The sequence below is a fragment of the Streptomyces sp. NPDC034037 genome (assembly GCF_055575715.1).
Genome location: NZ_JBVISC010000004.1, coordinates 55867 through 164533 on the forward strand (window position 1 = coordinate 55867; position 108667 = coordinate 164533).

At 71.7% G+C, this 108667-nt stretch carries 115 protein-coding genes, 1 tRNA gene, 1 pseudogene and 1 riboswitch (1 of these 118 cut by a window edge); of the genes and pseudogenes, 49 read left to right on the top strand and 68 right to left on the bottom strand.

Annotated elements, in window-relative coordinates; genetic code table 11:
• The 4 genes from ACZ516_RS15425 to ACZ516_RS15440 form a co-directional block, all read left to right on the top strand.
• Positions 1-333, top strand: the 3' end of a protein-coding gene (locus ACZ516_RS15425; protein WP_469010536.1) for a winged helix-turn-helix domain-containing protein. Its footprint begins 573 nt before the window's first position; only the last 333 of its 906 coding nucleotides appear in the window; its start codon lies off the left edge, out of view; its stop codon occupies positions 331-333.
• 97 nt (positions 334-430) lie between these two features.
• Positions 431-1312 carry a winged helix-turn-helix domain-containing protein gene (locus ACZ516_RS15430; protein ID WP_469010537.1) on the top strand — a complete coding sequence of 294 codons (882 nt, stop codon included), beginning with the start codon at positions 431-433 and terminating at the stop codon, positions 1310-1312.
• A 42-nt stretch (positions 1313-1354) separates the two neighbouring features.
• Positions 1355-2068 carry an HAD family hydrolase gene (locus ACZ516_RS15435; RefSeq protein ID WP_361083790.1) on the top strand — a complete coding sequence of 238 codons (714 nt, stop codon included), beginning with the start codon at positions 1355-1357 and terminating at the stop codon, positions 2066-2068.
• Positions 2069-2166: 98 nt separating this feature from the next.
• Positions 2167-3393 (top strand): phosphotransferase, encoded by a 1227-nt coding sequence (locus tag ACZ516_RS15440; protein WP_469010539.1) that lies wholly within the window; start codon positions 2167-2169, stop codon positions 3391-3393.
• Here the strand turns inward: ACZ516_RS15440 and ACZ516_RS15445 are convergent.
• Complete coding sequence (locus tag ACZ516_RS15445) at positions 3356-4009, bottom strand: TetR/AcrR family transcriptional regulator (RefSeq protein WP_469010540.1); 654 nt, start codon at positions 4007-4009, stop codon at positions 3356-3358. The two genes, ACZ516_RS15440 and ACZ516_RS15445, sit on opposite strands and share 38 nt — an antisense overlap.
• 82 nt (positions 4010-4091) lie before the next feature.
• Here ACZ516_RS15445 and ACZ516_RS15450 point away from each other — a divergent pair, with 82 nt between their 5' ends.
• Positions 4092-6140 (top strand): HelD family protein, encoded by a 2049-nt coding sequence (locus tag ACZ516_RS15450; RefSeq protein WP_469010542.1) that lies wholly within the window; start codon positions 4092-4094, stop codon positions 6138-6140.
• Between the two features lie 23 nt (positions 6141-6163).
• Here the strand turns inward: ACZ516_RS15450 and ACZ516_RS15455 are convergent, their stop codons facing one another.
• Both ACZ516_RS15455 and ACZ516_RS15460 read right to left on the bottom strand, forming a co-directional pair.
• On the bottom strand, positions 6164-7648 hold the full coding sequence (locus ACZ516_RS15455; protein ID WP_469010544.1) for a peptidoglycan D,D-transpeptidase FtsI family protein: 1485 nt from the start codon (positions 7646-7648) through the stop codon (positions 6164-6166).
• Between the two features lie 89 nt (positions 7649-7737).
• A complete protein-coding gene (locus ACZ516_RS15460) occupies positions 7738-8649 on the bottom strand; it encodes an NAD(P)-dependent oxidoreductase (protein ID WP_469010546.1) in 912 nt (303 codons plus the stop codon).
• A gap of 132 nt (positions 8650-8781) precedes the next feature.
• Here ACZ516_RS15460 and ACZ516_RS15465 point away from each other — a divergent pair, with 132 nt between their 5' ends.
• Complete coding sequence (locus ACZ516_RS15465) at positions 8782-9756, top strand: GlxA family transcriptional regulator (protein WP_469011017.1); 975 nt, start codon at positions 8782-8784, stop codon at positions 9754-9756.
• Here the strand turns inward: ACZ516_RS15465 and ACZ516_RS15470 are convergent.
• Complete coding sequence (locus tag ACZ516_RS15470; RefSeq protein ID WP_469010547.1) at positions 9717-10418, bottom strand: peroxiredoxin-like family protein; 702 nt, start codon at positions 10416-10418, stop codon at positions 9717-9719. The genes ACZ516_RS15465 and ACZ516_RS15470 overlap by 40 nt on opposite strands.
• Positions 10419-10643: 225 nt before the next feature.
• Here ACZ516_RS15470 and ACZ516_RS15475 point away from each other — a divergent pair, with 225 nt between their 5' ends.
• Complete coding sequence (locus ACZ516_RS15475) at positions 10644-11228, top strand: TetR/AcrR family transcriptional regulator (protein ID WP_469010548.1); 585 nt, start codon at positions 10644-10646, stop codon at positions 11226-11228.
• A 450-nt stretch (positions 11229-11678) separates the two neighbouring features.
• Here ACZ516_RS15475 and ACZ516_RS15480 read toward each other — a convergent pair whose 3' ends face one another.
• Both ACZ516_RS15480 and ACZ516_RS15485 read right to left on the bottom strand, forming a co-directional pair.
• On the bottom strand, positions 11679-12629 hold the full coding sequence (locus ACZ516_RS15480; RefSeq protein WP_469010550.1) for a GlxA family transcriptional regulator: 951 nt from the start codon (positions 12627-12629) through the stop codon (positions 11679-11681).
• A gap of 49 nt (positions 12630-12678) precedes the next feature.
• The gene (locus ACZ516_RS15485) at positions 12679-13530 is read right to left on the bottom strand and encodes a S1 family peptidase (RefSeq protein WP_469010551.1); all 852 of its coding nucleotides are present in this window, start codon (positions 13528-13530) and stop codon (positions 12679-12681) included.
• A gap of 153 nt (positions 13531-13683) precedes the next feature.
• On the opposite strand from ACZ516_RS15485, the gene ACZ516_RS15490 reads away from it, so the two are divergent.
• Positions 13684-14718: a GlxA family transcriptional regulator gene (locus ACZ516_RS15490; RefSeq protein ID WP_469010553.1), complete on the top strand. Its 1035-nt coding sequence runs from the start codon at positions 13684-13686 to the stop codon at positions 14716-14718.
• Positions 14719-14801: 83 nt separating this feature from the next.
• Here the strand turns inward: ACZ516_RS15490 and ACZ516_RS15495 are convergent, their stop codons facing one another.
• The 4 genes from ACZ516_RS15495 to ACZ516_RS15510 all read right to left on the bottom strand — a co-directional run bounded on the left by ACZ516_RS15495 (position 14802) and on the right by ACZ516_RS15510 (position 17171).
• A complete protein-coding gene (locus ACZ516_RS15495) occupies positions 14802-15218 on the bottom strand; it encodes a VOC family protein (protein WP_358586164.1) in 417 nt (138 codons plus the stop codon).
• A 10-nt stretch (positions 15219-15228) separates the two neighbouring features.
• Positions 15229-15651: a helix-turn-helix transcriptional regulator gene (locus ACZ516_RS15500; RefSeq protein ID WP_358586166.1), complete on the bottom strand. Its 423-nt coding sequence runs from the start codon at positions 15649-15651 to the stop codon at positions 15229-15231.
• A 24-nt stretch (positions 15652-15675) separates the two neighbouring features.
• On the bottom strand, positions 15676-15924 hold the full coding sequence (locus ACZ516_RS15505; protein ID WP_469010555.1) for an SCO4226 family nickel-binding protein: 249 nt from the start codon (positions 15922-15924) through the stop codon (positions 15676-15678).
• Between the two features lie 128 nt (positions 15925-16052).
• Positions 16053-17171, bottom strand: coding sequence for a MerR family transcriptional regulator (locus ACZ516_RS15510; protein WP_469010557.1), 1119 nt, complete (start codon positions 17169-17171; stop codon positions 16053-16055).
• A gap of 399 nt (positions 17172-17570) precedes the next feature.
• On the opposite strand from ACZ516_RS15510, the gene ACZ516_RS15515 reads away from it, so the two are divergent.
• The 5 genes from ACZ516_RS15515 (at position 17571) to ACZ516_RS15535 (ending at position 20516) form a co-directional block, all read left to right on the top strand.
• Complete coding sequence (locus ACZ516_RS15515) at positions 17571-17942, top strand: VOC family protein (RefSeq protein WP_469010559.1); 372 nt, start codon at positions 17571-17573, stop codon at positions 17940-17942.
• 14 nt (positions 17943-17956) lie between these two features.
• Positions 17957-18682: a class I SAM-dependent methyltransferase gene (locus ACZ516_RS15520; RefSeq protein ID WP_469010560.1), complete on the top strand. Its 726-nt coding sequence runs from the start codon at positions 17957-17959 to the stop codon at positions 18680-18682.
• A 200-nt stretch (positions 18683-18882) separates the two neighbouring features.
• Positions 18883-19320, top strand: a complete 438-nt coding sequence (locus ACZ516_RS15525; protein WP_469010561.1) for a helix-turn-helix domain-containing protein — start codon at positions 18883-18885, stop codon at positions 19318-19320.
• Positions 19321-19353: 33 nt separating this feature from the next.
• On the top strand, positions 19354-19998 hold the full coding sequence (locus tag ACZ516_RS15530) for a hypothetical protein (protein WP_361083575.1): 645 nt from the start codon (positions 19354-19356) through the stop codon (positions 19996-19998).
• Between the two features lie 188 nt (positions 19999-20186).
• Positions 20187-20516, top strand: coding sequence for a DUF2516 family protein (locus ACZ516_RS15535; protein WP_361083578.1), 330 nt, complete (start codon positions 20187-20189; stop codon positions 20514-20516).
• Positions 20517-20537: 21 nt separating this feature from the next.
• On the opposite strand, the gene ACZ516_RS15540 is transcribed toward ACZ516_RS15535, so the two are convergent.
• The 3 genes from ACZ516_RS15540 to ACZ516_RS15550 form a co-directional block, all read right to left on the bottom strand.
• Positions 20538-21995, bottom strand: coding sequence for a PP2C family protein-serine/threonine phosphatase (locus tag ACZ516_RS15540; protein WP_469010563.1), 1458 nt, complete (start codon positions 21993-21995; stop codon positions 20538-20540).
• A gap of 228 nt (positions 21996-22223) precedes the next feature.
• Positions 22224-23249 (bottom strand): C40 family peptidase, encoded by a 1026-nt coding sequence (locus ACZ516_RS15545; protein ID WP_469011018.1) that lies wholly within the window; start codon positions 23247-23249, stop codon positions 22224-22226.
• Between the two features lie 383 nt (positions 23250-23632).
• Positions 23633-24442 carry a class I SAM-dependent methyltransferase gene (locus ACZ516_RS15550; RefSeq protein WP_469010564.1) on the bottom strand — a complete coding sequence of 270 codons (810 nt, stop codon included), beginning with the start codon at positions 24440-24442 and terminating at the stop codon, positions 23633-23635.
• Positions 24443-24978: 536 nt separating this feature from the next.
• Between ACZ516_RS15550 and mshA the strand changes: the two genes are divergently transcribed.
• Both mshA and ACZ516_RS15560 read left to right on the top strand, forming a co-directional pair.
• Entirely contained in the window at positions 24979-26325 is a 1347-nt protein-coding gene (mshA, locus tag ACZ516_RS15555; RefSeq protein ID WP_358586185.1) for a D-inositol-3-phosphate glycosyltransferase, read from the top strand.
• A complete protein-coding gene (locus ACZ516_RS15560) occupies positions 26318-26875 on the top strand; it encodes a type III secretion system chaperone family protein (protein ID WP_469010566.1) in 558 nt (185 codons plus the stop codon). Before mshA ends, ACZ516_RS15560 begins: the two co-directional genes overlap by 8 nt.
• On the opposite strand, the gene ACZ516_RS15565 is transcribed toward ACZ516_RS15560, so the two are convergent.
• A complete protein-coding gene (locus ACZ516_RS15565) occupies positions 26847-28202 on the bottom strand; it encodes an MDR family MFS transporter (RefSeq protein WP_469010567.1) in 1356 nt (451 codons plus the stop codon). The two genes, ACZ516_RS15560 and ACZ516_RS15565, sit on opposite strands and share 29 nt — an antisense overlap.
• 210 nt (positions 28203-28412) lie before the next feature.
• On the opposite strand from ACZ516_RS15565, the gene ACZ516_RS15570 reads away from it, so the two are divergent.
• On the top strand, positions 28413-29174 hold the full coding sequence (locus ACZ516_RS15570; protein ID WP_358586191.1) for a phosphoglyceromutase: 762 nt from the start codon (positions 28413-28415) through the stop codon (positions 29172-29174).
• Between the two features lie 125 nt (positions 29175-29299).
• On the top strand, positions 29300-29674 hold the full coding sequence (locus ACZ516_RS15575; protein WP_468751356.1) for a VOC family protein: 375 nt from the start codon (positions 29300-29302) through the stop codon (positions 29672-29674).
• Between the two features lie 71 nt (positions 29675-29745).
• On the opposite strand, the gene ACZ516_RS15580 is transcribed toward ACZ516_RS15575, so the two are convergent.
• Together ACZ516_RS15580 and phoU are read right to left on the bottom strand one after the other, a co-directional pair.
• A complete protein-coding gene (locus ACZ516_RS15580) occupies positions 29746-31731 on the bottom strand; it encodes an Ig-like domain repeat protein (RefSeq protein ID WP_469010570.1) in 1986 nt (661 codons plus the stop codon).
• A gap of 461 nt (positions 31732-32192) precedes the next feature.
• On the bottom strand, positions 32193-32876 hold the full coding sequence (gene phoU, locus ACZ516_RS15585; RefSeq protein WP_358586195.1) for a phosphate signaling complex protein PhoU: 684 nt from the start codon (positions 32874-32876) through the stop codon (positions 32193-32195).
• 273 nt (positions 32877-33149) lie between these two features.
• Here phoU and phoR point away from each other — a divergent pair, with 273 nt between their 5' ends.
• Together phoR and phoP are read left to right on the top strand one after the other, a co-directional pair.
• Positions 33150-34415: a two-component system sensor histidine kinase PhoR gene (gene phoR / locus ACZ516_RS15590; RefSeq protein WP_361083599.1), complete on the top strand. Its 1266-nt coding sequence runs from the start codon at positions 33150-33152 to the stop codon at positions 34413-34415.
• Complete coding sequence (gene phoP, locus ACZ516_RS15595; RefSeq protein WP_127911779.1) at positions 34412-35092, top strand: two-component system response regulator PhoP; 681 nt, start codon at positions 34412-34414, stop codon at positions 35090-35092. Before phoR ends, phoP begins: the two co-directional genes overlap by 4 nt.
• A 97-nt stretch (positions 35093-35189) precedes the next feature.
• Here the strand turns inward: phoP and ACZ516_RS15600 are convergent, their stop codons facing one another.
• A complete protein-coding gene (locus tag ACZ516_RS15600; RefSeq protein WP_358913171.1) occupies positions 35190-35927 on the bottom strand; it encodes a copper chaperone PCu(A)C domain-containing protein in 738 nt (245 codons plus the stop codon).
• Positions 35928-36552: 625 nt separating this feature from the next.
• Here ACZ516_RS15600 and ACZ516_RS15605 point away from each other — a divergent pair.
• From ACZ516_RS15605 to ACZ516_RS15635, 7 genes are all read left to right on the top strand, one after another.
• A complete protein-coding gene (locus ACZ516_RS15605; protein WP_003953493.1) occupies positions 36553-37035 on the top strand; it encodes a CarD family transcriptional regulator in 483 nt (160 codons plus the stop codon).
• A gap of 262 nt (positions 37036-37297) precedes the next feature.
• Complete coding sequence (ispD, locus tag ACZ516_RS15610; RefSeq protein WP_361083603.1) at positions 37298-38029, top strand: 2-C-methyl-D-erythritol 4-phosphate cytidylyltransferase; 732 nt, start codon at positions 37298-37300, stop codon at positions 38027-38029.
• Positions 38019-38528, top strand: a complete 510-nt coding sequence (gene ispF / locus ACZ516_RS15615; RefSeq protein ID WP_358582744.1) for a 2-C-methyl-D-erythritol 2,4-cyclodiphosphate synthase — start codon at positions 38019-38021, stop codon at positions 38526-38528. The genes ispD and ispF overlap by 11 nt, the downstream gene beginning before the upstream one ends.
• A 74-nt stretch (positions 38529-38602) precedes the next feature.
• Positions 38603-39007, top strand: coding sequence for a PPOX class F420-dependent oxidoreductase (locus tag ACZ516_RS15620; protein ID WP_358582741.1), 405 nt, complete (start codon positions 38603-38605; stop codon positions 39005-39007).
• An 80-nt stretch (positions 39008-39087) separates the two neighbouring features.
• Positions 39088-40491, top strand: coding sequence for a cysteine--tRNA ligase (gene cysS, locus ACZ516_RS15625; RefSeq protein ID WP_358582738.1), 1404 nt, complete (start codon positions 39088-39090; stop codon positions 40489-40491).
• 108 nt (positions 40492-40599) lie between these two features.
• Positions 40600-41544 carry a 23S rRNA (guanosine(2251)-2'-O)-methyltransferase RlmB gene (gene rlmB, locus ACZ516_RS15630; RefSeq protein WP_358582735.1) on the top strand — a complete coding sequence of 315 codons (945 nt, stop codon included), beginning with the start codon at positions 40600-40602 and terminating at the stop codon, positions 41542-41544.
• Positions 41545-41661: 117 nt separating this feature from the next.
• Complete coding sequence (locus ACZ516_RS15635; protein ID WP_361083609.1) at positions 41662-43326, top strand: DoxX family protein; 1665 nt, start codon at positions 41662-41664, stop codon at positions 43324-43326.
• A gap of 96 nt (positions 43327-43422) precedes the next feature.
• Here ACZ516_RS15635 and ACZ516_RS15640 read toward each other — a convergent pair whose 3' ends face one another.
• The 3 genes from ACZ516_RS15640 to ACZ516_RS15650 all read right to left on the bottom strand — a co-directional run bounded on the left by ACZ516_RS15640 (position 43423) and on the right by ACZ516_RS15650 (position 46074).
• Positions 43423-44142, bottom strand: coding sequence for a nucleotidyltransferase family protein (locus ACZ516_RS15640; RefSeq protein WP_358582729.1), 720 nt, complete (start codon positions 44140-44142; stop codon positions 43423-43425).
• A gap of 61 nt (positions 44143-44203) precedes the next feature.
• Positions 44204-44662 carry a hypothetical protein gene (locus ACZ516_RS15645; protein WP_358582726.1) on the bottom strand — a complete coding sequence of 153 codons (459 nt, stop codon included), beginning with the start codon at positions 44660-44662 and terminating at the stop codon, positions 44204-44206.
• 275 nt (positions 44663-44937) lie between these two features.
• Positions 44938-46074 carry an ABC transporter ATP-binding protein gene (locus tag ACZ516_RS15650; protein WP_358582723.1) on the bottom strand — a complete coding sequence of 379 codons (1137 nt, stop codon included), beginning with the start codon at positions 46072-46074 and terminating at the stop codon, positions 44938-44940.
• Between the two features lie 210 nt (positions 46075-46284).
• On the opposite strand from ACZ516_RS15650, the gene ACZ516_RS15655 reads away from it, so the two are divergent.
• Positions 46285-46358 (top strand) — tRNA-Thr (locus ACZ516_RS15655).
• Between the two features lie 46 nt (positions 46359-46404).
• Here ACZ516_RS15655 and ACZ516_RS15660 read toward each other — a convergent pair.
• The 4 genes from ACZ516_RS15660 to ACZ516_RS15675 form a co-directional block, all read right to left on the bottom strand.
• A complete protein-coding gene (locus ACZ516_RS15660) occupies positions 46405-47829 on the bottom strand; it encodes a tyrosine-type recombinase/integrase (protein ID WP_469010572.1) in 1425 nt (474 codons plus the stop codon).
• A 63-nt stretch (positions 47830-47892) separates the two neighbouring features.
• Positions 47893-48096, bottom strand: a complete 204-nt coding sequence (locus ACZ516_RS15665; RefSeq protein ID WP_469010573.1) for a helix-turn-helix domain-containing protein — start codon at positions 48094-48096, stop codon at positions 47893-47895.
• Positions 48097-48274: 178 nt separating this feature from the next.
• Positions 48275-49420, bottom strand: coding sequence for a DUF3631 domain-containing protein (locus ACZ516_RS15670; RefSeq protein ID WP_469010574.1), 1146 nt, complete (start codon positions 49418-49420; stop codon positions 48275-48277).
• A 361-nt stretch (positions 49421-49781) separates the two neighbouring features.
• Positions 49782-50678, bottom strand: coding sequence for a bifunctional DNA primase/polymerase (locus ACZ516_RS15675; protein ID WP_469010576.1), 897 nt, complete (start codon positions 50676-50678; stop codon positions 49782-49784).
• A gap of 121 nt (positions 50679-50799) precedes the next feature.
• On the opposite strand from ACZ516_RS15675, the gene ACZ516_RS15680 reads away from it, so the two are divergent.
• Entirely contained in the window at positions 50800-51807 is a 1008-nt protein-coding gene (locus ACZ516_RS15680; protein ID WP_469010577.1) for an SRA domain-containing endonuclease, read from the top strand.
• Between the two features lie 149 nt (positions 51808-51956).
• Here ACZ516_RS15680 and ACZ516_RS15685 read toward each other — a convergent pair whose 3' ends face one another.
• The 16 genes from ACZ516_RS15685 to ACZ516_RS15760 all read right to left on the bottom strand — a co-directional run bounded on the left by ACZ516_RS15685 (position 51957) and on the right by ACZ516_RS15760 (position 59869).
• On the bottom strand, positions 51957-52145 hold the full coding sequence (locus ACZ516_RS15685; protein ID WP_469010578.1) for a hypothetical protein: 189 nt from the start codon (positions 52143-52145) through the stop codon (positions 51957-51959).
• Positions 52146-52178: 33 nt separating this feature from the next.
• The gene (locus tag ACZ516_RS15690) at positions 52179-52427 is read right to left on the bottom strand and encodes a hypothetical protein (protein ID WP_469010579.1); all 249 of its coding nucleotides are present in this window, start codon (positions 52425-52427) and stop codon (positions 52179-52181) included.
• A gap of 147 nt (positions 52428-52574) precedes the next feature.
• Positions 52575-54689 (bottom strand): cell division protein FtsK, encoded by a 2115-nt coding sequence (locus ACZ516_RS15695; protein WP_469010581.1) that lies wholly within the window; start codon positions 54687-54689, stop codon positions 52575-52577.
• 91 nt (positions 54690-54780) lie between these two features.
• Positions 54781-54939 (bottom strand): hypothetical protein, encoded by a 159-nt coding sequence (locus ACZ516_RS15700; RefSeq protein WP_469010582.1) that lies wholly within the window; start codon positions 54937-54939, stop codon positions 54781-54783.
• An 85-nt stretch (positions 54940-55024) separates the two neighbouring features.
• On the bottom strand, positions 55025-55402 hold the full coding sequence (locus ACZ516_RS15705; protein ID WP_469010583.1) for a DUF6251 family protein: 378 nt from the start codon (positions 55400-55402) through the stop codon (positions 55025-55027).
• A 58-nt stretch (positions 55403-55460) separates the two neighbouring features.
• Positions 55461-55643 (bottom strand): pRL2-8, encoded by a 183-nt coding sequence (locus tag ACZ516_RS15710; RefSeq protein ID WP_469010585.1) that lies wholly within the window; start codon positions 55641-55643, stop codon positions 55461-55463.
• Positions 55644-55645: 2 nt separating this feature from the next.
• Positions 55646-55888: a hypothetical protein gene (locus ACZ516_RS15715; RefSeq protein ID WP_469010586.1), complete on the bottom strand. Its 243-nt coding sequence runs from the start codon at positions 55886-55888 to the stop codon at positions 55646-55648.
• Positions 55889-55903: 15 nt separating this feature from the next.
• Positions 55904-56227, bottom strand: a complete 324-nt coding sequence (locus tag ACZ516_RS15720) for an RRQRL motif-containing zinc-binding protein (protein WP_469010588.1) — start codon at positions 56225-56227, stop codon at positions 55904-55906.
• On the bottom strand, positions 56227-57237 hold the full coding sequence (locus tag ACZ516_RS15725) for a DUF2637 domain-containing protein (RefSeq protein WP_469010589.1): 1011 nt from the start codon (positions 57235-57237) through the stop codon (positions 56227-56229). Before ACZ516_RS15725 ends, ACZ516_RS15720 begins: the two co-directional genes overlap by 1 nt.
• The gene (locus ACZ516_RS15730) at positions 57234-57767 is read right to left on the bottom strand and encodes a hypothetical protein (protein WP_469010590.1); all 534 of its coding nucleotides are present in this window, start codon (positions 57765-57767) and stop codon (positions 57234-57236) included. The genes ACZ516_RS15725 and ACZ516_RS15730 overlap by 4 nt, the downstream gene beginning before the upstream one ends.
• Positions 57764-57952 carry a hypothetical protein gene (locus ACZ516_RS15735; RefSeq protein ID WP_469010592.1) on the bottom strand — a complete coding sequence of 63 codons (189 nt, stop codon included), beginning with the start codon at positions 57950-57952 and terminating at the stop codon, positions 57764-57766. The genes ACZ516_RS15730 and ACZ516_RS15735 overlap by 4 nt, the downstream gene beginning before the upstream one ends.
• Positions 57949-58407 (bottom strand): Pycsar system effector family protein, encoded by a 459-nt coding sequence (locus ACZ516_RS15740; RefSeq protein ID WP_469010593.1) that lies wholly within the window; start codon positions 58405-58407, stop codon positions 57949-57951. The genes ACZ516_RS15735 and ACZ516_RS15740 overlap by 4 nt, the downstream gene beginning before the upstream one ends.
• Complete coding sequence (locus ACZ516_RS15745; RefSeq protein WP_469010595.1) at positions 58404-58670, bottom strand: DUF6284 family protein; 267 nt, start codon at positions 58668-58670, stop codon at positions 58404-58406. Before ACZ516_RS15745 ends, ACZ516_RS15740 begins: the two co-directional genes overlap by 4 nt.
• Before the next feature lie 159 nt (positions 58671-58829).
• Positions 58830-59039 (bottom strand): hypothetical protein, encoded by a 210-nt coding sequence (locus ACZ516_RS15750; RefSeq protein WP_469010596.1) that lies wholly within the window; start codon positions 59037-59039, stop codon positions 58830-58832.
• Between the two features lie 123 nt (positions 59040-59162).
• Positions 59163-59348, bottom strand: coding sequence for a hypothetical protein (locus tag ACZ516_RS15755; RefSeq protein ID WP_469010597.1), 186 nt, complete (start codon positions 59346-59348; stop codon positions 59163-59165).
• A 95-nt stretch (positions 59349-59443) separates the two neighbouring features.
• A complete protein-coding gene (locus tag ACZ516_RS15760; RefSeq protein ID WP_469010599.1) occupies positions 59444-59869 on the bottom strand; it encodes an NUDIX domain-containing protein in 426 nt (141 codons plus the stop codon).
• Positions 59870-60575: 706 nt separating this feature from the next.
• On the opposite strand from ACZ516_RS15760, the gene ACZ516_RS15765 reads away from it, so the two are divergent.
• The 3 genes from ACZ516_RS15765 to ACZ516_RS15775 all read left to right on the top strand — a co-directional run bounded on the left by ACZ516_RS15765 (position 60576) and on the right by ACZ516_RS15775 (position 63334).
• Positions 60576-61370, top strand: coding sequence for a GntR family transcriptional regulator (locus ACZ516_RS15765; protein ID WP_469010601.1), 795 nt, complete (start codon positions 60576-60578; stop codon positions 61368-61370).
• On the top strand, positions 61367-62053 hold the full coding sequence (locus ACZ516_RS15770; RefSeq protein ID WP_469010602.1) for a YdcF family protein: 687 nt from the start codon (positions 61367-61369) through the stop codon (positions 62051-62053). Before ACZ516_RS15765 ends, ACZ516_RS15770 begins: the two co-directional genes overlap by 4 nt.
• 822 nt (positions 62054-62875) lie before the next feature.
• Complete coding sequence (locus ACZ516_RS15775; RefSeq protein ID WP_469010604.1) at positions 62876-63334, top strand: hypothetical protein; 459 nt, start codon at positions 62876-62878, stop codon at positions 63332-63334.
• 87 nt (positions 63335-63421) lie between these two features.
• Here the strand turns inward: ACZ516_RS15775 and ACZ516_RS15780 are convergent, their stop codons facing one another.
• The gene (locus ACZ516_RS15780) at positions 63422-63769 is read right to left on the bottom strand and encodes a hypothetical protein (RefSeq protein ID WP_469010605.1); all 348 of its coding nucleotides are present in this window, start codon (positions 63767-63769) and stop codon (positions 63422-63424) included.
• Between the two features lie 296 nt (positions 63770-64065).
• Positions 64066-65487, bottom strand: a complete 1422-nt coding sequence (locus ACZ516_RS15785; protein ID WP_469010607.1) for an NAD(P)/FAD-dependent oxidoreductase — start codon at positions 65485-65487, stop codon at positions 64066-64068.
• Between the two features lie 165 nt (positions 65488-65652).
• Here ACZ516_RS15785 and ACZ516_RS15790 point away from each other — a divergent pair, with 165 nt between their 5' ends.
• The gene (locus ACZ516_RS15790) at positions 65653-66486 is read left to right on the top strand and encodes a DsbA family protein (protein WP_469010609.1); all 834 of its coding nucleotides are present in this window, start codon (positions 65653-65655) and stop codon (positions 66484-66486) included.
• 68 nt (positions 66487-66554) lie between these two features.
• Complete coding sequence (locus ACZ516_RS15795; protein ID WP_358700166.1) at positions 66555-67031, top strand: GNAT family N-acetyltransferase; 477 nt, start codon at positions 66555-66557, stop codon at positions 67029-67031.
• 68 nt (positions 67032-67099) lie between these two features.
• Here ACZ516_RS15795 and ACZ516_RS15800 read toward each other — a convergent pair whose 3' ends face one another.
• Together ACZ516_RS15800 and ACZ516_RS15805 are read right to left on the bottom strand one after the other, a co-directional pair.
• Positions 67100-68350, bottom strand: coding sequence for a GNAT family N-acetyltransferase (locus ACZ516_RS15800; RefSeq protein ID WP_469011020.1), 1251 nt, complete (start codon positions 68348-68350; stop codon positions 67100-67102).
• A 159-nt stretch (positions 68351-68509) separates the two neighbouring features.
• Positions 68510-69568: a zinc-binding dehydrogenase gene (locus ACZ516_RS15805; RefSeq protein ID WP_469010611.1), complete on the bottom strand. Its 1059-nt coding sequence runs from the start codon at positions 69566-69568 to the stop codon at positions 68510-68512.
• Positions 69569-69719: 151 nt separating this feature from the next.
• On the opposite strand from ACZ516_RS15805, the gene ACZ516_RS15810 reads away from it, so the two are divergent.
• The gene (locus ACZ516_RS15810; RefSeq protein WP_469010612.1) at positions 69720-70403 is read left to right on the top strand and encodes a pentapeptide repeat-containing protein; all 684 of its coding nucleotides are present in this window, start codon (positions 69720-69722) and stop codon (positions 70401-70403) included.
• Between the two features lie 589 nt (positions 70404-70992).
• Here the strand turns inward: ACZ516_RS15810 and ACZ516_RS15815 are convergent.
• Genes ACZ516_RS15815 through ACZ516_RS15825 form a run of 3 tightly spaced genes read right to left on the bottom strand, consistent with a single transcriptional unit; the run spans position 70993 to position 73426 of the window.
• Complete coding sequence (locus ACZ516_RS15815; protein WP_361083692.1) at positions 70993-71496, bottom strand: hypothetical protein; 504 nt, start codon at positions 71494-71496, stop codon at positions 70993-70995.
• Positions 71497-71525: 29 nt separating this feature from the next.
• On the bottom strand, positions 71526-72179 hold the full coding sequence (locus ACZ516_RS15820; RefSeq protein WP_469010614.1) for a response regulator: 654 nt from the start codon (positions 72177-72179) through the stop codon (positions 71526-71528).
• A complete protein-coding gene (locus ACZ516_RS15825; RefSeq protein ID WP_469010615.1) occupies positions 72176-73426 on the bottom strand; it encodes a sensor histidine kinase in 1251 nt (416 codons plus the stop codon). The genes ACZ516_RS15820 and ACZ516_RS15825 overlap by 4 nt, the downstream gene beginning before the upstream one ends.
• Before the next feature lie 222 nt (positions 73427-73648).
• On the opposite strand from ACZ516_RS15825, the gene ACZ516_RS15830 reads away from it, so the two are divergent.
• Together ACZ516_RS15830 and ACZ516_RS15835 are read left to right on the top strand one after the other, a co-directional pair.
• Positions 73649-74218: a GlcG/HbpS family heme-binding protein gene (locus ACZ516_RS15830; protein WP_469010616.1), complete on the top strand. Its 570-nt coding sequence runs from the start codon at positions 73649-73651 to the stop codon at positions 74216-74218.
• Positions 74219-74320: 102 nt separating this feature from the next.
• Entirely contained in the window at positions 74321-75760 is a 1440-nt protein-coding gene (locus ACZ516_RS15835) for a M1 family metallopeptidase (protein ID WP_469011021.1), read from the top strand.
• A gap of 10 nt (positions 75761-75770) precedes the next feature.
• Here the strand turns inward: ACZ516_RS15835 and ACZ516_RS15840 are convergent, their stop codons facing one another.
• From ACZ516_RS15840 to ACZ516_RS15855, 4 genes are all read right to left on the bottom strand, one after another.
• On the bottom strand, positions 75771-76280 hold the full coding sequence (locus ACZ516_RS15840; protein ID WP_358582655.1) for a GNAT family N-acetyltransferase: 510 nt from the start codon (positions 76278-76280) through the stop codon (positions 75771-75773).
• A 10-nt stretch (positions 76281-76290) separates the two neighbouring features.
• A complete protein-coding gene (locus ACZ516_RS15845; protein ID WP_469010618.1) occupies positions 76291-77403 on the bottom strand; it encodes a hypothetical protein in 1113 nt (370 codons plus the stop codon).
• A 2-nt stretch (positions 77404-77405) separates the two neighbouring features.
• Positions 77406-77759, bottom strand: coding sequence for a PadR family transcriptional regulator (locus ACZ516_RS15850; RefSeq protein ID WP_358582650.1), 354 nt, complete (start codon positions 77757-77759; stop codon positions 77406-77408).
• 143 nt (positions 77760-77902) lie between these two features.
• Positions 77903-78478, bottom strand: coding sequence for a TerD family protein (locus ACZ516_RS15855; protein WP_358582640.1), 576 nt, complete (start codon positions 78476-78478; stop codon positions 77903-77905).
• A 221-nt stretch (positions 78479-78699) separates the two neighbouring features.
• Between ACZ516_RS15855 and arfB the strand changes: the two genes are divergently transcribed.
• Positions 78700-79137 (top strand): alternative ribosome rescue aminoacyl-tRNA hydrolase ArfB, encoded by a 438-nt coding sequence (arfB, locus tag ACZ516_RS15860; RefSeq protein WP_358582638.1) that lies wholly within the window; start codon positions 78700-78702, stop codon positions 79135-79137.
• Positions 79138-79187: 50 nt separating this feature from the next.
• Here arfB and ACZ516_RS15865 read toward each other — a convergent pair whose 3' ends face one another.
• Positions 79188-79706, bottom strand: coding sequence for a flavin reductase family protein (locus tag ACZ516_RS15865; protein ID WP_467465302.1), 519 nt, complete (start codon positions 79704-79706; stop codon positions 79188-79190).
• 381 nt (positions 79707-80087) lie between these two features.
• On the opposite strand from ACZ516_RS15865, the gene cdgB reads away from it, so the two are divergent.
• Both cdgB and ACZ516_RS15875 read left to right on the top strand, forming a co-directional pair.
• Entirely contained in the window at positions 80088-81725 is a 1638-nt protein-coding gene (gene cdgB / locus ACZ516_RS15870) for a diguanylate cyclase CdgB (protein WP_358582636.1), read from the top strand.
• 87 nt (positions 81726-81812) lie between these two features.
• The gene (locus ACZ516_RS15875) at positions 81813-82805 is read left to right on the top strand and encodes a carbohydrate-binding protein (protein WP_469010621.1); all 993 of its coding nucleotides are present in this window, start codon (positions 81813-81815) and stop codon (positions 82803-82805) included.
• A 14-nt stretch (positions 82806-82819) separates the two neighbouring features.
• Here the strand turns inward: ACZ516_RS15875 and ACZ516_RS15880 are convergent, their stop codons facing one another.
• From ACZ516_RS15880 to ACZ516_RS15900, 5 genes are all read right to left on the bottom strand, one after another.
• Positions 82820-83668: a class II fructose-bisphosphate aldolase gene (locus ACZ516_RS15880; RefSeq protein WP_469010623.1), complete on the bottom strand. Its 849-nt coding sequence runs from the start codon at positions 83666-83668 to the stop codon at positions 82820-82822.
• A 99-nt stretch (positions 83669-83767) separates the two neighbouring features.
• Entirely contained in the window at positions 83768-84703 is a 936-nt protein-coding gene (locus tag ACZ516_RS15885) for a 1-phosphofructokinase family hexose kinase (RefSeq protein ID WP_469010624.1), read from the bottom strand.
• Between the two features lie 104 nt (positions 84704-84807).
• Complete coding sequence (gene nagA / locus ACZ516_RS15890; protein WP_361083715.1) at positions 84808-85947, bottom strand: N-acetylglucosamine-6-phosphate deacetylase; 1140 nt, start codon at positions 85945-85947, stop codon at positions 84808-84810.
• Positions 85947-86975 carry an ROK family protein gene (locus ACZ516_RS15895; RefSeq protein ID WP_469010626.1) on the bottom strand — a complete coding sequence of 343 codons (1029 nt, stop codon included), beginning with the start codon at positions 86973-86975 and terminating at the stop codon, positions 85947-85949. Before ACZ516_RS15895 ends, nagA begins: the two co-directional genes overlap by 1 nt.
• Before the next feature lie 1147 nt (positions 86976-88122).
• A complete protein-coding gene (locus ACZ516_RS15900) occupies positions 88123-89016 on the bottom strand; it encodes an SIS domain-containing protein (protein WP_361083721.1) in 894 nt (297 codons plus the stop codon).
• A 245-nt stretch (positions 89017-89261) separates the two neighbouring features.
• Between ACZ516_RS15900 and ACZ516_RS15905 the strand changes: the two genes are divergently transcribed.
• From ACZ516_RS15905 to otsB, 3 genes are read left to right on the top strand one after another with little or no spacing between them, the layout of a single operon-like run.
• Positions 89262-90527, top strand: a complete 1266-nt coding sequence (locus ACZ516_RS15905; protein ID WP_469010627.1) for an ABC transporter substrate-binding protein — start codon at positions 89262-89264, stop codon at positions 90525-90527.
• A gap of 9 nt (positions 90528-90536) precedes the next feature.
• Positions 90537-90800, top strand: coding sequence for a DUF3263 domain-containing protein (locus ACZ516_RS15910; RefSeq protein ID WP_358588364.1), 264 nt, complete (start codon positions 90537-90539; stop codon positions 90798-90800).
• A 19-nt stretch (positions 90801-90819) separates the two neighbouring features.
• Positions 90820-91692, top strand: a complete 873-nt coding sequence (gene otsB / locus ACZ516_RS15915; protein ID WP_469010629.1) for a trehalose-phosphatase — start codon at positions 90820-90822, stop codon at positions 91690-91692.
• Positions 91693-92118: 426 nt separating this feature from the next.
• On the opposite strand, the gene ACZ516_RS15920 is transcribed toward otsB, so the two are convergent.
• Together ACZ516_RS15920 and ACZ516_RS15925 are read right to left on the bottom strand one after the other, a co-directional pair.
• Complete coding sequence (locus tag ACZ516_RS15920) at positions 92119-93543, bottom strand: alpha,alpha-trehalose-phosphate synthase (UDP-forming) (RefSeq protein WP_469010630.1); 1425 nt, start codon at positions 93541-93543, stop codon at positions 92119-92121.
• A 53-nt stretch (positions 93544-93596) separates the two neighbouring features.
• The gene (locus tag ACZ516_RS15925) at positions 93597-94541 is read right to left on the bottom strand and encodes a glucosyl-3-phosphoglycerate synthase (protein WP_469010632.1); all 945 of its coding nucleotides are present in this window, start codon (positions 94539-94541) and stop codon (positions 93597-93599) included.
• Positions 94542-94771: 230 nt separating this feature from the next.
• A riboswitch (SAM riboswitch) is annotated at positions 94772-94900 on the top strand.
• On the opposite strand from ACZ516_RS15925, the gene thrC reads away from it, so the two are divergent.
• From thrC to groL, 4 genes are all read left to right on the top strand, one after another.
• Positions 94894-96246, top strand: a complete 1353-nt coding sequence (thrC, locus tag ACZ516_RS15930; RefSeq protein WP_361083734.1) for a threonine synthase — start codon at positions 94894-94896, stop codon at positions 96244-96246. It overlaps the preceding riboswitch by 7 nt.
• Before the next feature lie 71 nt (positions 96247-96317).
• A complete protein-coding gene (locus ACZ516_RS15935; RefSeq protein WP_150169311.1) occupies positions 96318-96593 on the top strand; it encodes a ubiquitin-like small modifier protein 1 in 276 nt (91 codons plus the stop codon).
• A 421-nt stretch (positions 96594-97014) separates the two neighbouring features.
• Positions 97015-97218 (top strand): cold-shock protein, encoded by a 204-nt coding sequence (locus tag ACZ516_RS15940; RefSeq protein WP_005315736.1) that lies wholly within the window; start codon positions 97015-97017, stop codon positions 97216-97218.
• A 400-nt stretch (positions 97219-97618) separates the two neighbouring features.
• Positions 97619-99244: a chaperonin GroEL gene (gene groL, locus ACZ516_RS15945; protein ID WP_358588374.1), complete on the top strand. Its 1626-nt coding sequence runs from the start codon at positions 97619-97621 to the stop codon at positions 99242-99244.
• Positions 99245-99337: 93 nt separating this feature from the next.
• On the opposite strand, the pseudogene ACZ516_RS15950 reads toward groL, so the two are convergent.
• From ACZ516_RS15950 to ACZ516_RS15970, 5 genes and pseudogenes are all read right to left on the bottom strand, one after another.
• Positions 99338-99601, bottom strand: a pseudogene (locus ACZ516_RS15950) (Txe/YoeB family addiction module toxin).
• The gene (locus ACZ516_RS15955) at positions 99598-99849 is read right to left on the bottom strand and encodes a type II toxin-antitoxin system Phd/YefM family antitoxin (protein ID WP_468751396.1); all 252 of its coding nucleotides are present in this window, start codon (positions 99847-99849) and stop codon (positions 99598-99600) included. Before ACZ516_RS15955 ends, ACZ516_RS15950 begins: the two are co-directional and overlap by 4 nt.
• 115 nt (positions 99850-99964) lie before the next feature.
• Entirely contained in the window at positions 99965-100942 is a 978-nt protein-coding gene (locus ACZ516_RS15960) for a hypothetical protein (RefSeq protein ID WP_469011022.1), read from the bottom strand.
• Positions 100943-101245: 303 nt separating this feature from the next.
• Positions 101246-102418, bottom strand: coding sequence for a serine hydrolase domain-containing protein (locus ACZ516_RS15965; protein ID WP_361083742.1), 1173 nt, complete (start codon positions 102416-102418; stop codon positions 101246-101248).
• A 72-nt stretch (positions 102419-102490) separates the two neighbouring features.
• Positions 102491-103834, bottom strand: a complete 1344-nt coding sequence (locus ACZ516_RS15970) for a transcriptional regulator (protein WP_469010634.1) — start codon at positions 103832-103834, stop codon at positions 102491-102493.
• Between the two features lie 155 nt (positions 103835-103989).
• Here ACZ516_RS15970 and ACZ516_RS15975 point away from each other — a divergent pair, with 155 nt between their 5' ends.
• The 3 genes from ACZ516_RS15975 (at position 103990) to ACZ516_RS15985 (ending at position 106229) form a co-directional block, all read left to right on the top strand.
• A complete protein-coding gene (locus ACZ516_RS15975) occupies positions 103990-104157 on the top strand; it encodes a hypothetical protein (protein ID WP_361083748.1) in 168 nt (55 codons plus the stop codon).
• 84 nt (positions 104158-104241) lie between these two features.
• Positions 104242-105435 carry a JmjC domain-containing protein gene (locus ACZ516_RS15980; protein WP_469010636.1) on the top strand — a complete coding sequence of 398 codons (1194 nt, stop codon included), beginning with the start codon at positions 104242-104244 and terminating at the stop codon, positions 105433-105435.
• Positions 105369-106229, top strand: coding sequence for an aldo/keto reductase (locus tag ACZ516_RS15985; protein WP_361083754.1), 861 nt, complete (start codon positions 105369-105371; stop codon positions 106227-106229). Before ACZ516_RS15980 ends, ACZ516_RS15985 begins: the two co-directional genes overlap by 67 nt.
• On the opposite strand, the gene ACZ516_RS15990 is transcribed toward ACZ516_RS15985, so the two are convergent.
• The 4 genes from ACZ516_RS15990 to ACZ516_RS16005 form a co-directional block, all read right to left on the bottom strand.
• Positions 106217-107080 (bottom strand): hypothetical protein, encoded by an 864-nt coding sequence (locus ACZ516_RS15990; protein WP_469010638.1) that lies wholly within the window; start codon positions 107078-107080, stop codon positions 106217-106219. The two genes, ACZ516_RS15985 and ACZ516_RS15990, sit on opposite strands and share 13 nt — an antisense overlap.
• 89 nt (positions 107081-107169) lie before the next feature.
• Entirely contained in the window at positions 107170-107433 is a 264-nt protein-coding gene (locus ACZ516_RS15995) for a DUF397 domain-containing protein (protein ID WP_469011024.1), read from the bottom strand.
• 41 nt (positions 107434-107474) lie between these two features.
• A complete protein-coding gene (locus tag ACZ516_RS16000) occupies positions 107475-107741 on the bottom strand; it encodes a DUF397 domain-containing protein (RefSeq protein ID WP_469010640.1) in 267 nt (88 codons plus the stop codon).
• On the bottom strand, positions 107722-108564 hold the full coding sequence (locus ACZ516_RS16005) for a helix-turn-helix domain-containing protein (protein WP_469010642.1): 843 nt from the start codon (positions 108562-108564) through the stop codon (positions 107722-107724). The genes ACZ516_RS16000 and ACZ516_RS16005 overlap by 20 nt, the downstream gene beginning before the upstream one ends.
• Positions 108565-108667: the final 103 nt, after the last annotated feature.

Here is a 108667-nt window from a genome sequence, read left to right on the forward strand (position 1 = left end):
CAGGTGCTGCGCCACAACCTCCTGGCGCTGCGCGCCTCGCACGGTCTCGACGTGTCGGTGCGCTTTCGCGCGCTGCCGTTCACGCCGCCCGTGAAGCTGTATCTGATCAACGGCGCGGAGGCGCTCTTCGCGTACTACACGCTCAGCAGGCGGGACGAGGAGATCGGCCAGGAGTCCCTGGAGCTGTACGACGCGCAGGGCGCGCAGTCGATGCTCTTCCCGTTCCGGCGGGGCGACGGGCTGCGGGACACCACGTTCGTGGACCAGGCCCAGCTGTGGTTCGACGCCCTGTGGGACACGATCAGCCGGGACCTGGAGCTGGCGGCGTGTTGAGGCGCGGCCATCTTGCGCGGTTGGCAACCAACTCCGCCAAGATGGCGCGCAGTTGTATCGTCCGTGACGTCCGGTCGTGACTCAGGAGAATGTCGCAGTGAACGGCAACAGAAAGCTCTCGTCCCAGGACATCGCCGACACCCTGCGCGAGCGCATCCGGACGGGCACGCTCAAGGCGGGTGAGAGGCTGCCGACGCAGGCCGAGCTGGCGGGCGAGTTCGGTGTGGAGCGCGGAGCCGTGCGGCAGGCGATGAAGAAGCTCCAGAGCGAAGGCCTCCTGTCCCACGTCAGCAAGGGCAGCCCGCCCCGGGTCGCCGACGCGGGCCCGGCCCTCGGGCCCCAGGGCCCCCAGCCCTCCATGGTCGCGCTCGCCCCGCGCCTCGCGGCGGCCTTCGCGGAGCCGGACGTACGCGTCGACGTGGTGTCCTACACCGCCGAGACGCTGATGGTCGCCCTCGGGGAGCCGGTGCGTCTGATCCACGAGGGGCGCATCGCGCCGAAGTCCGTCACGGTGCGCATCCTGCTGCCGAGCAGCGACATCCAGCTGGCCTTCCCGGTGCCGATCGACCGGGACGCCGAGAACCGCGAGCGGCTCCACCGGCGCTGGCTGACCCAGCGCAACGCGCAGGGGCAGGTGCTGCGGCACAACCTGCGGGCGCTGCGGGCCTCGCACGGCATCGACGTGTCGGTGCAGTTCCGCGCGCTGCCGTTCACCACGCCGGTCAAGCTGTACCTGCTCAACGGGCGCGAGGCGCTGCTCGCGTACTACACCCTGGGCCCCCAGCAGCTGGAGCTGGGCGACAGCGACAGCGACGGCGGTGAGAACGTCGACCTCTACGACGTGCTGGGCATCAAGGCGCCCCTCTTCTCCTTCGGCAAGGACCCCGTGGCCGCGCGCGACTCCCTGTTCGTGGAGGAGTCGCAGAGGTGGTTCGACGCACTCTGGGCAACCATCACCACGGACCTGACACTCTCTTAGGTGACCTCTGACTCGACGCGATCCGACGCGATATGGCCCGAGATGCTCGACGAGGAGACCGAAAGGCTCCACGAACTGATCGGTCCTGTTCGATTCGTTCTCTTCGACTTCGACGGGCCCATCTGCCGCCTCTTCGCCGGGCACTCCGCCGAGGACGTGGCGAAGGACCTGGTCCGGCGCCTCGCGGGCCTCGGCCTGCACGGCCTGCTCACCGACGACGAGCGGCGCCAGCCCGACCCGTACGTGGTGCTGCGCGCCGTCGACCGCCGCCGGCCCCGCAGCGACCTGGTCGAGGAGCTGGAGGAGCTGCTCACCCAGCAGGAGCTGAAAGCCGTGGCCTCCGCCTGGCCCACCCCGCACGTCGACCCGCTGATCCGCACCTGGACGGCGCTCGGCGCCCGGCTCGCCGTGACGACCAACAACTCCCCGCGCGCCGTGCACACCTACCTCACCTCCCGCGGCCTCCTGGAGTGCTTCGCCCCGCACATCCACGGCCGCACCCAGGACCTGCGGCTGCTCAAGCCCGACCCGCACTGCCTGCGGCGCGCCCTGAGCGCGCTGGGCGCCGACCCGAAGGCCGCCCTGATGATCGGCGACGCGCCCACCGACCTCGCGGCGGCCCGGCGGGCCGGCGTCGGATTCCTCGGCTACGCGCGCAACCCGCGCAAGGCCCGGCTGCTGCGCGACGCGGGCGGCACCGCCCTGGTGTCCTCCCTGGAACCGGTCCTGCGCTGTCTGCGGGGCGGGCGACGGTAGGCGCGGGCGGCGGGCGGAGTGTGACAATCGGTGCGCCGGTGTCCACATCGTGGCAAGTCGCGGGGAACGGTTCCGGTCTGCGGATACTCTCTGCGCTCATGCCGTCACCTCCGCCTCGCTCCCCCCACGAGGCGCCGAAACGCGGGCGCCGCGAGACGTGGATCCGACGTCTCGCCGACGCGCACAGGGACCACCCGGACCGCGAGGTCGTGGCCGGTCACCACAACGTCAACCACGTGGTGCCGCTGGGCTGGTCCCTCGCCCTGCTGCTGCGCACCATGCCCTTCCGGGCCCGGGTCAAGTGCCGGATGCCGCGCGAGACCGTCGAGGTGGTGCCCCGCATCTGGCCCAGCGAGGCGGAGCTGCTCACGGTGGTGAGCCGGCACCTGAGGGAAGTCCCGCGCTGCCTGCGCGACTTCGGGGACTGGTCGCTGCACTCCTACCGGGCCGGGCGCGCCCTGTCCGACATCCAGCCCGAGGGGCCCGTCGGGGAGGCGATGATGCGGTCCTTCGCCCAGTTCTTCGCCAGGGCCGCGGCCGTGCCCGAACGGGAGCTGCCGCCCCGGCCGGCCGGCTGGCCCGCCCCGGGGCGGAGCCAGGACTTCCTCGACTGGCTGATCGCCTTCACCGAGGAGCGCGTCCACCGCCCCCACCGCCCGCGCTTCGAGCAGCTGTTCACCGCCGTGGGGCTGCGCCCGGACGTCCTGGGCGCCTTCCGCGACGACCCGCGCCGCCCGCCCCTGACCCCGCGCCCCTTCTGCCTGCTCCACACCGACGTGCACCGCGCCAACGTGGTGGTCGGCCGCCGTCGGATGGCGGTCATCGACTGGGAGCTCGCGATGTACGGCGACCCGCTGCACGACCTCGCCACCCATCTCGTACGCATGGAGTACGAGAAGGACGAGCAGACCCGGATGACGGAGCTGTGGGCCGAGGAGATGGAGCGCGCGGGGCACCGGGGCATGACCGCGGGCCTGCACGCCGACCTGCCCGTCTACCTGGACTTCGAGTACGCCCAGTCCGTCTTCCCGGACATCATGCGCGCCGCGCTCGGCCTGACCGCCCTGCCCAACGGGCCGGACGGCACGGACCACGCCCGCGCCGCCGCGCAGATCTGCCGCGCACTGCGACGTGCCGCCGAACCCCTGCGCCTGGCCGAGGTACCGGACGAGCGACGGGTGGAACGGGCCCTGCGGGAGTGGTACGAGGGTCCGCACGGCCGGGTCGTCGCCGAAGGGGAGCGGGGCGCCGGGGAAGGCGTCTGTACGGGGCCTCGCAGGGCGGCGGTCAGGCGTACCGGGGCAGGCCCGCCCGCAGGTGGGTGAACGCCTCGTCGGCCGCGGTCAGCGCGTCCGGCCGGACGGCGTCCGCCGTCTCGCCCTCGGTGATCCGGCGCCAGTTCTCCTCCGCCAGGACGCGCTGCACGGCCACGGTCTGCGCCGCGGCCAGGCGGGACTCCAGCGGGGTGCCGCCGTGCGCGGTGGCCAGCGCCCCGGCGAGCGCCGCCTCGGAGCGGGCCTGGTAGCCGTAGAGGCGGGCCACCAGGGACGGCGTCGAGTAGAGGAGCCGGTGGAAGGCGAGGACCGCGGGGACGTCGCAGAGGCCGGTGACGGGGTCGCGGCGGTCCAGGCCGGCGCGGAAGTTCCGGTGCAGCGCTTCCAGCGCGGCCCGCCCGGCCGGACGGGCGGCGACCACGCGGGCCGCCTCGTCTTCGTGGTCGGCGAAGCGGTGCAGGACCAGGTCCTCCTTGGACGCGAAGTACCGGAAGAGGGTCGGCTTGGAGACCTCCGCGGCCGCCGCCACCTCCGCGACCGACACCTTCTCGAAGCCCTTCTCCAGGAAGAGCGCGATCGCCGTGTCGGAGATGGTCCGGTGGCGCTGCCGCTTCTTGCGGGTGCGCAGGCCGTCGCCCGGTTCGGGGGCCGTCTCGTCTTCGCTCATGGGGCGAGTGTAGGGGGCTGCGTTACCTGGTTAAGAACGTTACTTGGTATCGAATTTAACTCGGTTACATTATCGTGGGCGCATGGATACGGCAGAACCCCTCGCCCTCGAACGCCGCTACCACGACGCCTGCCGCGCCGCCCTGACCGGCATGGTCGAAGGCGCCGAGGACCACGTGGTCACCGGCGTCGACGTGTCCGCGTCCGGCGCCGACGCCGAAGTCCTCGGCTACCGGTTCCGCAGCCGCGCCAAAGCCCTGCGCGAGCTGCCCGAGGCACCCCTCTTCTTCGGCCGCCTCGACTTCGCCGCCACCGGCCCCCACGCCGAGGCGGCCGGCGACCACCGCGGCCAGCGCTACTACATCGGGCGGCTGCGCGTCACCGAGCACCCCAGCGCGCCGCCCCTCGTCGTGGACTGGCGCGCGCCCGTCTCCCGCGCCTTCTACCAGGCCGGCGCCCGCGACCCGCGGGGCGTCGCCGTCCGCCGCCGGTTCGGCTGGGCCCCCGGCAGCAAGGGCGACTCCGCCGACCTGACCGGCATGGAGGACGAGCACCTGACGGCGGCCGAGGCCCCGCAGGGCGGCAGCCGCATCGTCGCCGGGGAGATCGAGCGGCCCCGCGTCGGCCCCATGCGGGACATCGCCGCCACCATCCAGCCCGAGCAGGACGACCTCGTACGCGGCGACCTGGCCGCCTCCCTGTGCGTGCAGGGCGCGCCCGGCACCGGCAAGACCGCCGTCGGCCTGCACCGCGCCGCCTACCTCCTCTACACCCACCCCGAGCGGCTGCGGCGCGCCGGGCTGCTCATCCTCGGCCCCAACCGGACCTTCCTGCGGTACATCGCCGAGGTGCTGCCCTCCCTCGGTGAGACGGGCGTACGCCAGTCCACCGTCCTGGACGAGATCGGGCGGCACCCGGTGCGCGCCCGGGACGACGAGGCCGCCGCCGTCGTCAAGCACGACGCCCGCATGGCCGAGGTGCTGCGCCGCGCGCTGTACGCGCGGGTCCGGGCGCCCGCCGAGTCCCTCGCGGTGGCGGACGGGTCCTACCGCTGGCGGGTGCCGCTGGACGAGCTGGAGCACATCGTGGCGGGGGTGCGCGCCGAGGAGTCGTCGTACGCGGTGGGGCGGGAGCGGGTGCGCGAGCGGGCCGTGCGGGCCGTCCAGGAGCGGGCCGAGCGGCGGGCCGGGCCGCGCCAGGCCGCGTGGGTGCGCAAGATCGGCCGGTCGTCGGCGCTGAGCGCCTTCGTGGACCAGGTGTGGCCGAAGGCCGGGGCCGACGAGGTGCTCGCGGGGCTCCTGGGCGACCCGGACGCGCTCGCCGCCGCGTCGGACGGCGTCCTTGGGGACGAGGAGCGGCGCGCGATCCGGTGGGCCCGGCCCCCGCGCTCGTACAGGTCCGCGCGGTGGAGCGCCGCCGATCTGGTGCTGATGGACGAGATCCAGGGGCTCCTGGAGCGGCCCGAGGGGTACGGGCACATCGTCGTGGACGAGGCGCAGGACCTGTCGCCCATGGAGTGCCGGGCCATCGCGCGTCGCGCGGACTTCGGCTCGCTGACCGTCCTCGGCGATCTCGCCCAGGCCACCACGCCCTGGGCGGCCCGCGACTGGGCCGAACTCCTCGGGCACCTCGGCAGGCCGGACGCCGCCGTGACGCGGCTGACCACCGGGTTCCGCGTGCCCCGGGAGATCATCGGGCTCGCCAACCGGCTCCTGGCCCGCCTCGACGTGGACGTGCCGCCCGCCCGGTCGATGCGGGCCGACGGCGAACTGCGGATCCGCGCGGCGCACGACGTGCGGGCCGCCGCGGTGCGGGCCGTGCGCGACGCGCTCGGGCGGGAGGGCTCGGTCGGCGTCATCGCCGCCGACGCGGACACCGAGGCGCTGCGCGCCGCCCTGGAGGGCGCCGGCATCGGCACGGCGGACGCGGACGAGCCGGGGGCGCGCGTCACCGTACTGCCCGCCTCGCTCGCCAAGGGCCTGGAGTACGACCATGTCGTCGCCGTCGAACCGGCCGCCATCGCCGAGGCCGAGCGGCGGGGCGCGCACCGGCTGTACGTCGTGCTGACCCGGGCCGTGTCACGGCTGGACGTCGTGCACAGCCGGCCGCTGCCGTGGGACGTGCCGGCGTAGCGGGCGAGCCGGGGCCCGGGGGATCAGCGTTCCAGGACCGCCTCCATGACCGCCTTCGCGATCGGCGCGCCCAGCTTGCCGCCCGCGATCTCCGAGCGGGGGATGTTCATGTGGGAGGGGTCGACGAAGACCGCGACGGCGACCGGTGACTCGCCGTCGTCGTCCCCGGGCGTCTTCGCGTAGGAGACGAACCAGGCGTAGGGCCGCTCGTCGTTGACGTCCGCGCCGTGCTGGGCCGTGCCGGTCTTGCCGCCGACCGTGACGCCGTCGATCCGCGCCTTGTTCGCCGTGCCGTTCTCGACGGTGTTCTCCATCATCTCCTGGACCTTCTTCGCGGTGTCCTCGGAGACGGCCTGGTCCAGTTCATGCGGCTCGGCCTTCTCGACCGTCGTCAGGTCGGGGCCGCGCAACTCCTCGACCAGGTAGGGCTCCATGACCTTGCCGTCGTTGGCGAGGCCCGCCGTGACCATCGCCATCTGGAGCGGGGTGCTGGTCAGGCTGCCCTGCCCCATGCCGGTCAGCGCGGTCTGCGGCTTGTCGAGCCGCTCCGGGTAGCCGCTGGCGACCGCGCGCACGGGGATGAACTGCTCCTCGTTGAAGCCGAACCGCTCGGCGGTCTCCCGCATCCTGTCCTTGCCGACCTTCAGCGCGACGTCGAGGAAGACGTTGTTGCAGGACCACTGCATGCCCGTCTTCAACGACACCTTGTCGCAATGGGAGTCGGGCACGTCGTTGCCGATACGGGTGGAGCTGAGGGGCAGCTTGTACGGGGTTCTGGCGCCGGTCGGCTTGTCGATGTCCCTCACCACGCCGTGCTCCAGGGCGGCGGCCGCCGTGAGGATCTTGAAGGTGGAGCCCGGAGGGAAGGTCTCGCGCAGCGCGCGGTTGCTCAGCGGCTTGTCCGCGCGCCGCGCGAGCCGCGTGAAGGCGCGGCCCTCCTCCCGCGAGATGCCGGCGAACACCGACGGGTCGTACGAGGGGGTGCTGGCCAGGGCGAGCACCTTGCCGGTGCGCGGGTCGAGCGCGACGACGGCGCCCTTGGCGTCCAGCGCCACCAGGCCTTCGTAGGCGGCCTTCTGCGCCTTGGGGTCGATGGTCGTGACGACGTCGCCGCCCTGCTGCTTCTTGCCGGTCAGCATGTCCAGGGTGCGCTTGATGAAGAGTCGGTCGTCGTCGCCGCTGAGGATGCCGTTGTGGACGCCCTCCAGGAAGGTGCCGCCCTGGGCCTGCGAGAAGTAGCCGGTCACCGGCGCGTACATCGGGCCCTGCTTGAAGGTCCGCTTGTACGCGAAGTCGGTGCCGGACGTCTTCTTCGAGCCGGTGATGGACTTCCCGCCGACGATGATGTCGCCGCGGGGGTGCGAGAACGCCTCGATCTGCACGCGGCGGTTCTTCGCGTGGTGGGACAGCTCGTCGTTGCGCGCGTACTGCACCCAGGTGGCGCGCAGCAGCAGGGCGAGCGTGAGGATCCCGCAGAAGACGGCTATGTGCCGCAGCGGACGGTTCATGGTGGTGGCTCCCCCCGGTGCCTACGGATGAACGTTTCCGTGTCCATCCTGTCCGCTTCCGCCCGGGCGTGGGAGGTGAACCGCCGTATCTACCGGTGTGCGGCGCCGCGCAGCACCTCGATGACGCTCGCGTAGCTGTCGGAGCCGTGACCCCGGGCGGAGGCGCGCTCCATGGTCGCCTTGAGCAGTTCGGGCAGGGCGACGTCGAGGCCGCGCGCGTGGGCGGCGTGCACGAGGTGGCCGATGGCGGCGATCTGGACGTCGACCGTGGCGTCGTCCCCCGGGTAGCGGCCGGCGTCCACCTGGGGCGCGTACGTGGTGACGAAACCGGAGACGGCGCCGGTCAGCCAGCGCAGCGCGACCCGGGTGAAGTCCGTGGCCGTCGTGCCCTCCGAGGTGACCAGGGCGGTGCCGTGCAGCCAGCCGGTGAACGTCGCCCACATCAGGCCGAGCAGCGCCGCGTCGTACAGCGAGGCGAGGCCGGGCTCCGTGCCGAGGTGGAGGGGGTCACCGAGGGCGGCCAGAGTGGGCCGGTGGGTCGCGAAGACCTCCGCGTCGCCGCTGTAGAGGAACATCATCTCGGGGTTCCCGACGCCGGGCGGGGTCGTCATGATGCCGCCGTCGAGGTAGCCCGCGCCGTGCGAAGCGGCCCACGCCGCCATCTCCACGGCCTGCTCCGGCGCCCCCGAGGTGAGGTTGACCAGGGCCTTTCCGGCGAGCCCGCCCGCCGCGGCGACCGGGTCGAGGACGGTGCGCAGCGCCTCGTAGTCGAGTACGCAGGCCAGGACGAGGCCGCTCGCGGCGACGGCGTCCCCGGGGGTCGCCGCCGGGTGCGCGCCGCGGTCGGCCAGCGGCTTCGCCTTGGGCGGGGTGCGGTTCCAGACGGTGGTGGGGTGGCCCTGGTCCAGGAGGGCGCCGGCGAGGGCGGAGCCCATCAGGCCGAGGCCGAGGACGGTGACGGGGGTTTCGGCGGGCGCTGCCGCGGTGTGCTGTGCGTTCATGGGGGTCACGCTCGCAGGGGCGGCGGGCGCGGGACAGTGACAGCGGTGACGGTGATCACCAAATTCCTGCCGGTGGTCCGGGGGGTGCCCGTGGCCTCGTACGCTCGCGGCATGAGCGCTGGTTCCGTCGCGGTGGTCGTGGCCGAGGAGATCGGGGTCCCGTCCTGGGACCTGTACGAACTGAGCATCCCCTGCACGGTGTTCGGCAAGCCGCAGCCCGATCTGTCCGACCACTGGTACGACCTGCGGCTGTGCGCCACGGGCGAGCGGGAGGAGGCGGGGGGCGCGTTCGGCGTCGCGCTGCGCACCCCCTACGGCCTGGAGGGCCTGGCCGGGGCGGACACCGTCGTCGTCACCTCCGTGCCGGACGCGTGCCTGGAGGAGGGCAGGCCGCTCGCACCGGGCCTGACCGAGGCCCTGCGCGCGGCGTACCGGGCGGGCGCCCGCATGGTGTCCCTGTGCACCGGCGCCTTCGCGCTCGCCGAGGCCGGCCTCCTGGACGGGCGCAGGGCCACCGCGCACTGGATGCACACCGCCCAACTGGCCGCCCGCTACCCGAAGGTGACGGTCGACGAATCCGTCCTCTACGTCGACGACGGCGACGTCCTGACCAGCGCGGGCCTGACCGCGGGCCTCGACCTGTGCCTGCACCTGGTGCGCCGTGATCTCGGCGCGCACATCGCCAACCAGCTGGCGCGGCGCATGGTGGTGCCCGCCCACCGGCCGGGCGGCCAGGCGCAGTTCATCGACCTGTCCGTGCCCGAGACGGACGGCGCGGGCCTCGGACCCGTGCTGGAGTGGGCCCGCGCCCGCCTGGACCGGCCGCTGACCGTGGACGACCTGGCGCGCCGGGCGGCGATGAGCCCGCGCACCTTCTACCGCCGCCTCCAGGCCGCCACCGGCACGACCCCGCTCCAGTGGCTGCTCGGCCAGCGCCTCGCGCGGGCCCAGGAACTCCTGGAGACGACGGACCTGCCGGTGGAGAAGGTCGGCGAACTGAGCGGCCTCGGCACGGCGAACAACCTCCGGCACCACTTCCTCAAGCAGGTCGGGGTCTCGCCCGGGGACTACCGCCGCTCGTTCTTCAGCCGCCGCCCCGCGGCCTGACCGGAGTCGCCCGGCGCGGTGATCGCCGCCAGGGCCGCCACGACGTCGGAGGGCTCGGCCCGCACGGTGTAGTCGGTGTCGACGAACGCCCAGCGGATGACTCCGGCGCGGTCGATGACGTAGGTGGCGGGCAGGGGGAGCGTGCGGTGGTGGCCCGCGTTCACGCGGTGCAGTTCGAAGCCCAGCCGGTCGTAGAGCGCGCCCAGTTCGTCGGAGAGGTCGAAGGCGATCCCGAACTCCTTCGCGACGCGGGAGCCGATGTCGGACAGGACGGGGAAGCCGAGCTGCTCCTTCTCGGTCAGGGTGAGGCTCTCGTCCGGGATCTGCGGGGAGACGGCCACGAGGTGGGCGCCGCGGGCGGCGAAGTCGTCCCGGTGCCGCTGGAGGGCGCGCAGGGCGAGATTGCAGTAGGGGCACCAGGCGCCGCGGTAGAAGGTCAGGACGACGGGACCCTCGGCGAGGAGTGCGTCCAGGGAGACCTTGTCGCCGGTGGCGGAGTCGAGGGTGAAGCGGGGGGCGTGCTCGCCCGCGCCGAGGGCCTTCTCGGCGAGGCGGGTGGCGAGGAGCTGGGCCGCGCCGCGGTCCATGACCTCCAGGACGTCCTGGGGCAGTCTGCGGTGGCCGTTCACGTACAGGTCGCGGAGGTCGTCCTTGAGGCTCATGTGGGGCCTTTCGTAGGCGGGTTCCGCGTTCCGGCCGGCGTCGGACGCGGGGAACTTGGAACGGTCGTTTCAGGATGCTGAGAGGGTGGGGTTGGCGTCAAGGGGTATCTTGGAATTGCCGTTCCAAGAATGGGTGGGACGGTGTTCGCGGTACGGCGGGACAGCGGTACGGCGGGACGTCGGTACGGCGTGATGGCAGTACGGCAGCGCGGGGAGCCCCAACTCATGGCTGACATCAAGCACTTCGACCCGGACGAGGCGCTCGACCGCGTCGTCCGGCTCTTCTGGCAGCACGGCGCCGCCACGACCTCCATCCAGGCCGTGGCGAGCGCGACGGGCCTCAACCGCTCCAGCCTGTACGCCACGTTCGGCGGCAAGCGCGAGCTGTATCTGGCCGCCCTGCGCCGCTATGTGCGGGACCACTCCCGGCGCGGGTTCCGGTCCGTCGCCGAGGACGGCCGGGGGCTGCCCGCCGTGCGCGCGTTCTTCGACGCGCTGATCGAGCTGCGCTGCTCGGGCCCCTACGCGGGGTGGGGCTGCATGGTCGTCAACGCCCACGTGGGCGCGGAGCGCGCCGACCCCGAGGTGCGGGCCCTCCTGGAGGAGCACCACGAGCAGCTGCGGGACGCGTTGCGGGGCGCGCTGGAAGCGGCGCGCGCGGAGGGCGAGTTGGCGCCCGCAGCCGATGTACCGGCGGCCGCCGAGCTCCTGGCGCTGCTCGCGTACGGCGTGAACCTGCGCTCCCGGGCGGGCGCGGAAGCGGCGGAACTGCGGGGGACGGTGGATACGGCGCTCGCGTCACTGGGGTGACGTGGGGCGAGGGCCCGATCTGCTGAGGGGGCGGTGCGAGGGCCTGGCGTACGGGGGCGGTGCGAGGGGTCGGCGTACGGGGGCGGGATCACGGCCTGGGGCGTGGGCGCGGGGCGGTCGGGTGTTCCGGCCGCCCCGCTGTCCTGGACGGGGTCTCGCCCGCGGGCCGGCCCGGTTCAGCGGCGCCCGCGTGGCGCGCCGGCCCCGACGTTCCAGCCCGAGTCCCGGACGGGACCTCCCGTGAAGCCCTGTCTCTCCCAAGCACCCTGACGCTCTGTCACCGAACCTCCTTGCCGTGCGTCGCGGAGTGGTCACCAGATTGGCCCCAGACGCGCTCTTCGCCAAGTACCCAAAAGGACGTGGTCATGCGCCGGGTCCGCGTACGGGCGCCGGAGGTGCCGCCGGGGTCGGGCGGGGGCGGACACCCGCGGACCCTGCCCGGGTCCGCGCTCACGGGGTATGGGCGCGGCGGTAGTCGCGGGGCGTGGTGCCGGTGAGCGCGCGGAAGTGGTGGCGCAGGGCGGCGGGCGAGGTGAACCCGGTCGCGGCGGCGACACCCTCGACGGGCGTGTCCGTCTCCCGCAGCAGCCGCATCGCCTCGTGCAGCCGCGCACGCAGGACGTATTGGAGCGGGCTGAGCCCGGTGTGGGCGCGGAAACGGCGCGTCACGCTGGAGACGCTCGTCCCGGCGTGGGCGGCGATCTCGGGGAGCGTGAGCGGGAGGTGGAGGTGCGCCCCGATCCAGCGCAGGGTGGGGTCGAGTCCCGCACTCTCGGCGACCTCCCGGTCGATGGCCTCCTGGACGCTGTCCGCGTCCCCGTGCAGCGGCGTGATCAGCTCCCGCGACGTCTGCCCGGCGATGTGGCGGCCGTGGTCGTGGGCCAGCAGGCGCAGACAGACGTCCAGGCCCCCGAAGACCCCGGCCGCCGTGCAGAACGGCCCGTCCTCGACGGCCGTGCCGGCGGGGTCGACGTCGATACGGGGATACCGGGCGGCCAGCTCCTCCACGTGCCGCCAGCCGGTCGTGGCGCGCCGCCCGTCGAGCAGCCCGGTCGCGGCGAGCGTGAACGTGCCGGTGCCGACGGCGGCGAGGCGGCCGCCCCGCCCCGCCGCCGCACGCAGCGCGGCGACGACGTCCTCTGGAGGCCGCCCGGCCTGGCGGCCGCCCGGCCCCGGGACCAGGACGACGTCCGCGTCCGCCAACCCTTCGAGGCCGTGCGGGGGCCGGACGGGGAGCGCTGGTCCCGGGCCGCCCGCCGCCCGGAACCCGGGGGCGGCGCAGAGCCGGACCTCGTAGGACAGGCCGGGGTGTTCGCGGCAGGCGGTGCCGAAGACCAGGCCTGGCGTGGTGAGGTGCTGCCCCGGGGCCCCGTCGAGGGCGAGGACGGCGATCACTGACATGTCCGGCATCCAACCACTCGCGCGGCCCGCAGGCCGGTCACCTCGGGGGTCAGTGGCCCTGGCGGATCGTCTGCTCGATCCAGCTCTTGAAGGCGGGCACGTTCGAGTAGAGGCCCGGTCCGGTCCCGCAGCCCTCGCGGACGCTGCCCGGCCCGGATGTGGCGCCGATCAGCTCCCAGCGGCCGCTCCTCGCACGCTGGAGCTGCGGGCCACCGGAGTCGCCGTTGCACGCCATGGCCTTCGGCTTCGGGCTGACGGTGCACAGCCGCGTCCGGCCCGCCCAGCCCGGGTCGCAGTCGCCGGGCGCGCCCCTGCGCGTGTCCAGCTGCTGGAGCCGGTCGGGGAACCTCGCGTCCTCCAGCGTCGGTGCCTCGACGACCGTGCCGAAGCCGAGGATGCGGGTGGGCGTACCGACCGGCCCCGTCTTGTCGGCGATACGGACGGGCTTCTGGGTGACGGGGCGGTCCAGGCGTATCAGCGCGAGGTCGTTCTTGTTGTACGTCGTTCCGGTCATGTCCTGCACATAGCCGGGCGCGGTGACGATCTTGTCGATGTTCCGGACGGAGCCCCCGGTCGTGCGGTGGCCGCTGCCGACCCGGACCTTGCCGGTCAGGGTGGCCAGCTCCGGATTGACGCAGTGCGCGGCCGTGAGGACCCAGCGGGCGTCGACCAGCGTCGCCCCGCACTGGGCGCCGTACTCCTCGACCGGCACGGTCGCCATGTAGGAGTAGTGCTGGGTGGCGTCTTCGCCGTTGACGATGGCGCTCGCGCTGCCGGTCATCGCCGTGGCGCCGAGGACCGCGGCCGCGCCGAGCGTCGCGGCGCCCCGGGCGAGCAGGCGGCGCGGCCCCCGCCGCGAGCGGGTTCCGGGGCCGGCGGGGGACAGGTCCGTACGGTGCATGAGCAGGCCTTTCGCGGAAGCAGAAGCAGAAGGGGAGGGAGCGGTGCGCGGACGGGGCGGCCGTCCGCCCGCGTCCCACCGCCCTGCGATCATCCGTCGCGGGTGGCGCACGCCAACAGCGGCCGCGATGTCACCCTCGGCTAAATTCCGGACATGTCACTGATCGCCGTCCTCGCCCTCGACGGGGTCCCGGGCCACCAGCTCACCGCCCCCGGGACGGCCTTCGCGACGGCGGCCAGGCACCACCACCCGGTCGCGTACGAGGTGCGGATCTGCGCGGCGCCGGGGTTTCGGGGCACGGGTGGCCCCGCGCCCTTCGGCCTCGACACGCCCTGGGGCACGGAGGGACTCGAGGACGCCGACACGGTGGTGCTGCCGGGTCACGAGGACTTCCGTGCCGCGCCGCCGCCCGGGGTCGTGGACGCGCTGCGGGCCGCGGCGGCGCGCGGGGCCCGCGTCTGCGCCGTCGGCACCGGCACGTTCACGCTCGCGGCCACCGGTCTCCTGGACGGCCGCCGGGCGGCCACCAGCCGGCGGCACACGCGGGAGCTGGCCCGGCTGTACCCCCGGGTCCACGTGGACCCGGAGGGATCGGCCGTGGCGGACGGCCCCTTCCACAGCGCGGCCGGGGTCCTCGGAGGCGTCGACCTCTGTCTGCACCTGATCACCCTGGACCACGGGCAGGCCGTGGCCATCGAGACGGAACGGCAACTGTTCCTGCATCTGCACGCGGAACCGGAGGGCGCCGAGGGGGCCGCCGGCGGGGGCGGTCCGGACGCGGGCCCCGGCGCCGCCGAGGCCGCGTACAACGCCGTCACCCCGCCGGGCAGCAGTCTCGAACCGGTCACGCGGTGGATGGAGGCCAACCTCCACCACCCGCTGACCCTCGACGTGATCGCGGAACGCGCGGGGCTCGGCGTGCGCAGCCTGACGCGCCGCTTCCGCGCCGATACGGGGCTCACTCCGCTCCAGTACCTGCTCCGTACGCGCATCCAGCGCGCCCAGCGGCTCCTGGAACGCACCGACGACCCGGTGGAACGCATCGCGGCCCGCACCGGCCTCGGCACCCCCGCCAACCTGCGCCACCACTTCCAGCGCTCCACCGGCACGAGCCCCACCACCTACCGCGCGGCGTTCCGCGCAGTGGTGTCCGGCATCACCTGGCCGGAACGGCCCCCGCGGCCGTGATGACGCCGGCGACGACGCGGCTCATGCGGTCCGAGGTGCCGGCTCCTCGGGCTCGCGCGGGGCGGTTCCGGTGCGCTGCCGTGTCATCCGCCCTTCGGCTGGTTGAAGCGGATCATGTTGCCGGCCGGGTCGCGGAAGGCGCAGTCGCGCACGCCGTACGGCTGGTCCATCGGCTCCTGGAGGACGTCGCCGCCCGCCGCGCGGACGCGTTCGAAGGTGGCGTCGACGTCGTCGGTGCGGAAGATGACGCCGCGCAGATGGCCCTTCGCCATCAGCTCGGCCATGGCCTGCCGGTCGGCCGCGGTGGCGTTCGGGTCGGCGAGCGGCGGTTCGAGGACGATCTCGACGCCGGGCTGCGTGGGCGAGCCGACGGTCACCCAGCGCATGCCCTCGAACCCGACGTCGTTGCGCACCTCCAGGCCGAGTACGTCGCGGTAGAAGGCGAGCGCCTTGTCGTGGTCGTCGACGGCGATGAAGCACTGTGCGAGGTTGATTTCCATGCCCCTCACGCTAGGGAGCGGCGGGAGTTTTCGCTTCTCCGTTCCTGACCGGTCGGGTGTAGATCTTGGCGAGGCAGGCGGGCACGGCGGCGCCCGTCCCGTGGTCGCGGGCGCGGTAGGCGCTCGGGCTCTCCCCGACGATCTCCGTGAACCGCGAGCTGAACGACCCGAGCGACGTACAGCCGACGGCCATGCAGACCTCCGTCACCGACAGGTCCCCGCGCCGCAGCAGCGCCTTGGCGCGCTCGATCCGGCGGGTCATGAGATAGCTGTACGGCGTCTCGCCGTAGGCGGCCCGGAAGCTGCGCGAGAAGTGCCCCGCGGACATGAGGGCCTGCGCCGCGAGTGCCGGCACGTCGAGGGGCTGCGCGTAGTCACGGTCCATGCGGTCCCGCGCCTGCCGCAGCCGCACCAGATCGGGGAGGGAGGTCACGGGGGGCACGTTACCGGGGTCCGCTCAGACCGTGAGCGGGACGGCGTGGACCTCGTCGGCCTTGTGGCCCGCCCGTTCGTGGACGCGTTGGACCGCTTCGGCAGAGGGGGCGTCGGAGAGGCAGTAGACCGTGCCGGTCTCCGGATCCGCCCAGGCCCTCTGGAAGTGGACGCCTTCTTCCTTCTCGATGGCGAGGTCGGCCTGGTGCGCCTGCTTCAGCTGGTCGGCCGTGATGCCCTTCATCCCGTGGTGGACGTCCATGAACTGCGACATGGCGTCGCACCTCCTTCCGGCGTACGCGCGTCACGTACGAACTCGGGCGTTCGGAACTGCTCCGCTTACTCCATCGTCCGCCTGCCGAGCTGTCCTGTCCCATCGGACATGGGACGAGGCGGGGCCGCTCACCGTCCACTGCCACTCGAAGTGTGTGCCGCGCACTCCTCTCGCTGTAGTGCCACGACATCGGCGACCACGCAACTGACGTTGTCGGGGCCCCCGGAGCCGTTGGCGAGGGCGATGAGTTCGCGGACCGCCTGCTCGGGCTCGCTGATCCCGCACAGCACTCGGCGGATCTCCTCGATCGGCGCGACGGTGGAGAGGCCGTCGGAACAGAGCAGGTAGCGGTCGTCCTGCCGGGCGTCGTGCAGGCGCATGTCAGGGGTGCCATCGGCTCCGTGACCCAACGCGCGTATCAGCAGGGACCGCTCGGGGTGGGAGGCGGCTTCCTCCCGGCTGAGGCGTCCTTCATCGACCATCGACTGGACCATGGTGTGGTCGTGTGTGATCTGGAACAGCTCTCCGTCGCGCAGGAGGTAGACGCGGGAGTCGCCGATGTGGACGAGGGCCAACTGCGAGCCGGTCCAGAGCATCGCGGTGAGTGTGGTGCCGGCGTCCTCGGACGGCGAGGTGTGTCCGGCGACGCCGTTGACGGCCTGCTTGGCCTGTTCGACGGCGTCTTCCAGGCGGTTGAGCAGATCGCCTGCTGGAATGCCGTCGGCTTCGAGGCGCTTGAGCGTGTCGACGGCCGCGGCGCTCGCAGGCGCTCCACCGCTGCCGAAGCCGTCGGCGACGGCGAGCAGGCGGGATCCCGCGTAGGCGGTGTCCTGGTTGTTCTCGCGGACCAGGCCCGGGTCGGAGAGAGCGGCGTAGCGGAGTCCAAGGGGCTCGGTGGTCGGAGTCATGGCGGGGTCCTTCCGGGACAGATGGTCGATGAGGAAGGAAGCGAGGTCTCGCCGGGCGGCGGTGTCGGCCTCGACCTGGACCCAGAACGCGCGGACCTCCCGGGCTGCCGGGCCTGCCTCCAGCGTGCAGACGTGCTGGATGCGGGCCAGGGGCATGCCCAGGCGCCGGAGCCAGGCGACAAGCCGGGCCTGGTTCAGTTGTTCCGGGGCGTAGAGGCGGTAGCCGGTCACCGGGTCGACGCGAGCGGGGACCAGCAGACCGAGTTCGTCGTAGAGACGCAGCGCCTTCGGTGACAGGCGGGACGCCTTCGCGAACGCCCCGATGGTCAGCAGCCCCATGCCCGCTCTCCTCCTCATGCCGAGCACGTCGCCCGGCCCCACCGATGTTGTGGCCTCCCCCAAGGTGAAGGTCAACCAGTGTCCTGCCCGACCGGTGGCTGCCGACCGTGGGGCCGTCGGCGGTGGATCGAGAAGACCCTCAGTCAGGCCGAACCGGCGGCTCCGAGGGGCAGAAACCTCGGAGAGGTGCGCGCTCAGGGGTGAGAGAGGCCGGGGCGACCCCGACCCCGGCGGAACGCGCCTGGACGGCGCAGGCACAGGACCGCCGCGAGTGTCCTGTCCCAGATAACTGTTGGCATGGTGCGGTCCTGACCTGCTGTGCTGACGGCTGAACGGCTCACCCGTCGGCGGCCGCCGCCATGGCATGCACGGAAGTCCACTGATCGACTCGGAGGCCTCATGAACCCACAGATGGAACTGGTCGCGATAACGCTGGATTGCCCTGACCCGCTGGCTCTGGCGGCGTTCTACCAGCAGGCCACCGGCTGGGAGCCGCACCCGAAGTCGGACGCCGGGTTCGCCGGTCTCAACCGTGAGGACGGACTCTTCATCGGCTTCCAGCGGGTCGAGGACTACCGGGCTCCGAGTTGGCCCGACCAGATCGTCCCGCAGCAACTTCACCTCTGCTTCAAGGTCACGGAGAGCCTGGACGACGCCGAGACCCGCCTGCTGCGACTGGGCGCGACCAAGCCGCCCCACCAGCCGCACGGAGACAAGGCCCGAGTCCTCACCGACCCCGCTGGGCACCCCTTCTGCATCGTCGTGAGCTGATTGCGGGGTGTCACATGGCTGACGAATGTTTCGGGCATCCACGGCTTGCCGCGATCTACGACCCGCTCGACGCCGATCGCCGCGATCTCGACGCGTACGTCCGGATGACGGAGGAGTTCGGGGCACGCCAGGTGCTGGACATCGGCTGTGGGACGGGAGTGTTCGCGCTGCTGCTGGCTGGACGCGGGATCGAGGTCGTTGGGGTCGACCCCGCCCAGGCGTCCCTCGACGTGGCCCGGGCCAAGCGCGGCGGCGAACGAGTGCGCTGGATCTGTGGTGACGCGTCGACACTCCCGCCGCTGCGCGTCGACCTGGCGACCATGACCGCGAACGCCGCCCAGCAGATCCTTGATCCGCAGGCATGGCACGAGACCCTGCGCGGCGCATACGAAGCACTGCGGCCTGGCGGCCGTCTGGTGTTCGAGACCCGGAAGCCAGCCGGACGCGCCTGGGAAGAGTGGAATCGCGAAGCCTCGTATCGCCTGACAGAGATCCCTGATGTCGGCGCCGTCGAAAGCTGGGTCCAGGTGGTCGAGGTGAATGAACCGTTGGTGACGTTCCGCTGGACCTACGTGTTCGCTGCCGACGGGCAGGTACTGACCTCGGACTCCACCCTGCGCTTCCGCGAGCGGGAGGAGGTCGAGACGGATCTGATCGCGCAGGGCTATGAGGTGGAGGGCGTACGCGACGCGCCCGACAGACCGGGCAAGGAGTTCGTCTTCGTCGCGCGCCGTCCGTAGGCCGACACCGCGGAAGCCTCACCGCGCAGATCGACCGGGACTCTCTCACTTCAGCGAGCGGATCCAGCGCCAACCCGCACAGGCGCTTTGAACCGGCCAGCAGAGACCGGCCCCCCCCGGGCCGACCCGGACGAGTGGTGTGGCGCACTTTTGCAAGCAGGTGCTTGCAAAAGTTAGCGGAAGTGGCGCACCATCAAGGCATGGCATCACTCAACGTCGGCAATCTCGGCGAGTATCTGCGCGAGCAGCGCCGCACGGCGCAGCTGTCGCTCAGGCAGCTCGCCGACGCCGCCGGGGTGTCCAATCCGTATCTGAGCCAGATCGAGCGCGGCCTGCGCAAGCCGAGCGCCGAGGTGTTGCAGCAGGTCGCCAAGGCCCTGCGGATCTCCGCCGAGACGCTGTACGTGCGCGCCGGGATCCTCGACGAGAAGGAGCGGGACGAGCTGGAGACGCGCGCCGTCATCCTCGCCGACCCCTCCCTCAACGAGCGCCAGAAGCAAGTACTGCTGCAGATCTATGAGTCGTTCCGCAAGGAGAACGGCTTCGAGAACGCGGCGTACGCGGATGAGGACCCCGGCGCCGAGGACGCCGCCGCCGACGGCAGTGATACCGGCCCCAAGCCCACACCCCCGAGCTGAACCAGCCGACGCGATTCCGGGAGGACCATCGTCATGGCCATCACCGATGACCTGCGCAAGACCCTCACCAACACCACCCCCGCATACTTCGTCGCCGGGTCCGCGGACCTCGCCTTCCAGCAGGCGAAGAAGGTGCCGGGCATCGTCGAGCAGCTGATCGCCGAGGCGCCCTCCCGCTTCGAGGCGGTGCGCAACACCGACCCCAAGGCCGTGCAGGACAAGGCCGCCGCCCGCGCCAAGGAGGCGCAGGAGACCCTCCAGGCCAAGGTCACCGAAGTGCTCGGCTCCCTGGACACCGACCTGAAGAAGCTCGGCGAGACCGCCCAGGACCTCGCCCTGCGAGGCGTCGGCGTGGCCGCGGAGCTCGCGGTCAAGGCCCGCGAGAAGTACGACGAGGTCGCCGAGCACGGCGAGCAGACCGTCCGGACCTGGCGCGGCGAGGCCGCCGAGGAGATCCTCGACCTGGCCGAGACGGTCGAGCCGGACGCGCAGCCGGAGGCGACGGACCAGGTCACGGTGCCGGCCGACGCGCCGTCCGCGTCGCCGTCCGAGGTGAGCGCCTCGGAGCCGGCGAGCGCGCCGGTCGTGGCCGCCGTGCCGGAGAAGAAGCCCGCCGCCAAGAAGGCGCCGGCCCGCAAGACGACGGCGGCGAAGAAGATCACGCCGCCCGCGAAGTAGTCAGTCCCTGCCGAGCAGCAGGCCGAGCAGTAGTACCGGCCGAGCAGTAGTACCGGCCGAGCAGTAGTACCGGCCGAGGAGCAGGACCGGACGGGGCGGGCACTCATCGGGTGTCCGCCCCGTTGACGGGGTAGCGGGTACGGTGACCGCGTGATGATGAGCCGAGACTGGTGGTGGACGTTGTGCTGATGCAGGGGTTCGCGAACTTCATGTGGCTGCTGTCGCTGGCCCTGATCGTGTTCAGCGGATTCGCGCTCATCGACGCCGCCGTCCGGCGCGAGGACGCCTATCGGGCCGCGGACAAGAAGACCAAGCCGTTCTGGCTGATCATCCTCGGGCTCGCCTTCGCGGTGAACCTGATCTTCGACATCCTGTCGTTCCTGCCGATCATCGGCCTCGTCGCCACCATCGTCTACATGGTGGACGTGCGTCCCGCGATCCGGCAGATCACCGGCGGCGGCCGCCGCGGCGGCTCCAGCAGCGACGGGCCGTACGGGCCGTACAACGGCGGCCGGTAGTCCCTCCGCCCCGGCGCAGGCCTAGCGCGTGCCGCTGGGGGCGCGGTCGAGGAGCAGGACCGCCACGTCGTCCGTCAGGTCGCCGCCGTTGAGGTCCCGGGCCTCGTTCACAGCGGCCTCCAGCAGTGCGTCGCCCTGGAGGCCCGAGGCGAGCTGGCGGCGGATCATCTCCACCATGCCCTCCTGGCCCAGGCGCTCCTTGCCCTGGCCGATCCGGCCCTCGATCAGGCCGTCCGTGTAGAGCATCAGGCTCCACTTCCCGCCCAGTTCCACCTGTCGGCGCGGCCAACGGGCGCGCGGCAGCAGGCCGAGGGCGGGGCCCCCGTCCTCGTACGGCAGGAGTTCCGCGAGGCGGCCCTCGCGGGCGATCAGCGGCGCGGGGTGGCCGGCGAGGCAGAGTCCGGCGCGGCGGCCGTCGGGGGCGATGTCGACGGTGCAGAGCGTCGCGAAGATCTCGTCGTCGGCGCGCTCGTGCTCCAGGACCTTCTGGAGGGTGGAGAGCAGCTCGTCGCCGCAGAGCCCCGCGAAGGTCAGCGCGCGCCAGGCGATCCGCAGCTCCACGCCGAGCGCGGCCTCGTCGGGGCCGTGGCCGCAGACGTCGCCGATCATGACGTGGACGGAGCCGTCGGGGGTGCGGACGGTGTCGTAGAAGTCGCCGCCGAGCAGCGCGCGGGAGCGGCCGGGGCGGTAGCGGGCGGCGAACCGCAGCGGTGAGCCGTCCAGGAGCGGTGTCGGGAGCAGGCCGCGCTCCAGGCGGGCGTTCTCCTGGGCGCGCAGCCGGGACTCGGTCAGCTGGCGCTGGGCGACGTCGGCGCGCTTGCGCTCCACCGCGTACCGGATCGCGCGGCCCAGCAGCCGCCCGTCCAGCTCGTCCCGGTAGAGGTAGTCCTGCGCGCCGACGCGTACGGCCTCGGCGCCCAGCTCGGAGTCGTCGTTGGCCGTGAGCGCGAGGACGGCGTGGCGGGGTGCGAGGCGCAGCACGTGCTTCAGGGCGGCCAGCTCGTCCTCACCCGCCTCGCCCGCCTCGGGGGTGCCGGTTCCGGTTCCGGGGCCTGTGCCGGGGCCTGTGCCGGGGCCGGGGACGGTCAGGGCGAGGTCCAGCAGGATGCAGTGCACGTCGTCGGTGAGCAGCCGCTCGGCCTCGGTGAGGTTGCGGGCGGTGCGGATGCGGATGGGCTTGCCCGCGGAGTCGAGGAGCCGGGGGACGCTGAGCGACCCCGGGTCGTCCTCGATCACGAGCAGGCTGAGGCTGCCGCCGTCCGCGGAGGTGTTGCGGACGGGCGCCGTGCGGTGCGGGGCGCCCGCCGAGTCGTACGGGGGCGTCGGCGCGTCCTGCGCGGGCGTCGGCGCGGGGCGTGGGAGCGTCGCCGCGTCGTGCGGGGGCGCCGGATGGGCCTGACCGCCTTCCGCGGCCGGGATCGCTCTCTGCCGCGGTATGGGTGCGGACATCGCTGGTTCCTTCCCTCCCCCCGAGGGCATGGCGCCACGCAGGTCGACGCGGCACCGACGAGGGACCTTAGCGGTAGCCGCGCCTCCATTGGAATGCCGCGCGGCGAACAGCCACCGTCATATGCCGCATCCTGGAACGCAATTGGGCATGGCGCGTCCGCCCCGGGATGACGAACGTCACGCCGCCGGGGCCGGGCGGGGGGCCGCCGGGTGCGGTGCGTCACACGGGCCGACCCGGCCCGGGAAGCGGGGGCCCGCTCACCCCTCGGGGCGGACGACTCCGAGGATCTGCATGGAGCCGGCGCCCGCGATGGTCACGTCGCGGCCCGGGCGGGGGGCGTGCACGATGGTGCCGGCGCCCAGGTATATGCCGACGTGGCTCGCGTCCGCGTGGTAGATGATCAGGTCACCGGGGCGCATGTTCTTGATGTCGACGTGCGGCAGCTGCTTCCACTGCTCCTGCGAGGTCCGGGGGATGCCGCGCCCGGCCGCCGCCCAAGCCTTCGACGTCAGCCCCGAGCAGTCGTACGAGTCAGGGCCCTCGGCGCCCCATACGTACGGCTTGCCGATCTGCGCGGTGGCGAACTCGACGGCCTTCGCGCCCCGCGCCGTGGCCTTGCCCCTGATGTCCTTCAGGGCGCCCGAACCCACCCACGCCGACTGCTTCTTGCGGGCGGCGGCCTCCTCCAGCTCCCGCAGCCGCTCCCGCTCCTTCTTCTCCAGCCTCGACTCGAGCTTCTCGGCGTCCGCGATCTTCTTCTTGATCTTCTTCTTCGACGCGGCCTTCGCCTTGCGGTTGGCTTCCAGCTTCTTCCAGCGGGCGGTGGCGTCCTTGGCGTAGATCCGCAGGTCTTCCTGGGTCCTGGCCAGCTCCGTGAGCATGGCCTTGGTGGCCTTCTCGCCCTGGCGCAGGCGGCCGGCCCCGTCCAGGAACTGCCTCGGGTCGTCGCTGAGCATCAACCGGGCCTCGCCCGGCATGCCGCCGCCGCGGTACTGCGCGCGGGCCGCGGCGCCCGCGCGGGCCTTCAGCTTCCGCAGCCTCTCCTGGCCCTCCGTGATGTCCTTGGCCAACTTCACGATGCGCTCGGACTGCTCGTCGGCCTTCTCCTCCGCCGCGTTGTACGCGTCCGTGGCCACGCCCGCGTCGTGATAGAGCTTCTCGATGTCCTTGCGGACCTGTTCGAGCGCGCTGTCCGATCTGGGTGTCGGCCTCGCGGGGCTGGACGGGGGAGAGGGGCTGGCATACGCCGCTCCCGGTGCGGTCACCACCACAGCCGCGCACATCAGCGCCACGGTCGCCGCCGTCGAGTATCGCCTGCCGGTCACGCCCTGCCACCCCCATAGCTGATTTACCGTCAGTAACGTCTGGTCGCCCTCGGGATGGTGCCATGCCGACGCGCAATGCGACAGAGCCCGACAGCAAACTCCGCTCCCCCACCTGCCCCATGTGACGAACCGTGAGTGACCTTCGTTCCCCGCAGGTCAGGGCCTCAGGGTCAGTTCCGGGACCGACCTCCGGGTGGCGTCGGGGTGGCCCCCGAGTGACCTAGGGGTTCAGGTCCGGTGTCCCCCCGGACGGCCGCAGGTGGCCCGCCCAGGTCGGCCTCGCCCGTATCCGACCCTGGCGGGCCTCGCCCATATCCGGCCCCGGCGGGCCCCGTCCGGCCTCAGCGGACGCCGCCGGTCGGCGCCAGCGCCTCCCAACGCACCGTCACTTCCCCCTGCCGCCACCGCGCACCGCCGTCCACGACCGGCCAGTCGGCGCCCAGCTCGCGCACCGCCCTGATCCACCGCTGCCGCGCCCCGTAGGAGGCGTACGGCGCCGCGGCCGCCCAGGCCCGGTCGAAGTCCCGCAGGAACGCGTGCACCGGCTCGCCCGGCACATTCCGGTGGATCAGCGCCTTCGGCAGCCGTTCGGCGAGGTCGGAGGGGCGCTCCAGGGAGGCGAGGCGCGCCGCGAAGGTCACCGTGCGGGGTCCCTCCGGGCCGAGCGCGACCCACACGTGCCGCCGGCCGATCTCGTCACAGGTGCCCTCGACGAGCAGCCCGCCGGGGGAGAGCCGGGCGCGGAGCCGCTCCCAGACGGCGGCGACCTGCTCCTCGTCGTACTGCCGCAGGACGTTCGCGGCACGGATCAGCGTGGGGCCGCCCGAGCCCGCCAGCGGCACCTCGAAGCCGCCGTGCCGGAAGGTCAGCCCCGCGCGTTCGTACGGCTTGGCCGCGGCGACCCGCGCGGGGTCGATCTCGACGCCGACCACGCGCGTGCGGGGGGCGACGGTACGCAGCCGGAGCAGCAGTTCGACGGCGGTCCAGGGGGCGGCCCCGTAGCCGAGGTCCACGGCCACGGGGTCGGGGGAGCGGCGCAGGGCGGCGCCGTGGGTGGCGGCGATCCAGCGGTCCATGCGGCGCAGCCGGTTCGGATTCGTGGTCCCGCGCGTCACCGTTCCCACGGGGCGGGAAGGGGTGCGTGGGGCCATGGGCAAAGGGTATGCGGGGACGACGACGGCACGACCACACCGCCCCCGCGCCCGCCGACCCCGGACCCCGGACCCCGCGCCCTCCGCCGCTGCCGACCCCGCGCCCGCCGACCGCGCGCTGCCCGCCCGCGCACCTGCCGCTGCCCGCCCGCGCACTCGCCGCTACCCGCGCGCGCCCGCCGCCGATCCCCAACCCCGCGCCCGCCGCCCCTGCCGACCCCGCGCCCGCCGTGGCCGCACCCCGTCGACCCTTGACCGCCGCCCCGCCGAGCACCGCCCCCGCGCCCACTGCCGCCCCCCGCCCGCCGTGCCCGCGCACGCCGCCCCTGCCACCCTCGCGCCCGCCGACCCCGGACCCCGCCCCCCAGCCCCCCCTGGGAACAGAAGCCCCCCGGGAACAGAACCCGGGTAACACTTTGGCAAAAACGGGCCAAGGGCCGACGCAGCGGAAATGGAGCAGCGGCCTCCGGTGTTCACCCTCCGGAGGTTCGTACGCCCTCCGCGTCGTCATGCCCGTACGCAAGGAGGACCGCCACGTGAGCCACTACGTGTCCAGGCTCGGGCGTCGCTCCCCGGCGGCCCCCTCACGGCTGCGCATGCCCGGCGCCCCGCGGCGGCCGCGTCGCGTGGCCATGCTGAGCGTGCACACCTCGCCGCTGCACCAGCCCGGCACGGGCGACGCGGGCGGCATGAACGTCTACATCGTCGAGCTGGCCAAGCGCCTCGCCGCGATCAACATCGAGGTCGAGATCTTCACCCGCGCCACCACCGGCGCCCTTCCCCCCGCCGTGCAACTGGCTCCCGGCGTCCTCGTGCGCCACGTCGACGCGGGCCCCTACGAAGGCCTCGCCAAGGAAGAGCTGCCGGCCCAGCTCTGCGCCTTCACCCACGGCGTGATGCAGGCCTGGGCGGGCCACCGCCCCGGCTACTACGACCTGGTCCACTCCCACTACTGGCTCTCCGGGCACGTCGGCTGGCTCGCCGCCGAACGCTGGGGCGTGCCCCTCGTCCACGCCATGCACACCATGGCCAAGGTCAAGAACGCCGCGCTCGCCGAGGGCGACACCCCGGAGCCGGCCGCCCGCGTCATCGGCGAGACGCAGATAGTCCGCGCCGCCGACCGCCTCATCGCCAACACCTCCGAAGAGGCCGACGAACTCGTACGCCACTACGAAGCCGACGCCGGCAAGGTCGCCGTCGTCCACCCCGGCGTCAACCTCGACCGCTTCCGTCCCGCCGACGGACGCGCGGCGGCGCGCCACCGGCTCGGGCTCCCGCAGGACGCCCTCGTCCCCGTCTTCGCGGGCCGCATCCAGCCGCTGAAGGCCCCCGACGTGCTGCTCCGCGCCGTCGCCGTCCTCCTGGACGAGCGTCCCGAGCTGCGCTCGAACATCGTCGTGCCCATCGTCGGCGGCCCCAGCGGCAGCGGCCTCGCCAAGCCGGAGGGCCTCCAGAAGCTCGCCGCGCGGCTGGGCATCGCGGACGTGGTGCGCTTCCAGCCGCCGGTGGGCCAGGACCAGCTCGCGGACTGGTTCCGTGCCGCGTCCGTCCTCGTCATGCCCTCCTACAGCGAGTCCTTCGGGCTCGTCGCCATCGAGGCGCAGGCGGCGGGCACGCCGGTCCTCGCGGCGGCGGTGGGCGGGCTGCCCGTCGCCGTACGCGACGAGGTGACGGGATTCCTGGTCTCCGGCCACGAACCGGCGCACTACGCGCGCGTGCTGCGCGATTTCGCCGACCATCCCCACCTGGTGGACCGGATGGGGGCGGCGGCCGCGCGGCACGCGCAGTCCTTCGGCTGGGACACGGCGGCCTCCGCCACGGCGGACGTGTACACGGCCGCCATGCACGACTTCCGACGTCACGTACGCTCGCACCATGGCTGAGCCCGAGCAGGCGGACACCGCGACGAGCACGGACACCGCGACTGACGCGACCACTGCGACCACCGCGACCACCGCGACGATCATCGAGCGGACACTGGACGACGCCGAACTGGAGTGGGAGAGCCCCGAGCCGGGCTCCTACGTGGTGAAGCTCCCCGGCACCCGCAAACTCTCCACGACCCTGTCGATGATCGTGGGCAACCACTCCCTCTCCCTGAACGCCTTCGTGATCCGGCACCCCGACGAGAACCACGAGGCCGTGCACCGCTGGCTGCTGGAGCGCAACCTCCGCCTCTACGGCGTGAGTTACGCGATCGACTCCCTCGGCGACATCTACCTCGCCGGCAAGCTCCCGCTCGCCGCGGTCACGCCCGCCGAGCTGGACCGCCTGCTCGGGGCGGTCCTCTCGGCCTCGGACGACTCCTTCAACACGCTGCTGGAGCTGGGGTTCGCCTCGGCGATCCGCAAGGAGTACGAGTGGCGCGTCTCGCGGGGCGAGTCCACGCGGAACCTCGAGGCGTTCAGCCACCTGACCCGGCCGAAGGGCTGACGCCGGCTCCCCCCGGAGCCACGGTCTCCGAAACGGCGACCCCTGGGGCCACGGCCCCCGGAACCGGCCCCTCGGCGCCCCCCGCCCCGGCGACCGCAGGCTCGGCCACCACCGCGTCCGCCGCCCCAAAGCCCGCGTCCGCCCCGGAAAGCCCCCGCATCAGCGCCCAGTACCCGACCGCCGCCCCCGTCCCCAGCACCGCGCACGCCGCCCAGAGCCACTGCGCGCCGAACCGGTCGATCATGAAGCCGGACATCAGCGGGGCGACGAGCCCGGCCACCGCCCACGACATCGTGTACATGCCCTGGTAGCGGCCCCGACCATGGGTGGGGGAGAGCGCGACGACGAGGCCCGTCTGCGTCGGCGCGTTGACGATCTCGGCGAGCGTCCACACGCACACCGTCAGCGCGAAGACCCCGACGGACCCGGCGAAGGCAGTGAGCCCGAAGCCGTATCCGGCGACGACGGAGGAGATCACCAACAGCCGCCGCGGGTCGCGGTGCTCGATGAAACGGGTGACGGGGATCTGCAGGGCGACGATCAGCACGCCGTTCACGGCGATGGCGAGCCCGTAGTCGGCGGGCGTGAACCCGGCCGCGCCCATCGCGACCGGCAGCCCCACGGAGCCCTGCTGGAAGACCAGCGCGACGAGGAACGAGAGGCCGACCACGCCCATGAACCGCCCGTCCCGCAGCACGGTCCCGAGCCCGACCACCGGCTCGGCCGCCTTCTCCAGGGCCGTGCGCACGGGCCGCGACTCCGGCAGCTTCAGGAAGACGACGACCGCGCAGACCATCGTCATCGCCGCCTCGATCAGGAAGCCGGCGCGGTAGCTGTACGAGGCGATGAACCCGGCCCCGGCGGAGGAGACCGCGAAGCCGAGATTGATGGCCCAGTAGTTCAGGGAGAAGGCCCGCACGCGGTCCTCGGGGCGCACGATGTCCGCCATCATCGCCTGCACGGCGGGCCGGGACGCGTTCGACGCCATGCCCACGAGGAAGGCGACGCCCGCGATGGCCACCGGGTGCTCCATGAAACCGAGCACCGCCACGGACAGCGCCGTCGAGGCCTGTGCGATCAGCAGCGTGGGCCGCCGCCCGAGCCGGTCGGTCATCACCCCCGCGCCCAGCGAGGACACGACACCGCCGAGCCCGTGCAGCGCGGCGACGAGACCGGCGTACGAGGCGGAGTAGCCCCGGTCCAAGGTCAGGTACAGCGCCATGAACGTCGCGACGAAGGCGCCGAGCCGGTTGATCAGCGTGCTGGTCCACAGCCACCAGAAGGCGCCCGGGAGCCCCGACACGCTCTCGGTGACGGCGCGTCTCATGGCGGTGAAGGTCGTCGCCGGCGTCATGCGGTCCCCCGTGGTGTAAGCGTCTCAAGCGGCCAGCACACGTTACGAGCCCGCCGCCCCGCCCCGCCACTCAATTGACATGAACCGTCAATCGTCACCTCCGCGGCCACCTCGCCGCCGGCCCACCGTCACCCCCGCGCCCGCGCGCGCGAGGCCCGCCGGGGTTCGATTACGCTCAGAGGCATGGCCGACGCACCGTACAAGCTGATCCTCCTCCGCCACGGCGAGAGCGAATGGAACGCGAAGAACCTGTTCACCGGCTGGGTGGACGTCAACCTCAACGAGAAGGGCGAGAAGGAGGCGGTCCGCGGCGGTGAGCTGCTCAAGGACGCCGGCCTGCTGCCCGACGTGGTCCACACGTCGCTCCAGAAGCGCGCCATCCGCACGGCGCAGCTCGCCCTCGAAGCGGCCGACCGCCACTGGATCCCCGTCCACCGCAGCTGGCGCCTGAACGAGCGCCACTACGGCGCCCTCCAGGGCAAGGACAAGGCCCAGACGCTCGCCGAGTTCGGCGAGGAGCAGTTCATGCTGTGGCGCCGCTCGTACGACACCCCGCCGCCGGAGCTGGCCCGCGACGCCGAGTACTCCCAGTTCGAGGACCCGCGCTACGCGACGCTGCCCCCCGAGCTGCGCCCCCGGACGGAGTGCCTGAAGGACGTCGTAGTCCGCATGCTCCCCTACTGGTTCGACGGCATCGTCCCCGACCTCCTGACCGGCAGGACGGTCCTGGTCGCGGCGCACGGCAACAGCCTGCGCGCCCTGGTCAAGCACCTGGACGGCATCTCGGACGCCGACATCGCGGGCCTGAACATCCCCACCGGCATCCCGCTCTCCTACGAACTGGACGCCGCCTTCAAGCCCCTGAACCCGGGCGGCACCTACCTCGACCCGGAGGCCGCGAAGGCGGCGATCGAGGCGGTCAAGAACCAGGGCAAGAAGAAGTAACCCCGAACGACGCCGGGCAGGCCCGGACGCGTGTGGCCCCCTGCCTGCGGATTCGTCCGCGGGCAGGGGGCTTTGCGCAGGCCCCCCGGGGACCCTTCACGGCCCGAGAGCGAGAGGTGTCAGAAGTGATCCGAAAGTTGCAGGCGGTCGCGCTGGACTGCGCTGATCCGGTACGGCTCGCCACGTTCTACGCGGAGTTGCTCGGCGGCCGGGTGGTCATGGACTCCGACGACCCCGACTGGGTCGAGGTGCGGGGGTTCGAGGGCATTCCGCTGGCCTGCCAGCGGGTGGACGGCTACCGGCCGCCCGAATGGCCGGGCCAGGACCGCCCCCAACAGCTCCACCTGGACTTCGACGTGGACGACCTCGAAGGTGAGGAGAGGCGGGCGCTCGCCCTCGGCGCGACCGTGCTGGAGCGCACGGACCAGCTCCACCCGGGCACCAACTGGCGCGTCTACGCCGACCCGGCCGGCCACCCCTTCTGCCTCTGCCTCCACTGATGCCTCTCCTGGCCGCCCCCGCCCCTGCGGACGGGGGCGGCCAGGAGTGCCGGCGCGGGGCCGGGGCGTCGTCAGCGCGTGAAGTTCAGGTACCTCCACGCCCCGTACGTCGTCGAGTTGACGTCGTCCCCCGAGGAACCGTTCACGTACGCCGACCGGATCCGCGCCCGGATGCCGGAGCGGCCCGGGGCCTCCAGGCGGACCGTGGACCTGCCGTCGGGGCCGAGCGCGAAGTACTCCGAGCCCGTGGCGTGCCACTTGCGGTCCGAGCCGTACACCTGGACCTCGAAGCGCTGCTTGCGGCCCTTGTAGTACGTCATCGTGGTGGCGAGCACCGGGTCGGTGTCCTTGTGGAAGTAGTGGTACTTCGTGGAGCCGATCTCGCCCGTCTTGTAGTGCCCGGAGACGGCGGTGGACACCTTCACCCGGGCGTACGCCGTCGACGTGCCCTTCGCGGCGGCCGAGCGGGAGTCCCCGGCGAAGACGGCCGTCACCTTCGTGTCGCGCTTCATGTCGACCGTGGCCCTCAGGTCGCCGTGGGAGTTCACGGCGCCCCTCTTCACCAGCTTGTTCGGCTTGTCGGCGCCGTAGGGGTCGGCCCAGATCTCGACGGTGCGGTTCTTGTACGTCGGGCCGAGGTGCGCCGTGAAGGACACGTCCGCTCCGTAGCCGTACACCTTGCCGTTCTTGTCGAGCGTGAGGGCCGTCCTGGAGCGCGAGACCTCCACGGAGTCCGACGCGGTGACCGCCGCGTGCGTGGCGTCGCCCGCGTACGCGACCCGGTACGTCACCTTGCCGCCGGCCGGCGGGGTGTCGGTGAAGGAGAAGGAGCCGTCCGCCTTGGTCCTGACCTCGGCGAGCGCCTTGCCGTCGGGGGACTCCAGGTCCTCGCGGGTGACGGCGAGGGGGATGCCGGCGGGCAGGTCCGCCCCGGTGAGCGTGCCCTTGACGGTGAGCCGCTCGGCCCGCGGCGCCTTCCGCGGCGCCTCGACCTCGAGCGTGGGCCGGGACTTGGCGGGGTCGGTGAGGACCCGCAGCGAGAAGACGCCCTCGCTGTTGGAGGTGACCGCGAAGAGCCTGCTGCCGTCCGGCGCCCAGGCCAGGCCGCCCTCGGCGAGCGTGTCGCCGCCGCTGCTCTGGCCGGTGTTCGGGAACTCGTACTCCCGCACCTTGGACCACTTGCCCTGCCGGTAGACGTGCACGTCGGGCCCGTACCAGGAGGAGGTGCCCGCCGCCACGGTGCCGTCGGGGGCGATGTCGACGGCCGCGCCGTAGTCCCCGGAGTCGTAACGGCCCAGCGGGGACAGGTCCTTGGTGGAGTACACCGGGTGGTAGTACGGGGAGCCGCTCGCCGTGACGACCTGCGTGCCGTCGGGCGAGACCGCGATGTCGTCGAAGAAGCCGCCCTCCACCGACTTGGTGACCCGCAGCTCCGGCTCGGGACCCGAGACGTCGTACACCGTGAGGGCGTCCGCGCTCGTCTCCTTCTCGCCCGCGACGAGCAGCCCCGAGTCGGGGTCGGAGCCCAGCTCGGGGGCGGCGTAGAAGCTGGCCTCCCCGTCCTGGCGGAGGGCGACGACCGGCTCGTCCCCGGAGAGGTCGAGCGAGCCGATCCCGCCCGCGCCCGAAGGCCCGTAGCCGAACCACAGCTTGCCGCCGGCCCGCGCCAGCGTGCGCGGCTTCTCGGCGCCGTCGAGGGTGTAGCTCGCGCTCTGCGTGTACGAGGTCGTCTCCACGGAGACGATCCGGTTCAGGCCCGCGACGGCCGCGAGGACCTGCCGGGAGTCGGGCGAGAGGGCGAGGCCGTCGACGTCCGGCAGCCCGTCCAGAGTCGCCTTGACGGTGCCCGCGTAGTCGGTGACGACGAGCTTGCCGCCCTTGGGGTCGGACACGTAGACGCGCTGGTGCGCGGCGTCGACGAGGACGTCGCCGACCGAGCGCACGGCGAGGAGCTCGGCGGAGTCCGCCGCCGCCGGGCCGGTGGTCGCGGCGACCAGCGCCGCGGAGCTGAAGAGGACCGCGAGCGCCGTCGCGGTCGAGAGGGTGCGCGTACGCACGGTGATGTGACCCCCCACATGAATGGCCCGAGCCGTCCGCCCTGGGCCGGAACCCCCGTCCACCGCGCAGGCTATGACATGTCTGTGACAGGTGGGGAGGGAGTTTCGGGAGGTGGCCCTCCCCGGCGGCCGGAAAGGACGTACGCGCGCGTGCGCCGTTGATGCGCCCTGCCCGGCGGGGGTGGAATGGCAGTGCAATGGCAGCAGGCGAGGCGACACGCCCCGTACGCCTTCGAGGAGGAGACCCATGGCCGAGTCCCCCAAGCCCGTGGTCATCGAGATGAACTGCAGCTGCGGCTCCGGCTGCTCGTGCGGCTGCCAGTCCGGCGGCTCATGCCAGTGCGGCGGCGGCTGCGGCTGACCCCCCGGCGGGACCACCCGTCCCGCCGCAAGATCACACGTGCCCCGCACGACGACCTGTCTCGTGCGGGGCACGTGCACGCGCGGCGCCCGAGCGGGCCTCAGGCCCCCTCCACCGCCGCCGGGCCCGTCGCCTGGATCTCGTCCGCGTGCTCGCCCGTGACCAGGTAGACGACCCGCTTCGCGACCGACACCGCGTGGTCCGCGAAGCGCTCGTAGTAGCGGCCGAGCAGCGTCACGTCGACGGCCGTCTCGATGCCGTGCTTCCAGCGGTCGTCCATCAGGTGCTGGAAGAGCGTGCGGTGCAGCTGGTCCATCTCGTCGTCGTCCTGCTCCAGCTGGAGCGCGAGATCGACGTCCTTGGTGATGATGACCTCCGCCGCCTTCGCCATCAGGCGCTGCGCGAGCTGGCCCATCTCCAGGATCGTGGCGTGCAGGTCGTGCGGCACCGCCGAGTCGGGGAAGCGCAGCCTGGCCAGCTTCGCGACGTGCTGGGCGAGGTCGCCCGAACGCTCCAGGTCGGCGCTCATCCGCAGCGACGTCACCACGATGCGCAGGTCGGTGGCGACCGGCTGCTGGCGCGCGAGCAGGGCTATCGCGCGCGCCTCCAGCTCGTGCTGGAGGTCGTCGACCTTCTGGTCGGCGGCGATCACACTCTCGGCCAGCTTCAGATCGGCGTCGAGCATGGCCGTCGTGGCACGCCCGATCGCGGACCCGACCAGCCGGGCCATCTCGACCAGGCTCTCGCCGATCGAGTCAAGTTCCTCGTGGTACGCGTCGCGCATGTGGCTGTCCCTCTCTCGTACGTCCCAGGGGGCTGGCCCCTACGCTCCCACGGTGCGGCCCCGACGCGTCCGTTTCCGGCACCTCGCGTGAACCGCCCCCGTCATCAAGGTGAACTGTGGGCGACACGAGGCCCCGCCCGTGCTCGGCCGCACACCGGACCCTTCGGCAGAAATGAACCGGCGCCGTCTCCTCGGTGAACTCTGGGCGACGAGTGTTCGAGGCCGCACCCGAATGGCTGTGGCCGACACTCATCCGGCGCATAACCTGGGGACATGGACGTGAACGCGGCGGTCGCCGCAGCTGCAGCGATCGCCGGGGTGTGCACCGGCGTCATCGCCATGCTGGCGTTCCGCTGGAGCGAGCGCGACCAGAAACGCCCCACCCGGACCTCCCTGCACACCGACCCCGTACTGCCGCCCGGCGTGGACACGGTCCTGTCCGTGCTGCGCTCCAGCGCTGTCGTCCTCGACGAGGCCGACAGCGTGGTCAAGGCCAGCTCGGCGGCGTACGCCCTCGGGCTCGTGCGCGGCGGCAAGCTCGCCGTCGAGCCGATGCTCCAGATGGCCCGCGACACCCGCCGCGACGGCGAGATACGCCAGGTCGAACTGGACCTGCCCCGGCGCGGCACCGGCCGCGGCGAGGCCCTCGCGGTCTCCGCCCGCGTGGCGCCGCTCGGCTCCCGGCTCGTGCTGCTGCTCGTCGAGGACCTCACGGAGGCGCGCCGCATCGAGGCGGTGCGCCGCGACTTCGTGGCGAACGTGAGCCATGAGCTGAAGACCCCCGTGGGCGCCCTCAGTCTGCTCTCCGAGGCCGTCATGGACGCCTCCGAGGACCCCGAGGCGGTGGAGCGCTTCGCGGGGCGCATGCAGATCGAGGCGACCCGGCTCACCAACCTCGTGCAGGAGCTGATCGACCTCTCCCGGGTCCAGAACGACGACCCGCTGGAGGACGCCGAGCCGGTGCGGGTGGACGAACTGGTCGCGGAGGCCATCGACCGCAGCCGGCACCAGGCCTCCCACAAGCAGATCACCCTGGCCGCCGGGGGGACCGCCGACCTGCAGATCTGGGGCAACCGCGGCCAGCTGGCCGCGGCGCTCGGCAATCTCGTGGAGAACGCCGTGAACTACAGCCCCGCCCGCACCCGCGTCGGAATAGCCGCCCGGCGGGTCACCGCGCCGGGCGGCGACCACATCGAGGTGGCGGTCACCGACCAGGGGATCGGCATCTCCGACAAGGACAAGGAGCGCATCTTCGAGCGCTTCTACCGCGTCGACCCGGCCCGCTCCCGGGCCACCGGCGGCACCGGCCTCGGCCTCGCCATCGTCAAGCACGTGGCCGCCTCGCACGGCGGGGAGGTCACCGTGTGGAGCTCGGAGGGCCAGGGCTCCACCTTCACCCTGCGGCTGCCGGAGGCGGCCGCCCAGCGTGACCGCGGACCGGGTCACGGCGGCGGGCCCGAGAGCGGGCACGCCGTATCCGACGAGAACGCCGCGACCACCACGTACGAAACCATCCCTGCCCCGGAGGTCCTTCCGTGACCCGAGTGCTCGTCGTCGAGGACGAGGAATCCTTCAGCGACGCCCTGTCCTACATGCTCCGCAAAGAGGGCTTCGAGGTCGCCATCGCGGCCACCGGCCCGGACGGACTCGACGAATTCGAGCGCAACGGCGCCGACCTCGTCCTGCTCGACCTGATGTTGCCCGGCCTGCCCGGCACCGAGGTCTGCCGCCAGCTGCGCAGCCGCTCCAATGTCCCGGTGATCATGGTCACCGCCAAGGACAGCGAGATCGACAAGGTGGTCGGCCTGGAGATAGGGGCCGACGACTACGTCACCAAGCCCTTCTCCTCGCGAGAACTGGTCGCCCGCATCCGCGCGGTCCTGCGCCGCAGGGGCGAGCCGGAGGAGGTCGCCCCGCAGGCCCTGGAGGCGGGCCCCGTCCGCATGGACGTGGACCGCCACGTCGTCACCGTCTCCGGCTCCAAGATCGACCTGCCGCTGAAGGAGTTCGACCTCCTGGAGATGCTCCTGCGCAACGCGGGCCGCGTGCTGACCCGCATGCAGCTCATCGACCGCGTCTGGGGCGCGGACTACGTCGGCGACACCAAGACGCTGGACGTCCACGTCAAGCGGCTGCGCGCCAAGATCGAGCCGGACCCGGGGGCCCCGCGCTACCTGGTGACGGTGCGCGGCCTCGGCTACAAGTTCGAGCCGTAAACCGCGCGCGGCCGCACCCGCGCCGCCGCACATGCCGAAGGGCGGGCCCCCGGTGGGGACCCGCCCTTCGGCGTAGCCGCGTACGTACGTACGTCGCTCAGTGCTCGGTGTCGCCGCCGGCGTCGGCGCCGTGCGAGGCGTCGTCCGACGGGTCCTCGGCCCCGCCGGAGGCGTGGTCCGCGGGCTCGCCGCTCGCGACGCCGGCCGGCTTGCCCGACGGGTCGGCGGGAGCACCGGAGGCGGACTGCGAGGGCTTGCCGGACTTGGCGGGCCCGCCGCGCTCGGCGCCCGGGGCCTGCGGCACCTCGGTCGGGCCCCACTTGGCGAAGTAGCTCTCGGCGGGCACGACGAACGCCCTGATCTTCACGTCGCCGGTGTCGCTGAAGGCGAAGGTGACCTGCTGGGCGTTGCCGTCCTTGACGGCGTCGCGGCCGCCGGGCAGGACGGCGGAGGCGTTGTCCTTGCCGCCGATGACGAGCGAGCCGCCGGCCGGGACGGTCAGCGGGCCGTTCGGCTTGGAGGCCTTGTCCTCCTTGCCGCGCGTGAGCTTGACCTTGTCGGCGGCGCCCTTGACCGAGATGGAGTTCAGGGTCTGGTCGGTCGTGCCTCCGTTGAAGATCGTCGCGGAGACGACGGCCGGGCCCTTGGCCTTCGGGTCCGGCTGCGTGATGACCATGGCGTTCTGGATCTTGATGTCACCGACGGAGGTCGCGGCGTTGTCCGGCTTGACCTCCAACGTCTGAGCGTTGTTGCCCGCGCCGCACGCGGCGAGCGAGGCGAGCGAGAACGCGATGGCGGTGGCGGCGAGGGCGCCGCGTCGAAGGCTGCGGCTCACGGCGGCGGCAACTCCTTGAACGTGGACGGTACGGGAGGGTCGGACGACCCTGAAGCCGTCCTAAGGGTGTGTCAGCGCGCTTAGGTTACCGAGCCGTTCCCGCGCCGCCGCACCCGACCCGCCCCTCGGCCCCGCCAGCCTCTTGGCGCCCTTCCCCGGGCCCGCTTCCCACCGGCCCCCTCAGGCCGTTCGGCGGGGCCCTGGTCCGGCATTCACATAAGCGCCGGCAAGCGGCCGCCCGGGCGGAGACGCGGATTTTCCGGTAAGGAATGCGCGGGGCGCCGGAAATTGATCACCGGCCGCCGTGATCAATTCCGGAATCCCGGCGGACCCGGTGTGGCGCAGCTCTCCGCTCACCGAACGGAGTAGCGAAAGTTCACCGCTTGGAACCGCGCAAACCGGGACGTTCGGCCGCTCGGGGCGCCCGCGAGAGGGACGTAACGCCCCTGTTTCTCCCTCCCCGAAGAGCCGCTCCGACCTGCGAATACCCCGTTCCGGCGGCCCCGCGCAGCACGTTCCTGTTGCTGTTGTCAAGCCCCGAGATATGCCCTGACCTGCGAAAACGCCATTCAGAAGCGCCTGTTCTCGTGTTAGGATGGATAGCCACGGAAGGGGTACCTGTCACATGACGTTCAAGGTTGGCGACACCGTGGTCTATCCCCATCACGGGGCCGCGCTGATCGAGGCTATCGAAACTCGCCAGATCAAAGGCGTGGACAAGACCTACTTGGTGCTCAAGGTCGCCCAGGGCGACTTGACGGTGCGTGTGCCAGCGGACAATGCGGAGTTCGTCGGCGTGCGTGATGTGGTCGGTCAGGACGGGCTGGACCGGGTCTTCGAGGTGCTGCGCGCGCCGTACGCCGAAGAGCCCACGAACTGGTCGCGTCGTTACAAGGCGAATCTCGAGAAGCTCGCGTCCGGCGATGTCATCAAGGTCGCGGAAGTCGTGCGCGACCTGTGGCGTCGTGAGCGGGAGCGCGGACTGTCCGCCGGTGAGAAGCGCATGCTCGCCAAGGCACGGCAGATCCTGGTGAGCGAGCTCGCCCTCGCGGAGAACACGAACGAGGACAAGGCCGAGGCCCTGCTCGACGAGGTCCTCGCGTCCTGACGCCGGACGTGTCCCCGGTACGCGTCCCCGGACTCGTCCCTGGTGCAATGATCTCGGCGCAATAATGCCGCGGTGCCCGCTGACCCTTACAGGAGTCGCCGGGCGCTGCGGCATGTTCGTACCCGGAACGCATCCGGACATTCGCACAGGGCTCGGACAGCCGGCTCGACCAGATGTCACGGAAGGGTCCGGTCACCTTGTCCGCCCCCGCACGGTGAGGCCATACCCACGTCGGCCGAGCACACAAACCTGAACGGAACCGATGTCTAGCGAATCCCGCACCGCGGTGGTCATCCCCGCGGCCGGCCGGGGCGTGCGCCTCGGCCCTGGCGCCCCCAAAGCGCTCCGCGCGCTGAACGGCACCCCGATGCTCATCCACGCGGTCCGCGCCATGGCGGCCTCCCGCGCCGTCTCCCTGGTCGTCGTCGTGGCCCCGCCGGACGGCGCCGCCGAGGTCAAGACCCTCCTCGACGACCACGCGCTGCCCGAGCGGACCGACTTCCTCGTCGTCCCCGGCGGCGAGAGCCGCCAGGAGTCCGTGCGGGCCGGCCTGGACGCGCTGCCGCCCGGCGTCGACATCGTGCTCGTGCACGACGCGGCCCGCCCGCTCGTGCCGGTCGAGACCGTCGACGGCGTCATCGCGGCCGTCCGCGAGGGGGCGCCCGCCGTGGTGCCCGCGCTGCCGCTCGCCGACACCGTCAAGCAGGTCGAGCCGGCGACGGTGCCCGGCGCGGCCGAGTCCGTCGTCGCCACGCCCGAGCGCGCCCGGCTGCGCGCCGTGCAGACCCCGCAGGGCTTCGACCGCGCCACGCTCGTACGCGCCCACGAGAGCGTCACCGGCCCCGTCACCGACGACGCCGGCATGGTCGAGCAGCTGGGCCTGCCCGTCGTCGTCGTGCCCGGGCACGAGGAGGCCTTCAAGGTGACGCGCCCCCTCGACCTCCTCCTCGCCGAGGCCGTCCTCGCCCGCCGGAGGGCCAACGATGGCTTCTGAGACGCCCGCCCCGGCCCCCGTGCTGCCCCTCGTCGGCATCGGCACCGACATCCACGCCTTCGAAGAGGGCCGCGAACTGTGGTGCGCCGGCCTGAAGTGGGAGGACGAGGGCCCGGGGCTCGCCGGACACTCCGACGCCGACGTCGTCGCCCACGCCGCGTGCAACGCGCTGTTCTCCGCGGCCGGCCTCGGCGACCTCGGCGCGCACTTCGGCACCGGCCGCCCCGAGTGGTCCGGCGCCTCCGGGCTCACCCTCCTCGCCGAGGCCGCCCGCATCGTGCGGGACGCCGGCTTCACCGTCGGCAATGTGGCCGTCCAGGTCATCGGCCCCCGCCCGAAGATCGGCAAGCGCCGCGACGAGGCGCAGAAGGTGCTCTCCGACGCGGCGGGCGCGCCCGTCTCGGTCTCCGGGGCCACCACCGACGGCCTCGGCTTCCCCGGGCGCGGCGAGGGGCTTGCCGCGATCGCCACCGCGTTGGTCGTACGCACGACGCCTTGAGGGCGATAACGGGTAGGCGTAGCTGTCGTACCGGCAAGGTTCGTAGAGCCCGCTGACCACGAAGGAGCGAAGCCATGTCCGCCGCCCTGTCCGACCAGCTCAAAGCCCTCCTCGACGCCCCGTCCTTCATCATCGTCGCCACCATCCAGCCCGACGGCAGCCCGCAGCTGTCGCCGGTCTGGGTGAAGCGGGACGGCGACGACGTCCTGTTCTCCACCACGCTCGGCCGCCGCAAGGAGCAGAACCTGCGCCGCGACCCGCGGGTGACGGTGCTGCTCCAGCCGTTCGACGCGCCTTACACGTACGCGGAGATCCGCGGCACCGCGCAACTGACGACGGACGGCGGCCAGGAGCTGATCGACGAGCTGTCGCTGAAGTACACGGGCAAGGAGTACGCCGAGTTCAACCCCGCCGCCAAGGACGACGCCCCCCGGGTCGTGGTGCGCGTGTCGCCGCGCAAGGTCGTCGGGCGGGTCTGAGACCGCCGCGCGTCACGGTTCCGTGGCGCCGGGGCCGGAGGGGGCGTGGGGCACTGCCCCGCGCCCACTACTCTGGAGTGGTGACGATTCGCCTGTACGACACCAGCGCCCGGCAGATCCGTGACTTCAGCCCCCTGCACGAAGGCTGTGTCTCGATCTACCTCTGTGGTGCCACGGTCCAGGCGGCCCCGCACATCGGGCACATCAGGTCGGGCCTGAACTTCGACATCATGCGCCGCTGGTTCGCCTACCGCGGCTACGACGTGACGTTCGTGCGGAACGTGACCGACATCGACGACAAGATCATCAAGAAGTCGGCCGAGCAGGACCGCCCCTGGTGGTCGATCGGGTACGAGAACGAGCGGGCCTTCAACAGCGGCTACGACGCCCTGGGCTGCCTGCCTCCCACCTACGAACCGCGCGCCACCGGCCACATCACCGAGATGGTCGAGATGATGCGCGGCCTCATCGAGCGCGGCCACGCCTACGAGGCCGACGGCAACGTCTACTTCGACGTGAAGTCCTTCCCCGGCTACCTGGAGCTGTCCAACCAGGAGCTGGACAACCTGCTCCAGCCCTCGGGCGAGGGCGAGACCGGCAAGCGCGACTCCCGTGACTTCGCCATGTGGAAGTCCGCCAAGGAGGGCGAGCCCAGCTGGGAGACGCCCTGGGGGCGCGGCCGTCCCGGCTGGCACCTGGAGTGCTCGGCGATGGCCCACAAGTACCTGGGCCGGGAGTTCGACATCCACGGCGGCGGGATCGACCTGATCTTCCCCCACCACGACAACGAGATCGCCCAGGCCAAGGCCTTCGGCGACGCGTTCGCGCGCTACTGGGTGCACAACGGCTGGGTCACCATGAGCGGCGAGAAGATGTCCAAGTCGCTGGGCAACTCGGTCCTCGTCAGCGAGATGGTCAAGCAGTGGCGCCCCATCGTCCTGCGCTACTACCTGGGCACCCCGCACTACCGCTCGATGATCGAGTACAGCCCGGAGGCCCTGCGCGAGGCCGAGTCCGCGTTCGCCCGCATCGAGGGCTTCGTGCAGCGCGTGGTGGAGAAGGCCGGCGGAGCCGTCGAGCCCGCCGCCCAGGTGCCGCCCGCGTTCGCCGACGCCATGGACGACGACATGGGCGTCCCGCAGGCGCTGGCCATCGTGCACACCACGGTCCGCCAGGGCAACAGCGCCCTGGCCGCCGACGACAAGGAAGCCGCCGTCGCCCGGCTGGCCGAGGTGCGGGCCATGCTCGGCGTCCTCGGCCTCGACCCGCTCGACCCGCACTGGGCCGGCGCGGAGAGCGACCGCGGCGAGGACCTCCACGGCGTCGTGGACACCCTCGTGCGCATGGTCCTCGACCAGCGCGAGGCCGCCCGGGGCCGCAAGGACTGGGGCACCGCCGACGCCATCCGCGACCAGCTGAACCAGTCGGGCCTCGTCATCGAGGACGGCCCGAGCGGCCCCCGCTGGACGCTCGGCCCGCGCTAGCACCCCGCTGATGGTGCCGCCCGGCCAAGTGGGCGGCACACTGCATAGACGTACACCTTTCGCGCGTACGGACGTACGCGCCACCGCAACACGACAGACAGGTAGGTCATGGCCGCTAACAACCGCCGCATGTCCGGCAAGAAGGGCGCGCAGGTCGGCAGCGGCGGCAATCGGCGCCGCGGCCTTGAGGGCAAGGGTCCGACGCCGCCCGCCGAGGCGCGCAAGGGGCATGTGAAGAACCGCATCGCCACCGCCAAGGCCAAGAAGGCCACGGGCCGCCGCCCCGCGCCCAAGGGGCGCGGCGGCAGGTCGTCCTCCGAGATGGTCGTCGGCCGCAACCCGGTCTTCGAGGCGCTGCGCGACGGCGTCCCCGCCACGATGCTCTACGTCCAGCAGTTCATCGACAACGACGAGCGGGTGCGCGAGGCGCTCCAGCTCGCGGCCGAGCGCGGCGGCATCCACCTGATGGAGGCCCCGCGGCCCGAGCTGGACCGCATGACGAACGGCCTCAACCACCAGGGCCTCGTCCTCCAGGTCCCGCCGTACGAGTACGCGCACCCCGAGGACCTCGTCGCCGCCGCCCACGACGCCGGCGAGGACCCGCTGATCGTCGCCCTGGACGGTGTGACGGACCCGCGCAACCTCGGCGCGATCGTGCGCTCCGTGACCGCGTTCGGCGGCCACGGCGTCGTCGTGCCCGAGCGGCGGGCCGCCGGCATGACGGCCGGCGCCTGGAAGACGTCGGCCGGTACGGCCGCGCGTACGCCGGTCGCCCGCTGCACGAACCTGACGCGCGCCCTGGAGGCGTACAAGAAGGCGGGCATCGCCGTCGTCGGTCTCGCCGCGGACGGCGAGCACGAGGTCGGGGACCTGGCGGCGCTCAGCGGCCCGGTCGTCGTCGTGGTCGGCAGCGAGGGCAAGGGCCTGTCCCGCCTCGTCGGCGAGACCTGCGACTTCCGGGTGCGCATCCCGATGCCGGGCGGCGCCGAGTCGCTGAACGCCGGTGTCGCCGCGGGCGTGGTGCTGTACGAGGCGGCGCGGCGCCGCGCGTAGGTGTTGCGGGGCGTACAGATGTCCGGACCGCGTGATCCCTTGACGGGGGTCTCTTGACGCGGTCCGGACATTTCCGCGTGGTCAAGGCAGTGTCCTAACCACACGTCACTCGGTTAGATGAGTGTGGACACCAGAACACCCCGCACTCCCACAGGGGGAAGCTCGTCAGGCTTCGACGAAGCTCCCGCGCTGAGCATGGTGAAGGTGCCGAGCGACCCGGCGCAGGTCATCGTCGCGCACGCGAGCTTCCGCGTGCAGCTCCCCGCCGCTGGGCGCATTCAATCCCCGCGCATCTCACGGCACTTGGGCCTGCCCGAGACGACGGTGCGCCTGCCCGCCGTGGGCGAGGCCGCCAGGCGCCGCGCGCCCGTCGTCTGGAGCGGGAAGTCCGACCCGGACGACACCGGCGCGATCAGACTGCTGCAGGCCGTGCGCGGCAGCAGCGTGCGCCGCTCCGCCGAGGAGCCGGGGCCCTACGACGACGGCGGCGCCACCCAGGTCATCCCGCGCGTCGGCGTGGACGACGGCCCTGAGACCGCCCCGACGCCCGCCGTCGTGGGCCCGCGCGCCGCGGCGCCGCAGACCCAGCTGCTGCCGCAGATGCGCCTGCCCAGCAGCGACTACGACGAGCGGCTCGTCCAGGAGCGCGAGCGGTTCGACGACGACGCGTACGACCACGAGGACGACGAGGACGGCGCCGAGGAGCGCAGGCGGCGCCACGGCAACGATCCGGTCCGGCACGCCTACTACCCCGGCCGCCGGATGAACCTCGGCGTGGTCCTGCTCCCGCTGCGCGTCTTCCTCGGCTTCATCTCGATCTACGCCGGCATGGGCAAGCTGTGCGACCCCGTCTACTTCGACGGCGGCGAGCGCGGCTCCATGGTCAAGTGGCTCCACTCGCTGCACCCGTGGGCGCTCGCCGAGCCGCTGCGCGACTTCGCCCTCCAGCACCCGGTGGGCGCCGGGCTCACCATCGCCTTCCTCCAGGTGCTCGCCGGTGTCCTGACGGTGCTCGGACTCTGGCAGCGGGTCGCCGCCAGTGTCGGCGTGCTGCTCTCCGCCGCGCTCATCGTCACCGTCAGCTGGAAGACGGTCCCCGCCTACGACGCGCCGGACATCATCTACCTCGCCGCCTGGTCGCCGCTGATCATCGCGGGCGCCCCCGTCTACTCCGCCGACGGACGCCTCGCGGGAGAGGCCTGGCGCACGCTCGGGCCGCGCGCCGACATCTGGGACCTGCGGCGGCGGGTGCTGCGGCGCGGCGCCCTGATCGGCGGCGTCGCGATCGGTCTGACGCTGCTGCTCGGCTCGCTGCTGGGCGGCGCGGTGCGGGACGCGGACCGGGTCGTGGTGCCCGGGCCCGGCGAGTCCCCGCGCAACGAACTGCCGGGCTCCCCGCTCCCCGGGGACCCCGCGAAGAAGCGGCAGGAGCGCAAGCCGCACACCCCCTCCGCCTCGCCGGACTCCCCGACGCAGGGCAGCTCCGCGCAGCCCTCGCAGGGCGCCACGGCGCCGGGGGCCGCGCCGGAGACGGGCACGGTGGGCTCCACGCAGCCGAGCCAGGCCCAGGGCAGCAGCACGGCGGGCCAAGCCCCGCCGCAGCAGTCGGCGCCCCAGCAGCAGCGGCAACAGCAGCAGCAGCCGCCGGCCGCGACGGCGGGTCCCGCGACCAGCGGGGGCAGCACGGGTGGCGGCGGCACGGGCGGTGCCGGTGGTTCGGCGTCCGGCGGGTCCGGCGGCGAGCGGCCGGGCGGACTCCTGGGCGGTGTCCTCGGCCGCTGACCCCGGCTCTCGCCCGTACGTACGTCGAAGGGGCCCCGCACACACGCTGTGCGGGGCCCCTTCGGCGTACGGGCGGGGAGCGGCGGGGCGGGGGCCTCAACGGGCCTGGGCGGCCAGTTCCTTGGCGGCCTCGGTGAGGTCCTTCGCCGTGTCGATCGCGCGCCAGTAGGCGCCCTGCGGCAGCGGGAAGCCCGCCAGGCGCTTCTCACGGGCCAGCCGGGGGAAGGTGGTGCGCTCGTGGTCGCCGAGGTCCGGCAGGAGCGCGGTGAAGGACGAGGAGAAGACGTAGACGCCCGCGTTGATGAGGTACGGGGACGGCGGGGCCTCGACGAAGTCCGTGATGTGGCCGAAGGTGTCCGTCTCGACGGCACCCCACGGGATGCGGGGGCGGGCCAGGGCGAGGGTCGCGGTGGCGTCCCGCTCGGCGTGGAAGGCCGCCATGTCGCGCAGCGAGAAGCGGGTCCAGATGTCGCCGTTCGTCGCGTACCAGGGGCGGTCGGCGTGGGGGAGGTGGCGGGCGGCGTACTTGAGGCCGCCGCCGCGGCCGAGGGGTTCCTTCTCGACGACCGTGGTGACGTTCAGCGGGAGGTCGGCGGAGTCGAGCCACTCCTGGAGGACCTCGGCGAGGTGGCCGCAGGAGACGACGGCGTCCGTGACGCCCTCCGCGGCCAGCCAGGCAAGCTGATGGCCGATGATCGGGGTCCCCGTGCCGGGGATCTCGACCATCGGCTTGGGCCGGTCGTCGGTGTACGGCCTCAGGCGGGAGCCCTGGCCGCCGGCCAGGACTACGGCCTGCGTGGGGTTCAGCGTGGTCATGGCGGAAACCCTACGGCGTGCTCACGCCGAAGACCCCACGCGGCGGTGCGGGCCGCTCGGCTCAGCGGTTCTGGTGGGCCGCCACACCCGCCGCGTAGGACGTGTCGCACACGGGCCTGGCGTACGACTGGGCGCGCGTCGGGCCGTACTTGCGCACGGCGGCGCGGCCGAGGGCGCGGGCGATGGCCGCGCAGTGGCGGGCCAGCGACGGATGGCGGTCCACCTCCTGCTGGAGGTGGGTGAGGGTGGTGCCGGGGTTCTTCTCCTGGAGTTCCAGGAGCAGCCGGTCGCGCAGGATGTCCTGCGGGGCGCGGGACTTGGCCGGCACGGAGAGGTTGTCGGCGGATGCGGTCAGCATCGAATCCGAGGTGCTCCCCGACCAGTTGACGCTGGTGACCGCGAGGGTCCCGGAAAGCACCAGCATCACGGGCAGGACGAGAGCGAGCGTGCGGCCGATGCGGCGGGCGGGGCCCCGGTGGGCTCGGCGCGGCTTCTGGGTGTAGTTGGCGGAGTGCGTCACGCGAGGCAGCGTAGCGCTCGGTGATGATTTGGCGACATTTTGTCACTCGGTCGAGCGACGACGAAGGAGGTTTCTCTGGCGCGGTGTTGACGCGGGCGGGGCGCGGCGGGGGCGAAATGCCGGGTGTGCCGGGGTATTTGTCGACAACGTCGTCGCCGTGGGCGGGCCCGGCGGGCCCGGCGGGCCCGGCGGAGACGCCGAGGGGCCCCGCGCTCGCTCGGCGCGGGGCCCCTCGGGTGTGCTGGTGGCGTGCTCGTGGCGTGCCGTGGCGTGCGTCAGTCGGAGAGGCGCTCGCCCGTCGAGGTGGAGAAGACGTGGGTCTCGCCCGGACGCGGCACGACGTGCAGCTGGGTGCCCTTCTCCGGGACGCGGCGGCCGTTCACGCGGACCACGAGGTCCTTGTGCTCGCCGTTGACCTCGGCGGAGCCGTAGACGTAGCCGTCGGCACCGAGCTCCTCGACCACGTTGACGGAGACGGCGAGGCCGGCCGGGGCGTCCTCGGACGCCTTGGAGAGGGACTTCGCGGTGGTGCCGTCCTGCTCGACGATGTCGAAGTGCTCCGGGCGGACGCCGACGGTGACCGTGCGGTCGCCGCGGTCGGCGGCGGCGCTCAGGGCCTCGCGGCTGACCGGCACCACGGAGTTGCCGAACTTCACGCCGCCGTCGGTGATCGGGACCTCCACGAGGTTCATGGCGGGGGAGCCGATGAAGCCCGCGACGAAGAGGTTCGCCGGACGGTCGTACATGTTGCGGGGCGAGTCGATCTGCTGGAGGAGCCCGTCCTTGAGGACGGCCACGCGGTCGCCCATGGTCATGGCCTCGACCTGGTCGTGCGTGACGTACACGGTGGTGATGCCGAGGCGGCGCTGGAGGCTCGCGATCTGCGTGCGCGTCGACACGCGGAGCTTGGCGTCGAGGTTGGACAGCGGCTCGTCCATGAGGAAGACCTGCGGCTCGCGCACGATGGCGCGGCCCATGGCGACACGCTGGCGCTGACCGCCGGAGAGCGCCTTCGGCTTGCGGCCGAGGTACTCCGTGAGGTCCAGGATCTTCGCCGCGTCCTCGACCTTCTGGCGGATCTCGGCCTTGTTGACGCCGGCGATCTTCAGGGCGAAGCCCATGTTGTCGGCGACGGTCATGTGCGGGTACAGCGCGTAGTTCTGGAACACCATGGCGATGTCCCGGTCCTTCGGCGGCAGATGCGTGACGTCGCGGTCCCCGATGCGGATCGCGCCCGCGTTCACGTCCTCGAGTCCCGCGAGCATGCGGAGCGAGGTGGACTTGCCGCAGCCGGACGGGCCGACGAGTACGAGGAACTCGCCGTCCTCGATCTCGATGTCGAGGCCGTCGACGGCGGGCTTCTCGGAACCCGGGTACACGCGGGTCGCCTTGTCGAACGTAACAGTGGCCATGGTGAGGGCCCCCTTCACCGGCAGGAACGTGCCGGACGATCCGAGTAGAGGGAGTGGTGTAGTCCACCGGGGTGAACTGCTCGTGACCGTACCCCGGAGGTCCGCGGTCTGTCAGTAGTCGAGGCGTGCCGGGCTTCGCCGATATTTTCGACGGGGGCGGGGGAGTCGTTGGTTACACTGCACGGACGCGATGCGCGCGGCACCGCGTGTGCCTCCTTAGCTCAGATGGCCAGAGCAACGCACTTGTAATGCGTAGGTCGTCGGTTCGAATCCGACAGGGGGCTCTTGTGGAACCCCGGGTCAGAGCGGTCTGACCTGGGGTTTTGTCGTTCAGCGGATGCGGCGTCGGCGGCGGGAGCGGGCCGCGCGGGTGTCGGGGGTCTCAGTTGTGGTCTCAGTGGGGCCGGATTCCACGGGGTTTCCTCCCATGCGGGGCACGATCACGGACATGGGCGGCATGAAGGTCTCTCCCATGCGGCGCATGGCGTCCTTGGAGAGGTGGGAGCGCCCCTTCACGTAGCGGCGGGTCTGGCTGATCTGGGTGTGCCGCAGGATCTCCATGATGGTGGGCATGTCGACGCCCAGCTCGTTCAGGATCGTGCCGGCGGTGTGGCGGCTTCCGTCGTAGAGGCGGCGGTCATCGATCCCGGCCTCGGCAAGGAGTTCCTTGAACTCCTCGTAGTCCTGTCGGGGGTCGAGCGGGCGCCCGTCCGGCCGCGCGAATACCACGTCGTGGTCCTGCCACAGCTCACCGGCCGCTGCTCGCGCCTCCTCCTGCCGCACCTTGTGGTCGTGCAGAAACGGGATGAAGGCAGCCGGGATCGGGACGGGATTCTGGCTCTTCTTGGTCTTGGGTCGGGTGAAGACAAGGCCGCCCCCTTTGCGCTCGGGGCAGGCACTCGCGTGCTTCGTGCACGTCTTGGTGCACGGCTTCGGGCACCCCCGCTTGTAGTCCTTGTGCACGGTGCAGTTCGGCGGGCACGGGGTGAGGCGGTGGAGGCGCGCTCCGCAGGCGTGCGGGTCGGTGCAGCCGTGGCGCCATGTGAGGCGCTGAAGCTGCCACTTGGGGTGGAACAGCTCTGCCTCCAGGTCGACGTAGGACCATCGCAGGCCGAGTGTTTCGCCTTGGCGGAAGCCCATGCCGACGCCGACGATCCACCGCATGTAGTTGGGCCGTTTTGCGGCGGCTTCGAGGAACGCCTTGCACTCCTCCTGGGTGAAGGGGTTCGCCTCGGTCTCGTCAACGCTGGGCGGGTCCACGAGGGTGGCGACGTTCTCGCTGATCATGCGGCGGCGGTGGGCGATCTTCAGGGCGCGCGAGAGGATGCGGTGCACCTTCACGACGTGCGAGGGGGCGTGCCCGGCGTCGAGCATGGCCCGGTACATGCGCTCCAGGTGCTCGGGCTGCAGCTTGTCGATCCGGTGCTGGCCGACGCCCGGGATGATGTCGTTGCGGGTCTTGGACCAGTAGTCATCGAGGGACCGCGGCTTTAGCTTCAGGCTGGCGATGTCGGTGAGGTAGGTCTCCATCCACTTCGCGACGGTCGGGGCCCGGCCGGCCTTGGTCGCGCGGCCCTCGTCGCGCTGCCGTTCCAGCTCTTTGACCTTGCGCTTGATCTCGGGCTCGGTCTTCGCGCGGCGGTGGCGGCGGTCGGGGCTTCCGTCGTTTTTCACGCCCATGGTGACGCGGCCGTGCCACCAGCCGTCGGCGCCGAAGTAGACGGAGGACTCGTTGTTGGCTTTGCGGGGGCTCATGGGTTCCTCCATGCGGGAGGCGCCCCGAGCGGGATGCTCGGGGCGCCTCAGGACGTGCTCGGGTCAGGCGGGCAGGGGGGCGAGGCTGGCGACGTACGCTTCGAGGTCCGCCCGCCGAATGCGGCGCGCGCGGCCCAACTTGATGTAGATCAGGGCGCCTTCGGCCATCAGCTCGTAGACGGTCGAGCGGCCGATGGCGAGCGCTTCGGCTGCCTCTTCCGGCTTGTACAGGAGTCGGTCGACGGCGGCGGCAATCGCGGTGCTCATCCGGGGTGCCTCCTCGGGGGCTTCTCGGGGCCCTTCTCAGAAGTCCGCTACTTCCGCTACCGCCGCTACCTCGCAGGTCAGGGGCCTGTTGGAGGTAGCGGCTGGGGTAGCGGTAGCGGGAAGGTAGCGGCGGGGTAGCGGCAACCGGGGGTGGTTGCCGCTACCGCATCACTGCTGGTCAGACGGTGTTTTCGGTGCCGGGTAGCGGAGGTAGCGGACTTTCGGGGGGAGGGGGGCAGTAGCGGGCCCACGCGTCCCACAGATCGGCGGCGTAGTAGCCCTTGAGGACGCTGCCGGCGGCCTTGATGTTGCGGGAGGTGATGGGCTCGTTGTCCGCCGTCATGTACTCCGCGAGCATCTTGGACAGGCGCCGGTTGTCGAGCGGCTTGCCGTGGAGGTCGGCCCATGGTGCGTCGTCCAGGGCGGTGAGCCGGTCGAGGATGGCGATGGTGGGCAGACGGTCGATCCCGACCATGACGTGGTCGCGCAGGTCCGTGAGCAGCCGCACGCCCATGCTGCCTTTGTCGTTGGCGCGGGAGGCGGTCACGAGCGTGACGCATGCGGCGCGGGCCCGCTCGGGCCAGTGGCCACCGGCCGCGTCCGCGATGGCGAGCAGGGGTTCCCACACGTCGGCGGGCCGGTCGGTGACACCGTCGGGCATCTCGGGCCACGCGCCCATGACCTTGTCGCGGGCCTGCTCCGTCCACTGCGCGAGGCGGTCGCGGAGCTTGTGGCCTTCGGCTTCGTGGAGGCGGGCGCGGAAGGCCTCCACGCGTTCGTTGCGGGCCCTGCGGCGCATCCGGATGACGACGGAGCGGGTCATGATCGTGTCCGGGAGTGCGCCGAGGCCGGCGACCGCGACCGCGCAGTAGGAGGGGAAGGCCTGCACGGTCTGGTTGCCGCCGTCACCGATGCACCGGTAGGTGACTCCGGTGCGTCGGTGGCCGGCGTTGAGGAAACCGCGCAGTTCCTCGTTTTCCCCCGCCTTGGGCCCGAAGACGGTGTCGATCTCATCGAAGAGGATCGTCGGCCGTCCGTTGGGGTTGGACACGGACCGGAACAGGGCGGCCGCGGAGGCGTTGACCGCCGTCATGGGCTGGGGCACGAGGGTTTCCACCACCTCCAGCGCCCGCGACTTCCCGGAACCGGGTTCCGGGGAGAGGAAGGCCAGGCGGGGGGTGGAGTCGAAGCAGTCGAGCAGGTGGGCGTGCGCGTCCCACAGGGCGACCGCGACGTAGGCGGCTTCGGTGGGGAAGACGTTGAACCGGCGGTGGAAGGCCTCCACCTCGTCCAACAGCGCGGCGCCAGCAGTGTGGTCGGTCATGCGGCGGCCCTTCCTTCCTGGGGAGCACGCAGGGGGCACACGGCGCGGTGGGCGCCGTGGTCGTCAATCAGGGCGAGCACCTTGCCGCGCCCGACCGCGCTGCGGTTCCGGCCGCACTCGCACCGCGAGGTGGCGATGGGCACTGCACCGCGCGGGGCGCAGATGTGCAGCCACGCGATAGGGAAACGCCCGTCCGGGCGAGGCAGCGTGGTCGTGCGCAGGTCAGGGCGAACAGCAATGGGGACGCCTTCGGCGACGCCCTTCGGAGCGCCCACGGCCGGACGCGGTCCCCCCTGTCTGGCGGGGCGCGGGCCGGTGAGGGTGGACGGGATGCCTTCCAAGGCGGGGCGGGGCGGGGCGGTCATGCTGCCTCCCGCGCCCGCACCGTGCGGGCAGAGCCGTCCAGGGCGCTGCGGACGGTCGCGCGGCACTCGGCCGCGGTGAGTCCGCTCGCCTCCCCCGCCCCTTGGAAGGCCTCTTCAACCACGTGCCGGGGGATCTCGCCCCACGCAACGAACCGCCCCACCTTGAAGGCGCACCGGTTCAGCGTCGTGTTGCGCTGTTTCTCCGGTGCCGCGGCGACGACGGCGCACTCAGCTTCGAGCGCGGCGAGCGCCGCACGACTCCCGTCGACCGCGGGGAGCCTCAGAGGGCCCGTAGAGCGCACGGGGACCGGTTTCAGGATGGTTTGCAACCATTCGGGCACAGGGGCCGCCAGAGAGCCACTCAAAGCTTCGTAGGTTCCGGCGGGGGTGGCGCTGCCCGCAGCGACGACGTACCCGCCCCATGCCCGCGTGTCCACCAACCCCTCAATGGTTCCCGCGGTGTTGGCGTACCGCGTGCCGTGCGGGGCGGTGAAGTACAGGTGCTGCCCACCGCTCGCAGTCCGGACCCGGTAGGTGTCAGGGACGGCGTGCCCGGTGCGCTCGCAGAGCGCCTTGAAGGTTGTCACGCCGCAAGGCGTGTCCGCACTGCTGTTGTCCTTGGGCATGTCCAGGTCGATGACCAGCAGCCCAGACGGGCCGGTGGCGATGCCGACGTTATACGGGGCGTGCGACCACGCAGCCCGGATACGGTCCGCGTCGGTCGTAGCCCGCCGCTCCCACTTACGGTGCCCACCGGCGCACGGACCGGTACGGGGACAGGCGGCTTCGCCATGCAGGGCGGGCTGCTTCGTGCCGGGACGGAGAGGGAAGACGGGCCATCCGTGGCCGGCGGCGTCAAGGGCGGCCTTCAGTAAGGCAGTCGATTGAGTCATGCTGGGTGTCTCCAGTTCTCTTCGTGGGGGCTGGGTAGCGAGGGCGGCCCCGGACTTTGGCGAGACGGGGGCCGCCCTTGTGCGCAAGGGGTGTCAGTGGGAGTGCATAGGGTCTTCGTCCATGACGACGACTCTTGAGCTCGTGCCGGGCATGATCACTACGCGTGATGACGTCGCTACGGCTTTCGGCTGTGGGAAGTACCAGGGCATCGAGCCGGCGGTGGACGCCAAGAAAGTGTTTGTGTACTCCGATCCGTCGGCCGGCGAGGAGTTCGGCTACACCTTCGATGGCCGGGCGGAGGATGACGAGTACGGGCCGCTGTACTTGTACACCGGCTACGGCGCCAAGGGCGATCAGCAGATGAAGAGCCGCAACAAGTCGCTGCGTTACCACGTCGAAGACGGGCGTGAGCTGCACTTGTTCGTCGCCGCCGGCAAGGCGCCGGACTCGGGCGCGAAGCTTCAGCGGTACATCGGGCAGATGGGCGTGGACCCGATCGACCCGGTAGAGATCCGGCGCGGCGTGGGCCAGGACAAGAAGATGCGCGACGCCCTGGTGTTCAAACTCCGCCCGACCCCTGGGACGACGCCGGCGTGGACCGACGAGGACTGGTTGAAGCCGGCCACCGAGACGGCAATTGAGTCCGTTGAGGTCAAGCCGGTCATTCCCGCACAGCCCGGGGTCAAGGACAAGAACTCCGAGCAGCACACGACCACCGAGACCGTCGCGAACATCCCGGGCGGTCAGCGCAAGGTAGTACGTCGGGAAGGACTATTGGTAGAGGCGTTCAAGAAGCGTCTGACCGCGGCCGGCCACACGCACAAGTCCTTCCAGATCACCTTGGCCGGGGAGGTAGGTGCGCTGACACCGGACCTGTACGACTCCACCGATCACATGCTCTACGAGGCGAAGGGCCAGACGACCCGCATCAACATCCGGATGGCAATTGGGCAGTTGGCCGACTACCGGCGCCACGTCCCGGACGCCAAAACTGTGCGGGTTGCAGTGCTCCTGCCGAGCGAACCAAGCCCAGACCTCAAGGACCTGCTCACCTCACAGGGCGTCCACCTCGTCTACCAGAAGGGGGACGACTTCGTAGGCTTCCCCCTTCCGGCCGGTGAGAGGTAATGGTCGGATGGCCGGGCCGACCACCCGACGGGCACAGCTAGCGGGTTGCGTGCTGATGTGCACGCCGGTCACGCCGAAGGGCGCGGGGGTGGCGGGGTGCCACGTGGCTCCTTCGGTCGTGGAGGTGGTTGCGCCAGGGCCGAGGCGGCCTACAGGGCGGCGACGGCGTCCAGGACGGCGTGGGTGAGTTGGTTGATGGGTCCGGCGGCGCCGGTGGAGGCGAGGAAGAAGCTGAATCCGGCGGCGATGAACGCTGATCCGGCGCTGAGTGAGCCGTGGCGGAGCAGGAAGAACAGCACGAGGGCGAAGAGGGCGACGAGGGATACGGTCACGGCCATGGCGTGGCCTCCGTTCCGGTCGTAGGGGCGGGGTCAGGTGCGGGTGGGGTGGCGGCGGGTTCCGTCGGCGTGCAGGCGGCGGCCGGCGTTGGTCAGGCGTCGTCCGGCGCGCAGCCGGTAGCGGGCGCCCCGGCAGCGCCGGCAGGCCTTGACGCCGCGTCGGGTGACCTTGCGGGCGCCGGTCCCCGAGCAGGCGCGGCACAGCGCGAACGGCTGCACCGCACACAACGCTGCGTAACCGGCGAGGGTGAGCAGGATGAGGGCGCTAGCGGCGAGCAGCATGCTCGTCTCCCGTCGAAAGATGTGTTTTCGGGGGTTGGCGCAGGTCAGGCGCTAGACGCTAGCTACCTGATCAGATGGGGTGCAGGGCGCTAGTGGGGCTGCTAGACCTAGCGGTGGGGGCCGCTAGGTCTAGCAGCGCTGCTCGCCTCAGGCCGCCTTGCGGTCGGCGTCACGGCGAGTGATGGCGGCGGCGATGTCGGCGCGTTCGATACCGCGCCGGTTCTTGCCTTCGCCGGCGTCGGTCTGCCCCCACACCTGCCCCGGCTTGACCCCCCACGGCTTCAGGGCGGCCGTGACGTTCTCGCCCTTCCAGCCGGCGTAGGTCTCGGGCTGGTGGGCGGCCAGGCGGGTGGCGATGCGCTCGCACCACACGGCCTTCTCATCCGAGGCGATGACGGCGAGCACGTCCGCGAGGATGTCCGAGGCGGCGGTCTTTTCGGGGCCCTTGCCGATGGCGTGGCCGGTGACGTTGCCGTAGTCCTCGCGCAGTTTGCGAGCCCGCGCCGCGACCTGTTCGGCGGCGAGGGCGTCCACGAACGCCGAGGCGACGATGCGTGGATCGTCGCCTTCACCGGCCATCCAGCAGATGCCCCGGTCCGAGCGGGAGAACATGGTGGCCCGGTACCCGGCCTTGTACATCGACGTGCCCAGCACCATGTCGTTGGCCGGCTGGCCCATGACCTTCAGGCAGAACCGCAGGACCGCGTTGGCGCTGATGCCGGTGGGCAAGGACTTGGCGTCCGGGCGCTGGGTGCCGAACAGCGTCACGATGCCCAGCGCCGGACCGCGCTTGACCAGGTCGGTGCAGATCGCTTCGATCTCCTTGCCGTGCTCCTCGTGCTCGAAAGGCACCTGGCACTCATCGAACCCGGCGACGATGGGGTGCAGGCCAAGGCTTTTGTCACTGGCCAGCTCCGGGGTCACCTTCGACTCGGGGCAGCGCGAGCGCGGCAGGGACTTGATGACCTTCGCCCGGCGCCGCAGTTCCTCTTTCAGCTCCCGCAGCGCGTCCAGAACGTAGGCGATGTCCTCGTCTTCCTCGCCGGCGCGGTAGCGGTGGCAGACCGGCTCCAGGGCGCCGAAGTCACCGGTGCCCTTGAAGTCGAAGGCCCACAACTCCGCGCGCGGGTCCAGGGCCGCGATCAGCAGGAACAGCCGCATCAGGAACGTCTTGCCCATGCGGGGGATGGAACCGACCACCACGGCGGCGAACATCAGCGTGACCGACACGTCCCGCATCCGCTGGTCGTTGCCGAAGGTCACCGGGCGGAACAGGTCGACCGTCCCGGAGTTCAGCAGCGGCCACGCCGGCTTCGACGTTTCGTTCATCGGCTTGTCCCCCACCCACAGCACCAGGCGGCCCTCGTGCTCAGTGGGGTCGGGGGCAGGCCACACGCAGCCGACCTTGCGGCGCAGACCGGAGGCCAGCGGCTTGCGAGCCTCCATGATGTCCTCGGGCGTGACGCCGTAGGGAAGGTCGAGATCCGCGCGGTATCCGGGTCCGTCCCGCACGATCTCGCTCGTGAAGCGCAGGCCGTTCATGTCTCCGCCCTTCTTGATGGCGGCGGAGATCTTGGCGTTGCCGATGGAGTCCAGACCGCGCAGCACGATGGAGCCGGTCAACTTCTGGATCTCCGTCTTCAGCACGGCCGGGCCCACGACGGGTGCGTCGGGCTGCTGGCCGGCCGCCCCGAGCAGCAGGACACCGCCGGCGGCGAACGCGTAGAGGTAGGCGGGGGCGATGACGTACAGCCACAGCGCGAACCCGAGGCCGAAGACGGCGGCGACCAGGGTGACCAGGCCGCGCAGGCGCACGCGTCCGGCCCGCAGGCGAGCCAGGCGCATGTACTCCTCGGCGTCCTCGGTGCGCACCGCGAACTCCCGCAACGGGGCGGCCTCGCGGTCCCACACCCAACGGTGGGTGGAGGCGATGAAACGGCAGGTGCCGCGCGGGGCCATCATCCCCAGGCGGGCGGCATAGACCGGTACGCGCACGCCGTGGAAGAGCGAGGCGTAGCCGAGGTTGGCGCCGGCGTGGCGGGCGGTGGCCAGGAAGTCACGCCGGTTGGTCAGCCACCCGGCGAAAACCGGCTTGCGCTTCTCGCTGGTCACACCGGGCTCAGGCAGTTTGGGGTTGTCGACGGCGACGATGGTCGGCGTCTCATCCGGATCGGCCACCGGCGCAGGGGCAGGCGCCGGGTCGGGGGTGGGGTCGGGCACGGGCCGCAGGTGAGGGGCCCGCTCCGTGCTGGTTTCCGTCATGCTGGGGGTTCCTGTCTGCTCGGTCTGCGGGCGGTACAGGGGCCCGGGGCGGCCGGTCGCTTGGCCGTGGACGGCCGCCCCGGGGGCACAGCTACTTGCCCTTGCGCTGCTGGGCGTCGCGCTTGTCGCCACGCTCCGCGATCTTTTGCAGCGCCTTCTTCTGGCGGGTGGTGAGGGTGCCGCCGCGCATCGCGGCAGCAGCGCCGATGCGGTAGATGCGGGCCAGTTCGAACGGCGTCGGGTTCGCCACGACGTGTTCCCTTCGGTGTGCGGGCCGGGGCTGTCCCAGCTCCCCGCCCCACCCGGCCACAATGACCGGGCGGGACAGGCAGCCGTCAGCGACGACGACCGCGAGCGCGCCGCACGGCCTTGGCGGCGGCACGGCCGTCGGTGCCGCCCACGGACCGCACGACCGTCACCATCCCCCACGTCAGAACGACGGCGAGGAAGGCCAACAGAGCAAGGTTCGCGGCAATCGCGATGAGCACGCCGACCAGCAGCGGACCGAAATACACACCGGCCGCCACCGCGCCGGCGCCCACCCCGGAACCCAGCGCGAGGCGCTGCACCGTCCGGTCCGGCGGGGCGTGGTGGATGTGCTGATGCACCACGGGCGGCGCGGCGTGCTGGATCGGTGCGGGCAGGTGATCGGTGTAGGCGTAGGTGCCGTCCGGGAGTTGCACCACCCGGACAGGCTCAGGCAGATGATTCACGGCTTCTCTCCTTCGCACGGTGTGAACGGTCAGGCGACGAGGGTGATCACCGCTGCGCTCACCACCAGCGGGACGGCTTCTTGGGCACGAGGGTGGGGTGGCCGTTGACCATATGGTCGACGCACTGCGGGCAGTCCTCGCGCGGCTTCAGGCGGCGGTGGATGCTCTTGTCGTGGGCGTGCTGCCAGCACTGCGGGCACTCACCAGGCGGTGCCTTCCAGGCGGTATCGGCGTTGGGCATGGTCAGACGCTCCTCGGGTCCTGCCGGAAGTCGGCGGCGGCCTGTCGGGCGGTGTCCCTGATGCCGGTCACCAGCTCTTCAAGCCGGTCGAGGGGGACATAGATCAACCGACCCCGAGCGCCGCCGGCGATCCGCACGGCTACGGCGGGCTCGGCACGGTCCGTACCGGGATGCAGGATGACCGCCTCGGCAGTCAGCCTCGCGGAACCGCCTCCACAGTCGCCGGTGGTGAAGCGGTAGGTCATCGGTGTCCTCCCAGGTCAGATGGTGTCGTGACAGGGCACGCAGGTCCCGAGCGAGGCAGGGATGACGTAGCCGGCATCCCTGCGGCACTGCGGGCAGACGCGGCGGGCCCGGTTCGCCGCCGCGAGCGCGGCCCACCGCCCCGGCGTCATCGGCCGGACCGGCTTGGCCAGCTCGACGCGGTACAGGTAGGCAACCAGCGGCCCCCGCCGGCGGCGGGGCCGTTCGAGCTGCGCAGCCACCCCCTGGCCACCGGGCCGCAGGCCACGGGCGCGGAGTTGGCGAAGGGTGGCGTAGCCGTCCGGGGCCAAATGCCACCGGAACACCGGCAGCGTGGCCATCACTGGCTCGCGATGGCGAGGTCAGTGCGGCCCTGCGCGGTGGGGTCGCGGTGCTCGGCGTAGCGGTGGGAGACCCAGCCGACCGACCAGCCGCACAACTCGGCCGTCACCCGCACCGACAGACCCGAGGCGAACGCGGCCGCCACGATCCGGCGCGCCTCGTCCTCGGGCAGCTTCTCCTGTGCCGGTCCGCGCTCCAGCAGCTCGGCGCGTTCACGCTCCGCACGCTCCTCGCGTTCCCGCCGTTCACGCTCCGCCTGTTCCGCGCGCTCGCGCTGCTCGGCCTCGGCCCGCTGCCGGGCCTGCTGTTCACGCCGCAGCAGCTCTTGTTCACGCTGTTCACGCTCGCGTTCACGGCGTTCACGAAGCTCCCGCTCGGCAGCCTCCACCCGCTCCCGCGCCTCGCGCTCCTCGCGGAGCCGGCGCTCTTCGCGCTCGGCCTGCTCACGGGCAAGTGCGGCCTCGTGTTCACGCTGTTCACGAGCGAGCATGGCGGCGTGCTCACGCTCCTCCCTAGCCTCGGCACGGGCCCGCTCAGCACGCGTGTGGGCCACCTGCTCCCGCCGCTCCCGTTCGGCCCGCTGCTCGGCTTCCAGAGCGGCCACCGCGCGGGCGATGGCCCGCCGGTAGGCCAGGCTGGTCTCCGCCGTGACGATGAGCAGCAGCGGCGCCACCGCATGGACGGCCACGCCCACCAGGTCTTTGTCCAGCGCCGAGTCGGCCGTGTTGAGGGCCAGCGTCATCAGGCCGGTCATCCACCGCAGCACGATGGGCCAGCGGCCGCCGTGCCCCCCGAGGCGAGCCAGCACGTCATCGAGCTTGACCACGATGACCACGGCCGCATCCACCACCAGCGGCAGAATCGGAGCCGTCCAGTCCCACGCGGGGGCGGTGTGGTCCGCCATGAGCGGGGTGACCGTGAGGATCGAATAGAGCATCGCCCCGCACACGATCAGCCACGTCCCGACGTTCAGCGCCTTCTCTGCTGAACGGGTCTGAACAGTGTTCATGCCGCCTCCCCCATCGAAGGGGGAGCGGGCAGCGACGCGCGGCGGAAGCCGTTGCAGCCGGCGTCATAGATGAACGCCTCACAGCGCCACGTGAACGCGGCGGGCGAGCGTTCATCGCACGGCCGCCAACTGCCGGGCGTACCGCCATGGGTGGCGGTGGTGTCGGCGTATGCGTCCTCGCGCGAGGCATAGATGGTGTGCGGCTCGCCATGGTGGAGCAGCACCGTGAGCGTCTGCCCCTCCTGTGGCTCGGCCGCCAGCTCCTCACGCAGGCGCCGCAACTCGATCTGCGCGAGCAGTACACGCTGCTCGGCCGCGCCCGCTTCCTTCACCGCGTGGGTCAAGAGCGCACCCACTTCGGTGGTGGTCGCCTCTGCCTGCTGTGCACGCTTGGTGGCGACGGCCAGTTCCCGCGCGTGCCGGCCGACCGCTTCCTGGAGAGCCTGTCCGGCCTGGTGGGCCCGTTCGAGGGCCGCCTGCGTGTCGGCTTCGAGCAGCGCCAGGCGCTTGGCGGTGAGAATGCGAATCATGCGGCATCCCCCCTCTGGCGGGCGTGGCGGCGCCAGCCGACGAACTGCGCGGCGAAGCCGGCAACGGCCAGGTCCATGAGCCACGGCCTGTCCCACGCCAGGGAGCTGGCCGAAGCGGCGATGGCCAGGAGCGAGCCGGCCAGGATCAAAACCCAGTTCAGGCCAGACAAGGACTGCTCGGTCATGCCAGACCACCCCCGAGAGCGATCAGCGCAGCGAGAATGAGCAGGGCCCCACCGGCGCGGGTCAGATCGACCGCCCGCCGCAGGGCCGTGAACTTCCTGACCGCAAGGCGGGCCAGGCCGGCGATGTCCTGCGCACGCCGGTCCTCGGCCAGATGGGCCGTGATTTCCTCGGCACTCAGCGTCGCCCACAGCGGAAAACCCACCGGGCGGGAGCCGCCCAAGTTCGGGCGGACCGAGGAGAGTAGCGAGGCCGCCGCCGCGAGCAGCAGGGCCACCCCGAGGCCGCCGACCACGCAGGCGGGCAGGGACAAGGACACGTCCTTGGCGACCGTCCACGTCCCCGCCAGAAGCGCACCGACGAAGGCGAGCAAGAGGCTGACCTTGGTGTCCGTGCGGGCAATCTCGGCCTTCACCTCGGCGTGCGCGGCCGACAGGTTCGAGTCGATGGCACTCACGCGCCCACCCCCGAAACCCCGCCGGCGGCGGCGGTGTTGGCGAGGACGCGGCGGGCGGCGAGCGCCTTGCGGCGGGCCCGCCGGATACGCCGCATGTCCAGCTCGGACGGGACCCGGTCAAGAGTGATGATCTGCGCGTCCAGCAGGTCGACGTCCGCCAGGATGACGGGCATCTCCCGCTCAATCGCGTCCAGCTCCGCGCTCGTCGGCTCCATGAACGGAGCGAACGCCGTAACAGCGTCCTGGACAGTAATCTGGTTCATGGGTCGTGGTCTCCCTAGCAGGTGGTACGGCTCGACAGCGGCCCCGGAGTTGCACCTCCGGGGCCGCGCGCCGTTCGGGGTAGTCGGGTCAGACGGTGGCGATGATCAGAGCTGCGATCAGGAGCCACAGGTGGTGCAAGGACTGGTCAGTTGGCTGCACTAACGCACTCGCCCGTTGGTGTTGACCGAGCTCCCTACGACCGTGCCGCGCGCCTGCTTCAGAGCGGCCTTCGCGGCGGCGGCATGGGCTTCCCGCGGAGACAGGCCGACCGGGCCGTCCCAGTCGAGATAGATGGTGATCAGGTCGTCGTCGTCGCTGCCGCCCTGGGGGCGGATGTTGACGCGGGCCTCGTAGTGCTGAGTAGCCATGGTGTGTTCCTCTCCTGGTGGGCACGGCCCTACAGCGCCCCCGGAGCGTCCGCTCCGGGGGCGCGCGCCGTCGTGGTGGAAGCCGCGTAAGACGCGGCGGGGGTGCCGGAACGGGCCAGGCGGTCAGTCCTCCGGGTCCTCGAACCGGATGCTGGACACGCCGCCACCCTGGCGGTGCACCTCACTGCGGATGTAGGCGCGGGCCGCCGGGGCGTCGAAGAACGCGCCGGTTTCCACCTCGCCCTCGATGACGCCCGTCTCATCGGTCTTGGCGTCATAGACTCCGGCGATGTACTTGCGCTTAGCCATGAGCTGATCTCCTTAGCGGCGGGGTGCTCGGGTAGCGGTGCGCGCCCCGACCGGGAGTCGAACCCGGCCTGCGACCATCGGGGCGGATCGGCTGATCAGGTACCGGGGTGCACGACCGCGTTGAGGATCGCGGCGTGGTCGAACGCGACCTGCGGAAGGTCGTTCAGGGGCCACCACTGGGCGCGGGTCGCGTCGTCACCGGCCTGGATCTCAGTCCCGGGCAGAACCTCCAGGTGGTAGGCGACGGTCACGTACCTGCCACGCGGGTCCCGGTCGGCCTGGTCCCAGACGCCGAGCTGGACCAGGTCCTCGGGCATCGCGAACACCCCGGCCTCTTCGGCCAGCTCGCGGGCCGCAGCGGCGCGGCTCGTCTCGCCCGGGTCGACGTGACCGCCAGGCAGCGCCCACGCCCCCTTGTGGGGGTCCCAGCCGCGCTCGATCAGCAGCACGTACCCGTCGGTCGTGGTCACGACCACATCAGCGGTGTAGCGGATGGTCTCGAAGGTCTCGGTGCAGGTCATGTCAGCTCCTGAGTGGAAGTAGCGGAGTCTTTCCGGCTCCCCGCACCCCCTCCCGTACGTCCTCACGCAGAGCGCGGAACGGACGGGAAGGAGAGGCAGCCGGCCCGCAGCATGTGCTGCGGAACCAGAGGTGGACCGTGTGTGCTGTGCGGGCGCCGTCGACCGGTCCGAGCGGCAGCGCCCTTGGTATGTCGTCGGCCCATGCCGACCTCCTGCGTTCGCAGGGACACGGCTTTCACCGGTGCGCCGTTGCCACGGAGCACCGGTCCCGAGCCGGGGAAATCGGGCGCGTCATCGTCACTGCTCTGACGCCAGCAGGGCAGCGCGCACCAGGTGGCATCCGAAGGGCTGACCTCCAGTGATGGAGGGATGATCCCGACCGATGTTCTCCAGAGCTGACACGCAGGACAGGACACGTACACCTGCCGCGAAGTGGCTGCCGACGGCCATCACCCAGGCCGCAGCGGGGACGGGGACTCAGGCCCCGTCGAATTTGTCCCTGTTGAGTTCTCAAAGACCAACCAGTTCAGGGCCCCAACTGCACGAGCTGTCCCGAACCGACTCAGCCAGGAGCAGCCCGAAGAGGACCGTTCCGACTCGCTGTCCTAGGACTGCGAGCGGCCTGAGAAGACAATGCACCCACAGTCCCAGGACTGTCAACAGTCCTGGGACTGTGTTTGACTGGACGAATCGAGAGGAGTTCTGCGTGGCACCCAAGTGGCGAGAGCTGGCGGACCGGCTTGCCGAGCGGATCAGGAACGGCGAGTACGCACCTGGCCAGCAGCTTCCGCACATCCGGGACCTGGTGGAGGCGGGCGAGGGATCGAAGTCCACAGTCCATGCGGCGTACAAGGCTCTAGAGGCCGAGGGGCTGGTGGTCTCGTCTCGCGGTCACGGCACCGTCGTGCGACAGCAGACCCCGTTGAAGCGACTGGGCATCGCTCGATACGACAAGGCCAAGTGGCGCGATGGCGACGAAGTCGCGTTCATCGCTGACCGAGTGGCGTCGGGCCGCGCCTATCGCAGGAACGAGCAGACTCAGAAGGTCAGCCGTGTGAAAGCGCCGGCACCCGTAGCCGAAGCGCACGGGTTGCCCGACGGTGCTGAGGTCTATGCGCGTGCCCGCCTCGTGAAAGAGGGGACGCAGCCGACCCACACGCTGACCAGCTACTACCGACCCGAGCACGTCGAGGGGACACGGTTGGTCGACCCGACCCCGGGCCCTGCGGGTCGGGGCGGTGGCTTCCGCGTGCTGTATGACGCCGGGTACGAGATCGACCACATGAAGGAAGAGCTGTTCGCACGTACTCCGACCGCGGACGAGGCTCAGCTCCTCCAGCTCTCGCCCGGAGAGTGGGTGATGGAGCTGCACCGCACCACGTACACCGCAGACGGGACCGTGGTGGAGTACGCGATCGGGGTTCACGCGGCAACACGGTTCTCGTGGTCCTACGACTTCAAGGTGCCCGACTCGGCGAACACGGAAGGCGAGAGTCAGTGATCTCTACCCAGGCGTGGGCAGACGCGCAACGGCTCTGGGACTTCCAGCAGATGGGGCACGAACCGCGCCCCTGCTCCGTGGCGGTCGGTCTCGGCAGTCATGACTTGGGGGTGGCCGACACCACGGTAAACCTGTACCGGCGCGGGATGATGCCGGTCATCGTCTTCACCGGCGCGACGAGCCGTACGACGCGCGAGCGCATGCCTCGGGGCGAGGCCGAACACTACCGAGAGAGGGCGATCGAGCTAGGGGTTCCTGCGGACGCCATCCTCGTTGAGCCGCGGGCCCGGAACACGGGTGAGAACATCCGCTTCTCTCGTGCCCTCCTCGAAGAGCGGGGCGTTCCTGTCTCGTCGGCCCTGTTGGTCAGCAAGCCGTACGAGGAACGGCGGGCGTACGCCACGGCACGGAAGCTCTGGCCCGAAGTCGAGTGGGTGAGCGCGTCAACGCCCATGGGGTTTGCCGAGTACGTCGATTCGATCGGGGACGCGCGTCTCGTCATCGACATGTTGGTCGGAACTCAACAGAGGCTCATGGTGTATCCCGGTCAGGGATTCATGATTGAGCAGGCGGTCCCCGAGGATGTCGAGGGGGCCTATGAGCGGCTACGCAACGCAGGCTTCACCAGTCGGCTCTTGGTGCGGACAGCGTGCCCCGAGGCTGACTACGGGGGCCTCTTCTGAGCGCGGCAGAACATTCCCTGCTCGATCAACGCTCGCTGCGCTCGCGGCCGCCAGAGTCAGCCACAAGCTTCAACCATTCCTGGCCTGGGTCTTCTGTCCCTGGTGACGCGGGAGAAGGCCGCTGGATACCGCCGCCGCGATCCGACCTAGGGAGGGGAAAGAACCAGCAGCATCCGTAGGCCCGAGAAGTGCGCGCCGAAGAGCACCCCTATCAAGACCACCAGGCACGCGCCACCCAACGGAGTCGGAATCGATCCAAGGATCGAGGGGCCGCGCACAGCGCGGGGGCGCCGGCCGGCCGCTGCCAGCCGCTTCCATGTCTCCGCCACCAGCTGCACGCGCCGCCCGTCCGTCGCCCCGGCAGCGGCCAAACTAGGCACTCAGCCATAGGGGTAGAGGGGGTTGCCGCACAGCAGGCCAGGGACAGCTTTGTGTCACTGATGAGGCCGGATCGCGGCGGCGGTGCCCGGCGGGGCAAACCCGCTACCTGCGCCGTTGCCCCGTGCCTGGGGCGGTCGGCTCCACGGCTTTAGGCAGCCACCATGGGGCGAGCCTCGAAGATCATGGCCCCCGACGTCGTGCTTTAACGTGCATGTCCACAGACTGCCCGACTCGCGATGAGCTTACGGGGCCATGATCACTCGCCCCATGGCAGCTCCCGCCCAAAACCGCTCCGCCGACCTAGCGCGGCATCCAAGTCGGCTGTTAGATCCTTACAACATGGACCAAGGAATAGCGGGTTTGATCGCAGGAGTGGCAGGCATGGTCGGAGCACTCGGAGGCGCCGTTGCAGGAGCGATCGGTGCTGTCCGAGGAGCCAAGGTGGGAGCTGACAAGACCGCTGCGGCCAGTCGCCAGCAGGTCCGGGATCAAGCTACAGCTGAGCACAATCACTGGCTCCGCGAGCAGCGTCTCACTGCTTACGGCGCTTTCATAGCTGTGAATCAAGATGCTGAACATGCAGCCGATACCGCTCTCAGACGGGCAGACCAGCCCCAATCGAGCGCCGATGTAACTGCCTTTAGGGAAGCCATCGAGAAGTTGAGCAACACATCCAGCCACATCACTGTTCTTGGGCCCGAGGAAATGATCACAGCATCGGGCAACGTATTCCGCTACGGCATGCGCCTAATGGGTCTGCTCTACACTGCGCTAGACGTGAATGAGTTCAGTAACGACGCCCGAGACATCATCGACGCGGCTTGGGATGACTACGTTGAGGCTGGCCAAATTTTCCAGCAAACCGCCAGAGCCGTATTGGTTCAAGCAAGGCATGCCTGAGATACTCGTGCCCCTCCTAAAGCGGTGCTGCCCTCCCGGGCCGTCCTGGTGCCGTGGAAGAAAGGCGCCCAGCGGTGACCAGGAGAGTCAGTCGAACCACGTCGACAGCAAGCCCGAGATGGTCGCGCATATCAGGCCGATGGAAGCGAACATCGCGGGAGCTGTGACCTCCGGCGCTTGCTCAAGGCTTACAAGCTCGATGCGCTCTCGGACGTGAAGGAGGTCCCCCCATGTGCTTTGGCTGGGTACCTCCTGGTCCAGCCTGTTCCTGCGTTCCTCCTCCGAGAGCCCCGGGTCGCCCATGATCTCCTCGTACCTACGGAACTTGCACCTGAGGTGGTCTCGTCGACTATCAACTCGCCGCCACAGCAGCCAGACGCCAAGTGCCGGCAGCACGCCGCTAGCTACAGTCAGAATGGTGATCGCCAGTTTCACTCCTGCACTATGCGGTGTGTATGCCGGGGCAGGGAAGCCGTAGGGCAGTTGCTTCGGGACGAAGCGGTCGTGGTCTCAATCGCGGTCTCAATCATCGCCAATTTCGGGGTGGTCCGCTGATGTCCGGCGACGTCCGGCATCCCTCCTGACCAGGGTCGCGAGCCCCACCGTGGACGCCCGTGGACGCTCGCAGACCAAGATCGGACAACTTGTAATGCGTAGGTCGTCGGTTCGAATCCGACAGGGGGCTCTACTGGAACCCCGGGTCAGAGCGGTCTGACCTGGGGTTTTGGCGTTTAGTGGCGGCCCGTTAGTTTGTTTGCCCAGTGGGCCAAGGGGGAGGTCTCCGGGGTGTGGGTGGTGCGTTCGCGGTGGTCGGCGGTGTTGTAGGTGGCGTACATGGCGTGGACGCCCAGCCAGCGGAAGGGTTCCGGTTCCCATTTGCGGACCTTGTGGTCGACCCAGGGGAGGGTCGTGAGGTCGGTGGGGCCCGCCTGGCCGGAGTCCTGTTGGACCAGGTCGCGCAGGGTGCGGGCGGCCAGGTTGGCGGTGGCCACGCCCGAGCCGACGTAGCCGCCCGCCCAGCCGAGGCCCGTCGCGCGGTCCAGGGTGACGGTGGCGCACCAGTCGCGGGGGACGCCGAGGACGCCCGACCAGGCGTGGGTGATCCGGACCCCGGCCAGTTGGGGGAAGAAGCGGGTCAGGACGGTGTGGAGGGCCTCGATCGTGGCGGCCTGGGTGCGGCCGTCGTTGTCCGTCTTCGAGCCGTAGCGGTAGGGGATGCCCCGGCCGCCGAGTGCGATGCGGTCGTCGGCGGTGCGCTGGGCGTACATGTACGCGTGCGCCATGTCGCCGAGCGTCTCGCGGCCCTCCCAGCCGATGGACTCCCACTGGGCGGGCGTCAGGGGTTCCGTCGCGATCATCGAGGAGTTCATGGGGAGCCAGGTGCGGCGTTGGCCCTTGAGGGAGGCCGTGAAGCCCTCCGTGCAGCGCAGGACGTAGGGGGCGCGCACCGTGCCGTACGGGGTGAGCGCGTGCTTCGGCTTGATCTCGGTGACCGGCGTCGACTCGTGGATCGTGACGCCGAGCGCCTCGACGGCGCGGGCCAGGCCCTTGACCAGTTTCACCGGGTGCAGGCGCGCGCCGTGCGGGGTCCAGGTGGAGCCGACGGCGCCCGTGACGCGGACGCGTTCGGCGGTCTCGCGGGCGCCGTGCAGGGTGCGGTCCTTCTCGCCGTAGGACACCTCGCGCTCGTGGAACGCCTTGAGGCGGGCCAACTGGGCCGGCGTGTGCGCGACTTCCAGGACGCCGCCGTGGTGGATGTCGGCCTCGATGGACTCCTCCGCGGCGACGCGGATCACCTCGTCGACCGTCGCGTTCATGGCCTGCTGGAGGCGGACGGCGGCCTCGCGGCCGTGCAGCTCGGCGTACCGGTCGCGGCCCGCGATGCCGTTGTAGAGCCAGCCGCCGTTGCGCCCCGAGGCGCCGTAGCCGCAGAACTTCTGCTCCAGGACGGTGATGCGCAGGAAGGGGGCGGCCTTCTTCAGGTAGTAGGCCGTCCACAGGCCGGTGTAGCCGCCGCCGACGACGCAGACGTCCGCCGTGGTGTCGCCGGTGAGGGGTTCGCGTGCCGGGGGCAGGCCGTCGTCCGCGTACCAGAACGATATGCCGCCGTTGACGGTGCCGGGGGTGCCCGTGTGGGCCGTGCTGCTGCTCATGGGCGGACGGTACTGCGCAGGTGGGGGCGGTGGGCAGGGGTGGAGCGGTCTTCGGGGCGGAGGTCCCGGGGGCCGGACCGTCCGGCGGGCGGGACGCGGCCCGCATTCCGCTACTTTGAGCGCAACGCATCGCACGTTTGATCGCTTACTTGGAGGGCTCGACTCATGGCCGTAGACAAGGCCGGGCGCAAGGCCGCACGTGTCGCCACCGCGGTGGTGGCCGCGGCGCTGATCGGGGTGGCTGCGTCCGCCTGCGGCCCCGACGGCGACGGCGACGGCGGTGCCGCGAAGTCCTCCTCCGCCGCGCCCGAGTCGAAGCGGCCCGCGCCCGAGTCGAAGCGGCCCGCGTCCGAGTCGAAGCGGCCCGCGTCCGAGGACCCCGCGTCCGACGCCCCGGAGGCGAAGGCCCCGCCGGCGTCCAGCGCGCGGCTCGCCGAGACGCCCGCCTCCGTGCGGGGCGGCGTCATCACCGTCGGCGACCCGAAGGCCGGGCACACGGTCAAGATCTACGAGGACTCGCGCTGCCCCTTCTGCAAGAAGTTCGAGGAGGGCGGGGCGCAGGCCCTGGTCGGGCCGGTGGCCGACGGCAAGGTCAAGGTCGAGTACGTGATCGCCTCCTTCCTGGACGGCAACCTCGGCGGCAGCGGCTCCGTGAACGCGGCGAACGCGCTGCGGGCGTCGGTGGAGGCGGGCGAATTCCCGAGGTTCCACGCGGCCGTCTTCGCCAACCAGCCCGCGGAGGAGTCGGACGACGCCTACACGCCGGCCTTCCTGCTGAACATCGCCGGCAAGGTCGACGGGCTGCGGGGCGCCGCCTTCGACAAGGCGGTGACCAAGGGGACGTACAAGAAGTGGGTCGGTGAGGCGATGCGGACGTTCACGGCGGACGGCATCCAGGGCACGCCGACCGTCCTCGTCGACGGGAAGAAGCCGGCCGGCGACTCCCTCTACGACCGGGCGGCCTTCGCCAAGGAGCTGAAGGCGGCCGGAATCTCCTGACCAGGGCCCCGGGTCCGACCCGTGGACGGCACTGACGTCGGCGCGGGGGCGCTGGCTAGCCTGCCCCCATGATTCGTACCGCCACCCCCGCCGACGTCCCCGTCATCCACGCCCTGGTGCGCGACCTCGCCGCGTACGAGAAGGCGCCCGAGGAGGCGAGGGCCACCGAGGAGCAGCTGCGCGAGGCGCTCTTCGGGGAGCGGCCGGCCGCGTTCGCGCACATCGCGCAGGACGACGCGACCGGCGAGGCGGTGGGCTTCGCGCTGTGGTTCCTCAACTTCTCGACGTGGCGCGGCGTGCACGGCATCTACCTGGAGGACCTGTACGTACGTCCTGAGGCGCGCGGCGCCGGACACGGCAGGGCGCTGCTCACCGAACTCGCCCGCATCTGCGTGGAGCGCGGCTACGAGCGGATGGAGTGGTCCGTCCTGGACTGGAACGAACCCTCCATCCACTTCTACGAGGCGCTCGGCGCGCGGCCCCAGGACGAGTGGACCGTGTACCGGCTGACCGACGACGCGCTCACCGCCCTCGGCGCCGCCTAGACACCCCCTGGGTACCCCAGCCGCCTAGACACCCCCTGGGTACCCCAGAGGCACCCCCTGAGGACCCCCTAGAACTCGTCCACGGTGTGCGGCAGGAGGGTGGTGCGCAGCGCCGCGTCCAGGGCCGTGGCCGTGCCTGCCGTGTGTTCCTGGACAAGGCCCGCGCTGGCCAGGGCGGCGATGCTCGTCCCGCCCAGGTAGGCGGCCGCCAGGTCGCGCACGTCGAGGGAGAGGTCGGCGGGGGCGTCCGTCGGTTCGTACGCGCAGCCCTCGGGGGTCGCCGTCAGGCGGTGGCGGCCCGCGTTGGCGGGGAGGCGGTCGTCGCGCACGTCGAGGACCGCGTCCACCGGGGCGGCCCAGGAGCGGGCGGTCAGCGCCGCGCGTACGTCGATGAGCCGCACCCACAGCGCGGGGAACTGGCCGGTGACGCGCACCTGGTCCCGGTCGGCGGCGAAGAGCAGCAGCGGGTCGTCCAGGGGGCGGCCCCAGGCGCGGACCTCGCCCGTCAGGTCGATGGCGGCGAGGTAGCGCCACAGGGCGGCGGCGACGGCCGGGGTGTCGGCCTCCAGGTCGTCCAGGCGGACGAGGCCCGGGGCGTCGTCGCGGGTCCTGGTGCGGTAGACCGCGTACCCGGCGACCGGGGTGCCGAGCGTGACGACGCGGGGCGGCGACAGCTCGTCGTCCTCCTCGTCCTTCTCCACCATCCACTCCTCGCGCCACCACGCCGGGGTGCGGGCGAGGCGGCCCGCGCGGCCGGCGCGGGTGCGGTCGTAGTACGGGCCGAGCAGCTCCGGGGCGTCGGACGGGTCGACCAGGCGCAACGGGCGCTCGTCCGGGGCGATGCGCAGGGCCAGGGGGCGGCGGGAGTCGATCTCCAGGGTGTTCCCGTGGGTGGCGGGGCCGAAGCCGAACCTGCCGTAGATCGCGTCCTCCGACGCCCACAGGGCGGCGATCGGGGCGCCGTCCGCCGCCGCCCTGGCGAACAGCTCGGCGATCATCCCGGAGAGCACGCCCCGGCGCCGGTGCGTCGGCGCCACGGAGACGAACGTCAGCCCGGGGCAGGGCACTTCGCCGCCGGGCACCGACACGGTGAACGGCAACGCCGCGAGGAACCCGACGAGTTGGTCGCCGTCGTAGGCGCCGACGCGGATGCAGTCGAGCAGCAGGTCGTGGTGGTGCTTGCGCTTCTCGTCCTCCGGGCTCTCGTGGAAGACGAGGTACGCGAGGGACAGGGCGCTGTCGATCCCCGCCTCGGGGACGTCGCGGAACCGGAGGGAGTGGGTGGGCGCGGGGGTGGTAGCGGGCGGGACGGATTCCATATCCATATAACGGACGTTAGTTCCCGAACGCCGTGCGGGCAGGTGAATTTCGGGCCGTAGTGGAAGGCGGGGTTCCGAAAGCCGCTCCCGATGCGGATGGGCAGGGACGGCTCAGGGGCTCAGGGACTCAAGGGGTCAGGGGCTCAGGGGCTCAGGGGCTCAGGGAATCAGTACGACCTTGCCCATCGTGCCGCGCGTCTCCAGCGCGCGGTGCGCGGCCGCCGCCTGCGCGAGGGGGTAGCGCTGGACGGCCGGGGTGAAGTGGCCCGTGGCCGCCTCGGCGAGAGCGGCCTCCTCCAGTGTGCGCAGGGGGTTGTCGCCGCCGGCCTGCCGCAGCATCGCCGGTCCGAGGACGTCGACCCGCGTGATGCCGCGTCCGGCCGCTTCCTGCTCGCCCGGCGTCGGCGTCGGCGTCGGCGCCGGCGCCGGTGCCGGTGCCGACGCCGGTGCCTCGTCGTCGTGGATGCCCTGGCCGGACCAGCCGAAGACGACGTGCAGGCCGCCGGGCCCGAGCAGGTCGACCGCGGCCCGGCCCGCCTCACCGCCCACGCCGTCGAAGACGACGGTGGCGGCGCGGCCGCCGAGGCTGTCCGTCAGGTGGGCGCGGACCGTGTCGGGCCAGGCCGGGTCGGTGTAGTCGACGGCCAGGTCCGCGCCGTTCGCGCGGACGCGGGCCACCTTGCGCGGGCCGCCCGCCAGGCCGATGACGGTGGCGCCCCGGTGCTTGGCGTACTGGGTGAGGAGGGTGCCGATGCCGCCGGCCGCGGCGGGGATGACGGCCACCGTCTCGGGGGTGAGCTCCACGAACCGCAGGATGCCCATCGTCGTACGACCCGTGCCGATCAGGGCGACGGCCTCGGCGAAGTCCAGGTCGTCGGGGAGTTCGTGCAGGCGGGAGGCCTCCGTGACGGTCTGCTCGGCGTAGCCGCCCGGGGCGAGCCCGATGTGGGCGACGACGCGTCTGCCGAGCCAGGCCGGGTCGACGCCCTCGCCCACCTTGTCGACGGTGCCCGCCACCTCGCGGCCCGGGATCGTGGGCAGGGCGGGCAGCTCGGGCAGCGGGCCGCGTACGCCCTCGCGGATCGCGGTGTCCAGCAGGTGCACGCCGGCCGCGGCGACGCCGACGCGGACCTGGCCCGCGGCCGGTTCGGGGGCCGCCGTCTCCTCGTACACGAGGTTCTCGGCGGGGCCGAAGGCGTGGAGGCGGATGGCGTGCATGGTGGGCTCCTCACGGGGGGGCGGGGCCGCCCCGGTGGGAGGGCGGCGGCTTCGGGGCCCAGCTTTCAACCTGAAGCGGACTTGAGGTCAACCCCCATGGGTGGTGGGCGTCGGTGGCGGCGTTGTCAGTGGGGGCGGGCACGATGGGCGCATGGGTCAGAGGAAGAGCGTGGGCGCGGTCGTGGCGGCCCGGCGGGCCGAGGTGCGGCTGCCGCCGCTGCGGTCCTTCGGGGGCGGGGAGCTGGAGCCCGACGGGGACTACGACGGGGTGGAGTTCGGCGGGCTCGACCTCGGGGGGCAGGACGGGGGCGGCGCGTTCTTCATGGACTGCGCGCTGGTGGGCTGCGGGTTCGGGGAGACCCGGCTGACGCGGGCGCGGTTCGTCGACTGCGTCCTGACGGAGCCGAGGGGCGTGGGCACGGATCTCGCCGAGGCGTCGCTGAGGGACGTCGAGGTGGTCGACGCGCGGCTGGGCGGGGTGCAGTTGCACGGCGCCGTGCTGGAGCGGGTGGTGGTGCGGGGCGGGAAGATCGACTGCCTGAATCTGCGGAAGGCGCGGCTGCGGGACGTGATCTTCGAGGGGTGTGTGCTTGTCGAGCCGGACTTCGCGCTGGCGTCCTTGGAGCGGGTGGAGTTCCGGGACTGCGTGCTGCGGGGCGCGGACTTCGGCGGGGCGCGGATGAAGGACGTGGACCTGCGGGCGGCCGGGGAGCTGGAGATCGTACGCGGGGTGGGCAGCCTGGCCGGGGCGGTGATCAGCCCCGAGCAGCTGATGGAACTGGCGGCGGGTTTCGCCGCGGAGGTGGGCGTACGGGTGGCGGGCTTCGGGGAGTGAGGCGCGGCCCCGCGCGGCGGGCGTCTCGCCGTCCGGCGGGGTGGGGGGCGTCTCCCCGTGCGCCGGGGTGGCGGGGCGGTGGCCGTATCGCCGTCCGGCAGGTGGCGGGGCGGTGGCCGTCTTCCCGTCCGCCGGGGTGGCGGGGCGGTGGGTGTCTCCCCGTGCGCTGGGGTGGCGGGGCGGTGGCCGTATCGCCGTCCGGCGGGGTGGCGAGGCGGTGGGCGTCTCCTCGTGCGCCGGGGTGGCGGGGCGGCGGGCGTCTCCGCCGGAGTGGCGGGGCGGTGGCCGTATCGCCGTCCGCCGGGCTTCGGGGAGTGAGGCGCCGCCCCGCGCGGTGGGCGTCTCCCCGTGCGCCGGGGTGGTCGGGCGCTGGCTGTCTCCGCCGGAGTTGCGGGGCGGTGGGCGTCTTCCCGTCCGCCGGGGTGGCGGGCGCTGGCGGTCTCCGCAGGGTGGCGGGGCGGTGGCCGTCTTCCCGTCCGCAGGGGTGGCGGGGCGCTGCCCGTCTCCGCCGGGGTGGCGAGGCGGTGGGCGTCTCCCCGTGCGCCGGGGTGGCGAGGCGCTGCCCGTCTCCGCCGGGGTGGCGGCGGGGTCAGTCGGAGACGCGGGGGAAGCGGGACTGGAGGGCCCAGATGGTGGGGTTGTCGGCGAGGGAGTCGTGCAGGTCGGTGAGGTCCGCGACGAGGTCCTGGAGGAAGTCACGCGCCTCGCGCCGCAGCTCCGCGTGGGAGAAGCTCAGCGCGGGCTCCTCCGGGTCCATCCAGTCCGCCTCGATGTCCACCCAGCCGAAGCGGCGGGTGAACAGCATGCGGTCCGTGGACTCCGTGAAGTCCAGCTCGGCGTACTGCGGCCGGGAGGCGCGGCTGCCGAGCGGGTTCTTGTCCAGCGTCTCGACGATGTCGCACAGCGCCCACGCGAAGTCCAGGACGGGAACCCATCCCCAGGCTGTGGACAGTTCCCGGTCGGCCTTGGTGTCCGCCAGATACACGTCCCCGCAGAACAGGTCGTGCCGGAGCGTGTGGACGTCCGCCCTGCCGTAGTCCAGCTCAGGGGGGTCCGGGAAGCGGCGGGAGAGGGCGTAACCGATGTCGAGCACGGTTCGATGGTGTCACGGCCCGGCCATCCTCACGGCAGCAGCCGCTGTTCCTTAGCCACCGCCACCGCGCCCGCCCTCGTGTCGACGCCGAGCTTGTCGTAGATGCGGCCCAGGTGGGTCTTGACGGTGGCCTCGCTGATGAACAGGGCCCGGGCGATGTCGCGGTTGCCCAGCCCTTGGGAGAGCTGGCCGAGGATGTCGCGTTCGCGGTCGGTGAGCGTGGGGCGCGGGGCGCGCATGCGGGCCATGACGCGGGAGGCGACCGGCGGCGAGAGCGCGGTGCGGCCCTGGGACGCGGCGTGGATCGCGGAGAACAGCTCCTCGGGGCGCTCCGCCTTGAGCAGGTAGCCCGTCGCGCCCGCCTCGATCGCCCGCGTGATGTCCGCGTCCGTGTCGTAGGTGGTCAGGACCAGGACGTGGGGCGGGGCGTGGGGCGGGGCGTCGGGGGAGGGCGCGGTGATGCGGCGGGTGGCCTCCACGCCGTCGATGCCCGCGCCCAGTTGCAGGTCCATCAGGACCACGTCGGGCGTCAGCTTGGCGGCCAGGGCGACCGCCTCCTCACCGGTGCCGGCCTCGCCGACCACCTCGATGTCCGGGGCGCTGCCGAGCAGGGCCAGCAGACCCGCGCGGACGACGACGTGGTCGTCGCAGACCAGCAGGCGGACGGGGCGCGATGGGCTCATGACGGGGACTCCTGGGGCATCGACGAGGGGGACTCCGACGGGATGGGGATCGACACGGAGAGGACGGTGCCCTCGCCCGGCGCCGACTCGACGGTCAGCGTGCCGCCGAGCTGACCCGCCCGGGCGCGGATGGCGGGCAGCCCGTGGCCCCGTACGCCCGCCGTGGGCCGGCCGGCCGCGGGCTGCGTGAAGCCGCGGCCGTCGTCCGCGACGTCCAGGACCACCTGGTCGTCCAGGAGCGTCAGGGTCAGCGCGGCCGTCGTGGCGTCCGCGTGCTCGCGTACGTTGGCCAGGGCGCCCTGGGCGATGCGCAGCAGCGCGGAGCCGACCCGGTCGGGCAGCGGCACCGGGGTGCCCTCCACGTGGAGGCGGACGGTCAGGCCGGCGTCCGACTCCCGTTCGGCGAGGGCCCGCAGGGCCTCGGTGAGGCCGCCGCCGTCGGCGAGGTCGGCGGGCGCCAGGTCGTGCACGAAGCGGCGGGCCTCGGCCAGACCGCGCTCGGTGATCGATTCGGCGGTACGGACGTGGGCGTGGGCCCTGGCGGGGTCGGTGTCCCAGAGGCGGTCGGCCGCCTGGAGCAGCATCTGCTGGCTGGACAGGCCCTGCGCGAGGGTGTCGTGGATCTCCATGGACAGCCGCTGGCGCTCGGCGAGCGTGCCCGCGCGGCGTTCGGTGGCGGCCAGTTCGCGGCGGGTGCGCAGAAGGTCGTCGATGAGGACGCGCTGGCGGGCCGCCTGGCGCTGCATGTACAGGAAGACGGCGCTCGCCACGGCGGCCCACGCGGGCGGCGCGAACAGCAGGTTCGGGTCGAAGCGGCCCGCGAGCCGCAACTGCGCGGCGACCACGAAGGCGGTCAGGACGGCCACCAGGAACAGCGCGGCGCGGGGCGGCAGCGTGCGCAGCCCGGTGTAGAAGAGCGGCACCGCGCACCACGCGAAGCTCGGCGCGAGGACGACGAGGACGCTCCAGGCGGCCACGACGAGGATCAGCCAGGCGAGGCGGTGCGGCGCGGACCGGGCGCCGAGCGCGGGGCCGGACAGGTAGAGCAGCGCGAGGCAGACCGACAGGGCGATGATCCACGGGGTGCGGGGCCCTACGGGGTGCCGGAGCAGGAAGCGGACCAGCGAGGAGCCGAGGAGCAGGAAGAACGCGGTGTGCATGACGGCTGCGAGCCAGCGGGCATCGGGGTCGGGTGCCCCCGCCTCCCCGGTCGCGGGGCCCGGGGCCGGCGCGGGCCGTGCCACCACGGGGGCCTCCCTATTGTGCGGCGTGACGCCTTGCTTGAACTGGGCGAACACCCTCATTGTGGCCCGGCGGGGCCACCGGCGGGTCAACCGATCGGCTGACCCTCGTGTCGGCCGGGTCGCGGCCGGCTCCGAGCCGGTACGCCGAGGGGTGGGGCCCGGAAACGGCCGGAGGATCGATGGCAGGGGCAAACGCCCCTTCCGCCGCCCTCCAAGGAGCACCCGATGCAGAAGATCTCCCGCCGCACCCGCGTCCTCACCGGTGCCGTCGCCGTCGCCGTCCTCGGCACCGGTGCCCTCGGCGCCGTCTCCGCGAACGCCGTCTCCGCGAGCACCGGCGCCCCGGCCGCCAAGCCCGCCGCCGCCACCGCCGACGCGGGCGACAAGAACCTGACGCGGTCGACGCACCTGACCGTCGCCGCCGCCACCAAGGCCGCGCAGGCCACCCTGGACGCGGCGAAGAAGGAGAACCAGCGCGTCTCCGTCGCCGTCGTGGACCGCAACGGCAACACCATCGTCACGCTGCGCGGCGACGGCGCGGGCCCGCAGGCGTACGAGTCCGCCGAGAAGAAGGCGTACACCGCCGTCTCCTGGAACGCGCCCACCTCCGAGCTGGCCAAGCGCCTGGAGCAGGCCCCGAACCTGAAGGACATTCCCGGCACGCTCTTCCTCGCGGGCGGCGCCCCGGTGACCGCCAAGGGCGCGCCCGTCGCCGGCATCGGTGTCGCGGGCGCCCCGAGCGGCGACCTGGACGAGAAGTTCGCCGAGGCGGGCGTCGCGGCCCTGAACCGCTGACCACCCCCGGGCCACCACTTCCCGGACCGCGCCCCCGGCCCGCCCCGGGGCCCCGGCCGCCCCAAGGCCGAACAATTGCCGCATAAGATCATCGGCGTGGACCTGCGATCTCCGGCCGGCCGAGCCGCCCCCGTGCTCCGTACCCTCGCCTGCGCCCTGGCGCTGCTCGCCACCGTCGGCGGGTGCGGCGGCTCGGGCGTGGACGGCACGCCGGGGGCGGACGGCGTGCGCGACCCGTACTTCCCGAAGCTGGGCAACGGCGGGTACGACGTCACGCACTACGACCTGACCCTCGGGTACGACCCGGACGCGCGCCACCTCACCGGCACCGCCGAGATCACCGCGCGCGCCGACAAGAACCTCAGCGCCTTCAACCTCGACCTCAAGGGGCTCGACGTCTCCGCGATCACCGTGGAGGGCAAGGCGGCCCGGTTCCAGCGCGCCGGCCACGAGCTGAAGGTCCGCCCGGCCGACGAACTCGACCGGGGCGAGACGTTCGTGGCCCGCGTCCGCTACAGCGGCACCCCGGAGGCCATCACCGACGCGGACGGCTCCAAGGAGGGCTGGCTCACGACGGTGGACGGCGCGCTCGCACTCGGTGAGCCCACCGGTACCATGGCGTGGTTCCCCGGCAACCACCACCCGAGCGACAAGGCCTCGTACGACATACAGGTCACCGTCCCCGAGGGCCTGCAGGCCGTATCCAACGGCGAGTTGACGCGCGAGTCGACGAAGAACGGCCGCACCACCTTCGCCTGGCACAGCGCCGAGCCGATGGCGAGCTACCTGGCGACCGTGGCCGTGGGCAAGTACGAGATGGAGACGTCGGTGACGGAGGACGGCCTGCCGGTCATCACGGCCGTCGACCCCTCGCAGAGGAAGGCGAGCAAGAAGGTCCTCGCCAAGCTCCCGGACGTCATGGAGTGGGCGGAGATGAACTTCGGCCCCTACCCCTTCTCCTCGATCGGCGCGATCGTCGACCGCGAGGAGGACGCGGACTACGACCTGGAGACCCAGACCCGGCCCGTCTTCCCCGGCGCCCCCGACACCGAGACGCTCGTCCACGAGCTGGCGCACCAGTGGTTCGGCGACTCCGTGACCCCGAGGTCCTGGCGGGACATGTGGCTCAACGAGGGCTTCGCGACGTACGCGGAGTGGCTGTACGCGGAGGACAACGGCGGCGACAGCGCGCAGGAGACGTTCGACGCGCTGTACGAGGGCGACCTCTACGAGAACAAGGAAGCCAACGAAGCCGTCTGGGACTTCCCGCCCGCGAAGCCCACCGACGCGGCACACATCTCGGAACCGCCGGTCTACGACCGGGGCGCGATGGTCGTCCACAAGATCCGCCGGGCGGTCGGCGACGACGCGTTCTACGTCATCATGCAGGGCTGGACGAAGACGTACCGGCACAAGAACGCCGACACCCGGGACTTCACCGAGTACGTGGAGAAGCACGCGGGCGGCGACGAGGCGCGCGAGAAGGTCCGCCGGATCTGGGGCGACTGGCTGTACGGGGACGGGAAGCCGGAGCACCCCTGAGGCGCGCCGCTCACAGCGGCTTGCGCAGCACCGCGCACGGCCGGCGCAGCGCGCGGTCCTCGCGGTGCCCGATGACGAGATAGCCGAGCGCGGTCCAAAAGCGCAGCGCATCGGGGTTGTTCTCCAGGACGGCCAGGCGCACGGCCGTGCGCCCCGCGTCCCGGAAGCGGTCCTCGACGAGGCCGGCGAACCGGCGCCCGACGCCCGTGCGGTGCAGCTCCTCGGCGACCACGAACAGCCCGATCCACGGGTCGGGGTCGGTGGGGTCGGGGTGGTGGGCGAGGGTGACGGCGACGCCGGCGAGGCGCCCCTCGGAGCGGGCGAGGAGTACGTCCGTGCCGGGGCGCGCCAGTTCGTCCGCGAGGGCCTTGGCGACCTGTTCGACGCGGATGTCGTCGGGGTCGGGGAAGTCGCCGCTGAGCGCGAAGAACGCGCGGTTCGCCGCGTACAGCGCGGTCACCTCGGTGAGCAGGTGGCCCGGCAGCGCGCCGCCGACGGCGACGAGCGGTTCGAGGATCATGCGGGGCAGGCTAACCGGCCCGGTCGGCCCGCTCGGCCCCGGCTCGCTTGCGGATCTCGCGCCACTCGGCCGCCGCCGTCCAGAGCCAGGCGCCGGACGCGAGCGCGTAGCAGGCGACCCAGCCCGTGAAATGGCCCGCTTCGAGGACCTCGTCGACGGCGAGCACGGCGAACACGGCGGCCGGCGCGGCCGTGCGGTACAGCTTGTGGCGGGCGAGCCGCCGCTGCTTGCGGGGCCCTTCGGCGAGCCGCATGGCGTACACCTCGACGTCGCCGAAGGCGTCCTCGGCACGCTCGCCGTCCGCCGTGGCCAGGTGCTGCCGGGCCTCCCGCACATGGCCGCGCGCCTCGGCGGCCGGCATGGTGTGCCGGCCCCGCAGCAGCCCTTCGAGGCGGGTCAGCCACTGCTCGTCGCCGGCGGGCGGGCGCGGTGCGAACCAGCGGTCGAGGGGGGCGTCCGGGAACGCGTACGCCCCGACGGCCCAGGCGGCGCAGGCCGCCATCAGCACCGGCACGGGCACGTCGAACAGCCGTTCCCTGGGGGCGGTGGCGGCGAGGGAGACCCCGCCCACGAAGGCGCAGGCGGCCGCCGCGAAGAAGCCCCACATGCCGCGCATCCGGCCGGCGGCGCGGGCGGCGAAGGCGAGGGCGCCGAGCGTGATGGTGGCGGTGATCGCGGCGCATCCGGCGACCGAGGCCCAACTGCCCGTCACCCACAGGCCGTCCTCGATCCAGTGCAAGGCACTCAGGGCGAAGCCGAGGAAGCCGAGCAGGCCCAGGCAGGCGCGGAGGCGTTCGGCGGGGGTCAGGCCGTGCGGGTCGACCCTGGCCCGGCGCTCCTCGCTGATGCGCTCGGCGGCGACGGTACGGGCGTACGCCCCGGGTGCGCCGAGGACCTCCCGGGCGGGCAGCCCCGCCTCGCGCACGAGCTGGTGGGCCTCGGCGAGCACCGCGTCGGTGAGGTCGGCGGGCGCGTCGTGGTCGAGCGCGAGCCGTACGTGGACGGTGTCCGCCCACTCCTCGTCCTCCGGGCGGGCCCAGACGAGGTCGGCCGCCGGTGTCGCGGCAGTCTCCGGTATCGCGGCTGTCTCCGGTGCCGCGGCTTTCGTCCGTGTCCTGCGCACTGTCATCCCCCTTGCCCTGGCCGAGGAGCGAGCTCGCCCTGGCCGAGGAGCGAGGCGACGGTCCGGGTGAAGTCACCCCACGCGGCCTGGTCACGCCGCAGCCTCGCCCGCCCCTCCTCGGTGATCCGGTAGTACTTCCGCCCGGGACCGCCCTCGCCCGCGCCCCACTCGACGGCGACGGCGCCCTCCTCTTCGAGGCGGGTGAGGGCGGGGTAGAGCGTCGCGGCCTTGACCCCGTCCAGCCCCGCGTCGGCGAGCCGCCCGAGCAGGGCGTAGCCGTAGCTCTTCTCCTCACCGTCGAGGACACCGAGCAGACACAGCGGCAGCGCGGCACGGGTCCACGCGGTGACGACCACGGATGCTCCCCCTCGCCGGGCTCTTCGGCTTCTCGAACTATTACAGGAACGATAATAGCCGGGCGGGGTCCCCGGGCACGCCAGAGGGCCCCGGCACGGGTGCCGGGGCCCTCTGGGGAGCGACGTCAGCCGGTGACGTCAGGTCAGACGTTCACGCCGAAGTCCTGGGCGATGCCGACCAGGCCCGAGGCGTAGCCCTGGCCGACCGCGCGGAACTTCCACTCCGCGCCGTTGCGGTACAGCTCACCGAAGACCATGGCGGTCTCGGTGGCGGCGTCCTCGGAGAGGTCGTAGCGGGCGATCTCCGCGCCGCCGGCCTGGTTGATGATGCGGATGAACGCGTTCCGCACCTGGCCGAAGTTCTGCGAGCGGTTCTCGGCGTCGTAGATCGAGACCGGGAAGACGATCTTCTCGATGTCGGCCGGCAGACCTTCGAGGTTGACGTTGATCTGCTCGTCGTCGCCCTCGCCCTGGCCCGTGACGTTGTCACCGGTGTGCACGATGGTCTGGTCCGGCGTCGCCTTGTTGTTGAAGAACACGAAGTGCTGGTCGGAGTAGACCTTGCCCTGCGTGTTCACCGCGATCGCGGAGGCGTCGAGGTCGAAGTCGGTGCCGGTGGTGGTGCGGACGTCCCAGCCGAGCCCCACGGTGACGGCGGTCAGGCCCGGAGCCTCCTTGGTGAGCGAGACGTTGCCACCCTTGGACAGGCTTACTGCCATTGTTGGGAGTCCCTTCCCTCGTTACGACGCACCGCGTCTGAGCCAGTGCGTACGGGCTTCGTACTGGGGACGAAGCTACCTTCACTGGTACCAACGCCGTCCGAGGTCCCGAAGGTTCCGCATGGCTTTACTTTCTTTACGCTTCCCTGGCGCGCCCGGCCCTTCGCGCCCGACCGGCCCCGCGTAAAAGTGCGTGACGTGAGCCCGACAGACGCGGGACCATGGGGGACATGTCCGGTCCCTATGTAATCCGCGGTTCGGTCTCCCTGCCGGAGGCCGAGCTGATGTGGCGTTTCTCGCGGTCCTCGGGGCCGGGCGGGCAGCACGTCAACACCACCGACACGCAGGTCGAGCTGCGGTTCGACCTCGCGAACACCGACGCCCTGCCGGAGGTGTGGAAGCGGCGGGCCCTCGAACGGCTCGCGCCGCGCCTGGTCGGCGGCGTCGTGAGCGTGCGGGCCGCCGAGCACCGCTCGCAGTGGCGCAACAGGGAGATGGCCGCCACCCGGCTGGCCTCCCTGCTCGCCGAGGCCACCGCACCGCCGCCGAAGCCGCGCCGCGCCACGAAGATCCCCCGCGGCATCAACGAACGCCGGCTGCGGAACAAGAAGCAGCGGAGCGAGACGAAGCGGGGCAGGTCGGGACAGGGGTGGGGTTAGCCCGCCCCGTAAGTGGCTTGCGGGGCGGGCGGCGCGCCCCCGACGGGCGCTCAGCCGAGGTGGCGGTAGCGGCCCCGGAAGTACAGCAGCGGCCCGCCCTCCCCGCTCGGCAGGGACGCCGTCAGCACCCGCCCGATCACCAGCGTGTGGTCGCCCGCCCGCACCGTCTGCTCCGTACGGCACTCCAGCGTGGACAGCGCGCCGCCGATCAGCGGGGCCCCGGACTCGGCGCCCCGCGTGTACGGGATGTCCTCGAACAGCAGCCGGTCGCTGATGCGGCCCTTCATGGCGAAGCGGCCCGCGATGTGGCGCTGGCTCTCGGCGAGCACCGAGACCGCCCACAGCGGCTGCTCGGCCAGCAGGTCGTCCATCCGGGAGCCCTCGCGCAGGCTCACCATGACCAGGGGCGGGTCGAGCGAGACGGAGACGAAGGCCGTCGCCGTCATGCCCACGTCCTCGCCCACCGGGGCGCTCGGGTCGTCGGCGTCCAGGCTCGCCTCGCGCGCCGTCACCAGGACCACACCCGCCGCCAGCCGGGACATCGCCGCGCGGAACTCGTCGTCGCTCACCCCACCAGCATGCCCATCCGGCGACGGGAGGCGTGGGGAAGGCGGGGCCGGGAGAGTCTTCGGTGTCTGAGCCACGGTGACGACGCTAACCCCCCGGCCCGGGGTGCCACATCGGCCCCGGGGCCGAGGCGGGTCCTAGGTCCCACGGCCGAGGGAAGGGTGGCACGCGGTGCCGTATCGCCCGGTGGACTGGACCAACGACCCTGTCCCACCTGTGACTTGAGTCACAGGGCCCATATTTTGTTGACCCTGTGTACCGGGTGGGCAGCTCGCTGTGATTCAGTGACGGTGGCAATAAGACACTGAGGGCACAAGGGCACAGAAAGACACTGCGGGCGCCGCGCATCCTGGATTGCTGTCGAGGTCTCGGGGAGAACGAGCATGGAGACCGAGTCGGAGCCGTACGTCCGTCTTGCGACCCTGCGGCAGCTGCATCAGGTGGTAGCGGAACTGAACACCGCCCGGAGCCTGGCGGACACGCTGCAGACCGTCGCCGACGGCGTCGTCAACGGCCTTGGCTATGAACTGGCCTGCGTCAATCTCGTGCGCCCGGACGGCGATCTCGTCGTCGCCGCCTTCGCGGGCAACTCCTCCGCCGAGGCCCTCATCACCGGCCGCGTCGGCTCCCGCGACGCCTGGGAGCGCCGCCTGGCCATGGGCGAGGCGTGGGGCGCCCTGCGCTTCATCCCGCACACCGAGGGCTGGATCCTCGACGACGACGACGTCCCGCAGTGGTACACCGAGGGCCCCGAGCCCCGCTTCGAGGACGAGTGGCACCCCGCCGACCGCCTCTTCGCGCCCATGTACGCGACCGGCGCCGCCGGCGGCGAGCTGCTCGGCGTGATCTCCGTGGACCGGCCGCGCAACGGCCGCAGGCCCGGCGCCTGGGGCCGCGAGGCCCTCCAGATGTACGCCTTCCAGGCCGCCATCGCGATCAGCAACGCCCGGCTGCGGGCCAACATGCAGCGCGCCCTGGTCCGCCTGGAGCGCGAGCAGCAGGCACTGCGGGCCAGCGAGGAGTCCTTCCGGCAGGCCTTCGAGTACGCGCCCTCCGGCATGGCCATCGCCGAGATGGGCGGCGACCAGCACGGGCGGCTCCTGCGGACGAACGACGCGCTGTGCCGCCTGCTCGGCCGCCCCGCCTCCGCCATGCGGCGCTACTCCTTCTCCGACCTCGTCCACCCCGAGGACATCGGCACGCTCCTGCGGACCTCCGCCGAGGGCGGCCGCGCCGAGCTGCGGCTGGCGCGGCGCGACGGTACGTACGTGTGGGTCTCGCTGCGCAACTCCGTGGTCGCCGACGCCGCCGACGGGCCCCGCTTCCTGCTCACGCACGTCGAGGACATCGAGGAGCGCAAGCGCCGCGAGCTCCAGCTCGCCCACCGCGCCTCGCACGACTCCCTGACCGGGCTGCCGAACTCCGCCGAGCTGCGGGCCCGCCTCAGTGCCCGCCTGTGCCGCAGGCCGCACGCGGGCAGGCCGAGCGCCGTCGACTCCCTGGACGCCGCCTACGAGCACGGCTTCGACTTCGGGCACGCCTCGCTGGAGCACGCCGACGGCTTCGACCACCACGTCCACACCATCGCCCCCGAGGGCCGGGAGGGGGACGTGGACGACGGCACCAAGGGACTCGCGGTCCTCTTCTGCGACCTCGACGGCTTCAAGTCCATCAACGACCGGTTCGGGCACCACACCGGTGACGCCGTCCTCATCGAGGTCGCCAGGCGCCTGACCAGCGGCGTCCGCGACGGGGACACCGTGGCCCGGCTCGGCGGCGACGAGTTCGTCGTCCTCGCCGACGGGCTCGGCCGCGCCGACGCCCAGGACCTCGCCGTCCGGCTGCGCAACGCGATCATCCCGCCGATCCGGGTCGACGGCAGGGCGGTGCGGGTCGGGGCCAGTTTCGGCATCGGCTGGGCGCACTGCGGGATGTCGGCCGACGAGGTGCTGCACTCCGCCGACCAGCGGATGTACGTGGAGAAGCGCTCCCGTGCCAAACAGCAGCGGCGGGCCGGCTGACCCCCGGGGTGAGGCCGACGCCACCTCTTGGGATCACTTGGACCGGGTAGGCTCCCGCCGTCAGCGATGTGAGGGAGTGACCTGGGAATGACGCCCGGCAATAACGGCGAGAACACGCCGAGCGCGCCGCAGGGCGACGACGATCCGTTCGGCTACCTGTACGAGGACGGACAGGCGGCCGGAGCGACCCCACCCGGCAGCGGGGGCGGCTACGGCTACCCCGGGCCCCGGTCCTCGTACCACCACGTCCGGGCGGTCGGCGAGCGCCGCCCCACCTCCTACGGGCAGCCGCAGGCCACCCAGCCGTACGGCCAGCAGGTCCCACAACAGCAGGCCCAACAGCCCTACGGCCGGCCGAACCCGCACTACACCGCGCCCGAGGCGCAGCCCGGCGGGGCGCCCGTCGCCCCGCCGCGGAACGCGCCCCCGGGCGGCGGCCGCGGCCGGGGACCCAACAGCAAGGGGCTGCTGATCGCCGCCATAGCGGTGGTGGCCGTCGTCGCCATCGGCATCGGCGCCGCCATGCTGTTCGGCCGCGACGACGACAAGGGCGGCGAGGAGCAGGCGGGCGGCAAGCCGACGGCGGCCCGGACCGTCGAGCCCAGCGAGAAGCCCACGAAGAAGAAGCCGGCCGAGAAGACCGAACTGCCCAAGACGGACGCGAAGACGCTCCAGCTCCAGGGCGGCACGACCACGGCGTCCGACGTCGCCGGCGCCAAGGCCGCCGGCGGGGTCTACGTGACGGGCTTCGACAAGGTCGGCGCCCAGGTGACCTGGACCGCCAACGGCATCCCGAAGGCCGGTTCGTACAGCCTGCGCGTCAACTACGGCGTGCCCGGCAAGGACTCCAACGCCACGATCCTGGTCAACGGCAAGAAGCAGATCCGCCCCCTGAACATGATGAACTTCGCCCACGCGAAGGAAGGGGAGTGGGACAAGGGCTGGACCAACACCTGGGCGGTGGTCCAGCTCACCAAGGGCACCAACACCGTCACGCTCACCTGCGAGCAGGACAACCTGTGCGGGTCCACCGGCGCCAACATCGACCAGATGTGGCTCGTCGAGGGCGACCAGGGCTAGCCCCGCGGCCGGGGCTATGCCAGCAGCCCCAGGAAACCCGCCACCGTCCCGGCCATCGCCTCGCGGGCCGGGGCGAGGTATTTCCTGGGGTCCACGACCGAGGCGTGCGCCGCGAGGTGGGCGCGTACCTCGGTCGTGAACGCCGTGTTGAGCGCCGTACCGACGTTGATCTTCACCATGCCGGAGGCGATCGCGCGGCGGATCTCCGCGTCCGGTACGCCACTTGAGCCGTGCAGCACCAACGGCGCGGGCACGGCCGCCGCCAGGGACGCGATCAACTCGTGGTCCAGGGTCGCCGTCCGCTCCGTCATCGCGTGCGAGGAGCCGACGGCCACTGCGAGCGCGTCCACGCCCGTGTCGGCGACGTACGCGGCCGCCTCCGCCGGGTCCGTGCGCACCCCGGGCGTGTGCGCGTCCAGCGGCGGCTCGCCCTCCTTGCCGCCCACCTCGCCCAGCTCCGCCTCGACCCAGATGCCCCGCTCGTGGCCCCAGCGCACCGCGTCCGCCGTCGCCTTCACGTTCTCGCCGTACGTCAGCTTCGAGGCGTCGAACATCACGGAGCTGAAGCCCTCCGGGTGGGCGGCCCGCAGCAGTTCGACGTCCGTCACATGGTCCAGGTGCAGGGCGAGCCGGGCCGAGGACGCGCGGGCCACGGCCGCCGTCGCCGCCGCCACCGGGCCCGGGCGGCCGCCGTGGAAGCGCACCGCGTTCTGCGAGATCTGGAGGATCGCCGCCGTCCCGGCGCGCTCGGCGCCCAGCGCGATCGCCTCGGCGTGTTCCAGCGTGATGACGTTGAACGCGGCGACGCCGTGACCCGCGGCGCGGGCCTCCGCGACGAGTTCGCCGGTGCGGACCATTGGCACGTGCTCCCCAATTCCCGGGGCGCTGCGCCCCGTTGCGCGGTGCGGATACGGCTCTTCGTGCGGTCGTGCGGTCGTGCGGGTACGGCTCTTGGTGGGCGGCTACCCCGTGGGGGCCTTGGTGGTCACCGTGACCCGCGTCAGCAGGGCCTCGTACGTCGAGGGGTCGAACTCGCCCGCCACCGGCGCCGCGACGGTCGCCGCCGACAGCGCGACGGCGCGCACGAGCCGCTCCGGCCACGGCAGGCCCTCGGCGAGGGCGGAGAGCAGCCCGGCGACCGCCGAGTCGCCCGCGCCCGTCGGGTTGCCCCGCACGGGCGCGGGCGGGCGCGCCTGCCAGGTGCCGTCCGGTGTCCGGGCCAGGAGGCCGTCGGCGCCGAGCGAGGCGACCACGGCGTGCGCGCCCCTGCGGCGGGCGTCGCGGGTGGCCCGCTCCGGGTCCCGCGAGCCGGTCAGCACGGCCAGTTCGTCGGCGTTGGGCTTGACGACGTCGGGGCGGGCGGCGACCCCGCGCCGCAGCGGCTCCCCGCTGGTGTCCAGCAGGACGGGGACGCCGGCTGCGCGCGCCACCCGTACCAGCAGGGCGTACGCGCCGACGGGGACGCCGGGCGGCAGGCTGCCGCAGAGCGCGACCGCCGTCGTCCCGGGGGCCCGCACCAGGTCCTCGTAGGAGTCGAGGAAGGCGGCCCATTCGGCGGGGGTGATGTCCGGGCCGGGTTCGTTGAGCTGCGTGGTGTCACCGGTCGAGGCGTCGACGACGGCGAGGGTACGGCGGGTGGCGGTCGCGGCCGGGGTGAGCGCGTCCGTGATCCGGGGCTCGGCGGCCAGGTGGGCGCGCAGGGAGCGGCCGGTGTCGCCGCCGGCGAAACCGGTGACGGTCACGTCGTGGCCGAGGGCCGCGAGGACGCGGGCGACGTTGACGCCCTTGCCGCCGGGGCGTTCGCGCACGTCCGTGACGCGGTGCGAGGCGTGCGGGGTGAGGGCGGGGACGCGGTAGGTGAGGTCGACGGCGGTGTTCAGCGTGACGGTGAGCATCACTGGTGACCACCCCCGAAGTGCCTGTGTCCCGCCGCGCTTTCGCCGTTCTGATCATGCCAAACGGAAGGCGGTTGGCCCAGAGGCGAGGGCCGACCGCCTCGCGCTCAGCCGGGTTCGACCACCCATTCGCCCTTGCGCATCACGCCCTTGACGTCGAAGTGGGCGTCCAGGACCACCAGGTCCGCGTCCTTGCCCGGCTCCAGGGAGCCCACCGTGTCGGCCATGCCCAGCAGCCTGGCCGGGTTGGCCGACAGGGCGCGGACGGTGTCCTCGACGGAGAGCCCGTCGACGGTCACCGAGCGCTTGAAGGCGCGGTCCAGGGTGAGGGTGGAGCCCGCGATGGAGCCGCCCTCCACGAGCCGCGCCACGCTGTCCCGCACCTCGACCTCCAGGGGGCCGAGCATGTACCGGCCGTCGCCGAAGCCCGCCGCGTCCATCGCGTCGGTGATGAACGCGACGCGGTCCGCGCCCGCCCGGTGGAAGGCCAGCTCCAGGGCGGCCGGGTGCAGATGCGTGCCGTCGTTGATCAGCTCGACGGTGACCCGCTCGTCCTCCAGGAGGGCGGCGATCGGGCCCGGCGCGCGGTGGCCGAGACCCGGCATCGCGTTGAACAGGTGCGTGGCGACGGTGGCGCCCGCGTCGATGGCCTCCACCGTCTGCTCGTACGTGGCGTCCGTGTGGCCCACGGCGGCGATCACGCCGTGTTCGGCGAGGAGGCGCACGGAGTCGAGGCCGCCCGGCAGCTCGGTGGCGAGGGTGAGCATCTTCGCGTGCCCCCGGGCGGCGTCGAGCAGCTTGCGGACGTCGGAGGGGTCGGGGTCGCGCAGGAGGGCCTCGCTGTGGGCGCCCTTGCGGCACGGCGAGATGAAGGGCCCCTCGAAGTGGACGCCCGCGATGTCGCCCTGCTCGGCCAGCTCGCTCAGCAGCCCGGCCCGCTGGGCGAGGAAGTCCATGTCGCCGGTCACCGTGGAGGCGACGAGCGTGGTCGTGCCGTGCAGGCGGTGCGTGTGGACGCCCTTGAGTACGTCCTCCACGGTGCCGGAGGTGAAGGAGGCGCCGCCGCCGCCGTGGTTGTGGAGGTCGACGAAGCCGGGGACCAGCCAGTGGCCCGTGAGGTCGATGGTGGGCGCGTCGGCGGGGGCGGTGGCGGCGATGCGGGTGCCCTCGACGATCACCCGGCCGCCGGTGAGGGTTCCGGTGGGCAGTACCACCTGGGCACCGGCGAGAACCTTGCTAGTGGCCATCAGGTGGTTACCTCCGTGGGGTCGGTTTTCTGGGGGTCGGTTTTCTGGGGGTCGGTTTTCTCGGGGTTCGTTGTCCCGGGGGTCGTGGGAGCCGTGGGGGCCGTCGTCTCGTCGAGGAGGTCCCAGGCGAGGAGGCCCGCGCCCAGGCATCCGGCGGTGTCGCCGAGGGCCGCGGGGACGATTTCGGGCAGCGTCTGGAACTGGACGACGCGGGCCGCGACGGCGGCACGCAGCGGCGTGAACAAGGTTTCCCCGGCCTCGGCCAGACCGCCACCGATGATCAGCGTGTGCGGGTCCAGCAGGGTGAGGGCGGTCAGCAGACCGTCGGCCAGGGCGTCGATCGCGTTCCGCCAGACCTTCTGGGCCCTCGGGTCGCCGGACTCCACGGCCTTCGCGCAGTCGGCGGCGTCCGCGTGCGGGTCGCCGCTCGCCTGTGCCCAGGCCCTGCTGACCGCCGACGCGGAGGCCAGGCGCTCCAGGCAGCCGCGCTGGCCGCAGCCGCAGGGGGGGCCGCCGGGGCGTACGACGATGTGGCCGATCTCGCCCGCCGAGCCGTGGGCGCCCGGCTCGATGGCGCCGGCGATGCCGATGGCGCCGGCGATGCCGGTTCCCAGGGGGACGAACAGGAACCGGTCGGCGCCCCTGCCCGCTCCCAGGCGGCCCTCGGCGAGGCCGCCCGTGCGGACGTCGTGGCCCAGCGCCACGGGGGCGCCGGCCAGGCGGGCGCTGAGGAGGTCCCTCAGGGGGACGTCGGTCCAGCCGAGGTTGGCGGCGTACACGGCGATGCCGCGGGGGGCGTCGACGATGCCGGGCACCGCGACGCCCGCCGCGGCGGCCGGTTCGCCCAGGTGGGCCTCGCCGTGGGCCCGGAGGTCCTCCGCGAAGCCGAGGATGGACTCGATCACGGCGGCCGGGCCGCGGTCCCGGTCGGTGGGGCGGCGGGCCTCGTGGAGCAGGGTGCCGTCCGCGGCCACCAGGGCGGCCTTCATTGCGGTGCCGCCTACATCGAGGGCGATGACGTGTCTCACGGGGGACAGTGTCGCGTGGTGGTCGCGAAAGGTCTAGTCCACTTCGTTTCTCGGCTGTGCCGCGCGCTTTCTTCTTGGGGTTGCCTGGGTCTCCCACCCACCCGCCCGTTCACCCGGGGTCGGGCCCTTGCCGTAGGAACAGCCCCACCGCTTCGCGGCGGACGTCTCCCACCCACCCACCCGATTACCCGGGGTCGGGCCCTTGCCGTAGGAACAGCCCCACCGCTTCGCGGCGGATATCCCCCACCCACCCACCCGATTGCCCGGGGTCGACCCTCACCGTAGGAGCGGCCCCACCGCTTCGCGGCGGACATCTCCCACCCACCCACCCGATTGCCCGGGGTCGGCCCCTTGGCGTAGGAGCATCTACCCGCCCCGTTCGCCCGGGGTCGGCCCTCGTGGAGCGCACCCGCCCGCCCGGTTGCCCCGCGTGGGCCCTCGCCGTAGGGACAGCCCTGCCGCTTCGCGGCAGATGTTCCCCACCCACCCGCCCGTTCACCCGGGGTCGGGCCCCTTGCCGTAGGAACATCCGCCCGCCCGTTTGCCCGGCGTCGGCCTCTTGCCGTAGGAGCATCCGCCCGCCCGATTGCGCCGCGTCGAGTCCTTGCCGTGGGAGCGGGGGCCGCCTCTGCTCCTACGGGACCTCCCGATTCGGGGTAAACGGGTGGGTGGGTGGGAGAAACCCGCCGCGAAGCGGCGGGGTGGGACGCCCGCAACGGGCCGAGCCGAGGAAACGCCCCTCCCACACCCCGACCGAGGCCCCACCAGGACAAGACCCCTGCCGCACACTGGCGTCCCGCCAGGGCAAATCGTCCGGCCCACCCGGCTCAGGGCACGCCGCGCAAGGCAAGCCACCCCGGGCCACGGCAGGTCGCCGCCCGACCGAAGCCCCGTCGGCGGCCCAGGGCACCCCGCGTCAGACAAGGCACCCCGGCTACGGCAAGTCGCCGCCCAACCGAGGCCCCGCCAGTCCAAGCCGCCCCGCCACGGCAAGGCCCCCGCCGCCCAAGGCATCCCGCCGCCAGGCAAGGCGCCCAGCCAGCTAGGCGCCCCGCCAGTCCAAGCCGCCCCGCCAGCTAAGGCGTCCCGCCAGGCAAGGCGTTCCGCCAGTCCAAGGCGCCCCGCCAGGCAAAAGCAAGGCCCCCCGCTAGCCCAGAATCACGCTTCGGGTCAGGTTCCGGGGCCGGTCCGGGTCCTGGCCGTGGGATTCCGCCAGGGTCACCGCCAGGCGCTGCGCGCGGATCAGGTCCGCCAGGGGGTCCGCCTCCTGGCGGGCGACCAGTTCGCCGCCCACCCGGGCCACGTCGGCCGCGAGGCCCTCCGGCAGCGTGCCGAACATCCACGCCACCCGGCCGGGGCCGGTGATGGAGATCGGCCCGTGGCGGTACTCCATCGCGGGGTACGCCTCCGTCCACGCCCCCGCCGCCTCCCGCATCTTCAGCGCCGCTTCCAGCGCCAGACCGTACGTCCAGCCCCTCCCCAGGAACGTCCACTGCTCCGCCTCGACCGCCGCCGCCGGCAGCGGTTCCGTCACCGCGAGCTCCGCGTCGAGCGCCGCCTGCGCCACGGTCTTGACGCCGGGGACGTCGCCGAGTCCCGCCCGCAGGAAGGCGAGCGCGGTCGTGGCGAAGCGGGTCTGGACGACCGATTCCTCGTCCGCCCAGTCCAGGACCGCCACCGTGTCGGCCGCGTCCATGACCGGCGTCCTCGGGTCGGCGGTCAGCGCGACGGTCGGGACCGTGCCCGTCAGCCGCCGGAGCAGGTCGAGCACCTCCGTCGTCGTACCGGACCGGGTGATCGCCACCACCCGGTCGTAGCGCCGCCCGGCCGGGAACTCCGACGACGCGAAGGCGTCCGTCTCGCCCTGCCCGGCGGCCTCCCGCAGCGCCGCGTACGCGAGGGCCATGAACCACGAGGTCCCGCACCCGGTGACGGCGACCCGCTCGCCCGGCCGCGGCAGCCCGTCGAACGATGCGGCTGCCTTCGCCGCCCGGTGCCAGCAGGCGGGCTGGGTGGCGATCTCTGCTGCGGTACGCGACATGCGACGAGGCTCCTACCGGGTGTGCGGTGCGTGCATACGTGCGAGGACGTGATGTGCTTAGCAGCCCCCGGGGCGGCCCGGCAATGGGGCCCCTGTCGCGCAAAGGGGCCGCCGTTGCACAAGTGATACTGGGCTGGTGTAGACCTTGTGTTCGAGTTCGGGGGAAACTCGGGGGAAAATCGCAGTTCGTAAGCGCTGGGGCGCGGACGCCTCCAGTACGCGGAAGCAATGAGGGTGGGACAGCTGTGCAGCGGCGCGTGACAGGACTGACCGCGGCGGTGGCCGCACTGGGCATGGCGGGAGTCCTCGCCGGCTGCGGCGGTCCCGGTGACTCCGGTGACGTCACCCTCAAGCTGGTGGCCGCCGACTACGGCGACTCCGCGGCGAACAGCTCCAAGAAGTACTGGGCGCAGGTCGTCGAGGGCTTCGAGAAGGACAACCCCGGCATCAACGTCGAGGTGAGCGTCCGCCCCTGGACCGACGTGGACCGCGAGGTCAAGGAGATGGTCAAGAAGGGCGACGCCCCTGACCTGGCGCAGATCGGCGCGTACGCCGACTACGCCGCGCAGGACAAGCTCTACGAGGCCGACGAGCTGCTCTCCATCGCCACCCAGGCCGACTTCCTGCCGCCGCTCGCCCAGGCCGGCGAGGTCAACCGCATCCAGTACGGGATGCCGTTCGCCTCCTCCACGCGCCTGCTGTTCTACAACACCAAGCTCTTCAAGGACGCGCACCTCACCCCGCCGCGGAGCTGGGGCGAGCTGCAGTCGGACGCCAAGGCGCTCAAGGCGCGCGGCGTGAAGATCCCGTACGCCCTGCCGCTGGGCCCGGAGGAGGCGCCCGCCGAGACGCTGATGTGGATGCTCAGCGGTGGCGGCGGCTACACCGACAACGTCGGCTCGTACGACATCGACTCCAAGCAGAACGCCAAGACGTTCGCCTGGCTCAGGGACGAACTCGTCGGCGAGGGCCTGACGGGGCCGACGGCGCCCGGTGAGCTGAACCGCGCCGAGGCGTTCGCGGCGTTCTCGCGCGGCGAGGTCGGCATGCTCAACGGCCACCCCACGCTGATGAAGATGGCCGCCAAGAAGGGCGTGAAGTTCGGCATGGTGCCGGCGCCCGGCATCAACGGCAAGGCGCGGGCCACGATGGGCGTCGCCGACTGGATGATGGCGTTCAAGCAGAACGGCCACCGCAAGGAGGTCGGCAAGTTCCTCGACTACGTCTACAGCAAGAAGAACGTGCTCGACTTCTCCAACGAGTACGACATCCTGCCCGTGACGACCTCCGCCTTCGACGCGATGTCCAAGGAGCGCGGCCACACCGACCTCGGCAAGTTCCTCGAGGAGCTGCCGACCTCGCAGCTGTACCCGGTGGGCAAGACGTCCTGGGCGCAGGTGTCCGCCGACGTGAAGAAGAACATCGGCAGGACCGTCGAGGAGAACGGCGACCCCGCCTCGGTGCTCTCCCAGATCCAGAACAAGGCGGCGACCGCGGAGAGCGCGGAATAGCCTGGTCGCATGACCGAGCAGCAACCCTCCGTCCAGCCGGAGCCCGCGCGGGAGCTCTCCGCGCGGGATCGCGCCGTGCTCGCCCTGGAGCGGCGCGACTGGCCCGGCCCCGGCGCGAAGGAACGCGCCGTCCGCGAGGAGCTGGGCATGGTGCCCGTGCGCTACTACCAGCTCCTCAACGCCCTTCTGGACGATCCCCGCGCCCTCGCGCACGACCCGATCACGGTCAATCGGCTGCGCCGGGTGCGGGAGTCCCGGCGCGAAGAGCGCTGACGCGGTTAAGGTCGGGCCCATGGGTGACTCTACGTACGCGCAGCCAGACCGGTCCGGACGTCCCGGCCTGCCCGAACCCGTGACGCCCGCGGGACGCGAGGGCCTCGCCGCGATCCTGGAGCGGCCGGAACGATCCGTCGTGGCCCTCGATTTCGACGGCACGCTCGCCGCGATCGTCCCCGACCCCGACCAGGCCCGCGCCCACCCGGACGCCGTGCCCGCGCTCGCCGCGCTCGCTCCGCGCCTGCGCTCCCTCGCCGTGGTCACCGGACGCCAGGCGGGCGTCGCCGTGCGCTACGGCGGCTTCGCGGGAGTGCCGGGGCTCGAACAGCTCGTGGTCCTCGGCCACTACGGCGCCGAGCGCTGGGACGCGGTGACCGGCACCGTGCAGGCCGCCGAGCCGCATCCCGGCGTCGCCGCCGTCCGGGCCGAGCTGCCCGGCTTCCTCGACACGATCGGCGCGTGGCGCGGTACGTGGATAGAGGAGAAGGGCCGCGCAGTCGCCGTGCACACGCGGCGCGCGCAGGACCCGCAGGCCGCGTTCGAGGCGCTGCGCGGACCGCTCACCGAGCTGGCGCACCGGCACGGCCTGATCGTCGAGCCGGGCCGCATGGTCCTGGAGCTGCGCCCGCCGGGCATGGACAAGGGCGTGGCGCTCGCCGCGTACCTGCGGGAGGTCGGCGCGGAGTCGGTGCTCTACGCGGGCGACGACCTCGGCGACATCCCCGCCTTCGCCGCGGTCGAGAAACTCCGCTCGGACGGCATGGCGGGCCTGCTGGTGTGCAGCGGCAGCGCGGAGGTCACGGATCTCGCCACCCGAGCCGACCTGGTCGTAGACGGCCCGTCCGGAGTGGTCTCCCTCCTCACCACCCTCACCACCTACCTCCCCTGACCCAGCGCCCCCTCAGCCCGGGGGCGCCCTCAGTACGGCGCCTGCTCCCGGCGAGGGCGTCCCCCACCCACGGGCACGCCCCTTCGCCCGGGGACGGCGTTCCCAGTACCGCACCGCCTCCCGGCGGGGGTGTCCCCCACCCACCCGCCCTGACCACGGGCACGTCGGCGCCCCGCGAGAGCGTTCCAAGCGCCGCGCCGCCTCCCAGCGAGGGTGTTCCTACCTGCCCCCCGGGGGACCCCGGCCCTCGCTGGTCGACGCGGGGTGAACGGGTGGGTGGGTGGGAAACATCCGCCGCGAAGCGGCGGCCTGGGAAGGAGCGCGGGGCGAGGCGCGCAATCGCCGGGCGGCGGCAGCCCGGCCCAGGCGCCCCGCCCGGCACCGCGGGGAGCCACCGACAGGCATGCCGCCCGCAGGCCGTCCGGGCTAGGCGTCCCCGCCCGTCAGTTCGTGGAGCTGGTCCAGGAACCACTGGGCCGGCGGCAGTGCCGTGGAGGCCGCCGCCAGGCGCTTGGTGCGTTCGGCCCGTTCGGCCGGCGGCATGGAGAGGCCGGCGTGCAGCGCCTCGGCCGTGGCGCAGATGTCGTAGGGGTTGACCGGGATCGCGTCCTCGCCCAGTTCCTCGTACGCCCCCGCCTCCCGCGAGAGCACCAGCGCGCACCCCTCGTCGGAGACGACCGGCACCTCCTTCGCGACGAGGTTCATGCCGTCCCGGATGGGGTTGACCAGCGCCACGTCGGCGAGCCGGTAGGCCGCCAGCGAGCGGGCGAAGTCGTCGTCGACGCGCAGCAGCACCGGCGTCCACCCCTCCGTGCCGAACTCCGCGTTGATCTCCTCGGCGACCCGCGAGACCTCCGCGGTGTAGTCGCGGTACACCGCGAGGTCCTGCCGCGAGGGGTAGGCGAAGGCGACGTGCACGACCCGCTCGCGCCACTCGGGGCGGGTCCGCAGCAGCTCCCGGTAGGCCCGCATGCCCCGCACGATGTTCTTGGACAGCTCCGTCCTGTCCACCCGCACGATGGTCTTGCGGCCCTCGCCGACCTGCTCCCGCAGCGCCGTCATCCGCTCCTCGACGTCGTCCCGCCGCGAGCGCTCACGCAGGAAGTCCGCGTCGGCGCCCAGGCCGTGCACGCCCACCCGCGTCCCGGACGTCCCGCCGAGCAGCCGCACGCAGCACTCCGTGAAGGCGTCCGCCCAGCGTCCCGTCAGGAAGCCGAGCCGGTCGGCGCCGAGCATGCCGCGCAGCACCTGTTCGGCCACGTCGTCCGGCAGCATCCGGAAGTAGTCGGCGGGCGCCCACGGCGTGTGCGAGAAGTGGCCGATCCGCAGGTCGTCGCGGAGTTCGCGCAGCATGCCCGGCACCAGCGTCAGGTGGTAGTCCTGCACGATGACCGCCGCGCCCGGCGCGGCCTCCGCCGCCAGCGCCTCGGCGAACGCGCGGTTGTACGTCTCGTACGCCTCCCACTGGGCGCGGAACTCGGGACCGAAGGCGGGCTCCAGGGGCGTCTGGTAGAGCATGTGGTGCACGAACCACAGGACCGAGTTGGCGATGCCGTTGTACGCCGCCGTGTGCACGCCCTCGCGGGAGCCCGCGTCGATGTCGAGCATCCGGACGCCCGGCTCGGCGACGCCGCGCCGCACCGCCTCCCGGTCGCCCTCGCCGAGCGCCGCGCACACCCACAGGGCGGCGGGATCCTCGGGGGAGTCGCCGATGGCGCTCAGTCCGGAGACCAGGCCGCCGCCGCCGCGCCTGGCGGTCAGCTCCCCGTCCTCTCCGACGGTGTACGAGACGGGGCCGCGGTTGGACGCGACGAGTACCTGCGCTGCTGCTGTTCGGGGCTCGGGGACCATGTGGCCAAACGTAGCCCGTCCCGGGCCCGGGCAAACGTGCGAGCGCCCGACGGTCACGCCACGCGGCGGTGCGCGTACTCCGCGATGCCGGCCATCGGCGGCCGCTCCTGGGTGTCCACCGCGTAAGTCCGCGGCTCGAAGCCCCGCTCCCCCCGCTCGAACTGCGTCAGCTCGGGGCGCACGAGGTGGCCGCGCGCGAGCCGCACCTGCGCCGTGCGGTAGATGGCCGCCGCCATCCGGCCGAGGGCCTGCCCGTCCTGGTGGCGGTGCTTGCGCACGCCGACGTCCACCTGCGCGAGCGCGTCCAGGCCCACCGTGTGCAGGGCGTCGACGAGCAGGCCCAGCTCCACTCCGTACCCGACGGGGAACGGCAGCCGCTCCAGGAGCGACCTGCGGGCCGCGTACTCGCCGCCGAGCGGCTGCACGAAGCCGGCGAGCCGTGGCCAGTGCATGTTCAGCAGCGGCCGCGCCATCAGCTCGGTGACCCGGCCGCCCTGGCCCGCGGCCTCCCCCAGGGGGCGGTCGTACATCGCCTTGACGAAGGCCACGTCGGGGTCGGTGAGCAGCGGGCCCACGATCCCCGAGACGAAGTCGGCGGAGAACTCCCGCAGATCGGCGTCGACGAACGCGACGACGTCCCCGCCGGTCACGAGCAGCGAGCGCCACAGCACCTCGCCCTTGCCGGGCAGCGGCGCGAGGCGCGGCAGTATCTCGTCGCGGTGGACGACTTTCGCGCCCGCCTCCCGCGCCACCTGCGCCGTGCGGTCCGTCGACCCGGAGTCGATCACCACCAGCTCGTCGACCAGCGGTGTCCGCTCGATCAGCTCGCGGCGGATCTCGGAGACGATCGCGCCGACCGTCTCCTGCTCGTCCAGCGCGGGCAGGACGACGCTCACCGAGGTGCCGGACGCGCGCTTGGCGGCGGCCAGCCGTTCCAGCGGGCGGTCGGCCACCGACCAGGAACGCCCGCTCAGCCAGCGCTCGACCTCTTCCAGCACGGTCAGGGTCCTCTCCAGTCATCCGTCATACGGCCAGTCATCCGTCATACGGCCAGTCATCCGTCATACGGCCCGTCGTCCGTCATACAGGCCGTCATGTGATCCATCTCGCGGTTCGGACGACTATCTCAAGGGTCCGGGCCGTCGGTTACAGTCTTGAACAACGCCGGTCGCCGCCGCATGTCGGGGTCGCCGCGTGAGATCGACAACTGAAACCCACAATCGAATACCGCTCATCCAGAGGGGCAGAGGGATACGGCCCGTTGAAGCCCCGGCAACCCTCCCGCCGACCGCGAGGTCACGGTGGGGAAGGTGCCAATTCCGTCTCGCGGCGAGATGCGTCGCGAGGAAGATGAGGAGAAAGGGCCTCGCCTCCATGGCTGTGCAGACCGTCGCCACCGAAAACACCGCGACCTCCACCACCTCCGGGACTTCCGACCCCGCCGCGACCGTTGATCTCGGTCCCGCCTCGGGCCTCTCCTGCCGGGAATGCGGCACCACCTTCCCGCTCGGCCCGATCTTCGCCTGCGTCGAGTGTTTCGGCCCCCTCGAAGTGGCCTACGACCTTCCCCTCGGCGACCCCGAGGCGCTGCGCGCGCGGATCGAGGCGGGCCCCGCCAACATCTGGCGCTACGCCCCGCTGCTCCCCGTGCCCGCCGACGTCGCCGACAAGCCGAACCTCAACCCCGGCTGGACCAAGCTCGTCAAGGCCGACAACCTCGCGCGTGAACTGGGTCTCCAACAGGGCAAGTTGTTCGTCAAGGACGACTCGGGGAACCCCACGCACTCGTTCAAGGACCGGGTCGTCGCGCAGGCGCTCGAAGCGGCGCGCGCCTTCGGCTTCACCACCTTGTCCTGCTCCTCCACCGGCAACCTCGCGGGCGCCGTCGGCGCCGCCGCCGCCCGGGCCGGCTTCCGCTCCTGCGTGTTCATCCCGCACGACCTGGAGCAGGGCAAGGTCGTCATGGCCGCGGTCTACGGCGGCGAGCTGGTCGGCATCGAGGGCAACTACGACGACGTGAACCGCTTCTGCTCCGAGCTGATCGGCGATCCGCTGGGCGAGGGCTGGGGCTTCGTCAACGTCAACCTGCGGCCGTACTACGGCGAGGGCTCCAAGACCCTCGCGTACGAGATCTGCGAGCAGCTCGGCTGGGAGCTGCCGGACCAGCTGGTCATCCCGATCGCCTCCGGCTCCCAGCTCACGAAGATCGACAAGGGTCTGAAGGAGCTGATCGCGCTCGGTCTCGTCGCCGACAAGCCCTACAAGATCTTCGGTGCCCAGGCCGAGGGCTGCTCGCCGGTGTCGGCCGCGTTCAAGGCCGGTCACGACGTCGTGCGCCCCCAGAAGCCGAACACCATCGCCAAGTCCCTCGCCATCGGCAACCCCGCCGACGGGCCGTACGTGCTCGACATCGCGCGGCGCACGGGCGGCGCCGTGGAGGACGTGAACGACGAGCAGGTCGTCGACGCGATCAAGCTGCTCGCGCGGACCGAGGGCATCTTCGCGGAGACCGCCGGCGGTGTGACGGTGGGCGTCACGAAGAAGCTGGTCGAGGCGGGGCTCATCGACCCCTCCCTGACCACGGTGGTGCTCAACACCGGGGACGGCCTGAAGACGCTGGACGCCGTCGCCGAGACCTCGCAGGCCACCGCGACGATCAAGCCGAGCCTTGAGGCGTTCCGTTCCGCGGGCCTGGCCGGTTAACCGCGTAGGGCCCGAGTTTTCCCCTTTTGCGCCCCTGACGGGCGCCCCTTTGAGCTACCGAGGTGAACCCCATGAGCGTGAACGTCCGCATTCCCACCATCCTTCGCACCTACACCGGCGGCAAGGCCGAGGTGGCCGCCGAGGGGGCGACCCTGGGTGAGGTCATCGCCGACCTGGAGAAGAACCACACCGGCATCGCCGCCCGCGTCCTGGACGACCAGGGCAAGCTGCGCCGCTTCGTCAACGTGTACGTGAACGACGACGACGTCCGCTTCGAGCAGGGCCTGGAGACGGCCACCCCGGACGGCGCCGGCGTGTCGATCATTCCGGCCGTCGCCGGCGGATGATTCGATTTCGCAAGTTCCCTGCATAACCCGAATTGCCCTCTCCCGACGACAAGCGGAGGGGGCAATTCTGCATGGTTGAGAGCGGTACAGTTGGGGAAGCTGCTTCGCCGTTTGTGTCGGGCGCATATACGAAGTCTGGCCGCTGCCGACAAGAAGTAGCCAAAGCGCGTCGCCCTTTCGAGCCTTCTACGGCTTTTGCCCGGCCCGACTTGCCCCGACTTCGGCAAATTCTCCACATATTACCGATCAGGCGTGCCCGGATTTCTCGTCCGATTGACCTGTTGCAGAGGGCAGTTGGACAGATACATTCAGCGGCGGTCGACGCGTTCCGGCGCACACCCCCATATCAGTGGGGGGTGAGGTCTGACCCGGGTCCGCGAAGTGCGGTCCTGTGCAAGGGCCAGTAATAGGGGAGTTAGGCATGGCTCAGGGCACCGTCAAGTGGTTCAACGCGGAGAAGGGGTACGGCTTCATCGCGGTCGACGGTGGTGCGGATGTTTTCGTCCACTACAGCGCGATCCAGATGGACGGCTACCGCACCCTTGAAGAAGGTCAGCGAGTCGAGTTCGAGATCTCGCAGGGCCAGAAGGGTCCGCAGGCGGACATGGTCAAGCTCGCCGTCTAGCTCGGCGCGATCGACCACCGAAGCAAGTATCGCGAGGGGCTCGCATCCCACCAGGGGTGCGGGCCCCTCGCGCGTGCCCGGGTCCCGCCAGGCGTGCCAGGCGCGCGGGCCCCTCGTGTGCGCCCGGCTCCGCGCGGGTATGCCCCCCGGGATCCCCCGGCGCACCTCGCCGAAGCGGCACGGGACTCTACGGGATCCGGGAGAGGCGCTTGCACTCGCAGGGGTCGAGTGCTAATCATTGGGCTTAGCACTCTCCCAGTGAGAGTGACAGAACTTGGATCGGGTCGGTGAGGTCCGCGGGCCGCGTGGGGCAAGGAACCACACGGTGCGCAGTCCGTCCGTCGCGGGCACCAGCACGGTCCGTTTGCGTTTCCACCCCTGTCCGGGAGGACCACTTCACATGGCCAAGATCATCGCGTTCGACGAGGAGGCACGGCGCGGCCTCGAGCGCGGCATGAACCAGCTCGCCGACGCCGTCAAGGTGACCCTGGGCCCCAAGGGTCGCAACGTCGTCCTCGAGAAGAAGTGGGGCGCCCCCACGATCACCAACGATGGTGTGTCCATCGCCAAGGAGATCGAGCTCGAGGACCCGTACGAGAAGATCGGCGCCGAGCTGGTCAAGGAGGTCGCGAAGAAGACGGACGACGTCGCCGGTGACGGCACGACGACCGCGACCGTCCTGGCCCAGGCCCTGGTGCGCGAGGGTCTGCGCAACGTGGCCGCCGGCGCCAACCCGATGGCCCTCAAGCGCGGCATCGAGAAGGCCGTCGAGGCCGTCTCCGGTGCCCTCCTTGAGCAGGCGAAGGATGTCGAGACCAAGGAGCAGATCGCTTCGACGGCCTCCATCTCCGCCGCCGACACCCAGATCGGCGAGCTGATCGCCGAGGCCATGGACAAGGTCGGCAAGGAAGGCGTCATCACCGTCGAGGAGTCCCAGACCTTCGGTCTGGAGCTGGAGCTCACCGAGGGTATGCGCTTCGACAAGGGCTACATCTCGGCGTACTTCGCCACCGACATGGAGCGTATGGAGGCGTCGCTCGACGACCCGTACATCCTGATCGTCAACTCCAAGATCTCCAACGTGAAGGACCTCCTTCCGCTGCTGGAGAAGGTCATGCAGTCGGGCAAGCCGCTGCTGATCATCGCGGAGGACGTCGAGGGCGAGGCGCTGTCCACGCTCGTCGTCAACAAGATCCGCGGCACCTTCAAGTCCGTCGCCGTCAAGGCCCCGGGCTTCGGTGACCGCCGCAAGGCCATGCTCGGCGACATCGCCATCCTCACCGGTGGCACCGTCATCTCCGAGGAGGTCGGCCTCAAGCTGGAGAACGCCGGTCTCGACCTGCTCGGCCGCGCCCGCAAGGTCGTCATCACCAAGGACGAGACGACCATCGTCGACGGCGCCGGTGACAGCGACCAGGTCCAGGGCCGCGTCAACCAGATCCGCGCCGAGATCGAGAACAGCGACTCCGACTACGACCGCGAGAAGCTCCAGGAGCGCCTGGCGAAGCTCGCGGGCGGCGTGGCCGTCATCAAGGCCGGTGCCGCGACCGAGGTCGAGCTGAAGGAGCGCAAGCACCGCATCGAGGACGCCGTTCGCAACGCGAAGGCGGCCGTCGAGGAGGGCATCGTCGCCGGTGGTGGCGTGGCGCTCATCCAGGCCTCCGCGGTCTTCGAGAAGCTTGAGCTGGACGGCGACGAGGCCACCGGTGCCGCTGCCGTGAAGCTGGCCCTCGAGGCCCCGCTGAAGCAGATCGCGGTCAACGCCGGCCTTGAGGGTGGCGTCATCGTCGAGAAGGTGCGCAACCTGCCCATCGGTCACGGTCTGAACGCCGCGACGGGTGAGTACGTCGACATGATCGCCGAGGGCATCCTCGACCCGGCGAAGGTGACGCGCTCTGCCCTGCAGAACGCCGCCTCCATCGCCGCGCTGTTCCTCACCACCGAGGCCGTCATCGCCGACAAGCCGGAGAAGGCGGGCGCCGCCCCGGCCGGCGGCGGCATGCCGGGCGGTGACATGGACTTCTGATCGACCTCTGGTTGATCACCGTCCTGACACACCGAGGGCGGCACCCCTTCTCGAAGGGGTGCCGCCCTCGGGCGTTGTCCGGCACCGAATGCTTCACCGCCCGTAGTGATACCGGCAGGCCGCGATGCGGACCTCATCCTCGACGACCTTGTAGACCAGCCGGTGCTCGTCGGTGATGCGGCGGGGCCAGTAGCCGTGGAAGCCGTGCTTCAGGGGCTCGGGTTTGCCGATGCCCTCGTCGGGGCCGTTGCGGGCGATGTCCTGGAGGAGAGTGTTGATGCGCTTCAGCACCTTGCGGTCCTGCTCCTGCCACCAGACGTAGTCGGCTCAGGCCTTCTCCTGCCAGACGAACTTCAATCCAGCAGCTCCCTGACCGTGCCGCCGCCGTTCTCCAAGTCCTCGATGGCGGTCAGAATGCGCCGCGCGTTCTCCGGGCTGCGCAGGAGGTACGCGGTCTCCTTCAGGGACTCGTACTCCGACAGCGCGACGATCACCACCGGTTCGTGTCCCGCGCGCGTCACTATGACCTCTTCGCGGTCGTCGACCACCGCGTTGAGCGTCTCGGCGTACTTGTTCCGGGATTCGGTGGCGGTCATCGTGCGCATGGGGACTCCTCAAGACGTACGGGATTCTGTACGTACAGAAAGGTGTACGTCGGGTGCTCGGGTGTGGCCAGGGCCAGGGCGCTGGTCGTCGGTGGCCGTCCGAGCGCCGGGGCCGTCAGGCGGGTGTCCGGTGGCGGGGGTGGTCGGCTGTGGCCTTTGCGGTGCGGGCCGCTGCCGCGTGGGCGCGCACCGCTTCGGGGGAGAGGGGGCCCTGGCGGCGAGGGTCCGGTTTGCCTCGGCAGGGGCCGCATACGCCGCCGGCCAGTGCTTCCGGGCTGCCGGGCGTCCCACAGGTGGCGCACTCAAGGAGGCGCAGGGCGGGGCGGAGAAGTGGCTGCGGGGGCAGCTTGGAGGTCAGGCGGTTGCGGACCAGCGCCGCCGGGCTGTGGACCGGGGTGGGCAGACCGCAGGTGAGGGCGCGCAGGACGTCCGCCTCGTCGGCGCCTCGCGCGAACCACTGGGTGACCAGCGGCTCCAGGCGCAGGCAGTCGACGTACGAGAGAGACAGCACGGGGGCCGTGCGGCCGAGCGCCGCCAGCAGGACATAGGCGCGGCTACGAATCGGCGGCCGGGACCGGCCCGGCCCGCTTTCTTCCGGCCCGCGCCCCTCCGTCGACCAGATCCCTCCCGGCCCGCGTCCGTCCGCCGACCAGCTTCCCTGCGGTCGGCGTCCCTTCGCGCCGCTCTCCACTGGGTCGCTTTCCTCCGGCCTGTCTTCCCCTGCGCCGCTTTCCTTCTGTCCGTGACCCTCCGGTACTTCGCCGCGTGTGAAGGCGGACCACCAGGTGTCGTCCCGTGCGGTGCGGGAGAACCACGTTCGGGTGATCCAGCGAGCGCCGTCCGTGCCGCGCACGTGTTCCCTGCCGCGCCGCAAGTGGCCCGCCGCCTGGATTCTGTTGAGGGCGGTACGCAGAGCGCACTGGCCGTACGGCAGCTCCTTGGCCAGCGTCTTCACCGAGATGTCGGTGCCGTCGGGGAGCCGATCCAAGTACGCGGCGATGGCGGCCTCGCGGGCCGGGAGGTGGCCGAAGTCGTGGTGGGTGCGGGGGCATTGGCCCGGCGCGGAGCGCTTGCCGTAGCCGGGGGCGGCCATCGGGTGGGGCGCGGTGGGCGGGGCCTGATGCGCGGGGAGGGGGGCAGCACTAAGCTTGGCGGCAGCCATGGATCGACCTCTGTTCTCGATCTTGTGGTCAGACCCCCGGCAGGTGTTCCAGCACCTGGCGGGGGTTGTTCGTTATGTGGGCACGGTAGAGCGTCGTCACGGTACGTGGCAAGCCGAACGCGGAATGTCCGCGATCATGTCAACTCGCAGGGAGGGAGGGCGGGTTGAGACCCGCCTCCCGTTCCATGAAAACAGGGCTCGGGGCTGGCGACTTGAGCTTCGGGGGAGGGTCCGTCACACAAGGGACCTGCGCACGGCATCGACCAGCGATGCCGCACGAGGGTCTTCGGGTCCACTGATGACGTGGTTCATCACATAGGCGAAGGCGATGCCGTGTTCAAGGTCGGCGAAGCCGAGTGAGCCGCCTCGTCCGGTGTGCCCGAAGGAGTGGGGTCCGGTCATGGGGTTGTCCTCGGTGGGCAGCATGAACCCGGAGCTGAATCGGCTCGGTGCCACCAGTACCCGGTCCATCCCGCTGGCCTGTTCTCGTACGGCCGACGCGAGGGTTTCCGGGGCGAATAGGCGTACACCCTCCACCTCATTGATCAGCGCCGCGTACATGCGCGCCAGCCCCCGCGCGGTTCCGATGCCGTTGGACGCCGGTAGTTCCGCGGCCTGGACTCCGGGGGAGTTGAAATCGATCGCGGCCGGCTCAGTGACCATGTAGGCCCTGTTGCTGAGCGAGTCGGGGTCGCTCCACGCGGCGACCTGCTCGCGAAGCCTTTCGGGGACTGACTCCGGAGGCACAGCGGTGAGGTCGACTTCCGGTTTCCGATACGCCATGAAGCTGACACGGGCGCGCTCGTACGCCGGTAGCCCGATGAAGAAGTCCAGGTTCAGTGGCGCCGCGACCTCGTCGGCGAAGAAACGGCCCGGCGTGCGGCCGGAGACCCGGCGGATCACCTCGCCGACCAACCAGCCCCATGTCCGGCCGTGATATCCGTGGGCGGTCCCCGGGGGCCACATCGGACGCTGAGAGGCAAGCGCGGCCGTCATCGGATGCCAGGCCAACGCGTCGGCCAACGGTACGGGCCGGTCCAGAGCGACCAAGCCGGCCTGATGGGACAACAACCAGCGCACCGGGACCTCTGCCTTGCCGTTCTCGGCGAACTCCGGCCAGTATTCGGCGACCGGGGCATCCAGGTCCAGCTCGCCGCGCTGCGCGAGCATGTGCGCGATGGTCGCGGTCGCGCCCTTCGTCGCCGAGTAGACGAGTTGCAGGGTGTCCTGTGCCCATGGACGACCGGTGGTGTGGTCGGCGACTCCGCCCCACAGGTCCACCACAGGCTGACCGTCTTGGTACACGCACACCGCCGCACCGATGTCCCCGTGCCGGGCGAAGTTCTCGGCGAACGCCTCGTGCACCGGCTCGAACCCGCTCGCGGCACAGCCTCCGATCATCGTCATGCGGCCCATCGTGGCACTACGTCCATTTCACTCCGGGGATGGACTCGCTTGCGGCCTGCGGTGCCGTGGCGATCAAAGCGTGTCGGTCAGTGCCCGCAGCCGCTCGTGAAGCTCGCGGATGGCCAACACGGACTCACGTGGTCCCAGCAGCACGGCGAACTCCTTCAGGCGGTCCAAGGCCCTGACGGACATCACTTCGCTTTCGAGCAGCGAAGCACCGTAATGCGCGGCATCGAGCGCTCCCTCCAGGTCACCACCGGCGAGCCGGGCCTCGGCAAGGCGGCTGGACCGCACGGCTTTGTCCCGGGGGGCTGCCCCCCTGACGGCGTTCTCCAGTGACCTTGTCGCGCGGTCCACGTGGCCCGAGCGCAGGAGTACCTTCCCTTCGGTCGACTTCAACTGGGCCTCACCGAACCAGTCGAGCCAATCCGGGTCCGTCTCGGCCGTGCGGCGCTCCCAGAGCCGAGCGGCACGGTTCAGGGCCGTGCCGGCCTTGCGGTGATCACCGTCGCGGGACAGCGCCTCCGCCTTGTGCAGGTAGAGGAAGGACCGGGCGTAGGAGGACAGTGCCCTGGGCGCGTTGTCGATCGCCGTCGAGATGAGTTCGACCCGCTCGGCCGTTCGGCCGGCTTCGGAGACATGGACGCCCATTTCGGCCAGGACGAAGGCACCGAATGCGTTGTCCCCAGCCGTACGGGCACTGCGCAGCGCCCCGACGTAGTAGCGCTGCCCGGCGGAGCACAGACCCGCGTCATGAGCCATCCAGCCGCTGAGGTGCGCCGCGCGTGCGGCAAGTGCGTACAGCCGGACACGCACCGGGTCCGTGTACCGGCCGGCTCGGAGGAGACCGGTGATCAGGGCCAGGTCACCGCGCGCCTGCTCCAGCAGCCCGGCGCCCCCAAGTTGGTCGTCGAGGGTCCGGAGCGTACTGATCCGGCGTTCGATCGCCGAGACCGTCGTGTCCGTGACGCGGTCTCCGTTGAGCGCCGACGCACATGCGGAGGGCGCCTCGACCCAGCTTGCGGCGAGTCCCGTCAAGGCAGTGCCGGTGATGGTGAGAAACCCTCGGCGATCCAACCGGCCACTGCCCACCAGGTCAGCCAGCGCCTGGTCTGTTCCAGCTTGCGTCCACGGGGCAGTGAGCCCTGTCACCTCCCAGACAGGGAGCCAACGCGGCCATGGTGCCGCCTGGACCTGTGCGCGCGGGACGTGCAGCAGGTCAGCCAGGACACGCTGCGTATCCGTGTCCGGTTCCTGCCCTTGTTCCCACTTCCACACCGTCGTTCGGTTGGTCGCCAGAGTGACGCCGAGTGTCCTCCCGTGAGCGCGCATGAGCCGGGCGAACTCGGCCTTGCCCCATCCGCGTGCCTGGCGCACAGAGGCAAGTGGGTGGATCGCCAGCGGTTCTACGGGCACTTCATCACTCCCGTCGTTCCTCACGGTGGGGTGTGGAGGCTCTTGCGCGCATCGGCCTGCCGGAAGGGCGTCCCCAAGAGGAACGCCCGAGAAACGTTCCCGGCGTGCTCGTGGCACCAGTTGACTGAACCCAACCGACCAGGAAGGAGCAAGAGGTGGCAGAGACTGTGACACCGCCTCCCACACCGAAGGGCCTGCTGGTGGCGGTGGAGGAGCTGACCGCTGTCCACGATCGATATGACAGCCTCCGGTCCGACAACCAGGGAAGTTCCGGAGACGCGCCATGGCCGGGCGGCGACGGCAATCTGACCGACGCCGGATAGCGCCGGGCGGCAGGGGTGATCGGATGGTCTGTCTTCACCCCTGCCTCACTTGCACCGAAGGGACGGATGCATGGGGAGGCCACAGTGGAACACCAGTTGATCACCGCGGTCGAGTCGGCACTCGGGTGGGACGGGCCGGGTGAACTCGGCAAGGAATTCGTCCGGGGGAGCATGCGAGACTCCGGTCTCGCCGCTCGCCTCCTGACCCCGAACCGTCTGCTTGACATCACGATGCGCAGGAGCCTCAACAGGCCGCAGTTACGCTGCTTCCAGAGAGGTGAGGAAGTCCATCCGGCCATCTACTACACCGATGTGGTCAGCCCCCGTGGGCAGAGCATCTCCATGGTCAACATGCGAAGCCTCGGGCGGCTGTTGGGGGAGGGGGCCACGCTCATCCTCGACCAGCTCAATGTCTTCGACCCGACCATGGAGGTCGCTTGCCGAGCGCTGCAGTGGTGGTCCCATGAGCGCGTTCAGGTGAATGCCTATCTGACGACGAATGAGGCGTCCGGCTTCCCTCTGCACTGGGACGATCACGACGTCGTGATCGTTCAGCTCGCAGGCGAGAAAGAGTGGGAAGTGCGAGCGACATCGCGTGTCGCTCCTCTCTATCGGGATGCCGACGCCAACACCACTCCGAGTGAGGAACTCCTCTGGTCGGGGAAGATGCGGGCCGGCGACATCATGCACATCCCCCGTGGTCACTGGCACCAGGCGACTCGGAACGGCAGCGGCGCGGGAAGGAGCCTGCACGTGACGTTCGGCATCACCCGGCGCACAGGGGTGAGCTGGATGGGATGGCTGACCGACTGGTGTCGTGAGAGTGAGATTTTCCGGCAGGACCTGGACCGCGCTCCCGACGCCGCCGACGAGGCCCTGATCCGAGCGGCGACTCGACTCGTCGGTGAACGCTCACCGGCCGACTTCCTGGCCGTCTACGAGCAGCAGACGACGCTGCCACGGCACGTGCCCTTCTTGGACACCCTCGGCCCTCTCGATGCCACGGTGTGCACCACTCCCTTCCGCCCGCAGATCCAGAGAAATGGCGACACCGTGGACGTGCTTGCCTCGGGCAAGAAGCTCACCTTCACGGCCGAGTCACTGTCTGCGCTGCGGCTGCTGCTCAGTGGCAGGCCGGTCCCACTCGCTCGGGCGGCAAAGAGCCGCGCCGAGGTGGCAGAGATCGCCGAGATCTTGGTGACGGAGGAGTTGTGCGCGGTGCTGACCCCCGAATTGTCCTTGGGCTACACCGATCTCGTCACCAACGCGCCCTCCTGACCGGCGCACTGGATCTCGGCGTCACGGTGCTCGACACCAGTTCCAACTACCTCGGCTTCCGCTCACATGAGGTCCTGGCGCGGGTGGCCGGCGATCTGCTCCCGAAGTTCAGCATCTCCACCAAGGTGGGGTACTTCCCCACCACAGGACGGTCGCAACGTCCCCCGGGCCCGGCGCGACTGCGCGCAGCCGTGGAACGAGCGGTCGATGAACTGGGACGAGAACCGGACCTCGTCTTCCTCCACAACCCGGAACACACGCTCGCGGGGGCTGCGTCTCCCCTTGACCGGGACCGGCTGGAAGGCGCCTGCGCTGCCCTGGACGCAGCGGCGACAAAGGGGTTGTGCGGCGCGTGGGGTGTCGCGACTTGGGACCCCTCACCCTTGGTGGGCCTGGTCGATGCGGACCTGCCGCGGCCCTCAGTCCTCATGGTCCGTGCAGGCCTGCTGGTGGGGGCCAGGACGCTTGACGCTGCCGAGGCCCTCATCGCGGCATGGGGGCTCACAGGCCACGAAGTGTGGGGGATGAGTCCCTTCGGTGGCCTTGCCCGTGCTCCGGTGTGGGACAAATTCAATCCCGGTGCCTTCCTCCGTGGCGTTGACCGGCTCTCACGTGTTCAGGCCGCCTTCCGGGTCGCGTATGCCCTTCCGCGGGTCTGTGCCCTCGCGGTAGGCACCGATGAGGTCGCACACTTGGGTGAACTGCGGGACGCCCTGACGAGCGAGCCCGACGAGGATGTGGTCCGCGCATACCGGGATCTCATCCGGGAGCGCGCGGGCGGTCAGTCGGGCTGAAGCTCTCGGATGATCTGGGTCGCCATGTGACGTGCGGGTGTCGTGCGGGGGTCCTCGGGGTGTGCGGACGGGCCGAGGAGGTTCGCGCACACGAACAGCGTCATCAGTTTGCCGTCCCGGGTCTCGAAGTCGTGGCGTCGTTCCTCACGTACGCGCTCGGCCAGGCCCGGTACGGCGAGGGAACTCGCCCACAAGGTCGCGGAATCGAGGCCGCATGGTGCGTTGCCCCAGTCCTCCCAGTCGAAGAGGGAGAACGTGGGGGCGGTCATGTTGGCCCAGTTCAGGTCCGCATGAGCAGGCACCCAGCGCTCGACGGTCGTATCGAAGTCGGCGCCGGGTGCGATGCCGCGCACGGCCTCGGTGACCAGTTCCTGCGTGAGCGTGACGGTGTCGGGGGTGGCAACGCGCCGGGTCTCCTGGGTGGCGAGCGCGTCCAACGAGGCGTTGAGCGCCTGCCACCATGCGTCCTGGAGCTCCGGGTCGTCGCCGAGGACCGCGTTGCCGATGGGCGGGCTCGGCAAGAGGCCGGTTTCGTCGGCCCGCCACATCACCCGTTCCTCCGCGTCATCCCGCCAGACCACGCAGCCGTGCCAGGCGGGCTGTGCGACGCCTTCCAGGCGTGCGGCGCACTCCGTGCCGTTCCAGCCCTGCACGCCGATCCTGTCGAGCCCCCGCCTTTCGATACGGACCCACGTCCGTCGATCGGTACGCGCGCCGACCGTACGGCGCTTGCGCATCACCGTCTGCCGGTCCAGCACGACGTGGAGCGACCGCTCCACATGGGCGAGCACGGCGTCGACCGGCTCGACCCGCAAGTCCACCGCGCGCGCCGCACGTGCCTTGAGCGTCATGCGCGCGACCGTAGCACCGCCGGCCCACGCCGATGGGCACCTTCCTCCGCCGCGATCGGCGGCACCGATGCGGCGGAGTTGGCATGGGCTCAGCGGTTCTTTACCCCCGCGACGAACGTGGACCAGGTCGCTTCGCGGAACGCGAGGGTCGGGCCGGGGTTCTTGGAGTCCCGGACAGGGACGACCCCCGGGTGCCCGTCGGCCACCTCCAGGCAGTCGCCGCCTTCGCCACCGCTGTGCGTGGACTTGCGCCAGGTGGCGACCTCCAGGCAGTTCCCGCCGTCACCCCCGCTGTGGCTCGACTTGTGCCAGGTCGCGGTCCTCAGGTCGTACGTGCGGTTGGTGTGCTCCATGCTCGTCATCCCGTTGACTCGATGAGTGGGGGGGTGCGGGCTCAGATGCTCGTGACGCCCGTGATGAACGCGGACCAGCTGGCGGTGCGGAACGTGAGGTGGGGGCCTGCGGGGTTCTTGGAGTCACGGACCGGGACGATCCCCGGGTGTCCGTCACCCACTTCGAGGCAGTTGCCGCCGTCTCCAGCGCTGTGCGAGGACTTGCGCCAAGTGGCGACCTCCAGGCAGTTCCCACCACTGGCGTCGCTGTAGCTCGACTTGCGCCAGGTGGCCTTACTCAGGGCGTACTCAAGGACGATGCTCTTCATGGCCGTAATCCTCTGCCACTGACTCGATCAGGGCCAGCGATTCGCGGGGTGAAAGTGCGGTGGCCCCAAGCAGATCGTAGGCGAGTTCGTAGTCGGCGACCCTGGCGGGATCGTCCTCAAGTCGCCCTGTCCTGAAGCCTTCCAAGTAAGCGAGCGGAGCGGCATCGGCGAAGGACATGAGCTTGAGCGAACCGCCCATCGCCATGTGGCCTCCCGCAGAGAACGGGAGCACCTGCACGATCACTCGACGCTTGCGTCCCATCGCCGCGACATGCCGCAGGGCACCCGCCATCACTGTGGGCCCGCCCACCACTCGACGCAGCAGGGCTTCGTCAAGCACGACCCACATCAGCGGGTTTGTTGGGTCGTTGAGCAGACTGGCTCGCTCCAGGCGTGCTGTCACCAGTTCGTCGATCTCGCTGTCCGGCGCAGTTGGTCGACCGTCACAGAACACCGCGCGTGCGTAGTCCGGCGTCTGTAAGAGACCGGGGAGCAACTGCGGGGCGTACTCGCGAATGGCCGTCGCGACGGCCTCCGCCTCTGCCGCCTCGGCGAAGTGATCGGGGTATTTCGACTTGCCGACGACCTCGCAGTTGCGCGTGAAGAAGCCGTCCGTGGCCAGCACGGCGTCGAAGTGGCGCGCGTACTCCAGGTGCATGCGCCGCGTCCCCGCCTCCAGCTGGCCGATGAACGAACCGCTGACGAACAGCGGCGCCCCCAGCGCCTCCTGGCTGAGGCCGGCCCGCTCGCGGGCATGGCGCAGCTCGCAGCCGAGGAACGCCCGGGGGTTGGACGAGGGGTCGAGATTCTTGGGGCGGGTCATGGCGGGCAACTCCTCGGCCGGACACGGGGGGTTGTTGGGTCTGCGGTGCTTTTCAGGCTACGCACATGCGGCCACTCTGGGTGAGGTAACGGCAACACTCAGT

Coding starts and splice junctions, on each gene's coding strand:
- ACZ516_RS15435 (WP_361083790.1), top strand. CDS start 1,355: ATGCTCGACGAGGAGACCGAAAGGCTCCACGAACTGATCGGTCCTGTT.
- ACZ516_RS15440 (WP_469010539.1), top strand. CDS start 2,167: ATGCCGTCACCTCCGCCTCGCTCCCCCCACGAGGCGCCGAAACGCGGG.
- ACZ516_RS15445 (WP_469010540.1), bottom strand. CDS start 4,009: ATGAGCGAAGACGAGACGGCCCCCGAACCGGGCGACGGCCTGCGCACC.
- ACZ516_RS15450 (WP_469010542.1), top strand. CDS start 4,092: ATGGATACGGCAGAACCCCTCGCCCTCGAACGCCGCTACCACGACGCC.
- ACZ516_RS15455 (WP_469010544.1), bottom strand. CDS start 7,648: ATGAACCGTCCGCTGCGGCACATAGCCGTCTTCTGCGGGATCCTCACG.
- ACZ516_RS15460 (WP_469010546.1), bottom strand. CDS start 8,649: ATGAACGCACAGCACACCGCGGCAGCGCCCGCCGAAACCCCCGTCACC.
- ACZ516_RS15470 (WP_469010547.1), bottom strand. CDS start 10,418: ATGAGCCTCAAGGACGACCTCCGCGACCTGTACGTGAACGGCCACCGC.
- ACZ516_RS15475 (WP_469010548.1), top strand. CDS start 10,644: ATGGCTGACATCAAGCACTTCGACCCGGACGAGGCGCTCGACCGCGTC.
- ACZ516_RS15480 (WP_469010550.1), bottom strand. CDS start 12,629: ATGTCAGTGATCGCCGTCCTCGCCCTCGACGGGGCCCCGGGGCAGCAC.
- ACZ516_RS15485 (WP_469010551.1), bottom strand. CDS start 13,530: ATGCACCGTACGGACCTGTCCCCCGCCGGCCCCGGAACCCGCTCGCGG.
- ACZ516_RS15490 (WP_469010553.1), top strand. CDS start 13,684: ATGTCACTGATCGCCGTCCTCGCCCTCGACGGGGTCCCGGGCCACCAG.
- ACZ516_RS15495 (WP_358586164.1), bottom strand. CDS start 15,218: ATGGAAATCAACCTCGCACAGTGCTTCATCGCCGTCGACGACCACGAC.
- ACZ516_RS15505 (WP_469010555.1), bottom strand. CDS start 15,924: ATGTCGCAGTTCATGGACGTCCACCACGGGATGAAGGGCATCACGGCC.
- ACZ516_RS15510 (WP_469010557.1), bottom strand. CDS start 17,171: ATGGGGCTGCTGACCATCGGGGCGTTCGCGAAGGCGTCCCGCCTGTCA.
- ACZ516_RS15515 (WP_469010559.1), top strand. CDS start 17,571: ATGAACCCACAGATGGAACTGGTCGCGATAACGCTGGATTGCCCTGAC.
- ACZ516_RS15520 (WP_469010560.1), top strand. CDS start 17,957: ATGGCTGACGAATGTTTCGGGCATCCACGGCTTGCCGCGATCTACGAC.
- ACZ516_RS15525 (WP_469010561.1), top strand. CDS start 18,883: ATGGCATCACTCAACGTCGGCAATCTCGGCGAGTATCTGCGCGAGCAG.
- ACZ516_RS15530 (WP_361083575.1), top strand. CDS start 19,354: ATGGCCATCACCGATGACCTGCGCAAGACCCTCACCAACACCACCCCC.
- ACZ516_RS15535 (WP_361083578.1), top strand. CDS start 20,187: ATGCAGGGGTTCGCGAACTTCATGTGGCTGCTGTCGCTGGCCCTGATC.
- ACZ516_RS15540 (WP_469010563.1), bottom strand. CDS start 21,995: ATGCCCTCGGGGGGAGGGAAGGAACCAGCGATGTCCGCACCCATACCG.
- ACZ516_RS15545 (WP_469011018.1), bottom strand. CDS start 23,249: ATGTGCGCGGCTGTGGTGGTGACCGCACCGGGAGCGGCGTATGCCAGC.
- ACZ516_RS15550 (WP_469010564.1), bottom strand. CDS start 24,442: ATGGCCCCACGCACCCCTTCCCGCCCCGTGGGAACGGTGACGCGCGGG.
- ACZ516_RS15560 (WP_469010566.1), top strand. CDS start 26,318: ATGGCTGAGCCCGAGCAGGCGGACACCGCGACGAGCACGGACACCGCG.
- ACZ516_RS15565 (WP_469010567.1), bottom strand. CDS start 28,202: ATGAGACGCGCCGTCACCGAGAGCGTGTCGGGGCTCCCGGGCGCCTTC.
- ACZ516_RS15570 (WP_358586191.1), top strand. CDS start 28,413: ATGGCCGACGCACCGTACAAGCTGATCCTCCTCCGCCACGGCGAGAGC.
- phoU (WP_358586195.1), bottom strand. CDS start 32,876: ATGCGCGACGCGTACCACGAGGAACTTGACTCGATCGGCGAGAGCCTG.
- phoR (WP_361083599.1), top strand. CDS start 33,150: ATGGACGTGAACGCGGCGGTCGCCGCAGCTGCAGCGATCGCCGGGGTG.
- ACZ516_RS15605 (WP_003953493.1), top strand. CDS start 36,553: ATGACGTTCAAGGTTGGCGACACCGTGGTCTATCCCCATCACGGGGCC.
- ispD (WP_361083603.1), top strand. CDS start 37,298: ATGTCTAGCGAATCCCGCACCGCGGTGGTCATCCCCGCGGCCGGCCGG.
- ispF (WP_358582744.1), top strand. CDS start 38,019: ATGGCTTCTGAGACGCCCGCCCCGGCCCCCGTGCTGCCCCTCGTCGGC.
- ACZ516_RS15620 (WP_358582741.1), top strand. CDS start 38,603: ATGTCCGCCGCCCTGTCCGACCAGCTCAAAGCCCTCCTCGACGCCCCG.
- rlmB (WP_358582735.1), top strand. CDS start 40,600: ATGGCCGCTAACAACCGCCGCATGTCCGGCAAGAAGGGCGCGCAGGTC.
- ACZ516_RS15635 (WP_361083609.1), top strand. CDS start 41,662: ATGAGTGTGGACACCAGAACACCCCGCACTCCCACAGGGGGAAGCTCG.
- ACZ516_RS15640 (WP_358582729.1), bottom strand. CDS start 44,142: ATGACCACGCTGAACCCCACGCAGGCCGTAGTCCTGGCCGGCGGCCAG.
- ACZ516_RS15650 (WP_358582723.1), bottom strand. CDS start 46,074: ATGGCCACTGTTACGTTCGACAAGGCGACCCGCGTGTACCCGGGTTCC.
- ACZ516_RS15660 (WP_469010572.1), bottom strand. CDS start 47,829: ATGAGCCCCCGCAAAGCCAACAACGAGTCCTCCGTCTACTTCGGCGCC.
- ACZ516_RS15665 (WP_469010573.1), bottom strand. CDS start 48,096: ATGAGCACCGCGATTGCCGCCGCCGTCGACCGACTCCTGTACAAGCCG.
- ACZ516_RS15670 (WP_469010574.1), bottom strand. CDS start 49,420: ATGACCGACCACACTGCTGGCGCCGCGCTGTTGGACGAGGTGGAGGCC.
- ACZ516_RS15675 (WP_469010576.1), bottom strand. CDS start 50,678: ATGACTCAATCGACTGCCTTACTGAAGGCCGCCCTTGACGCCGCCGGC.
- ACZ516_RS15680 (WP_469010577.1), top strand. CDS start 50,800: ATGACGACGACTCTTGAGCTCGTGCCGGGCATGATCACTACGCGTGAT.
- ACZ516_RS15685 (WP_469010578.1), bottom strand. CDS start 52,145: ATGGCCGTGACCGTATCCCTCGTCGCCCTCTTCGCCCTCGTGCTGTTC.
- ACZ516_RS15690 (WP_469010579.1), bottom strand. CDS start 52,427: ATGCTGCTCGCCGCTAGCGCCCTCATCCTGCTCACCCTCGCCGGTTAC.
- ACZ516_RS15695 (WP_469010581.1), bottom strand. CDS start 54,689: ATGACGGAAACCAGCACGGAGCGGGCCCCTCACCTGCGGCCCGTGCCC.
- ACZ516_RS15710 (WP_469010585.1), bottom strand. CDS start 55,643: ATGCCCAACGCCGATACCGCCTGGAAGGCACCGCCTGGTGAGTGCCCG.
- ACZ516_RS15715 (WP_469010586.1), bottom strand. CDS start 55,888: ATGACCTACCGCTTCACCACCGGCGACTGTGGAGGCGGTTCCGCGAGG.
- ACZ516_RS15720 (WP_469010588.1), bottom strand. CDS start 56,227: ATGGCCACGCTGCCGGTGTTCCGGTGGCATTTGGCCCCGGACGGCTAC.
- ACZ516_RS15725 (WP_469010589.1), bottom strand. CDS start 57,237: ATGAACACTGTTCAGACCCGTTCAGCAGAGAAGGCGCTGAACGTCGGG.
- ACZ516_RS15730 (WP_469010590.1), bottom strand. CDS start 57,767: ATGATTCGCATTCTCACCGCCAAGCGCCTGGCGCTGCTCGAAGCCGAC.
- ACZ516_RS15735 (WP_469010592.1), bottom strand. CDS start 57,952: ATGACCGAGCAGTCCTTGTCTGGCCTGAACTGGGTTTTGATCCTGGCC.
- ACZ516_RS15745 (WP_469010595.1), bottom strand. CDS start 58,670: ATGAACCAGATTACTGTCCAGGACGCTGTTACGGCGTTCGCTCCGTTC.
- ACZ516_RS15750 (WP_469010596.1), bottom strand. CDS start 59,039: ATGGCTACTCAGCACTACGAGGCCCGCGTCAACATCCGCCCCCAGGGC.
- ACZ516_RS15755 (WP_469010597.1), bottom strand. CDS start 59,348: ATGGCTAAGCGCAAGTACATCGCCGGAGTCTATGACGCCAAGACCGAT.
- ACZ516_RS15760 (WP_469010599.1), bottom strand. CDS start 59,869: ATGACCTGCACCGAGACCTTCGAGACCATCCGCTACACCGCTGATGTG.
- ACZ516_RS15785 (WP_469010607.1), bottom strand. CDS start 65,487: ATGAGCAGCAGCACGGCCCACACGGGCACCCCCGGCACCGTCAACGGC.
- ACZ516_RS15790 (WP_469010609.1), top strand. CDS start 65,653: ATGGCCGTAGACAAGGCCGGGCGCAAGGCCGCACGTGTCGCCACCGCG.
- ACZ516_RS15795 (WP_358700166.1), top strand. CDS start 66,555: ATGATTCGTACCGCCACCCCCGCCGACGTCCCCGTCATCCACGCCCTG.
- ACZ516_RS15800 (WP_469011020.1), bottom strand. CDS start 68,350: ATGGAATCCGTCCCGCCCGCTACCACCCCCGCGCCCACCCACTCCCTC.
- ACZ516_RS15805 (WP_469010611.1), bottom strand. CDS start 69,568: ATGCACGCCATCCGCCTCCACGCCTTCGGCCCCGCCGAGAACCTCGTG.
- ACZ516_RS15810 (WP_469010612.1), top strand. CDS start 69,720: ATGGGTCAGAGGAAGAGCGTGGGCGCGGTCGTGGCGGCCCGGCGGGCC.
- ACZ516_RS15820 (WP_469010614.1), bottom strand. CDS start 72,179: ATGAGCCCATCGCGCCCCGTCCGCCTGCTGGTCTGCGACGACCACGTC.
- ACZ516_RS15830 (WP_469010616.1), top strand. CDS start 73,649: ATGCAGAAGATCTCCCGCCGCACCCGCGTCCTCACCGGTGCCGTCGCC.
- ACZ516_RS15840 (WP_358582655.1), bottom strand. CDS start 76,280: ATGATCCTCGAACCGCTCGTCGCCGTCGGCGGCGCGCTGCCGGGCCAC.
- ACZ516_RS15855 (WP_358582640.1), bottom strand. CDS start 78,478: ATGGCAGTAAGCCTGTCCAAGGGTGGCAACGTCTCGCTCACCAAGGAG.
- arfB (WP_358582638.1), top strand. CDS start 78,700: ATGGGGGACATGTCCGGTCCCTATGTAATCCGCGGTTCGGTCTCCCTG.
- cdgB (WP_358582636.1), top strand. CDS start 80,088: ATGGAGACCGAGTCGGAGCCGTACGTCCGTCTTGCGACCCTGCGGCAG.
- ACZ516_RS15875 (WP_469010621.1), top strand. CDS start 81,813: ATGACGCCCGGCAATAACGGCGAGAACACGCCGAGCGCGCCGCAGGGC.
- nagA (WP_361083715.1), bottom strand. CDS start 85,947: ATGGCCACTAGCAAGGTTCTCGCCGGTGCCCAGGTGGTACTGCCCACC.
- ACZ516_RS15900 (WP_361083721.1), bottom strand. CDS start 89,016: ATGTCGCGTACCGCAGCAGAGATCGCCACCCAGCCCGCCTGCTGGCAC.
- ACZ516_RS15910 (WP_358588364.1), top strand. CDS start 90,537: ATGACCGAGCAGCAACCCTCCGTCCAGCCGGAGCCCGCGCGGGAGCTC.
- otsB (WP_469010629.1), top strand. CDS start 90,820: ATGGGTGACTCTACGTACGCGCAGCCAGACCGGTCCGGACGTCCCGGC.
- ACZ516_RS15920 (WP_469010630.1), bottom strand. CDS start 93,543: ATGGTCCCCGAGCCCCGAACAGCAGCAGCGCAGGTACTCGTCGCGTCC.
- thrC (WP_361083734.1), top strand. CDS start 94,894: ATGAGGAGAAAGGGCCTCGCCTCCATGGCTGTGCAGACCGTCGCCACC.
- ACZ516_RS15935 (WP_150169311.1), top strand. CDS start 96,318: ATGAGCGTGAACGTCCGCATTCCCACCATCCTTCGCACCTACACCGGC.
- ACZ516_RS15940 (WP_005315736.1), top strand. CDS start 97,015: ATGGCTCAGGGCACCGTCAAGTGGTTCAACGCGGAGAAGGGGTACGGC.
- groL (WP_358588374.1), top strand. CDS start 97,619: ATGGCCAAGATCATCGCGTTCGACGAGGAGGCACGGCGCGGCCTCGAG.
- ACZ516_RS15955 (WP_468751396.1), bottom strand. CDS start 99,849: ATGCGCACGATGACCGCCACCGAATCCCGGAACAAGTACGCCGAGACG.
- ACZ516_RS15960 (WP_469011022.1), bottom strand. CDS start 100,942: ATGGCCGCCCCCGGCTACGGCAAGCGCTCCGCGCCGGGCCAATGCCCC.
- ACZ516_RS15965 (WP_361083742.1), bottom strand. CDS start 102,418: ATGACGATGATCGGAGGCTGTGCCGCGAGCGGGTTCGAGCCGGTGCAC.
- ACZ516_RS15990 (WP_469010638.1), bottom strand. CDS start 107,080: ATGACGCTCAAGGCACGTGCGGCGCGCGCGGTGGACTTGCGGGTCGAG.
- ACZ516_RS15995 (WP_469011024.1), bottom strand. CDS start 107,433: ATGGAGCACACCAACCGCACGTACGACCTGAGGACCGCGACCTGGCAC.
- ACZ516_RS16000 (WP_469010640.1), bottom strand. CDS start 107,741: ATGAAGAGCATCGTCCTTGAGTACGCCCTGAGTAAGGCCACCTGGCGC.
- ACZ516_RS16005 (WP_469010642.1), bottom strand. CDS start 108,564: ATGACCCGCCCCAAGAATCTCGACCCCTCGTCCAACCCCCGGGCGTTC.